This window comes from Variovorax sp. RCC_210, from assembly GCF_041355175.1.
GTDB lineage: Bacteria > Pseudomonadota > Gammaproteobacteria > Burkholderiales > Burkholderiaceae_C > Variovorax.
The window spans coordinates 55,941-171,283 of the sequence record NZ_JBFUPJ010000011.1; the positions used below are offsets into that span (position 1 = coordinate 55,941).

Here is a 115,343-nt window from a genome sequence, read left to right on the forward strand (position 1 = left end):
CATGGACCTGCCGATCGGCTCGCTCTCGGGAGGCAACCAGCAGAAGGTTCTTTTCGCGCGGGCGCTGGGCTCGAGCGCGCCCGTGATCCTCATGGACGACCCGATGCGCGGCGTGGACGTGGGCACCAAGCGCGACGTGTACGCGCTCGTTCGCGACGAGGCGCGACGGGGCCGCACCTTCGTCTGGTACACGACCGAGTTCGACGAGCTGCACCACTGCGACCGCGTCTACGTGTTCAGCAACGGGCGCGTGGTGGGCGAGCTGGCGGGCGAGGACATCAGCGAAGAGCGCGTGGTGGCGCTGTCGTTCGAGGAGGCTGCCGCATGACGAACGCGGTCCTGCCGAACCACCGGAGCCCCGCGCGGCGCGTGGCGATGCTGCATGCGCTGCTGCCGGCCGTGGCGCTGGCGCTGCTGCTGGCGGCGGTGTTCCTGAAGCAGCCGCGCGCCATGTCGTACTTCGGCATCAACCTGCTGTTGAACCTGGCCATTCCGGTGATGTTCGCGACGCTGGCGCAAATGATGATCCTGGCGGTGAGCGACCTCGACCTGTCCATCGGCCCGTTCGTCTCGCTGGTGGCCTGCATCGGCGCCACGCTGATGCCCACGCAGCCGTGGCTCGCGGTGCTGGCGCTGCTGGCCGCGGTGGGCGTGTACGCGCTGGCGGGCGCGGTGATCGAGGCGCGGCAGCTGCCGTCGATCGTGGTCACGCTGGGGCTGTCGTTCGTGTGGCTGGGCTGCGCGGTGCTGCTGCTGCCCACGCCGGGCGGCACGGCGCCCGAGTGGCTGCGCGGCGCCATGAGCTGGCGCACGCCGCTCATGCCGATGCCGATCTGGATGGCCATCGTCACGGCCGTGGTGGGCCACCTGCTCATCACCCGCAGCGCCTTCGGCACGCTGGTGCGCGGGCTGGGCGGCAACCCCGGCGCCATCGCGCGCGCGGGCTGGAACATGGTGCGCGTGCGCGCCGGCGTGTATGCCATTGCAGGCGTGTTCGGCGTGTGCGCCGGGCTGATGCTGGTGGGCCAGGCCACTTCGGCCGACGCCAACATCGCCTCGCGCTACACGCTGGTGGCCATTGCCGCGGCCATCCTGGGCGGCGCGGAATTCGCGGGCGGCAAGGTGGCGCCGGTGGGCGCGGTGATCGGCGCGCTCACGGTGACGCTGGCGGCCTCGTTCCTCACCTTCCTGAACATCGCGCCCGACTGGCAGGTGGGCATGCAGGGGCTGATTTTGGTGGCCGTGCTGGGGTTGCGCGCGGCCATCGACCTGGTGGGAGGCAAGCGATGAGCGCGGTGAACGACAGCCTGGCGCCACCGGCGGCCGCCCCGCGCCAGGGGCGCTGGCAACGCCTGAAGAAGCTCGCGGGCAACCGGCCCTGGCTGGGCTCCTGCGTGGCCGCGGTGCTGGCCTGGGCCGCCACGGTGTGGAGCGCCAACGGCCAGGGCTCGGGCGACCTGCTGGCCGCGGCGCTGGCGTTCTCGGCCTTCACGGTGCTGGTGTCGCTGGGGCAGATGCTGGTCATCAGCGTGGGGCCGGGCAATGCCGACCTGTCGATTCCGTCGACCATCGCACTGGCCGGCGCGGCCGCGATGATCGTCATGGACGGCAACAACGCGATGCTGGTGCCGGGGCTGCTGGCGGCCACGGCGGTGGGCGCGGGCGTGGGGCTGTTCAACTTCGGGCTGATCCGGCTGCTGCGCATTCCGCCGATCATCGCCACGCTGGCGGCCTCGCTGATCGTGATGTCGGTGGCCATCAACTTCGGGCGCGGGCTGAAGGTGAAGCCGCCGGCGCTGTTCTCGGACCTGATGGCGCAGCGCGTTCTCGGCGTGCCGCTGGTGGCGCTGGTGGCCGTGGTGGTCACGGTGCTGGTCGCGCTGATGCTGGAGCGCACGGCGCTGGGCCGCTCGATGGCGGCGGTGGGCCAGAACCGGCGCGCGGCGCAGCTGGCGGGCCTGCGCGTGGAGCGCACGCGCTTGCTGGCGTATGTGATCTGCGCCGCGCTGGCGGGCTTCACGGGCGCGCTCATCGCGGGGTTTTCGGGCGGCAACTCGCTCGACCAGGGCGCGGAGTACCTGTTGATGACCATCGCGGTGGTCGTCATCGGCGGCACCGCGGTGGCGGGCGGTCGGCCGAGCGTGCCGGGCATCTGGGGCGCGGCCATGTTCATGTTCCTGCTGGTGGCGTTGCTCAACGCCGTCGGCGCCGGGCCGGGGCTGCGCACGCTGCTGACCGGCGTCATCATCATCGCGGTCATCGTGCTGGCGAGCGGCCGGCCGAAGCGCTGAGCCACCGTCCGCCGTCCACATCACCCGCGCGGCGCACCTGCACCTTTCACCCAAGAAGGAAGACAACACCCATGGCCCCTCCCCAAGACCTCCCGTTCGGCTTCCTGGACGGCACCGGCTTCGAGCAGCTGGACCCGCGCTTCAAGGGCTGCATTCCCGGCCCCGAGCGCCTCGTGCGCCTGTGGACCGGCGCGCGCTGGTGCGAAGGCCCCGCGTGGTTCGCCGCGCACCGCACGCTGCTGTGGTCGGACATTCCGAACAACCGCATGCTGCGCTACGACGAGGTGAACGGCACGGTCGGCGTGTTTCGCGAACCGTCGAACAACACCAACGGCCACACGGTGGACCGCCAGGGCCGCCTGGTGAGCTGCGAGCACCTCACGCGCCGCGTGACGCGCACCGAGCACGACGGAAGCATCACCGTGCTGGCCTCGCACTGGCAAGGCAAGCGCCTGAACTCGCCGAACGACGTGGTGGTGCACTCGGACGGCGGCGTGTGGTTCACCGACCCGAGCTACGGCATCCTGTCGGACTACGAAGGCCTGCGCGCGGACAGCGAGATCGGCGCCTGCCACGTGTACCGCGTCGACCCCGCCAGCGGCGAGGTCGCGCGCATGACCGACGACTTCGTGAAGCCCAACGGGCTGGCGTTCTCGCCCGACGAGTCGCTGCTGTACATCGCCGACACGGGCGCCAGCCACGCGGCGGACGGGCCGCGGCACATCCGCAGGTTCAGGGTGGGCGCCGACAGCCGCTCCCTGGGCGGCGGCGAGGTGTTCGCGGAATGCACCAACGGGCTGTTCGACGGCTTCCGGCTCGACACCGAAGGCCGCATCTGGACCAGCGCCGCGGACGGCGTGCACGCCTACCACCCCGACGGCACCTTGCTGGGCAAGATCCTGGTGCCGGAGCGGGTGGCCAATGTCTGCTTCGGCGGGCCGAAGCTCAACCGGCTTTTCATCTGCGCGACGTCGTCGCTGTATGCCATCACCTTGAACGCGAAGGGAGTCTGATCCATGTCCAGAACACTGCCGGCCGAAGGCCTGCAAACCGATGTCGCCCGCATCCTCGAAGCCGCGGGCAGCGCGCCCGCCGAAGCGCAGCAGGTGGCCGCCAACCTGGTGCTCGCCAACCTGAGCGGCCACGACTCGCACGGCGTGGGCATGCTGCCGCGCTATGTCGACGCGGTGGCCGAGGGCGGCCTGAAGCCCAATGCCGAAGTGCGCGTGAACCTGGACATCGGCACCCTGATGGGGCTGGACGGCCAGCACGGCTACGGCCAGGTCGTCGGCGTGCAGGCCATGGAGCTGGGCATCGCGCGCGCCAGGCAGCACGGCAGCTGCATCTTCACGCTCTCGCACGCGCACCACCTGGGGCGCATCGGGCACTTCGCGGAAATGGCGACCGCGCAGGGGCTGGTGGCGATGCACTTCGTCAACGTGCTGTCGCGCCCGGTGGTGGCGCCCTGGGGCGGCGGCGACGGGCGCTTCGGCACCAACCCGTGCTGCATCGGCATTCCGCTGGCGGGCGCCGACCCCTTCGTGCTCGACTACGCAACCAGCCGCGTCGCGCAGGGAAAGATGCGCGTGGCCCACAACAAGGGCGAGCGCGTGCCCGACGGCTACCTGATCGACGAGAACGGCGCCCCCACCAACGACCCCGGCGTGGTGGTGGTGCCGCAGGGCAACGGCCTGTTCGGCGCGCTGATGACCTTCGGCGAGCACAAGGGCTACGGCATGGCGGTGGCGTGCGAGCTGCTGGGTGGCGCGCTCACGGGCGGCGGCACCTGGCACCGGCCGGCGGACACCTCGCGCACGGTTCTGAACGGCATGCTGACGGTGCTGATCGACCCCGAGCGGCTGGGCACGCAAACCTCGTTCGAGCAGGAGGCGCGGGAGTTCGTGCAGTGGCTGCGCCAGAGCCCGCCCGGCCAGGGCTTCTACGAGGTGCAGATCGCGGGCGAACCGGAGCGCAAGGCGCGCGCGGCACGGCGCAAGGACGGGATCTGGGTGGACGACGCGACGTGGGGGGAAATCGTGGCGGCGGGAGCCAAGGTGGGCGTGACGGTCACGCCCTGAGCGTTGTCTTGCACCCTCCCCCGACGGGGAGGGGAGAAACCCCTCAGACGATCAGCGCGATCGTCGCCTCGAGGTGTTCCGAAGGCGCCCGGCGAAAGCCTGAGCGCGCAAAGCGCTGCAGCTGCCCCACCACGAACGCCGTGAGCGCCGCGGCCCGCACCTGCGCGTCGACGCTGGGCGTGGCCGAGCCGTCGGCGGCGGCCGCGCCGCGCAGCACCTGGCGCAGGGTGGCCTCGATCTTGTCGAAGAACTGGTTCATGCGCTGCTGCAGGCGCTCGTTTTCATACACCAGCGCATCGCCCACCATCACGCGCGTCATGCCGGGGTTGCGCTCGGCGAACTGCACCAGCAACGTGAGGATCTTGGCGGCCTGCTGGGCGCCGGTGGCACCCTCGCGCTCGAGGATCTGGTTGACCAGGGTGAACACGCTCTGCTCGATGAAATCGATCAGCCCCTCGAACATCTGCGCCTTGCTGGCGAAGTGACGGTAGAGGGCCGCCTCGCTCACCTCGAGCCGCGCGGCCAGCGCCGCCGTGGTGACGCGCTCGGCCCCGGGCTGCTCCAGCATGGCGGCCAGCGCCTGCAGGATCTGCACGCGCCGCTCACCCGGCTTCGGGCGCTTGCGCGCCGGCGGGGTGGGCGAATCGGCGGGGGTCTCTACGCCGGAAGCACTGGTCGTCTCTTCGTTCTGCATGGGAGCGCGTGCAAAGATGTAAACAATTGATTCTCGCACAGCGCAGTGAGCACGCGCCTTCCGGCGTGCTTGCAGACCACTTTAAGGGGCGTGTTCCGCTTCAGCGGGCGCGGATCATCGTCCCGTAGGCCTGGTCGGTCAGGATCTCCAGCAGCATCGCGTGCGGCACCCGGCCGTCGATGATGTGCACCGCGTTCACGCCGCTCTTGGCCGCGTCCAGCGCGCCTTCGATCTTCGGCAGCATGCCGCCCGAGATGGTGCCGTCGGCGAACAGCTCGTCGATCTCGCGCGCGCTCAGGTTGGTGAGCAGCTTGCCGTTCTTGTCGAGCACGCCGGGCGTGTTGGTCAGCAGCATGAGCTTCTCGGCCTTGAGCACCGTGGCCAGCTTGCCGGCCACCACGTCGGCGTTGATGTTGTAGCTCTCGTTCTCCTCGCCGAAGCCGATGGGGCTCACCACGGGGATGAAGGCGTCGTCCTGCAGCGCCTTGACCACGCTGGGGTCGATGGAAACGATGTCGCCCACCTGGCCCACGTCGTGCTGCACGTTGGGGTCGGTGCGGTCGGCCAGCTTGAGCTTCTGCGCGCGGATGAGGCCGCCGTCGCGCCCGGTGAGGCCCACGGCCTTGCCGCCGGCCTGGTTGATCAGGCCCACGATGTCCTGCTGCACCTCGCCGGCCAGCACCCATTCGACGACTTCCATGGTCTCGGCGTCGGTCACGCGCATGCCCTGGATGAAGCTGCCCTTCTTGCCCAGCTTGTTCAGCGCCGCCTCGATCTGCGGGCCGCCACCGTGCACCACCACCGGGTTCATGCCCACCAGCTTGAGCAGCACCACGTCTTCGGCGAAGTCGGCCTGCAGGGCCGGGTCGGTCATGGCGTTGCCGCCGTACTTGATGACGATGGTCTTGCCGTGGAACTTGCGGATGTAAGGCAGCGCCTGGGCCAGGATCTCGGCCTTGTCGCGCGGGGGAATGTTGAGGACGGGATCGGTCATGGGCGGTCAGGCTCCGAAACTGTGGACGATGAGGTGGACGACGAAGAGAAATTCTCGCAAGGGCGGTGCCGTCACGGGCGCAGCCAGCGCGGCACCTTGAAGCGCACGATCATGAGGTAGGCCCCCACGTAGGTCGTGACGAACAGAAGACAGAAGAACATCAGCACCAGCGTGTTGTTCCAGAACAGCACCGCCGGCACCACCGACATGGCGGCGAACATCCAGAGGTACGGCGACGTGCGGTTGTTGCGCGCCAGCAGCTGGCGGGCCTCGTCGTCGGCCAGCGCCACGCGCACGATGCGCCGGAAGATCAGCTGGTGGAAGTGCAGCGCGTCGGCCGTGCCCGGCGACTGGCCGCGCGCCAGCTTGCGGTAGATGGAAAACAGCGTCTCCCACACCGGGTAGATTAGCAGCAGCATCGGGAACCAGGGCGAGACCACCCGGTGGCGCTGCACCAGCGTGACCACGGCCACCGCAATCACCATGCCCCAGACGTAGGCGCCGCCGTCGCCGGCGAAGATCTTGCCGCGCGGGTAGTTCCACACCAGGAAGCCCATGGTGGCACCCACCAGGCACACCACCATGGCCGCCAGCTGGCGGTCGCCCACCTGCAGCGCCACATGCGAGATGGCCAGGCACACCAGCACCGCGACCGTGCCGGCCAGGCCGTTGTAGCCGTCGATGATGTTGAAGGCGTGCGGCAGGCCGCCGATGGCCAGCGCCGCGAAGAGCACGGTGGCGAAGGGAATCGCCACCAGCCAGCCGTCGAGCACCTCGAAGCCGGTGCGCGCCACGCCCAGCCCCAGCACCCAGCACAGCAGCAGCGCCGAGCCCATGGTGAGCCCGAGCCGGTAGCGCACCTGCACCTTCTGCGTGACGTCTTCCACGATGCCGCCCAGCACCGCCGGCAGGATGCACAGCAGCGTGAGCATGGAGATCTTCGCGGGCCAGGCGACGTTGAACGGGTCGTTGCCGGTGATGCCGGCGGCCAGCCAGGCCGCGCCCATGCCCAGCAGGATGCCCGCACCGCCCAGGCGCGGCACGTGGCCCTTGTGGAAGCGTTGAGGCATGTCGGCGCCGTAGATGCGGGCATGCCTGCGCGCACGGCGCATGAACACCTGCACCGAGAAGGCAGCAACGAAGAAACTGATGATGATCAGAGCAATCATGTGTGGGGGTTGGGGAACCCTAGAATTCCCGAGCGAAATTAGACCATGCCCACGCCCCCCTCCTCCTTTCCCCCCATTACCATTTCCATCGTGAGCCACGGCCAGCTCGCGCTGGTGCTGCCGCTGCTCGACCAGCTCGACCGGCACTGCCGCACCGTCACGGCCAAGGTGCTGCTCACGCTGAACATTCCGGAGCCCGATCTGCTGGCGGGCCGGCACTGGGGCTTCGAGGTGGAGCGCATCGAGAACGCGAGCGCCAAGGGCTTCGGCGCCAACCACAACCAGGCCTTCGAGCGCTGCCGCACCGACTGGTTCCTGGTGCTCAACCCCGACATCCGGCTGGACAGCGACGTGCTGACCCCCCTGCTCGCGCAGGCCGCGCCCGACGCCGGCCTGCTCACGCCGCGCATCCTGGAGCCCGGCAAGGCCACGCCCGAGCCGCACCGGGCGCTGCTCACGCCCTTCGAGATCGTCGGGCGCAAGAAGCCCGGCTACGTGCCGCCGCGCGTGCCGGCGTGGATTCCGGGGCTGTTCATGCTGTTTCGCAGCGAGGCCTACCGCCAGGTCGGCGGCTTCGACGAGCGCTTCTTCATGTACGGCGAAGACTTCGACATCTGCGCGCGCACCGGGCTGGCGGGCTGGAAGCTGCAGGTGGGCGAAGACCTGGTCGCCCGGCACGACGCGCAGCGGGCGAGCCACAGGAGCAAGAAGTACCTGTACTGGCACGTGACCAGCCTGCTGAAGGTGTGGCGGTCCGGGGCGTTCTGGCGGTATCTGAAGTTCCAGCGGTAACGTCGATCAGTGCGGCAAGGGCCGCCCTGTCGCCTTCGGGGCTGGTTCAGCCGCGTTCGAGCAGGTCCTGCGCGATGGCATGCCCGCCGCGGCCGAAGCGCGCGTAGCGCCCGCGTGCCGCTTCGAACAGTATCGGCAGCACCCGCAGCGGTCGGGCGGCCGGCAACTGCGCCCTGAACCGCTGGTGCGCGACCTTGTCCCGCTGCGCGGCCAGGAACCTGGGCGCCACCTGGGGCCCAAGCTGCTGCAGGCGCGCCAGCAGCGCTTCTGCCCGGCGCAGGCGCTGCACGTGCTTGTCGCCGCGCTCGACAAAGGCCTTGGCCACCTTCTCGGACAACGTGAGCCGGCGCGCGCCGATCTGGTTGCTCGCGTGCTGGCGGTAGTCGATGGTCGGCTCGGGCAGCACGTCCATGCGGCCGATGGCGGAGGCGACCGCCGCCAGCCATTCGTCGTGCACCCATTCAGGTGCGAACGGCAGAGCGGTCTCGAGCAGCGTCTTGCGGAACATCGTCGTCGCGCCTGTCACCAGGTTGCGACGCAGCAGCACACCGAAGGCCTCGCCACTGGCGATGGCAGCCAGCTCGGCGGGCTGGACTTCGAGCGCGTGGAACAGCGTGGAGCCCAGGGGCTGCAGGTCGCCGTCGACCAGGCGTGCGTCGGTGTGCAGCAGCAGCAACTCGGGGCGCGCCTCGAACTGCGCCGCCATGCGCGCGAGCCGGCCGGGGTGCCAGACGTCGTCCTGGTCGCACAGCGCGATGAGCTCATGGCGGCAGGCGCTCACGGCCTGCTCGAAATTGCGCGTGACGCCCAGGGGTGGCGAGTTGCTGAACACGCGCAATTCGACCTGGTCCGCCACGCCGCACTGCGCCAGGGTGTCGCGCACCACGGCAAGGGTGTCGTCGGTGGAGCCGTCGTCGGACAGCACGATTTCGCGCGGCAAAGGCGTCTGCGCGCAGATGCTGCGGACCTGCTCGGGGAGGTAGCGCGCGCCGTTGCGGGTGCACAGCGCGACGGAGATCGCCAAGACCATCAGACCGGGGCGAGGCGCGGGGGCCAGGCGTAGCTGAAGTCTTCGCGCTCGAGCATGAGGTTGGGGCTGTAGGCGGGGTCGTTTTGCAGCAACGCGCCCCAGCGCCTCTTCATGTAGGCGACATCCGAAAGGTACTGTTCGCTGGCCGCGTCGGTGCTTTTTCTTGGACGCGCCGCGGGCTTGTGGTCGAACAGCTCGGCATAGGGCGTCCAGAGCGTGCGCAGGTCGATTTCGCCCAGGCGCAGGCACAGGTCGACATCGGCGAATGCCTCTTGCAGGCGGCTGGCGTCAAAGCCTCCCACCTCGAGGTAACGGTCCTTGCGGACCACCATGCAGGCCGAGCTCACGGCGGAAAACGATTGGATCAGCGCCGCACGGCCTCCGTAGCCTTCGCGCCCCGCGGGCATTCCGCGATGCGAGTGGCCGGCCACGCCGTCCACGCCAAGCCCCAGGAGCACGCCCGCGTGCGTCAGGATGCGGCGCGGGTCCATCAGGCGTGCGCCCACCGCGCCGACGCCGGGTTGCAGCGCCAGGCTGACCATTTCGGTCAGCCAGTCGGGCGCGATGACCTCGATGCTGTCGTCGACCAAGGCAATCACCTCGCCCGTCGCTGCTTCGACCGCCTCGTTGCGCAGCCCGGCGACACGCTGGCGTTGCGCATGGCGCAGCACGCGCACGTTCGGCAGGCCTTCGACAGCCGCAAGGCAGGCCTGTGCAGCCGCATCGTCGGAGGCGTTGTCGGCCACGATGATTTCGTAGCGCGGATACGCGGTCTTCTGCACGATCGAGTCCACGCACCGGCGCAGCGACGCGGCGGCATTTCGGGTCGTGACGACCAGCGACACCAGTGGCGGGGTTTCGGGCAGCGCATAGCGCACCCGGTAGCCGAAGCCGATGTGCTCGGCCTTTGCGCGGGTCTGCGTGCGCTCGAAATGCTCGTTGAGCGCGCGCTCCCCGGCCACCACGGCATACGGCTTCGCGTCCATCGATTTCGCGGTGCTCTCCGCGTGCACGCGCCAGTGGTAGAGCACGCGCGGAATGTGGCGCACTTGCCCAGGTGCGATGCGCTCCATGCAGCGAATGACAAGGTCCCAGTCCTGCGAGCCCTCCAGGCCCAGCCGGAAGCCGCCGACCGCGCGAACGAGGTCCGTCGACAGCACGCCCAGGTGGCTGAACATGTTCTGCGACCGGAACAGGTCCACGTTCCAGTCGCACTTGAAGTAGGGGCCGGAACGGTTGAGCGCCTCGTCGATCTTGTCCTCGTCGGAATAGATCAGCTGCACGCCGGGGTGGCTGGCGATGCAGTCGGCCACCCAGAACAGCGCGTGCGCCGGCAACAGGTCGTCGTGGTCCATCAGCGCGATCCACGAGCCCGTGACCAGATCGAGCGCGCTGTTCGACGCAGCGGAGATGTGGCCGTTCTTCGGGCGGAACACCACCTTGATGCGCGGATCGCTGTCCGCGTACGACTTCAGGATCGCCCGGACCTCTTCCGATGGCGAGGCGTCGTCCGCGATGCACAGCTCCCAGTTCGGGTAGATCTGCTCGCGCACCGATTCGATCGCCTCGCGCAGCCACACCGGGTTCGGGTTGTACGAGGGCATGACCACCGAAATCAGCGGCAGCTCGGTCATCGAGGCCACGCGCTGGGCCAACCTGGCCCTGGTTGCGGGGCTGGGCGTGTCGTAGTCCCGAACCCAGCGGGCGTAGTCGTTGAACCCCGTCACGCGCCGCCCGAGTTCCCACTGGACGCCCCGCCAGCCCGCCTTGCGGAACATCCGCCAGGCGCGCTGCAGCCGCCCCCCGACGCCGGGGGTTTTCCAGAGCACGGTCAGAAAGAAGTCGAAGAGCCGAGATACAGATTTCATAGACGTCCTGCCGGCAGACGGCAAGAAGGGAACTTTTTCGTGGAATACGCGCCGTACAGGCGGCTCGAAGGAGGAGCGAGGGCTCGGTGTCCGTCAGCGGACGATTATCTTCGCTTCGCCTTTTGGGCCCGCGCGGAACAGGCCGCAGGCCGCCGAAGCGGCCGGGCCACCCCGCCCCGGTAAAATCGCACGGTTCACACAAAGGATAAAAAACGAGGCCGCGCCTCCCGCGCCGCTGGCAAGCCGTTCGCGCTTGCCCTCATGCGGCCAGGAGTGGTTCGGGCGAAGCCGCCGCCGTCCGCCCGCAGTCTCGCAGCTACGCACATGAGCCAAGTTCACTCCAACCTTCACCGCAGCGCCTGGGCTGACTGGTGGGAAGGTACTCGTCGCACGGACATCTGGTGGACCCTCGCCTGGTCCGACATCGTCCTGCGCTATCGACGCTCCATGCTGGGCCCGCTGTGGCTCACCCTGAGCATGGGCGCCATGATCGGCGGCATGGGCCCGCTCTACAGCTCGCTGTTCGGCACCGAGCTGTCCAAGTTCTTTCCGCACCTGGCGCTCGGCATCATCTTCTGGGGCTTCTTCTCGAGCATGGTCACCGACTCGTGCAATTCGTTCATCAGCTCGGCCAACTACCTCAAGCAAGGCTATTTCCCGATCAGCCTGTTCGTGTGGCGGAGCATGGCGCGCAACATCATCCAGTTCGCGCACCAGATCGTGCTGTACATCCCCGTGGCCCTGTGGGCGGGCATCTCGCTGTCGTGGTCGGTATTGCTCGTCATTCCGGCGTTTCTGCTCGTGCTGATCAATGCGCAGGCGCTGGGCCTCGCACTGGGGCTGATATGCACGCGGTTTCGCGACGTGACCCAGATCGTTACCAGCGTGATGCAGATGCTGATGTTCCTCACGCCCGTCTTCTGGCTGCCCTCGAGCCTGCCGGGCCGCGCTAAATACATTCTCTGGAACCCGTTCGCGCAGATGCTCGACCTGCTGCGCACGCCGCTCATGGGCGGGGTTCCGGATGCCCACAACTGGTGGGGCATCCTGGGATGGACCGCGGTGAGCCTCGTCGCCTCCTGCGCGCTGTTCGCCAAATACCGCCGCCGCGTCGTCTACTGGCTCTGAAGAACCATGGCTTTCATTTCCCTCAAGAACGTTTCCGTCAACTTCCCCATCTACGGGGCAGGCGCCAACTCGCTGAAGAAGACCATTGCATCGTCGGTCACCGGCGGGCGCTTCGGCCAGGAAACCGGCGTACACGTGGTGCAGGCGCTCAGCAACATCAACCTAGAGCTCAAGAGCGGCGACCGCCTGGGGCTGATCGGCCACAACGGCGCAGGCAAGTCGACGCTGCTGCGCACGCTGGCCGGCGTGTATGACCCGTCGGCGGGAGAATTCACCCGCCAGGGTTCGGTCTCGAGCCTGATCGACCCCTCGCTGGGCATCGAACACGATGCCACCGGCATCGAGAACATCATGCTGCGCGGGCTCATCATGGGCATGAACAAGAAGCAGATCGAGGCGCTGACCCCCGAGATCTGCGAGTTCAGCGGCCTGGGCGAGTACGTGCACATGCCCGTGCGCACCTACTCCACCGGCATGCTGATGCGCTTGGCGTTCTCGATCTCGACCAGCATCGAGGCCGACATCCTGCTGATGGACGAATGGCTGTCCGTGGGAGACGCGGCCTTCACCGAGAAGGCCGAGCAGCGCATGAAGGACGTGGTGGCGAAGTCCGGCATTTTGGTGCTGGCGTCGCACTCGCCCGAGCTGATCGCCAAGGAATGCAACCGCGTGATCCACATGGAGCACGGGCGGATCGTCGAGCGCTGAGGTCCAGGCTCAGGCCAGTTGCAGGGCGTTGAGGATGGTTTCGGTCTGGTGCTGCCAGCCGAACTTCAGCAGCGCGTCTTCGCGGGCCTGCGAGGCCATCGAACCATAGGCTTCGATGTTGTCGATGGCCTGGAGAATCGCCTCCGTCCACTCATGGGCCTTCGACAGGTATCCCGTTTCGCCATTGCGGATCGCACGGCTGTACGTGTAGCTCGGTGAAGCGATGCTCAAGGTTCCGACGCTGGCCGCCTCGAAGTACTTCAACTCCGACTTGCAGTCCGTGAATGCGTTCGACTGCAAGGGCATGAGGTTGAATTCCACCGTGCCCAGCAGGCGCTGCAGATTCACGTAGTCGTGAAACGGCTGGCGACTGATGCGATGACCGAACTCGCGCATCGCGGGTCCGTGGTCGATGTAGCCGACCACCATCACTTCGACGTCGGGCCGCTCGGCAAGCACGTCGGCAAGCGCGGGTTCCACGATCGCGTAGTCGAGACGGTGCGACGGTGAGCCGCTGAAATAGCCCAGCGTGATCTTGCCGTTGCCGACGAAGCGAGCGCGCTCCTTGGCGGCAAAGACCTTCTCGGCCACGGCCAGTTGCTCCTTGTTCATGAAGTTCGGCACGACCGCCACCGGCAGGCCGGAGCAATCCGCGATCTTCTGAGCGAGAAACGCGTTGGTCGTGATGGCGCCGTCGCACAAGCGCAGCGTCTGGTGCATGCGGGCGATCATCGCGAACCAGTCGTCCCAGACGCCCTTCTGCGTGACATCGAGACCCAGGGTGGCCACGACGAGGTGCGCGTAGTCGGTGTCGACCACCAGGTCGTCGACATCGAACAACACCCGCTTGCCGCGTGCCCTGAACTTGGTGATCAGGCCGTTCACCTGATGGCAATAGCGGGACCGGCAGATCACCAGCAGTTCCGCGGCATCGGCGATTTCGTCGAAGCGATCGCTGTCCGACAGGAAGAAATAGCTCGCCGACACGTCGCCTGCGTCAGGCTCGTTGAGCACCTGGGCCATGTTGTAGGCGCGGTAGCGGAAGGTGCTGTTGTTGGGTTCTTCGTAGAAGTAGGCCACGCGGACCTTGCGCCTGTACAACATGGACAGCCGCGTCGACAGCGGCTGCAGCCACGGGTCCGCGTAGGGGACGGGAGGGATGTCCAGAGCAAACATCAGCGTTGCGCAACAAGGGTTTGGAGCGTTTGCTCGAACGACTGAACCCAATCCGCGCCCAACCCATTGGCTGCGAGATTTCGGGTTCGCGTCTCGTTGTCCTGCGCAAGCGCCACACCGGCACGAAGTGCATCGACCAGCGCATCGGTGTTCAATTCGGCGCACAGGATGTTGGCCGAATAGTTCGACAAGTCCTGCTTGTTGGCAAACCTGTTGGTAACAACCACGGCGCCGCTGGCGGCGAGATCGAACGGTGGATAGCTGGGATGCGGCGTGTACATCAGGCACAGCCCAAGATCGATCGTTCCCGCCAGGTCGGCATAGGCCTCCCAATCGAGCCCTTCGCATCTCTCTGGCAGGTAGCCATCGCCGAAGCTCACGTTTGGAATGTCCTTGCCGACCAGAAAAATATCCCATTGCGCAAGATCGAGAACACCTTCGTTGACTGCACGGTCGATGAGGTCGAGGCCAATGTGGAACAGATTGCGTGGATTATTCGGCCTCGCATAGAAGAAGAAGCGTTTCTTGCCATCTGCCTCGCGCGGCCGCTGGTGGAAGAGCGTCTTGGGAAATGAGGGCTCGAACCACAGGCCATTGCGTTCGAGGTTCGTCAACCCGGTGGCGACGAGGTGTTCGAACAACAACCGCGTGTTGACCACGAAGCGGATTTGCTGATTGCGCAGCACGCGCTCGCATTGAACGCGGTCTTCGCCGAACGGATAGAACATCCGCTCGTCCTCCTGAAGCAAATAGACGATAGAGGCGGGCGGCACGCTGGCAAGCGTTGCGGCGGTGGTCCACCACGACGTCGTGATGAAAAGTTCGTCAGCGTGGATGTCCAGGCTGGCCTGCGCCTCTGCGGCAGGAAGCAGCCCCGTATCCGCCCCGGAGTGCGCAGCGAAGGCAAACTGGACTTCGTGCGTCAACTCGATGCCGTAAGCGCTCAGGATCTGGGCCGCGTTCGCAGGCGAAGGTGCTTCGGTCCGGGTCACGATCCGCAGCGTTGCATTCATCCGGTTTGCCAGCAGCGCCGCAAACAACAACGCCGTGCCCACACCACCAAAAAGACTGCCAGAGCCGATGCTGTCGGTTACCAAGCTAACCCGCGGCAGTTCCGGCCGCGGGATAGCGTACGTACGCAGCGGTTCCTGCGCGACGAAACGTTTGCCTAGCAGTTCTGGAACCGTGGTCCGTGCGCGATTCGCAGCGCCGCGAAGCGCCGCCGCGTCTTGAATGGCCTGCACAGGGTGCCCGGCTACGGCCGCACCCAGCTTCGCGCGGACCAACCTTGCGGTCGCAACAGTTCCTTTTGCTCGCCAGAAGGCAATGAATCTTCGAATTCGTGCGCTCATCTATTAATTCCAGTTTTATTATTTAATTTCAGCACACAATTCCCGAGAAAACGCGCAGCTCAAACCATGTTTGAACCAACTTATTCGGGGAAAGCAAATGCAAAAATGTCCATCGTATTATTAATCTTGGAAAGCAGCGTCATCTAAAGCCTGTCGCGATGATCAGTGCGAAGCTAACCAACACCGTCCACTTTGCGAAACACTATATACCGACTGGCCAAGTAAGCTGTAACCGTGTAAACCGGCATCCCCATCGCTTGGGCAAGATAAGTATTCAGATTCAAGACACTTATCGCAGCAACCACGGCCAGAAGGTTCGCCGCATACGCGATGCCCGTGGCAACGAGAAACTTCGCGACTGCAGGAACCCAATTACCTTGATATGCAAAGGTCCAGCGACTGTTCAACGTATAGCTCACACAGATGCCAACCGCGTATCCAATCGCATTGGCAAGTACGTCACGAACTTCAAGAAAATATTTGGCGGCGAAAATTACAGATAAGCCAACCAGCGTATTAGCAACACCAACCACTAGAAATCGAACAAATTGGAATGAAAGGATTTTCCCGGCAATCATACGAATGCAGTCAAATCAAGTCGCCAACGCCGTGGGGCAGAATACTTGCATGCAACTCAATTTTTGTGCCGATTCAGATTGGCGTGCAATGCGCGCTCGGAACTGAGAAGCTGAGCAATTCCGACCGTCAAACTGCGTGTATCTGGCTTGCCATTCTCTTTCAACACAATTGAACGGAACTGCACGCGCCGAAGGTACAGGCCGGAAGCCTTGCTTGCGCCAGTGGTGATTCGGGGCGATTTTCTTGCGATCCGCCTGAATATGGATATTATTTCTGCAATCGTCGCAGGACGTTCGGACGCAATTATTTTCATCCAAACGCCGGTTTGCCCAGTCAGGCCCCGCAATACCTTAACGATGCTCATCGCCGCGTCGTCGACAGATATGTAGTCCCGTATCGTATCGATGGGTACATAGATACTGACTGGCCGGTTACGAACAATGCTGCGAGCAATGTGGGTCAACAGGCCCTGCGGCTTTCGGGGCGCTTGGCCTGCACCATAGAGCGTGGAAATCCGGGCAAGAAGCATAGTCATATTCGAGTTGCCAGCACCAAAAGCTCGAAGCAACTCTTCCTGTTTCAGTTTTTCCCGAGCATATGCGTTGCTCGGGGCGACGGGTGATGCTTCCGTCACTACATCGACACCACAAGCGCCGTAGATTGCGCCCGCAGAGCTTGAAAAAACGATGCCGCCAGGCATTGCCATCAGAGGCTTGCTTGCTTGAAGCAGCGACAGCAGTCTTTCAATCGCGCGCGTTTCCGGCATCAGGGCTTCCGCAGTGCTGCCCATCGTTCCTACGCCAGCGGCCCAATAGATTTCCCATCGTTCGTGACCAGCAGCATTCAAAGCAAACGTCTCGACCGCCGCTTCAAGTTGCACGGCCAATCGCGACTCGTCGGACCAGTGAAAGCGCTCAGCCGGAGCAAATGATGTTGTCTCATCAAGTGAAAGCGCTCGACCGAAAGCCGAACCCAGCAAACCACGAGCGCCAATCACCCAAGCCAAAATCATGGTCGATTCGATCGCGTCGGCTTCGAACTGACCACGTACAACGGCTTGCCCATGACGATACCCATGGTCACGGCCAAATACTCCGCAATCACACCGAGCGCCGTGAGGATCACGCCGGAGAAAAAGGCCACAACCACCGCGAGTGAAGTCCAGCCTTCAACCGGCACCTGGCCGGTATATTTTTCGTAGATCGCGTAAAGAGCAAACCCAAGCGCGAGAAGAATCGAGAAGAAACCAACGACCGTGATGAGGCGAAGAGGTCTTGTTCCTGTCGTGAGAACGAGGCTCCAGAAATGCCTGATCAAAGAAAGGAAAGAGTATCCCGACGGCCTTCCCATTTCTTCCCTGAGGCGCAAAGGGCAATGCCCCACCCGGCCAGTGATCCAAAACAGTCCGACATCAAGATAGACGCCATTTCCGCAGTAGGCGGAGAGCGTTCGAGCAATTTCTCCGTCGATCAGTCTGAAGCTATTGAAACGTCCAATTGATTTATTGCCCAGCAACCGCTTGCTGATCGCCTTGGCCGTAAAGCTCGCCAAATTCCTGAACCACCCATGCGGCGGAGGATTGGTCGGCTGTGCATAAACGAGTTGCAGCGCATCTTTTTGCGCCATGTCGAGCATTGCAGCAATGCTTTGCGGATCCTGCTGCCCGTCTTCGTCCATTGTGACGACCCAATCGCCGGTCGCGCTCGCCATTCCAGCCATCGTTGCAGCATGCTGCCCATAGTTACGCGACAGCCAGATCGGCTGAACGAACTCATGGATGCCTGCCAGCTGTTCGATGGCAAGGTCTGAACGGTCAGGCCCACAGTCGTGAACAAGCAAGACCTCGCAGACGACGAATTCATTCCCACCTTGCGTCAATTGAGGCTGTGTAAGTTTTACAAGCTCGCCAATGAGCGTGGGCAGCGTTCGCTGCCCGGCGTAGACCGGAATGACGATGGAAACTCGCTGAGGTGTTTTCATTGCTGTGTTCCGGTGGTCGAATGTTTAACGGGTTGCATAGGGACGCCAAGCGTGGCTGCGTATGGTCCCGCTACTTGAATTGGTTGCGAAATCATTGGGCCAAGCAAATAATTGCTAGGCCGTCGACGACAGTCACGGCCTCGACGTCGGGCCACGGCGCCGCCTTCGCGCAATACGCCTCTCCAACGGCATTTTGATCTCCGGACGCTTTCTTGAAGTTGTAGCCCGATACCTCCACCAAAAGCGGAACCTTGGAGTACTCAGGCGAAAACGCAGATATGTTCATATCCCCCTGGATCATGCTCATTCTGGCAGAGTGCCGCCAGCTCCCGCCGCCCACATAGACAAACTGTACTTTTAAAAAATCCGGTCGCTGTTCGAGGCGGGAAACAATTCTGTTCGCTTCCATTCGATCCCAACCGTTGACTCGCTGTTGATCCGCAAATATCTGATTATTGATAAGAATAAATGCAAAAACGGTGAACGCGATCATCGCCGTCGATATTCGAAAAATCCAACCATTCAGAATAGATTTTAAAAACGGCGCGGACAAAAGGATAATCAGGCCAAGAATCACCGGTATCTGCGGAAGCACACGGGCAACTGGATACCAGTCCTTGAATGGAACGATCACACCTACGGTCGCGGGAATGAGCAACGCAACAGCGAGAGCGATTCCAAGAAGATGCAACGTGCTGCCACTTCGAAATATTTTTGTAAAACGCTGAAACAAAACTGCGATCCCAATCACGACGGGCAATCCGATCACAAGCTTCAGCCAATGCGGCGTAATCGGCTCGTTTTTCCAAAACACATTCTGGAAAAGAGCCCAGACCTGAGCCACTCGCTCAGGAATTTCATGCAATGAGATAAATTTCGACCGCCCTGTGGGCTCGATAAATCCAACGCGCTTGAAAGTTGCCAAGATTGCAAGAAACATCAACGCTGACAGTGCACAAATTATTGCAAGCACCACATAATTCCTTGAGCGCGCGGACTCCCGAGGCGCTTTGGCATACTTAGTAACGGAAAATGCCTCGAACAAAAAAGCAAAAATTATTGCCACCGCAAAGTAATTCAGAAACCCCTGATACACGAATAGCATACCAAGCGTGGCGAGCATGCAAATTATGTGTTTACGGAGGCCTGAACTCTTGCTTGACGCAGCTTCCAACGCGACGATTGAAAGCGCCGCAGCAACGCAATAGCCCGGAAGTACCATACGGAATGTCAGTATTTCCGAAAGGTATGGATGTATAACCATTGCCGAGCCAATAAGCGCGGCACCTGGCGCATTCGCAGCACCAACAAATCGCAATATTGCTACTACGAGCGCAGCTTGCAATAACAGGGCGCAAAGTCCAAGCGAAATGTAAAGGTCATTGATATTGACCCCAAGGGAATCGATTCCCCAGTCGAGCGCTCCGAGCAGAAAGCGCCCCTGTGTCAAAAAAACACCCAACTCCCCTTTGTTGAAGCCTTGCCCGAATGCGTAGTCATCAACGGCGAAACCACGAAGCACCGCGCCACCTTTGGCAACAAGTGCAACCGCAAAGAATATCAACAACAATCGGATCTGTCGCTGTATTGGCTGCTCGCCGAACTTGCCGCCAAGAAGCTTCATAGAACTGATAACAGAAGAATCGGACATTCTCATGCGATCTACGCCGCTATGCGAAGCTTTGATTTCACACCTCTTTGTTTTTTCTTCAATGCATTAGAAAAAATATCACTCGGTTCGGCGATGCATCCTGCCGAACTCGTCTGACGAACAAGCGAGACCCGTTTCATGCGTATGGCATGCCCCGTGCCTTTAACGCATTTATGCACTGCGCCTGCAGAAATCGCCTTGAGGTTCCATCCCCAATCCTCATATCCCATCTGCGCAAGAAGGTCCGTTTCCGGGTATGGATTTTCAACCAAGAAATCCTTTCGAACGAAGCACAGCGATGTCCAATAGTTGACCAACGCCAAACCCGCTAAATCAAAGGCTTCGCTCTCGCTGTCGATATGGACAAACACATGAGGGTCGTGCCCGAAATAAACATTCAACTCAGGATGAAGCACAAGTTCACGTGGGTCTGATCGCGCCATGTCGAACGCTTTGACGATCCAGCTCCTTTCCCATAAGTCATCGCCATCAAGAAAGGCGACATATTCTCCTTGGGCGAGCAAAGCAGCCTGATTTCGGCAATGTCCCACATCGCCATAGTCCATGGGAATTATTCTTGCATTGTCGATACCGGCAATGCAGCGTTGAACGACTTCCTTGGTCAGTTCGTCCGAGCGATCCATGGCCACCAGCAGCTCGACAGTCAGATTTTTTTCACGTGCTGATTCAAAACACCTGCGAACACTGTCCAGCGTGGGCTTTAGCAACAAGCCTTCCCTGTGTGCGTTCACAATCGCGGTTACGTCAACCTTCGACATTTGCAACTCCGCTACTTGTCTTTGAAGGCACGAAAAGCTTCGACTTGAACGCGCTCCACGAGCGCTCTGTCCCCAACTTTTTCTTCATTGCTTCCTGACGCCTTGCGACCTCTGCGGGGTCGCCGATGATCTGCTGAATTGCCGCGCAATATGCGTTTTCGTCGTCCAATGCATCGATCAACCAACCTGTTTCCTGCGTGACCAATTCCGATACTCCACCGACATTGCTCGCGATGATCGGAACGCCTGCTGCTGCCGCGTTGATAAGAACCGTTGGCATTCCCTCGAAGCGCGACGTAAAAAGAAATGCGCTGTATTTTTCCAGAGGAAGCTTGTTGAACGATGAGAAAAACCCCAGGACGCTGACGTTTTGAAATCCGCTCGCGAGCGACTTCAATTCGGTCTCGCGCGCGAACTCGCCTCCTCCATAAATATCCAGTGAAACAGGCGGCTTCTTTTTGATAATTCGAACCAGTAATTCCGTATTTTTTTGATAGCAGAATCGTCCGGCCCAGAATACCGCGGGCTGGGAATTGGCCAACGCTTCATTTCCATGCGAGGGATGAACGCCGTCCAATGCGGGCTGCGGCAAAAACTTCAACTTCTGCTTGAGAGATTTTGTTAGTCCGAATCTTTCGGCTACTTCGTCCAAAAACACCTGAGTATCGAAATAAACCGTATCGACATTCATGATGCCAGTCCGGAAGTGGGTATCTGCATAACCTGCACCACGGCCATCTTCAGTGAAATCACGGCAAAACAATGCAACATGAATTCGGCAGATTTTCTTGAAGGCGCGGCCCTTTTCCAGAATGGCGTCCCAGCACGCCAAGCTGTTCACATTCATGATGGACGCGGGTTGAATCGCGAATATCAGTGCTTCGACAATTCGTTGCCGGTTTTTTTGATTTAGCTTTGCGTCGTAGTCGGAAAGAACCAGCACTTGCGTTCCCGTGGGCAGCCAATCGAAGGCATCCACGTTTGCATGGTCCGTCAACACCAGCAGCACGGCCCGGACACCCAGTTTTTCCTGAGCCGCCCGCACCATGTTGACGCCAGCCAAGTCTGCGCCGCCCTTGACCAGCCAAGGCATGAAAAGAATGTGCTCGATACCGTCTGGAAGATCGTTGAAGATCTCACGCCAGGCGACACCGAGCTCGTCGACCGGCATACTGAAATTCGGTCGAAGCCGAAGATGCTTGCCATGTAAGGGATGGCAAGCTTCGATTTCGGGGTCGAGTGCCATTAAATCTGCGACCGTTTGCTTCACGACGGCCGAGATCCTTGGATTCATGCCCTTGAAGCGGCCTTCCTTGATTCCGTGCTCCAGATAGTGGAGCAGAGGGTGCACGTTGTGCAAAACGACATCGGGGTAGATGTCCCCGTACCACGCACAATCGAATTCTTCGCTTCCCTTGAGTCCTTCGAACCCGCCATATCGCAGGAAATGCAAATAAGGATCCTGACCATGGAGGTGAGGATAGGTCTCCAGATACCACTCGGGATCGAACAGATCGGTGGCACGAAGAATTTCGAGGTCGCGAGCCTCTTGCTCGCTCAGCAGCACGCCGTTGATTGAATAGGCGTTGGGAGAACCGGCAACACCTGAATAGGTGCCAGCTATTTCGCGGCCTTCGCTGGTTCCCCACTGGAGATAGTGGACAAGTGGATTTGCTCCGCTGAGCGCAACATCCTTGTACGTCTGGAGATACCACGCCGAGTCGAATTTCTCGCTGGGAGCTCTTCCTTCTTTCCCCCCGAAACGAAGGAAGTGCGACAACGCGTCCTTGGCTGAAACGTCTGGGTTCCTCGTTAGATACCAGTCCCTGTCGAAGAGGCCAGACCTTTTAACCAGGCTGGCGGCTCGATATTCCCTCACATACCGGACAGCGCGTACCAGCACATCCTTGACATTCATTATCTACTTCCACCACTCATTAACCTGCATCATTGCAAATCCGCTCAGTCCGTTCGAAGGCTTCAAAAAAGGTGCCGATGCCGATAACATCGTCAAGCTCGCAGTGAATTGAAACAGCCTAATTTCGCTCAGGAAATTTTGTGCGGAAAACGGAAACTTTTCAGTCGAAAATATTTGCCTGCTTCAGCGGCAAACCTCCGCTGTCCTTTTCCGACAATTGCGGCAGGACGCCGATATCGGGCCATTCGATACGCAGATCAGCGTCGTTCCAGGCGATGCACCTTTCGTGCTCGGGCGAGTAGTAGTCGGTGGTCTTGTACAAGAAATCCGCGCTTTCGCTCAGAACGAAGAACCCGTGCGCGAACCCCGGCGGAATCCATAGCTGCTTGTGGTTCTGGTCGTTGAGTTCGGTGCCGACCCAATGGCCGAAGGTCGAAGACGAGCGCCTGATGTCTACTGCCACGTCGAACACCGCGCCGCGGGCAACGCGCACCAGCTTGCCCTGCGCATTCTGAATCTGGTAGTGCAAGCCTCGGAGCACGCCACGCGACGATTTGGAATGGTTGTCTTGGACAAATTCAAATTTCTTGCCAACGGCTTCGTCGAATGCGCGTTGGTTGAAGCTCTCGAAAAAGAAGCCACGTGCATCGCCGAACACTTTCGGCTCGATGATCAGCACCTCGGGAATGGCTGTCTTGATCACGTTCATGAACGAACCTCCTCGGCGAGCAGGTGGTTCAGGTATTTGCCGTAACCATTCTTTTGCAGCGGCGCAGCCAACTTGGCCAACTGCTCACGATCGATAAACCCGTTGCGCCAAGCGATTTCTTCCGGGCAGGCAATCTTCAGCCCTTGACGATGTTCAAGGGTCGCGATGAATTGGCCCGCTTCGAGCAGGCTCTCATGCGTGCCGGTATCCAGCCACGCATAGCCGCGCTGCATGATCTGCACGCTGAGTTGGCCTAGGTCGAGGTAAGCCTGATTGACCGCCGTGATTTCCAACTCGCCGCGCGCGCTCGGCTTCACCGCCTTGGCGATGTCCACCACCTGGTTGTCATAGAAGTACAGGCCCGTCACCGCATAGCTGCTCTTCGGCTTCAGCGGCTTTTCCTCGATGCTGCTGGCCTTTCCTGCCGCATCGAACGCAACCACACCGTAGCGCTCCGGGTCATGCACGTGGTACGCGAACACCGTCGCACCAGCGTCCTTCGCATCGGCGCCGCCCAGCAGGTGCGCCAGATCGTGCCCATAAAAGATGTTGTCCCCCAACACCAGCGCACTCGGCGAATTCCCCACGAACTGCTCACCGATGATGAACGCCTGCGCCAGCCCGTCCGGGCTCGGCTGCACCGCGTACTGCAGGTTGATGCCCCACTGGCTGCCGTCGCCCAGCAGCTGCTGGAAGCGAGGCGTGTCCTGCGGCGTGCTGATGATCAAAATGTCGCGCATGCCGCCGAGCATCAGCGTGCTGAGGGGGTAATAGATCATCGGCTTGTCGTACACCGGCAGCAGTTGCTTGCTCATGGCCAGCGTGGCCGGGTGCAGGCGGGTGCCCGATCCACCGGCCAGGATGATGCCCTTGCGTTGCGTTGTCGTGGTCATGCGTTTCTTCTCGTGTGAATTCGCTTCTTGTCGTCTGTTCTCAGAGCGTTTCGCGCAGCATGCGCGCAACGCCTTCCTGCCAAGGCGGCAGGCGCAGGCCGAAGGTGGCCTGCAGTTTGGAAGTGTCCAGGCGCGAGTTGTGCGGCCGCTTCGCCGGCGTCGGAAACGCGCTGGTCGGCACGGCCTCGACGGCATCGGGGCCCGCCTTCAGCTCGACACCCGCCTGCTGCGCCAGCTCGAGCACGAAGCGCGCGTAGCCGTGCCAGGTGGTCTCGCCGCCGGCAATCGCGTGGTACAGCCCGGCTTTCGACGGGTCTTGCAGCGTCGCGCGAATGGCGTGCGCGGTCACGTCGGCCAGCAGTTCCGCTCCGGTGGGGGCGCCGAACTGGTCGTCGATGACGGTCAGCTTGTCGCGCTCCTTGGCCAGCCGCAGCATGGTCTTGGCGAAGTTGCCGCCCCGCGCCGCATACACCCAGCTGGTGCGAAAGATCAGGTGCTTCGGGCAGTTCTGCGCCACCAGCTGCTCGCCCTCGAGCTTGGTCTGGCCGTATACGCTGAGCGGGCCGGTCGCGTCGTCTTCCTTCCAGGGCTTGCTGCCGCTGCCGTCGAAGACGTAGTCGGTCGAGTAATGCACCATCAGCGCGCCGATCTGCCGGGCCGCCTCGGCCACCACGCCGGGCGAGGTGGCGTTGAGCTTGCGCGCGAACTCGGGCTCGCTCTCGGCCTTGTCGACGGCGGTGTGCGCCGCGGCATTGACGATGACGTCGGGGCGCACCTTGAGCACGGTCTCCGCCAGCTGCTCGGGCCGGCTGAAGTCGGCGTGGAAATCGGTGCTGTCGAAGTCGAGCGCCACCAGCTCACCGAGCGGCGCCAGGCTGCGCTGCAGTTCCCAGCCGACCTGCCCGCCCTTGCCCAGCAGCAGCAGCTTCATGCCGCGGCCTTCGTCGGTGCGGTCGATGCTGCAGGTGCGGCGTCGTATTGCTTTTCGACCCACTCGCGGTAGGCACCGCTTTGCACGTTGTGCACCCACTCGCTGTTCGCGAGGTACCACTCCACCGTCTTGCGGATGCCGGTGTCGAAGGTCTCGGCGGGCTTCCAGCCGAGTTCGCGCTCCAGCTTGCGCGCGTCGATGGCGTAGCGGCGGTCGTGGCCGGGGCGGTCGGTGACGTACGTGATCTGCGCGTTGTACGGCTTGCCGTCGGCCTTGGGGCGCAACTCGTCGAGCAGCGCACACACGGTGTTGACGATCTCGATGTTGGGCTTCTCGTTCCAGCCGCCGACGTTGTAGGTTTCACCGAGCCGGCCGGCCTCGAGCACGCGGCGGATGGCGCTGCAGTGGTCCTTCACGTAGAGCCAGTCGCGCACCTGCATGCCGTCGCCGTACACGGGCAGCGGCTTGCCGGCCAGCGCGTTGACGATCATCAACGGGATCAGCTTCTCGGGGAAGTGGAAGGGACCGTAGTTGTTCGAGCAGTTGGTGGTGAGCACCGGCAGGCCGTAGGTGTGGTGCCAGGCGCGCACGAGGTGGTCGCTGGCGGCCTTGCTCGCCGAGTACGGGCTGTTGGGCTCGTACTTGTGCTCTTCGGTGAAGGCGGCGTCGGTCTTGGAAAGCGAGCCGTACACCTCGTCGGTCGACACGTGCAGGAAGCGGAAGGCGGTCTTCTCGTCGGCCGGCAGCGCGCTCCAGAAACCGCGCACCGACTCGAGCAGGCGGAAGGTGCCGAGCACGTTGGTCTGCACGAAGTCTTCGGGGCCGTGGATGGAGCGGTCGACGTGCGACTCGGCGGCAAAGTTGACCACGGCGCGCGGCTTGTGCTCGGCCAGCAGGCGGTCGATAAGGGCGCTGTCGCCGATGTCGCCCTGCACGAAGATGTGTCGGGGGTTGCCCTTGAGCGACGCGAGGGTCTCGAGGTTGCCCGCGTAGGTCAACTTGTCGAGATTCACGACCGGCTCGTCGCTGTTCGCGATCCAGTCGAGTACGAAATTGGCGCCAATGAAGCCAGCGCCGCCGGTAACCAAGATCATGGAGTCCCCTGAATGTTGGAAGTCATCGCCTTGTCGCAATGAACGTAACGCGCGATTATCCCATTGGGTCAACAGGCCGAAACACAAGACGTTACCGTTCTCTTCACCCCGTGTTTACAATCGCGGCACTGCAGGAGAGCGGGCCACCCGGTGGCCCTACCGAAGGCGCAAACTCCCATAAACGCTCAGGTCGGCCCGACGAAGTCTTGAAAAGGCTTCGGCAAGGGGTCAGTACTGCACCACATCAAACGCCGTCTGGAGAGCCATCGCACCGTTCATTGGTCGCGATGCACCGAAGGAGCAAACCCGTTGCAATGGCGCAACAGGTGAATCTCTCAGGTACCGAGGACAGGGGGAGCGGCAACTTGGACTTCGGTCGTCCGGTTGCCTGCTATTGATTCAATAGCACACCACGCCCGTCGTTCAAGCGCTGCAACCTCAAAGGTACTTGAAATGCGCGTGATCGTTCTTGGCGCCGGCCTGCTCGGCGTGACCTCGGCTTACTACCTCCAGCAACTCGGCCACGAAGTGACCGTGATCGACCGGCAGGCCACCCCGGCCGCCGAAACCAGCTTCGCCAACGGCGGGCAGATCTCGGTGAGCCATGCCGAACCCTGGGCCAACCCCAGCGCGCCGCTCAAGGTGCTGCAATGGCTGGGCAAGGAAGACGCCCCGCTGCTCTTTCGCATCCGCGCGGACATGCGCCAGTGGCTCTGGGGCCTGCAGTTCCTGCGCGAATGCACGCCGGCGCGCACCCGCCACAACATCGAACAAATCGTTCGCCTGGGCACCTACAGCCGCGAGATGTTGCAACAGTTGCGCCGCGACACGCGAATCGACTACGACCAGCGCACCCAAGGCATCCTGCACTTCTATACGACGCAGAAGGAGTTCGACGGCGCCCTCGCCCCCGCCGAGCAGATGCGCGCCCTGGGCTGCGAACGCCAGGTCATCTCGGCCGACGAGGCGGTGAAGATCGAGCCAGCCCTCGCCCACATCCGCCCGAAGCTGGCCGGCGCCACCTTCACGGCCGAGGACGAGTCGGGCGATGCCAACCGCTTCGCGCGCGAACTGTCGAAGCTCGCCGCCGCGGCCGGCGTGAAGTTCCTCATGAGCCACACCATCACCGCACTGCGCGAAGCCGGCGGCGCCATCGACCACGTCGAGGTGACCGACAACGAAGGCCGTTTCCAGCGCATTCGCGGCGACGCCTTCGTGATGGCGATGGGCTCGCTGAGCCCGCTGCTCGCCGCGCCGCTGGGCATCCGCCTGCCGATCTACCCGGCCAAGGGCTATTCGGTGACGCTGCCCGTGAAGGACGCCGCCAAGGCGCACCAGGTCTCGCTGACCGACGACGAGTTCAAGCTGGTGTTCTCGCGCTACACCTCGGAGACGGGCGACCGCCTGCGCATCGCCGGCACGGCCGAGCTCAACGGCTACGACCGCGACCTGAACCAGGTGCGCTGCGAGGCCATCGTGCGCCGCGTCGAAGAACTGTTCCCCGGCGCCGGCGACACCACGCAGGCGCAGTTCTGGACCGGCCTGCGCCCGGCCACGCCGAGCAACGTGCCGCTGATCGGCAAGACCAAGCTCGCCAACCTGTTCCTGAACACGGGCCACGGCACGCTGGGCTGGACGCACGCGTGCGGCTCGGGCAAGTCGATCGCCCGCATCGTGAGCGGGCTGGCGCCGGAGGTCGATTTCGCGTTCACCGGCATGCCCGCGCCGCAGCCGCGCGTGCTGCAGCCGGCCTGATCGACTCGACCGGCCTGCGGGCCGGTCAGTCGTTGCTGGTGAACACCGTCAGCACCCCGGTATAGCCATACAGGTGATGCCGGGCGATTTCGCCCGCCGCGAAGAACCCCACCAGCGGCACGTCGCCCAGCGCGTGCCGCACGATCTGCAGCTCCGCGCCCGGCGCACCGAAGTGCGGTCCGCCGCGCCCGGAGCAGCTCACGTACACCGCGCCCGCGATGCGCCGCGCCGGGTGCGGGGCCGCCTCGGCCTCGCCCGCGGCCACGGCGCGCGCGGTGGCCAGGGTCTGTTCCTCGGGCTCCAGCTCTTCGCGGATTTCCGCGCAGATGCGCATCAGGTCGGCCCGCGCGGCCTGCGCGTTGCGGCGGCAGAAGGTCAGGCGCATGCCGGCCTCGGCGGTGTCGGCAATGGCGATGCCGCGCCGCGTGGGGTCCAGGCCGATGATGTGGCGCACCAGCACGTCGGCGCCCAGGTCGCCGGTGCGGCGGATGCCGTCGCTGCCCGCGTCGGCCAGCCCGACCAGCGTGTTGCGCACGGCGTCGATGGCCTCCTGCGGCCGCTCGAGCGACACCTGCAGGTCGGCCAGCAGCACGTCGAGCGCAGGCTGGCCGTCGAGCTTGAGCAGCAGGTTGCCGTCGGCCTCGGTGATTTCGCGCTCGCGCACGGCGCCCGAGCGCAACGGCTGGCAGCCCTGCGTGACGCGCGAGACCACGCGCACGCCCTCGCCGAACACCACGCCCGACATGCCGCCGGAAAACACCCCGCCCGCCGCCCCGTGGCCGCGGATGTTGCCGTTGCCGCCGATGGCGAACTGCAGCGAGCCGCCGCGCCCGGAAGACAGCCCGCCGAACAGGTAGCCGGTGTCGGTGCGCCCGGCCATCTCGCCGACCAACTCGGCCAAGTCGGGCGTGGCAGGGTCGGCATGCACCAGCGCCGTGTGCGCCTCGAAGCCGCTCATCTCCGAATTGCCCAGCGGCGCCACGCCCGAAAACACGCGGTACTGATCGCTGGGCAGCGCGCACAGCATCAGGCTGATGCCGGGTTCGTCGAAATATTCGGCATTGTTGGCCGACACGCCGATGCCGACGGTGCCCGACCAGTCCGTCACCTCGGGCAGCTCGGCGCTCAGGTGGTCGAGGATGTCCTGCGCCTCGCTCGCGTAGTGGTCGGTGATGTAGAGCAGCCCGAGCGTGGGGGCTGACGCGTAGTCGGGCAAGGCCATCTGCGCGCGCAACTGAGCCAGCACGAGGCCGGCTGCCATGCGCCACTGGGGATGGGTGGCATGACCGGAGGGAAACAACTTCATGATGCGTGCCGACCCGTTCTCTTCAAAAAATATGCGTGTATGACGTCAGCGCCGCGCGGAGGTTCGCTTGCGGGCGGCGGTGGCGGTCTTCTTTTTGGCGGCCGGCGCGGCAGGGGCCTTGCCGGCGGCGGACTTCGCGGCTGACCTGGCCGCCGTTTTAGCGGCGGTCTTGGCCGCTGGCCTGGCGGCGGCCTTTTTCGCGGCCGCCGGCTTGCCCATCACCTTGCCCACGGCATCGGCCAGTGGCTGGGCCATCGCGGGCACCTTGAGCTGCGCGGCGTCCTGCAGCGCGGTGCTGGCGATCTGCTGGAACTGTTCGGTGAGCGCGCCCCACCACTGCATCGGGTCGACCACGCCGGCAGCGCCGGCTTTCGCGGACCCGGATTTGCCTGCAGCCGCCTTGGCGCGCGACTTCGCGGCCGGTGCTTCTGCTTCTTCGTGCTCGGGGGCTTCCTCATCAGCCTCCTCGATTTCCTGGTCCTCCTCGTCCTCTTCAGCCTCCTCGACCTCTTCGGGCTCGGCCCGTCCAGTCGCCCAAGGCGCCGCGGCCGGAGCAGGTGAAGCCGCCGCGGGCGCCGGCGCCATCGCGGCCGCCTGCTTGGTGAACGCGCTGGCGATGTCTTCCATGCGCACGTTCATGCCGCGCAGGGTCGACAAGGTCATCTTCTGCACCTCGAGCGCCTGGATGGTCGCCTTCAGCGCATGGCCGTTCTGCTCCAGCCAGTACTGCACCGTCTTGAGTTCCTGGATGCGCTTGTCGACCTCTTCCACGCTCAGCGTGGGCGCCACCCAGCTCGCCAGGCTCGGAATGCCGGGCACCGAGCCCGCCCCGGCACCGGCGGCGGCACCCCCGGCAAGGTTCTTCAGGAAGTCGAATCCGGGGACGAACTGGCTGAAGTCGAAGGGCTTGTTGGCATTGCTCATGGGCGGGGGTCTCCAGGCTGGGTTTTCTTGTGTTGCCAGCTTACTCCAAGGCCCGGTGCGCGCGCCGCCCTCAGACCCCGTCGCGCACCTTGCTGAACACCTTCCAGAAGGTGGCGTCCTGCGAGGTGGCGAAGTTGATGCGCATCATCGTGCTCGGCGGCCGGCGCGCATGAAAGAGCGAGCCCGGCGCCAGCAGGTAGCCCTGGTCGAGCATGCGCTGGGTGAGCGCGTCGGTGTCCACCCCGGTGTCGACCCAGCCGAACAGGCCCGCCGGCTCCGACGCGAAGGTGCAGCCGTGCGACATCGCCAGCTTCACCGCCCGCCCGCGCGCGCCGTCGAGCCGGATGCGCACGCGCTCCGAATGCCGGCGCAGCTGCCCCTGGTCGATGCACCACGACAAGGCCCGCTCGAACAGCGTGGGCGAGGTCAGCGTGGCCAGCAGCTTGGTCTCCAGCAGCCGCTCCTTCAGCGCGGGCGCCGCGGCCAGGAAGCCGATGCGCCAGTTGGGCGCCAGAATCTTCGCGAAGCCGCTCACGTAGATGGTGCGCCGCAGCCCGTCGAGCGCGCTCAGCCGCGTGGCGTGCTCGGGCGCGAGGTGGCTGTAGGTGTCGTCCTCGACGATGTGAAAGTCGTGCTCGTTGGCCAGCTGCAGCACACGGTGCGCGCTGCCAGGCGTCAGGCTGTAGCCCGTGGGGTTGTGCAGCACGCTCACGCTCACGAACAGCTTGGGCTGGTGCAGCTTGCAGTACTGCGCCATCACCTCCAGGTCGGGCCCGTCGGCGCGCCGCGGCACCGGCAGGATGCGCATGCCCAGGGCCTCCAGCCGCGCGAACTCCAGCGCCCAGCCCGGCTCCTCGACCATCACCGGGTCGCCGGCGCGCAGCAGCGTGCGGCTCACGATGTCCAGCGCATGCGTGGCGCCGATGGTGGTCACGATCTGATCGGGCGACGCCGGAATGTTGATGCCCACCAGCTTCTGCGACAGGCTGCGCCGCAGGCTGGTGTCGCCCGACGGCTCGCCGTATTGCAGCGACAGCTCCTGCAGCGCGGCCGTGCTGGTCATGCGCCGCACGGCGGTGGGCATGAAGGTCGATGCCATCCAGTCCGGCGGGAACACACCCATGCCCGGCTGCGGCTTGTCGCTGGGGCGGTGGAACATGCTGCGGATCAGCGAACTGGCGTCGGCCGGCACGCGCGAGGCCATCATCTGCACGGCCATGGCGGCCGGCATGCCGGCCACGCCGCTCGGCTCCACGCCCGTGCCTGAATTGCCTGAGCTGCCCGAACTGCCCGAACGGCCGTCGTTCGCCGGCGCGGCGTCGCGCACATAGAAGCCCTTCTGGCGCCGCGCCTCCACCAGCCCCTGCGCCAGCAGCTGGTCGTAGGCGGCCACCACCGTGTACGGGCTCACGCCCTGCTGCCGCGCGCATTCGCGCACCGAGGGCAACCGGGCGCCGGGTGGCAGCAGCCGGGTGCGGATGCGCTCGGCCAGGCGGTCGGCCAGCTGGGCGGTGAGCGACTGGGTGGAGGTGCGTGTCAGCATGCGTTCGGCGCTCTCGCGGCAGGAGCGCCGGCCCTCTTGAGGCGGCGCTGTGTCGACGGATTGACCAATACAGATTCCCCGATTGTTCGATCATCTGTACTGGCACTGTAATGGTCTGAAGTTTAGAGTGTGTGTCATGAACTGGCAAGAATTCACCGCGCTGCTGGTGCTGGCCACGGCGATGAGTTTTTCGCCCGGTCCCAACACCACGCTCTCCACGGCCCTGGCGGCCAACGGCGGGCTGCCGCGCGCCATGCGCTTCGTGGTGGCCGTGCCCATCGGCTGGACCTTGCTGCTGGTGCTGTGCGCCGCCGGCCTGGGCGCGCTGGTGGTGGCGGTGCCGCCGCTGCGCGTGGCCATCAAGGCGCTGGGCATCGGCTACCTGCTGTGGCTGGCCTACAAGCTCAGCGGCAGCGCCACCCTGGGCAAGGCCGACGGCGCCCGGCTGTCGGTCGGGTTCGGGCAGGGCGTGATGCTGCAGTTCGTCAACATCAAGGCCTGGCTGCTGGCGCTCACGCTGGTGGCGGGCTGGATCGCCGGGCAGCCCGACGCGCTGGCCCGCTTCGCCATCGTGGCGCCGGTGATGCTGTTCTTCGCCTTCACCAGCAACTTCACCTACGCGCTGGTCGGCGCGCTGTTGCGCGACTGGCTCGCCAAGGGCGCGCGGCTGCTGTGGTTCAACCGCGCCATGGCGCTGGTGCTGGTGCTCACCGCGTGGTGGATGGTGCGCGTATGAAGCTCGACCTGAAGGACGAGACGCTGGGCATGTGGCTCGGCGTGCTGGGGGTGGCGATGTTCGCCGTCACCCTGCCCATGACGCGCCTGGCCACCGGCACGCAGGAGGCGCCGCAGCTTTCGCCGTGGTTCGTCACGCTCGGCCGGGCGGCGCTGGCCGGCCTGCTGTCGGCGGTGTTCCTGCTGGTCACGCGCTCGCCGCGGCCCGCCGCGCACCAGTGGAAGTCGCTGGGCGTCGCGGTGCTGGGCAACTGCATCGGCTTTCCGCTGCTGCTGGCCTACGCGCTGCGCGTGGTCACGGCCAGCCATGCGGCGGTGGTGACGGCGCTGCTGCCGCTGGTCACGGCCGCGGTGGCGGCCTGGGTGCTGCACCAGCGCGCGCGGCTCGGCTTCTGGGTGTGCGCGGTCGCGGGCAGCCTGCTGGTGGTGGTGTTCTCGGTGCTGCGCGCGAGCCAGGCCGGTCACGCGGGCACCGGTTTCGGCTTCGAGTGGGCCGACCTGCTGCTGGTGGGCGCGGTCATTGCCGCCTCGTTCGGCTACATCTACGGCGCGCAGGTCACGCCGTCGCTGGGCGCGGAGCGCGTGATCTGCTGGGTCTGCGTGATGGCCCTGCCCTTCACGCTACCGGCCACGCTGGCGCTGTGGCCCACGCAGCCCATCGCCACCACGTCGTGGCTGGGCTTCGTGTACGTCGGCATGTTCTCGATGTGGATCGGCTTCTTCGCCTGGTACCGCGGCCTGGCCCTGGGCGGCGCGCTGCGCGTGAGCCAGACGCAGCTGCTGCAGCCCTTCCTGTCGATCCTCGCGTCCATCCCCATCCTGGGCGAGCCGCTGGACCTGGTGACGCTGGGCTTCGCCGTCGCGGTGGTCGCCACCGTGGTCATCGGCAAGCGGCTGTCGCAGCCGGCCGGCGCGGCCCACCCGGCCCACCCGGCGAAGGCGGCCGCGCGGAAAATAGCGCCTGCCGCCGCCGGCAAGGCGAGCCCGCGCGGACGCTGATCCGCCTGTACCCTCTCGTTCGAATTTCACCTCTCCGCCTGAAAGAAGCACCCCATGAACTGGAAACTCGCCGCACGTGCCGCCAAGATGAACCCCTCGGTGCTGCGTGAAATCCTCAAGGTCACCGAACGCCCCGGCATCATCAGCCTGGCCGGCGGCCTGCCCTCGCCCAAGACCTTCCCGATCCAGGCCTTCGCCGACGCCTGCGCCGAAGTGCTGCACACCGACGGCCAGGCCGCCCTGCAGTACGCCGCCAGCGAAGGCTACGCGCCGCTGCGCCAGGCCGTGGCCGACATGCTGCCCTGGGACGTCGACGCCTCGCAGGTGCTCATCACCACCGGCTCGCAGCAAGGCCTCGACCTGGTGGCCAAGGTGCTGATCGATCCGGGCAGCAAGGTGCTGGTCGAGACGCCCACATACCTGGGGGCGCTGCAGGCCTTCGGCCCGATGGAGCCGCACCCCGTGGGCGTGGCCAGCGACGACGACGGCGTGATCGTCGAAGACCTGGTGGCCAAGGCCGGGGACGCGCGCTTCGTCTACCTGCTGCCCAACTTCCAGAACCCCACCGGCCGCACGATGACCGAGGAGCGCCGCGCCGCCGTGTCGGCCGCCGCCGCCGAGGCCAACCTGCCGATCGTCGAGGACAACCCCTACGGCGAGCTCTGGTTCGACGAAGCCCCGCCCCTGCCGCTGGCCGCGCGCAACCCCGAAGGCGTGATCTACCTGGGCTCGTTCTCCAAGGTGCTGGCCCCCGGCCTGCGCCTGGGCTTTCTGGTGGCGCCCAAGTCGATCTACCCGAAGCTGCTGCAGGCCAAGCAGGCCGTCGACCTGCACACGCCGATCTTCACGCAGCGCATGGTGTCCTCGGTGATGAAGGACGGCTTTCTCGACCGCCACGTGCCCACCATCCGCGCGCTGTACAAGAGCCAGCGCGACGCCATGATCGCCGCGCTGCAGCGCGAGATGAAGGGCCTGGACGTGAAGTTCAACGCCCCCAAGGGCGGCATGTTCCTGTGGGCGCGGCTGCCCGAGGGCATCGACACCGTCACGCTGCTGCCCAAGGCGGTGGAGCGCAACGTGGCCTTCGTGCCCGGCGCGCCCTTCTACGCCGGCGAGGGCGATCCGCGCACGCTGCGCCTGTCGTTCGTGACGGCCAGCGTCGAGCAGATCGACGTCGCCATCGCGGCGCTGGCGCAAACCCTGCGCGAAGAGCTGGTGCTGCTCGGCGACAAGACGCTGGCCGCAGCGCAGATCTGAGCCTGAGCCTGAACCCGCGCCCGAACCGCACACCCACCCTTTCCAGGAGCCCGCCGTGATCGGCCTCGCCACTCTCTCGCTGTTCCTGCTCGCGGTGCTGGCGCTGTTCCTGTCGCCGGGCCCGAACATGGCCTTCGTGCTGTCGCACGGCGTGGCCCATGGCCCGCGCGGCGGCTTCGCGGCGGCGCTGGGCATCTCGGCGGCCGACCTGGTGCACACGCTGTTCGCGGCCACCGGCGTCACCGCGCTGGTGGCGGCCTGGCCGCCGTCGTTCGACCTGCTGCGCTACGCGGGCGCGCTGTACCTGGTGTGGCTGGCGGTGCAGGCGTTGCGTGGCGGCGGTGCACTGCGCATGGGCGCGCAGGCACAGCCCGCCGGCTTCGGCCGCATCGTGCACATGGCGCTGCTGAACAACCTGGTCAACCCGAAGGCGCTGCTGTTCTTCATGGTGTTCCTGCCGCAGTTCGTCGACCCCGCGCGCGGCAGCGTGCCGCTGCAGCTGGTGCAGCTCGGCGTGGTGCTGTCGCTGGCCGCGCTGGCGTTCAACACCCTGCTGGGCGCGTGCAGCGGCCAGGTCGGGCGCTGGCTGCAACGCCGCCCCGGCGCGGCCCGCCTGCAGGGCAACCTGCTCGCCGCCGTGATGCTGGGGCTGGCGCTTCGGCTGCTGTTCCTCGAGCGGCCCGTGCCGCGCTGAGAAGGAAACCCATGAATGTCCTGAAGATCGCAGCCTTCTCCGATGGCGAGACGGGCGGCAACCCCGCCGGCGTCGTGATCGACGATGCACGCCATGCAGCCGATGCATTGCCCGACACGGCACGCATGCAGGCGCTGGCCGCCGAGGTCGGTTTCTCGGAAACCGCCTTCGCCGCGCGCACCGACGACGGCTGGCGCGTGCGCTACTTCTCGCCGCAGACGGAGGTGCCGTTCTGCGGCCACGCGACCATCGCGCTGGGCGCTGCGCTCGCGCTGCGGCACGGCGACGGCGTGTTCGCGCTGACGCTCAACCACGCGCGCATCACCGTCGAAGGCCGGCGCGACGGCGCCTTGGTGGCCGCCGCATTGCAGTCGCCGCCCACGCGCAGCGCGGCCGCATCGCCCGAACTGGTCTCGCAGGCGCTCGCCGTGTTCGGCTACGGGCCCGACGACCTCGACCCGCGCATTGCGCCGGCCGTCGCGCATGCGGGCGCCGATCACCTGGTGCTGGCGCTGAAGAGCCGCGCGCTGCTGTCGGCCATGCGCTACGAACTCGAAGCCGGTCGCGCGCTGATGAACGGCGCCGGCCTCACGACCGTCGTGCTGGTCCATGCCGAGAGCGCGCAGCGCTTTCACACCCGCAACCCCTTCGCCTCCGGCGGCGTCTACGAAGACCCCGCGACCGGCGCCGCCACCGCCGCGCTGGCCGGCTACCTGCGCGACATCGGTTGGCCGCACGGCGGTGCCATCGACGTGGTGCAGGGCGAAGACATGGGCATGCTGTCGAGGCTGCGCGCAGACATCGCGCCCGAAGCGGGCAGCTCGGTGCGCGTGTCGGGCACCGCGCGCGTCATGGCGAACTGAACCGATCCATCAACGAAAAACGAGAGAGAAGACAACCATGCTCAACATCTGGGGCCGCATCAGCTCGATCAACGTCCGCAAGGTGGTGTGGTGCGCGCAGGAACTCGGGCTCGACTTCCAGCGCACCGAGGCCGGCGGCAAGTTCGGCGTGGTGCAGACGCCCGAATACCTGGCGCTGAACCCGAACGCCATGGTGCCCGCCATCGACGACGGCGAGGGCGACGAGCGCGTCACGCTGTGGGAGTCGAACGTGATCGTGCGCTACCTGTGCGCCAAGCATTCGCACGGCACCTTCTACCCGAGCGCGCTGCCCGCGCGCTTCGACGCCGAGCGCTGGATGGACTGGCAGCAGACCACGCTCAACCGCGCGAGCCGCGACGCCTTCGTGCAATGGGTGCGAACGCCGCCGGCCGAGCGCAGGCAGCCGCTCATCGACGCCTCGGTGCGCGAGAGCGAGGCGCTGTTCGCCATGCTCGACGCGCACCTCGGCCAGCGCGCCTTCATGGGCGGCGACAGCTTCACCATGGCCGACATTCCGGTCGGCTGCGAGGCGCACCGCTGGTTCGGCCTGCCCGCGGCCGAGTACCGCCGCCCGACCTGGCCGAACGTGGAGCGCTGGTATGCCGAACTTCTTTCCCGCCCGGGCGCGCGCGGCGTGCTCGACCTGACCCTCGAATGAACCCCATGAAATCCCGCCCCTTCAAGCAAGTCGACGTCTTCACCGCCACCCCCTACTACGGCAACCCGCTCGCGGTGGTCATCGACGGCCAGGACCTCGACGACGAGGCCATGCAGCGCTTCGCGCGGTGGACCAACCTGTCGGAAACCACCTTCCTGCTGCCGCCGACCGACCCCGCGGCCGACTACCGCGTGCGCATCTTCACGCCCGGCGGCGAGCTGCCCTTTGCCGGCCACCCGACCATCGGCAGCTGCCATGCCTGGCTGCAGGCCGGCGGCAAGCCCAAGGCGGCCGGCCAGGTGGTGCAGCAGTGCGGCGCCGGGCTGGTGCCGCTGCGCCGCGAAGGCACGCGGCTGGCCTTCGGCGCGCCGCCGCTCAGGCGCAGCGCACCGAGCCCCGCGCTGCTGGCCAAGGTGGCCGGCGCGCTGGGCCTGAAGGCGCAGCAGATCGTCGCGGCGCAGGTGCTGGACAACGGCCCCGTGTGGTTCGGGCTGCTGGTCAACGACGCCGACGCCGTGCTCGCGCTGCAGCCCGACCACCGCGCGCTGAAGGAGCTGGGCGTGAAGGCCGGCGTGGCCGGGCTGCCGCTCGCCCACGACACCTCGCTGCTCATCGGCCGCTCCAACCGCGAGGCGCGCGCCTTCGGCAACCGGCCCGCCACGCCCAACGAAGACGGCGCGAAGATCGACCTCGAGGTGCGCGCCTTCGCCGAGCCCATCGGCGTGCAGGAAGACCCGGTCACCGGCAGCCTGAACGCGAGCCTGGCTGAATGGCTGATCGCCGACGGCCACATGCCCGAGCGCTACCTGGCCGCGCAGGGCCAGTGCCTGGGCCGCGCGGGGCGCGTGTACATCGAGCGCGACGCCGCCGGCAAGATCTGGGTCGGCGGCGACGCCGTGACCTGCGTCGACGGCCACGTCACGCTGTAGAAATCACGCGAGACAAACGCAAGCGCCCCACAAGGAGACCCCCGCACCATGCACGCGCAGCTCGACCACCTCGTGATTGCCGCCGCCTCGCTGGACGAGGGCGTGGCCTGGTGCGAAGCCACGCTGGGCGTCGCGCCGCAGCCCGGCGGCACGCACCCGCTGATGGGCACGCACAACCGGTTGCTGAACATCGCGAGCGACGCCTTTCCGGCGGCCTACCTCGAAATCATCGCGATCGAACCGGGCAAGCGGCCGGCGCGCCCGCGCACGCACCGCTGGTTCGACCTGGACGACAGCGCGCTGCAGGCCGGGCTCGCGCAGCGCGGGCCGCGGCTGATTCATTTCGTGGCCCGCGTGCCCGACGCGCAGGCGGCCACGCACGCGCTGGCGCACGAAGAGCATGCACACATCGACCGCGGCCCGCTCATCCAGGCCTCGCGCGACACGCCGGCCGGCCGGCTCGAATGGCAGATCACCGTGCGCGACGACGGCCAGCGCCTGTTCTACGGCGCGCTGCCCACGCTCATCCAGTGGGGCCCTGTGCACCCGACCGACGCCCTGCCCAGCTCGGGCCTGGCGATGCGCACGCTGCGCGCCGTGCACCCGCGCGCACCGGCGCTGGCCGCCGCGCTGCAGGCCGTGGGCATGCACACCATGCCGGTCGATGCCGGCCCGCCCAACCTCATTGCCGTGCTCGACACGCCGCGCGGCCCCGTCACGCTCGAATCCAAGGGACTCTGACCATGCTCAGCCTCGCCGAAATCGCCTGGTTCGCGCTGGCCTCGCTGCTGCTGGCGCTCACGCCGGGGCCGAACATGATCTATTGCGTGTCGCGCACGCTCATCCAGGGCCGGCGCGCGGGGCTGATCTCGCTGGGCGGCGTGCTCACGGCTTTCCTCGTGCACCTGTTCGCCGCCGCGCTCGGGCTCACCGCACTGCTGCTGGCCGTGCCGCTGGCGTTCGACGCCATTCGACTGGCCGGCGCGGGCTACCTGCTGTGGCTGGCGTGGCAGGCCGTGAAGCCGGGCGGCAACGCGCCCTTCGAGGCGCGCGTGCTGCCGGCCGACCCGCCGGCCAGGCTGTTTCGCATGGGCTTCCTGACGAACCTGCTGAACCCGAAGGTGGCCATGTTCTACCTGTCGTTCTTTCCGCAGTTCATCCACCCCGAGCGCGGCTCGGTGCTGCTGCAGAGCATGCAGCTGGGCATCGCGCAGATGGCGACCAGCGCGGCCGTCAACACGGTGATGATCGTCGGCGCCGCGAGCATCACGGCCGTGCTGTCGCAAAGCGCGGGCTGGCTGCGCGCGCAGCGCTATGTCATGGGCAGCGTGCTGGCGGCCTTGGCCGTGCGCGTGGCGCTGACCGAACGCAAGTGATTCCCCGGAACGCAAAGACAACCACCGAAAGAAGCCCGTGAGATTCACCCGCGAAGAGATCGAAGCCGCGCAGCGCACCGTGCACGCAGCCATGCCCGCCACGCCGCAGTACGCCTGGCCGCTGCTGTCGCAGCGCCTGGGCGCCACGGTGTGGGCCAAGCACGAGAACCACACGCCGGCGGGTGCCTTCAAGATCCGCGGCGGCCTGACGTACTTCGAAACATTGGCGCGCGAGCAGCCCGAGGTGCGCCACGCCATCAGCGCCACGCGCGGCAACCACGGCCAGTCGGTGGGCTTCGCCACCCGGCGCCACGGCCTGGCCGCGACCATCGTGGTGCCGCACGGCAACTCGACCGAGAAGAACGCGGCGATGCGCGCGCTGGGCGTCACGCTGGTGGAGCATGGCGACGACTTCCAGGCGGCCTCCGAGCACGCGGGCCTGCTGGCCGAGCGCGACGGGTTGCACCGCGTGCCGTCGTTCCACCGCGAGCTGGTGCGCGGGGTGTCGACGGCGTATGTCGAATTCTTCGATGCGTTGTCGGCCACGCCGCCCGATGTGCTGTTCGTGCCCATCGGCCTGGGTTCGGGCTTTGCCGCCGCGGCGGCGGCGCGCGCGCATTGCGGGGTGTCGACGAAGCTCATCGGCGTGGTGTCGGCGCACGCCACGGCGTACCGCGATTCCTTCCGCGCGGGCAAGCCGGTCGAGTCGCCCGTGACCACCCGGCTGGCCGACGGCATGGCCTGCCGCACGCCGGTGCCGGAGTCGGTCGAGGTGATCCTGCGCGAGGCCGACGACGTGGTCACGGTCACCGACGACGAAATCGCCAATGCCATGCGCATTCTTTTCAGCGACACCCACAACGTGGCCGAGGGCGCCGGTGCCGCGGCGTTGGCGGCGGCGCTTCAGCAGCAGGAGCGCTGGCGTGGCAAGACGGTGGGCATCAGCGTGAGCGGGGGGAATGTCGACTCGGACATGTTTGCCGGAGTGCTGTCACGCGCTGCTTCTTGAGCGAGGGCTGGCAGGTTCGGGACGTGTCAACAACGATCACGTCGCCGGCGTGATCGCGGCCTGAACATCGCCACCACTCAGGGCAGCGGCGCCGTATTCGCCGTACCCAGCGGCAACCTGGAAACCTCCGCCAGCAACAACGCCAGCTGCCGGGCAGCCGCATCGATCACCGCCTGCCCGCTGGCCGCGGTCGCAGCCGCCGCGTTGCCCGCGGCGCCGTGGGCGTTGTAGTCCTCCATCGCCCAGCCGAGCTTGGCGCTCTTGCCGTTGCCGAGGATCGCGTAGTCGGCCGCGCGCTGCTCCGAGGTCGAACGGAAATCCTTCGCCTCGCTCATTCGTACCAGCTGCGGCGTCAGCGCCAGCATCATCGACGTCTCGATCTCGCCCGCATGCACGCCGAAGCGGTGCTCCTGCGCGCTGAACTGCGCGCCCGCGTCGCCCAGCGGCAGGTTGAACCAGCTCACGCTGTACACGATGAGCCCGTGCGTCGCGCGCAGTTCGCGCGCCACGATGTCCATGGCGCCCACGTGACCGCCGTGGGCGTTGAACAGCACCAGCTTCTTCACGCCGGCACGCGCCACGCCCGCGCCGATTTCGTTCCACACGCGAATGAGCGTTTCGGCAGACAACGTGAGCGTGCCCGCGAAACGCGCGTGCTCGGGGCTCAGGCCGATCTGCTGGGTCGGCAGGAACAGCACCGGCAGCTCGGGCGGCAGCAGCGGCAACGCGGCCGCGACGATGCCATCGGCCAGCACCGTGTCCACGCCCAGCGGCAGGTGCGGGCCGTGCTGTTCGGTCGCGCCCAGCGGCAGCACGGCGACGGTGGCCGAGGCGTCGAGCGCCCCGAAATCACGGGTGGTGAGCTGGGACCAGAAACGGGGCAACGAAGGGGCCTTGGGAGCATTCATGGCGCGATCTTAGGCCGGACGCACGGTCATTTCGGGGAGCTTCTGTCTGACAAAAGCAGGCGGCAGGCACTCAGAAAACGCCAATCTGTTCACGGATACAACCAAATCCTGGCACTTTGGTTTGCCATTGTTAACAGTTCTCTCTAGAGTGAATTCCAAGTCAATTTTCAGAACCGTGGTGTTGCACCCCGTGTTTCGCTATTTAGCGGTTCGACTTTCGCGGCGGCGTGGGCCGGGCGAAAGGTGTGGTCAAAGGGAGCAGAGTGTTCATCCAGAAAAAAGCTGGAGGCACGGTCATGGCCGGGCGCAAGCGTGCGCTCGCCGGTTCGTTGTCTCGTCACCTCGCACAAGCAGCGCGAGGATTTCCCCCCATCGTTTGCGTGCTGGCCTTCGGTACCTCGGCTGCCGTCGCGCAACCGCTTGTTACCGGCACTGCCGCAGCCGGCGCACCCGCGGTCGCACAGGACACAGCTGCTTACAGCGCACAGCAGCACGACGCGCTGATCGCCGCGCGCCGTGAAGGCCGCGTCACGCCCGCGCAGGCGCTGCAGCAGCTGAAAGCCTGGCTTGCTCCTTCGCAAGGGAATCAAGGGACGCAGGGGACGCAAGGCGCGTCCGGAGAACCCGGCGAGGCCGAGCGCCGCCGCATCGCGTCCGACGCGATCACCCTCGCGGCCTCCGACGGCCAGTACGCCGAGGCCGTGGCGCTGGCCCGCCAGTTCCCGCTGTCGAGCCTGCGCGACTACGCGCTGGGCCCGCTGGCCGTGGCCGCGCGGCGCACCCGCGACCTGCCGCTGCAAGGCGAGGCCGTGAAGCTCTGGCGCAGCCGCCAACCCGATGCCCGCGAGCCGCGCGTGCACGAGGCGTACTGGCGGCTCGACAGCGGCGACGTGGCAGGCGCCCACGCGCTGTACGACGCGCTCTCGCAGCTCGCGCCGAAGCAACTCGACGACCGCGTCTCCCTGCTGGAGCTGCGCGCCGCGCTGGCACGCGCCGACAAGGACACGTTGCAGGCCCTGGGGGCCTACACCGAGGCCGGCGCCCTGCGGCCCGATCGCGCCGACCTGCGCCGTGAAGCCGACTTTCTGCTCGCGCAGAGCGGTGCCGCGTCCAGCGCCTTCAGCGACGCCGAAGCCGCCGAGCGCGCGCGGCCCGGCAGCTTTTCGCCGCTGGCGCTTTCCACGCTGCAGCAAGATGCCCTGGGCCAGCAACTGCGCTGGGCCATCCGCGAACGCGACCAGCGCCTGGGCGCCGAGCGCGTGGTGGCGCTCGACCGCGTGCTGGCCGGGCAAGACGCCGCGCTGGCCCGCGCCGATGCCGCCGCGCTGAAGGCCGAGCCCACGGAGGCCGAGGCCTGGCGCGCATTGCGCGTGCGGTTGCTGTCCGACCGGCTGCTGGCGCTGGTCGAGCGCGGGCGCCCCGCGGACGCCATCGCGCTGTACGAGTCCATGCGCGCCGCGGGCACCGAGCTGCCGTTCTACGGCCTCGGCGCAGCAGCGCGCGCCTATGCGCAGGAGCGCCGCTCCATCGAGGCGGTGCCGCTGTACGAAGCCGCGGTTGCGAAGGGCGGCGACGACGTGCCCATGCCCGACCCGCTGTACTTCGGCCTCGTCTACGCCTACCAGGACACCGGCCGCTTCGACGACGCCGAGGCGCTGCTGCAGCGGCTCGAAGGCGCCACCCCGGCCTACCTGCGGCTGGCGCCTGAAGCGCGCCGCCCCAACGAGCAGTACGCCGACGTGGCCGGCCTGCGCGGCCTGATCACCCTGTACGGCGACCGCCACGCGCTGGCGCAGCATGAGTTCGATGTGCTCATGCGCGAGGCGCCGATGAATGCGGGCTACGGCTACGGCGCGGCGTTGACCGAGCAACTGCGCGAGCACCCCGAGGCGGCCGTGGCGCGCTTCGAGGCGCTGGCGGCCGACCAGCCCTACGACATCAGCGCGCGCACCGGCCACGTGTCGGCGCTGCTCGATGCCGACGAATACGGCGAGGCGCGCCGCCGCGCCGAATCGCTGGTGGCCGACGCACCCGACACCGCCGAGGTGCGCGACATGGAGCGCAAGCGCCGCGCCATCACCGGCCCGCGGCTGGATGTAGAAGCCGAAGCCTCGCGCGGCGGTGCCGCCATTGCCAGCCGCGAGTGGCGCGTCGACAGCCGGCTCAGCTCGGGCCTCATCAACGACGAGTGGCGGCTGCTCTACGACCAGTCGCTGGGCCGCGGCAACACCGACATCGGCAACGCCAACTGGGCGCGCGGCGGCCTCGGGCTGAGCTGGCAGCGCGGCCCCTGGCTGGCCGAGGGCGCGCTGCAGCATTCGAACGGCGGCCCGTACCAGAACAGCGTGGCCGGCCGCCTGGACTACCGCGCCAGCGACGCCTGGCGCCTGTCGGCCACCTACGACGGCGACAGCAAGAACCTGCCGTGGAAGGCGCGCGTGGCCGGCATCGGCGCGCGCGAGACCGGCGCGAGCGTGGGCTACGTGGTGAACGAATCGCGCCGCTTCGACCTGCAATACCAGCGCCTGGACTTCAGCGACAACAACGTGCGCGACGGCCTGGAGCTGGGCTGGCGCGAACGCTGGATCAGCACGCCGGGCTTCCAGCTCGAGACCAGGCTGACCACCGCCGCCGGCCAGGGCCGCGCCGTCGACGCGCCCTACTTCAACCCTTCGAGCGACAGCAGCACCGAGCTGGGCGTGCGCGCGCAGTGGCTCAACTGGAAGCGCGACGACCGCCAGTTCTTCCAGGCGGTGGAGCTCAGCGGCGGCAGCTACCGGCAGGCCGGCTTCGGCAGCGGCCCGCTGTGGAGCCTGCGCTATGAACACCGCTGGGAGCTGGGCCCCAAGCTCACGCTGCGCTACGGCCTGAGCATTTCCAGCCATCCCTACGACGGCGTGCGCGAACGACAGCGCGGCGTTTTCCTGAACCTCTCGATGCCCCTGCCGTGATGCGAACGACGACCTCTTCTTCCAGCCTCTTGAACCCTCTCGCGCTGTTGCGCACCGCGCTGTTCGGGCTGCTGTGCGCGCTGTCGCTGGCCGCCCCCGCGCAGCCGCTGCCGAGCGCCGACGCCGACGACGGCGTGAGCTTTCGCGTGCTCGCCTTCCACGACGTGCGCACCAACGTGCGCGCCAGCTTCGAGGATTCGCCCGACGAGACCGCCATGGACGAGCGCACCCTGGCCGAAGTCTTCGCCTGGCTGCAGCACAGCGGCTACCACCCGGTGAGCCTGCAGCAGATCGTCGACGCGCGCGCCGGCGGCAAGCCGTTGCCTGCGCAGCCCGTGCTGCTGAGCTTCGACGACGGCTACCGCAGCGCCTACACCAAGGTGTTTCCGCTGCTCAAGCGCTACAACTACCCGGCGCTGATGGCGCTGGTGACCAGCTGGCTCGAAGTGCCGCAGGGGCAGCTCGTGCACTGGGGCGACAAGCCCGCGCCGCGCGAGAACTTCCTGCTGTGGCCCGAGGCCGCCGAAATGGCGCGCTCGGGCCTGGTCGAGTTCGCGAGCCACACCGACGCGCTGCACACCGGCATCCTGGCCAACCCGCAAGGCAACATGCTGCCCGCCGCGGCCACGCACCGCTACGACGCGGCCACCGGCCGCTACGAAAGCGACGAGGCCTACGCGCAGCGCGTGGAAGCCGACCTGCGCCGCAGCCGCGAGCTCATCGAGCGCCACACCGGCGCCAAGGTGCGCGCCACCGTGTGGCCCTACGGCGCCTACAACACGGCCGCGCTGAAGGCGTCGGAGCGCGCGGGCATGCCCGTGACTTTCACGCTGGACGACGGCCCCAACACCGCGGCGGTGCCGCTGTCGCGCATTCGCCGCGCGCTGGCCGCCTACGACAACGCCGCGCCCGACTACGCCCAGCTGCTGCGCAGCCCCGTGGGCGGCGAGGTTCGCCCGGTCAACCGCGTGATGCACGTGGACCTGGACTACGTGTACGACCCCGACCCGGCGCAGCAGGAGCGCAACCTGTCGCTGCTGATCGACCGCGTGGCCGCGGTGCGCCCGCGCTCGGTGTTCCTTCAGGCCTATGCCGACCCCGACGGCGACGGCGTGGCCGACGCCCTGTACTTTCCCAACCGCCACCTGCCGATGCGCGCCGACCTGTTCAGCCGCGCCGCCTGGCAGCTGCGCACCCGCACCGGCGTGAAGGTGTACGCCTGGATGCCGGTCACGGCGTTCAAGCTGCCCGAGTCGAACCCGCTCGCCACGCACACGGTGGCGGCGCAGGGCGGCACCCCGCCGGCGGACCATGACCAGCGCTATCACCGCCTCTCGCCCTTCGACCCCGCGGTGCGGGCGCTGGTCGGCGACATCTACGAGGACCTGGGGCGCTACGCGTTCTTCGAGGGCGTGCTGTTCCACGACGACGCCATGCTCGCCGACGACGAGGACGCCAGCCCCGCCGCGCTCGCCACCTACGCGCGCTGGGGCCTGCCGGGCGACGTGGCCGCCATTCGCGCCAACCCCGAGCTGATGGCGCGCTGGACCACGGCCAAGACCCGCTACCTCATCGACTTCACCCACGAGCTCGCCGCGCGCGTGGGTGCCTGGCGGCCCGCGCTGGAAACCGCGCGCAACCTGTATGCGCGCCCGGTGCTCGAGCCCCAGGCCGAGCAGTGGTTCGCGCAGAACTACGAGGCTTCGCTGGCCGCCTACGACTACGTGGCGCTCATGGCCATGCCGCGCATGGAAGGCGAAGCCGACGCCGATGCCTGGCTGGGCCGCCTCGCGCGCCGCGTGGCCGGCACGCCGCGCGGCCTGGACGGCACCGTGTTCGAGCTGCAGGCGCGCGACTGGCGCACCGGCGAGCCGGTGCCCGACGCCGAGCTCACGCGCCAGTGGACGCTGCTGCACCGCGCCGGCGTGCGCCACCTGGGCTACTACCCCGACGACTTCCTGAACGACCAGCCCTCGCTGGAGACCGTGCGCCGCGCCATCTCCGTGCGCACGCTGCTGCCGCGCGTGCTGCGCTCGCCCTCGGCCGCGGAGATTCCGCCGCAGCCGGAAGCATCGAAGACATCGACAGCGCCGATGACAACAACGACAACACCCCCGCTACCCGCGCGCCCCGCGCAAGGAGAACGCTCGCCATGAGCTCCAGCCACTTCCTCGCGCAGACGCTGCCTTCGCTGCTGTTCGGCTTCGTCTTCTACTACCCCTTCTTCATGGCCTATGTGTGGATGGCCGGGGGCCTCTCGCATGCGTGGGTGTTCGAGCGCAAGCGCGACGTCGACGCCAACCCGCTCGCGCTGCTGCCCTCGCAGCCGCTGGTGACGGTGGTGGTGCCCTGCTTCAACGAGGTGTCGCACCTGCGCGAGGTGATCGAGCAGCTGATGCGCACGCGCTACCCGCACTTCGAGGTGATTGCGGTGAACGACGGCAGCACCGACGGCACCGGCGAGCTGCTCGACGAGATGACCACCGAGTACAGCCGCCTGCGCGTGGTGCACAACGCCAGCAACCAGGGCAAGGCCGTGGGCCTGAACACCGCCTGCCAGCTGGCGCGCGGCGAGTACATATTGGGCATCGACGGCGACGCGCTGATCGACGAGGACGCCATTGCCTGGATGCTGCTGCCGATGCTGGCGTCGGAGCGCATCGGCGCGGTCACCGGCAACCCGCGCATCCGCACGCGCACCACGCTGCTGGGGCGCATGCAGGTGGGCGAGTTCTCTTCGATCATCGGGCTCATCAAGCGCTCTCAGCAGCTGGTGGGCACCCTCTTCACGGTGTCGGGCGTGATTGCCATGTTCCGCCGCCGCGCGGTGATCGACGTGGGCTTCTGGAGCCCCGACGTGCTCACCGAGGACATCGACATGAGCTGGAAGCTGCAGCTCGCCGGCTGGAAGCTGCGCTTCGAGCCGCGCGCGCTGTGCTGGATCCTGATGCCCGAGACCTTGCGCGGTCTGTGGAAGCAGCGCCTGCGCTGGGCCATGGGCGGCATCCAGACCATGCTGCGCTACACCTCGCAGCTGCTGCGCCCGCGCAACTGGCGCATGTGGCTCATCTACCTGGAGTACATGACCAGCGTGGTGTGGGCCTATGCCATGGCGCTGGTGCTGCTGGTGAGCCTGGTGCGCCCGCTGCTGCCGGACGACTCGCTGTGGCATTCGGCGCTGCTGCCGCACTGGCAGGGCACGCTGCTGGCCATGACCTGCATCATGCAGATGCTGCTGAGCCTGTGGATCGATCGCCGCTACGACCGCGACCTGATGCGCTATTTCGCCGGAACGATCTGGTACCCGATCGCCTTCTGGACCATCACGATGGCGACCACCGTCATCGCCCTTCCCAAAGTCCTGATTCGCCGACGCGGCAAGCGCGCGGTGTGGACGAGCCCCGACAGAGGAGTTTCCGATGCGCCATGACACCCACGAGACACAAGCCACATCCGTCGACAGCGTCTTTCCCGACGCCGTGCACGACACCCCGCCGCCGAGCCGCCGCCGCTCGTGGGGCCAGCCCGCGGGGGAGGAACCCATCATCGACGCCGCGCGCATCTCGCTGCGCGCCTACGGCAACGGCCGCTCGCCGCAGCGCACGCTGGCCATGTACCTGTGGCTGCGCGTGCTGCGCCCGGCCGTGACCATCGCGATCTGGTTCTGCGCGGTCTGGTACGCCTGGCCCTACGTGCTGGGCGCGCGCTCGCAGCCCGAGGTGCTGCACCTGCTGGGCCTGTACGCCGTGCTCATCGGCGTGATCCTGGTCGCGATGCTGGTGATGGCCCCGTGGCGCCGCCGCCAGAACCGGCGCGAGGTGCCGCCCGAGGCGGAACAGTCGTCGCTGTTCGCGCTGGCCACCTTCATCGACGTGCCGCCCGCGCGGCTGTCGGCATGGCAGCGCACCCGCCAGCTGCTGGCGCACCACGACAACAACGGCCACCTGCGCGACGCCACCGACACCGCGCCCGGCGCGCTGGAGCCCGAGCCGCGGCATCGCACCGCGGGCCGGCACTGAAGCACTGAAGCACTGGGGCACAGCCCCGATGCTGGCCTGAAAGCCGCGGCGCACAGCCGCGTGCGTGCAGGGGTTTAGCGCCGGTGCTTCAATCGCCGGCTCACCCCTTTCATCACGCTCCCAAGGATTCTTCATGGACCTCCAGCTTCAGGACCAGCACGTACTCATCACCGGCGGCAGCAAGGGCATCGGCCTGGCCTGCGCGTTGGGCTTCCTGCGCGAGGGCGCGCGCGTGAGCCTGGTGTCGCGCGACATCGCCAACCTGCGGCAGGGGCAGAAGACCTTGCTGGAGGCGTACGCGCAGGCCGAGGGCCGCGTGTCGGTCCATGCCGCCGACCTGAAGGACCCGGCCAGCGCCGTCGCCGCGCTGGACGCCGCCGAGCAGGCCTTCGGCCCGGTCGACGTGCTCGTCAACTCGGCCGGCGCCGCGCGCCGCACCCCGCCCGCCGACCTGACTGCCGCGTCGTGGCACGACGCCATGGACGCGAAGTACTTCACCTACATCCACATGATCGACCCCGTCGTGAAGCGCATGGGCGCGCGCGGGCGCGGAGCCATCGTCAACGTCATCGGCCAGGGCGGCAAGGTGGCCAGCCCCGTGCACATGGCCGGCGGCGCTGCGAACGCCGCCCTGATGCTCGTGAGCGCCGGCATGGCCGCGGCCTACGCCGGCAAGGGCGTGCGCGTGAACGCGGTAAACCCCGGCCTCACGCTGACCGAGCGCTTGCAGGAAGGCATGAAGGCCGATGCCAAGCTGGCGGGCATCGGCACCGACGAGGCGCTGGAGCGCGCCAAGGCGCGGCTGCCGCTGGGGCGGATCGCGACGCCGGAAGAAGTTGCCAACACCGTGCTGTTCCTGGCGTCGGGCAAGGCGAGTTATGTGACCGGGGCGATCGTGGCGATGGATGGGGCTGTGACGCCGATGATTTGAGGCGGGCAGGCAGGGGCGATAGAAAAGCTGTGCAGTTTCGAGCGCCGCTGCCCTCACCCCCGCCCTCTCCCGGAGGGAGAGGGAGTAATACCCGGGCCCCAACCCGAGGCCGAGCGAAGCGATGGCCTGTTGGCGCCCTCCCCTCTGGCTGCGCCGAGGAGCGCAGCGTTTCGCGGATCAGGGCTCGCCCTTGTTTGAGCGAAGCGAGTTTGGGCGAGACCCCGCGAAACGCGAGCACCGCAGGTTGCCCGCAGCGAAGCGGAGGGACGCAGCCAGTGGGGTCGCCTTTTCTTTGCTTACTTTCTTTTGGCGAAGCAAAAGAAAGCAAGTCGCCCGCCGGGGCGAGTCCCGGCCAGCAGCCCCCCAAAAAACCCACACACCCCAAAACCTACCCCCTCAACAAAACCTCAAACTTCAAAGCCAAAAAATCCACAAACGCCCGAACCCGAGCCGGCACAAACCTCCCACTGGGCAACAACGCATGCAGCGGATAAGCCTCGGTCTCCCATTCAGGCAGCAACCGAACCAGCCGCCCCGCGCGAATGTCATCCCGCACATCCAGCGCCGACTTCAGCGAAACGCCGTACCCCGCCACCGTCCACTCGCGCGCCAGCGAGGCGTCGTCCACGCTGCGGTCCCCGTTCACCCGCACCTCCGTCCACTGCCCGTCGAGCGCAAACCGCCACACCCGGTGCCGCCGCCCCGAGCGGTTGAACGTCAGGCAGTTGTGGTGCACCAGGTCTTGCGGCACCCGGGGCGCCCCGTGCCGGCGCAGGTAGTCCGGCGACGCGGTCAACAGCGGGTTGGTCAGCGCAAAGGGCCGCGCCACCAGCCGCGAATCGGCCAGCGCCCCGTAGCGCAGCGCCACGTCGACCTCGTCGCGCATCACGTCCAGCGGCCGGTCTCCCACCGACAAAGACAGCTGCACCCCGCTGTGCAAGGCCAGGAATTCGTCGAACCAGGGCAGCAGCGTGCTGCGCGTGAGGTCCGACGGCGAGGCCACGCGCAACGTGCCCACCAGCTCGCCGCGGTCGGCCGTGACCAGCGACTCGCCCTCGGCCAGCAGCTCGAAGGCGCGCACCGCGTAGTCGAGCAGCGTCTGCCCCTGCGGCGTGAGGCGCATGGCGCGCGTGGAGCGCTCGAACAGGCGCGCGCCCAGCTGCGTTTCCAGCCGCTTCAGCGTGGCGCTGGCCGCCGCGGGCGTGATGCCCAGCGCATGCGCCGCGGCCGTGAGCGTGCCGCCGCGCGCGGTGTGCACCAACACCTGCAGGTCGGAGATATTTTCAATCTTCATTTGAAAGTGTTGCTCATTCGGCCAGTCTTATCAAACTGGCGTTGCGATCCTACATTCGAGGCATCGTCACTGAAAGGTTTCCCGTCATGAAAGCCATCGGCTACTACCAGCCCCTTCCCATCGACAACCCCGAATCGCTGCAGGACATCGAGCTGCCCGCTCCCGTGGCCGGCGCGCGCGACCTGCTGGTGCGCGTGAAAGCGGTGTCGGTCAACCCGGTGGACACCAAGGTCCGCAAGAACGCCGCGCCCGAGCCCGGCCAGCCCAAGGTGCTGGGCTGGGACGCCGTGGGCACGGTCGAGGCCGTCGGCGCCGGCGTGAAGAACTTCAAGGTGGGCGACCGCGTGTACTACGCCGGCTCCATCGTTCGCCCCGGCGCCAACGCCGAGCTGCACGCGGTCGATGAGCGCATTGCCGCCATCGCGCCGAAGAGCCTCGACGACGCGCAGGCCGCGGCGCTGCCGCTGACCACCATCACTGCGTACGAGCTGCTGTTCGACCGCCTGCAGGTGCCCAAGGACGGCGGCGAAGGGCAGACGCTGCTCATCACCGGCGGCGCGGGCGGCGTGGGCTCCATCCTGATCCAGCTGGCGCGCCAGCTCACCAGGCTGCGCGTGGTGGCCACGGCCTCGCGCGCCGAAACGCGCGAATGGTGCCTGGCGCTGGGCGCGCACACCGTCATCGACCATTCGAAGCCGCTCGCCGCCGAGCTCAAGGCCGCCGGCATCGGCGAGGTCGACATGGTCGCCAGCCTCACGCAGACCGAGCAGCACTACGCGCAGATCATCGAAAGCCTGAAGCCCCAGGGCCAGCTCGCGGTGATCGACGACATGAAGGTGCTCGACGCGATGCCGCTGAAGACCAAGAGCCTCTCGCTGCACTGGGAAATGATGTTCGCGCGCTCTCGCTTCGAGACGCCCGACATGGCCGAGCAGGGCAAGCTGCTGGCCGAGGTGGCGGCGCTGGTGGACGCGGGCCGCATCCGCACCACGGCGAACGCGAGCTTCGGCACCATCAACGCCGCGAACCTGAAGAAGGCGCACGCGCTCATCGAGAGCGGCAAGGCGCAGGGCAAGGTGGTGCTGGCGGGGTTCTGAGCCGGAAGGCGCGCCGCAGGCCCCCGCAAAATGGGCGCATGACCGACAAGGCTTCCCCGCCCCTGATCGAATTCGACACCGAGCGGCTGCGGCTGCGCCAATGGCGCGAGAGCGATCTCGCGCCATTTTTCGCGCTGGCCTGCGACCCGCAGGTGATGTCGTTTTTGCTGCCCCTGCCCAACCGCGCCGACAGCGACGCGCTGGCCGAGCGCGCCAAGGCGCGCATCGCCGAGAACGGCTGGGGCCTGTGGGCGGTGGAAGAAAAAGCCTCGGGCGAGTTCATCGGCTTCACCGGGCTCAACGTGCCCGCGGCCGCGCTGCCGTTCTCGCCCTGCGTGGAAATCGGCTGGCGCTTCGCGCGCCATGCGTGGGGCCGGGGCCTTGCGAGCGAGGCCGCGCGCGGTGCGCTGCAGGTGGGCTTCGACCGGCTGGCGCTCGACGAGATCGTGGCCTTCACCGGCGTCGGCAACCTGCGCTCGGCCGCGGTGATGGCGCGCATCGGCATGACCGAGGACATGGCCGGCGCCTTCGACCACCCGCTGGTGCCCGAGGGGCACCCGCTGCGCGCGCACCGGCTCTACCGCATCGGCCGGCCGGGGCGCTGAAAGCTGAAGGCCGAAGACCTTCGACAGCGGTTGGCGACTATTTGTCCTTCGACACCCGCCACACCGCGTTGCCCACGTCGTCGGCCACGATCAGCGCGCCGCTCTTGTCGAGCGTGACGCCCACCGGCCGGCCCTGGGCCTTTTCGTCGGCGGTGAGGAAGCCGGTGAGCACGTCGACCGGCGGCCCGCTGGGCTTGCCGCCGATGAAGGGCACGAACACCACCTTGTAGCCCGACTTGGGCTTGCGGTTCCACGAGCCGTGCTCGCCGATGAACACGCCGCTGGCGAACTGCTCGGGCATGACGCCCGCGCGCGAAAACGCCATGCCCAGCGGCGCGACGTGCGAGCCCAGCGCGTAGTCGGGCGCGATGGCCTTGGCCGCCATCTCGGGGTTCTGCGGGGTCACGCGCGCATCGACGATGCCGCCGTAGTAGGTCCACGGCCAGCCGTAGAAGGCGCCGTCTTTCACCGAGGTGAGGTAGTCGGGCACCAGGTCGCTGCCGATTTCGTCGCGCTCGTTCACCACGGTCCACAGCGCCTTCGTGTCCGGGTCCCAGCCCATGCCGTTGGGGTTGCGCAGGCCGCTGGCGAACAGGCGCTTCTCGCCCGACTTGGTGTCGACCTCCCAGATGGCGGCGCGGCCCTCTTCGGCGGCCAGGCCGTTCTCGCCGATGTTGCTGTTGGAGCCGACCGTCACGTAGAGCTTGCTGCCGTCGGCATTGGCGATGACGTTCTTGGTCCAGTGGTGGTTGATGCCCGCGGGCAGCTGCGTCACCAGCGTGGGGTTGGCGCTGATGGCGGTCTGGCCCTCGGTGTAGGGCACCTTCACCAGCGCGTCGGCGTTGGCGATGAACAGCTCGTTGCCCACCAGCGCCATGCCGTAGGGCGACATCAGGTTGGTCATGAAGACCTGCTTGACCTCGGCCACGCCGTCGCCGTTGGCGTCGCGCAGCAACGTGATGCGGTTGGCGCTGGGCACGCCGGCGCCGGCGCGGCCCATGACCTTGCCCATGACCCAGTTGCGCACCTTGGCCACGATGCCGTCGCCGCCGTCGGTGGCGCTGCCGCCGGGCTTGGGCGGCTTGTTGCTCTCGGCCACGAGGATGTCGCCGTTGGGCAGCGTGTAGACCCAGCGCGGGTGGTCAAGCCCGCGCGCCAAAGCCGTCACCTTCATGCCTTCGGCGGGCGTGGGCGTGGCGGTGTCGGTCCAGCCGACGGCGGGCGCCACGTTGACGGTGGGAATCAGCGTCTTGTTGGGCTCGGCCAGCTGCGGGCGCGGGCCGGTGGTGGCCTCGGGCGTGAGCTTGGCGGCCTCGCCGCAGCCGGCGACGAGCAGCGCCGCGGCCACCGCCACGGCGAACGCGGGCGCGGATGCCTCCCAGGGCAATGCCATGCGGGTGGGTGCTTGCTGCGGTGCTTTCATGCGGGGTCCTTGCTTGCTTGCTATGCGGCCTGTACTCGGCCTGATGCCGCGTACCCGGCGGATCTTCCACCGCCCGCGCGGCGCCGGGTTGTCGGTCGTGGGCGCTTTCTGGCGTGGGCGCACCTCATTCGCGCATCGCCGCTACCATCGCCGGATGACCGAAGACCTGTTCCGCGCCGACGCCTACCTGCGCGCCTGCGAAGCCCGCATCGTGCGCATCGACGAGGCCGGCGTCGTGCTCGACCGCACCGTGTTCTATCCCCTGGGCGGCGGGCAGGCCGGAGACAGCGGCGTGCTGGCCCTGGCCGACGGCCGCGAACTGGTCATCGCGGATACGCGCAAGGCGAAGAACGAGGAAGGCCAGCCGACGGACGAATTCGTGCACGTGCCCGCGCCGAACCAGGTGGAGCTGCTGGCTGCGCTGAAGCCCGGCGACACCGTCACCGCCCGCATCGACTGGGAGCGCCGCCACCGCCTGATGCGCTTTCACACCGCCACCCACCTGCTGTGCCACCTGGTGCCGCAGCCCGTGAACGGCTGCTCGATCACGCCCGAGTACGCGCGGCTCGACTTCCACATGACCGACCCGCTGGACAAGGACGCGCTGACGGCCGGCCTGCTGCAACTGGTGCAGGCGGCGCACCCGCTCACCGTGGGCAGCATCACCGACGAGGAACTCGACGCCAACCCGGGCCTGGTCAAGAGCATGAGCGTGCAGCCGCCGCGCGGCCTGGGCACGGTGCGAACCATCCGCATCGGCGGCGGCGGCGGAGGCAGCGGCGGCGCCGAAGGTGATGTGCAGATCGACCTGCAGCCCTGCGGCGGCACGCACGTGGCGAACACCTCGGAAATCGGCGCGGTGGTAGTCACCAAGATCGAGAAGAAAAGCGCGAACAGCCGGCGCGTGGTGCTGGGCTGGGCCCCATCCACCGGCTTGCCCGCCACCTCGCTTCCCACCTCGCCCGCCGCCGTGGCCGCCTGAAGCGGCCGGAACTTCGCCCCCACTGAACGCTCCGACAGCAGGCATGATCTTCTCGCGCATCCATTTCGCTACGCTTCTGATAGCAACCGCCGCAGCCAGCATGCCGGCCGCCGCGCAATTGGAGTCCAAGCCGGGCGCGGTGGTCACCACCCCGCATGTGCGCGCCGAACTCATCGCGCACGCGCCCGACGGCGTGACGCCCGGCGCCCCGGTGTGGGTCGGCCTGCAGATCACGCACCAGCCCGAGTGGCACACGTACTGGAAGAACGCCGGCGATTCGGGCCTGCCCACCGAAATGACGTGGACGCTGCCGCCCGGCGTGTCCACCGGCGAAATCGCCTGGCCGGTGCCCGAGAAGATCGCGGTCGGCAGCCTGGCCAACTACGGCTACGAGAACACCGTGCTGCTGTCGGTGCCGCTGGAGGTGTCCACGCTGTACAAGCCGCCGGTGGCGCTGGGCAACACGCCGGCCATGGACATCCAGCTGAAGGCCTCGTGGCTGGTGTGCCGCAAGGAATGCATTCCCGAAGAAGGCACCTTCTCGCTCTCGCTGCCGCTGCAGGGCTCGACCGCGCTGCACAAGGCCGATTTCGACACCGCCGCCGCCGCGCAGCCCCAGCCGCTGGCCAAGCCCGGCAGCGTGGAGGTCGACGGTCACACGCTGAAGGTGCGCCTCGAAGGCCTGCCCGCCGCCGTGCAGGGCAAGACGCTGGGCTTCTTCCCCGAAACGCCCGAGGTGATCCGCACCGCGGCGGTTTCCGGCAAGGACTGGACCCAGGCCTGGCAGGACGGCACCTGGACCGCCACCATGCCGCTGGCCGACCAGCGCAGCGCGAGCCCCACGGCGATGCCGCTGGTGGTGGCGCTGGCCGAGGCCGACCGGCAGGCCGGCCAGCCGATCGCCTGGCGCGCGGAGCCGTCGGTGTCGGGCACCTGGCCCGCGGCCGCCGCGCCACGCGCCGAGGTGTCGCCCGCGCTGCAGGCCGCGCTGACCGCCAACGCGGCCACTGCAGCCAATGCAGCTAATACAGCTGGGTCGGCCACCGACCTGCCCGCCCCCTCCTCCACCACCTTCATGGCCGCCCTGTTCGGCGCCCTGCTCGGCGGCCTGCTGCTCAACCTGATGCCCTGCGTGTTCCCGATCCTCGCGATCAAGGTGCTGGGCTTCGCGCGGCAGGCGGGCAACGACCGCGCGCACCGCAGGGCCGGGCTGGCCTACACCGGCGGCGTGATCCTGTCGTTTCTGGCGCTGGGCGGCGCCATGCTGGCGCTGCGCGCGGCCGGCGCCGGCCTGGGCTGGGGCTTTCAGCTGCAGTCGCCGGGCGTGGTGGCGGCGCTGGCGGCCCTGTTCACCCTGCTCGGGCTGAACCTGGCGGGCGTGTTCGAGTTCGGCCGTGCCGCGCCGTCCTCGGTGTGCAGCGCGCAGGCCAAGCATCCACTGGCCAACGACTTTCTCTCGGGCGTGCTGGCCGTGGTCATCGCCTCGCCCTGTACCGCGCCTTTCATGGGCGTGTCGCTGGGCTTTGCCATCGGCCTGCCGGCCGCGCAGGCGCTGCTGCTGTTCGCAGCCATGGGCCTGGGGCTGGCGCTGCCTTACCTGGCGGCCAGCTTCGTGCCCGCCGTTTCGCGGCTGCTGCCCCGGCCGGGCCCGTGGATGCACACGCTGCGCCGCCTGCTCGCCTTTCCGATGTTCGCCACCGTGGCGTGGCTGGTGTGGGTGCTGGGCCAGCAAAGCGGCATCGACGGCGCAGGCACGCTGCTGGCGCTCTTGGTGTGCATGGCCGCCGTGGTCTGGGCGCTTACGCTCACCGGCCGCACGCGGGTGGTGATTGCCGGGCTGCTGATCGCCTTCACCGCCGTGCTGGCGGCCGCCATCGGGCGCAATGTGTTGCAAACGGTTGAGCCGGCGCAGCTGGCCTCTGCCGACACGAAAGGCACACAGGGAGCACAAGGCCAGCGCTGGCAGCCCTGGTCCGCCGAGCGCGTGGCCGAGCTGTCGGGCGATGGCCGGCCGGTGTTCATCGACTTCACCGCCGCCTGGTGCGTGACCTGCCAGTACAACAAGAAGAGCACCCTGGCCGACGCGCAGGTGCTGGCCGACTTCGACGCCAAGAAGGTCGCCATGCTGCGCGCCGACTGGACCCGCCGCGACCCGGCCATCACCGCCGCGCTCACCGCGCTGGGCCGCAGCGGCGTGCCGGTGTACGTGCTGCAGGCGCCGGGCAAGCCGCCGGTGGTGCTGACCGAGATACTGGGCAAGGACGAAGTCCGCGCCGCGCTCGCCGCGCTTTGACCACCGCTGTGACATGGGTTGTCACATGCACTTGAAGAAACCGTTCTAAGCTGCAGTTGTTGTTTGGAATTTTTCTTTTGGAGTTCAAGCTGGCCATGTCTCTTTCGCCAACCGCCGACTCGCGTTCCCTGCGCGCCGCGCGCCATGCCCGCGCCGCCCTGAGCCGGGCCTCCCGCCGTGCCGTCGTCGCCGCAGCCGTGGCGCTGGGCGCCACCTTCCTGATGGGCACCAACGCCCTTGCCGCGCCGGCCGTGGGCCAGCAGGCCCCTGATTTCGTCGCCGTCGACACCACCGGCGCCAAGCACAAGCTGTCCGATTTCGCGGGCAAGTTCGTCGTGCTCGAATGGACCAACCCCGGCTGCCCCTTCGTGCGCAAGCACTACGGCAGCGGCAACATGCCCGCCACGCAGAAGGCCGCCACCGACAAGGGCGTGGTGTGGCTGGCCATCAATTCGACCGAGCGCGCCGCCACCGACTACCTGAAGGCCGACGCCATGGACGCCTGGATGAAGTCGCAAAGGGCCGCGCCCACCGCCGTGCTGATGGACGAGGACGGCGTGATCGGCCAGGTCTACGGCGCGCGCACCACGCCGCACATCTTCATCATCGACCCCAAGGGCACGCTGGTGTACGCGGGCGGCATCGACAGCATCGCCTCGGCGCGGGCCGACGACATCAAGACCGCCACCAACTACGTGAACCAGGCGCTGGGCGAGGCCTTCGGCGGCAAGCCGATATCGGCGGCCAGCACGCGGCCGTACGGGTGTTCGATCAAATACAAGACCTGACGCAAGACCTGACGCGATCGGACTTTCGCCGCCGCTCCCGCCCGGCGTGACAGCTACCTGACCGCCGCAGTCAGGCAGCGGTCGGGAAGCCCGGCCTACCCTTGGCATCCACATACGCCACAGGGGACAACAACATGGGCACCGCGCCTTCCAGAGCGCCGCAAGGCGCGAGCGGCCATGCCGCTTCCGGCACCACCGCCATCGCTTCCTCCTCGAAAGTCGCCACCGTCCTGCGCGTGACCGGCGGCAACTTCATGGAGATGTTCGACTTCTTCCTGTTCGGCTTCTACGCCACGCAGATCTCGAAGGCGTTCTTTCCGGCGGGCAACGAGTTCGCCTCGCTGATGCTCACCTTCATGACCTTCGGCGCGGGCTTCCTGATGCGCCCGCTGGGCGCCATCTTTCTCGGCGCGTACGTCGACCGCGTGGGCCGCCGCAAGGGGCTGATCGTCACGCTCGCGCTGATGGCCACGGGCACGCTGCTGATCGCCTGCGTGCCGGCCTACGCCACCATCGGCCTGGTGGCGCCGCTGCTGGTGCTCATCGGGCGGTTGCTGCAGGGCTTCTCGGCCGGCGTGGAGCTGGGCGGCGTGTCGGTCTACCTGTCGGAGATGGCCACGCCGGGCCACAAGGGCTTCTACGTGAGCTGGCAGTCGGCCAGCCAGCAGGTGGCCATCGTGGTGGCCGCCGCGCTGGGCTACTGGCTGAACGTGACCTTCACCCCGCAGGAAATCGGCGACTTCTACTGGCGCGTGCCCTTCTTCGTGGGCTGCCTGATCGTGCCGGTGCTGTTCATCATTCGCCGCTCGCTGCAGGAGACCGAGGAGTTCATGGCGCGCAAGCACCGGCCCGACGCGCGCGAGATCTTCCGCTCGATGGTCAGCAACTGGGGCCTGGTGGTGGCCGGGATGATGCTGGTGTCGATGACCACCGTGTCGTTCTACCTGATCACCGTGTACACGCCCACCTTCGGCAAGGCCGTGCTGCACCTGAGCACCACCGACGCGCTGGTGGTCACGCTGTGCGTGGCCATCTCGAACTTCATCTGGCTGCCGATCATGGGCGCGCTGTCGGACCGCGTGGGGCGCAAGCCGCTGCTGATCCTGTTCACGGTGCTGACCATCCTCACGGCCTACCCGTCGCTCAAGTGGCTGGTGGGCGCGCCCAGCTTCGCGCGCATGCTCGAGGTGGAGCTGTGGCTGTCGTTCCTGTACGCGAGCTACAACGGCGCGATGGTGGTGGCGCTGACCGAGGTGATGCCGGTCAACGTGCGCACCGCCGGCTTCTCGCTGGCGTACAGCCTGGCGACGGCGCTGTTCGGCGGCTTCACCCCGGCCATTGCGACGGGGCTGATCGAGATGACCGGCGACAAGGGCGCGCCGGGGCTGTGGATGACGGCGGCGGCCATCTGCGGGCTGATCGCGACGCTGGTGCTGTACCGGCGCAACGTGAGCGCGGCGGATTCGCGGCGCGTGCCGGTGGTTTGAACGCCGGCCTGCCGGACTGGCAGGGTGACGATTGTTAGCAGTGTCAGCAAGGCAGTCCTCGCAAACTGCCGCGACCTCTTGTCCTGCCAAGGAAGTCGTCGATGCCGCGCACGCTGTCTGTCTGTTCCCCTGCGATCCCTCTCGCCCTCGGTCGTCCCGCGCTGGAGCCCGTGCGGCTCTCGGGACGCGAAGGGCTCGACAGCCTCTTCGCGTATGAGCTGCTGCTCAAGACGCCGGACGCGCTGAACCTGGGCGCCTCGGGCGCCGCGGACTTCGATCTCGACGCGTTCATCGGCCGCGAGCTGCGCTGCGAGATCGCGCTCGACGGTGCGGCGCCCCGTCAGATCAACGCGCTGATCACCGATGCCGGCATGTGGGGCGAGGAAGGCCGGCACATCCAGTACCGCCTCACCCTGCGCCCCTGGCTCCACCTGGCCACCCTGCGCACGGACTGCAGGATCTTCCAGGACAAGACCGTCGTGGAGATCCTCGACGAGCTGCTGGCAGGCTACCTGTTTCCCGTCGACAAGCGGCTGCTCGCGACCTACCCCGTGCGCGACTACCAGACGCAGTTCAACGAGAGCGACTTCGACTTCTTCCGCCGGCTGTGCCAGGAGTGGGGCATCAGCTACCACTTCGAACATTCGGGCGGCAAGCACAGGCTGGTGCTTTCGGACGCGATGGCGGCGTACGAGCAAGCCGACGGCGAGGCGTACCGACAGGTCGAGTACCACGCGCGCGGCTGGAAGCTCGATGCCGAGTACATCCACCGCTTCGTGCCCTCGCACCGCCTGGCCAGCGGCCGCTACACCACCAGGGACCATGACTACACCCGCCCCGGCGCGGACCTGGGCGCGAGCCGCAGCGATCCGCGCCCCACCGGCCAGGCCGGCGGCGAGGTCTACCAGTGGCACGCGCCGACCGGCGGCGTCCACGTCGCCCAACCCCGGGCGGGCCGCGCCGCCGCCAACGACCCCCACGACGAGGCCAGCCACCTGGCGCTGCTGCGCATGCAGGCCTTGCGCACCGGCAGCGCGCGCGTGCAGGCCAGCGGCAACCTGCGCGCCATGGTGGCCGGGCGCACCTTCAGGCTGACCGGGCATCAGAGTGAACGAGCCAACGCCGAGTACCTCGTGCTCGACACCCGCCTCCTCATCGAGGACATCGGCGAGAACAGCCAGGCCACCGAAGCGACCGACCGCAAGCAGCAATGGAAGGTCCAGGTCGACTTCACCGCCCACCCCGCCACGCAGGTGCTGCGCCCGGCGCTGACGCAACCCAAGCCGCTGTGCGAAGGCCCGCAGGTCGCGCTGGTCGTCGGCCCCGAAGGCGAGAACCTGTGGACCGATGCCTTCGGCCGCATCAAGGTGCAGTTTCCCTGGGACCGCGCCGGGCGCAAGAACCAGCACAGCAGCTGCTGGCTGAGGGTCGGCTCGCCGTGGGCGGGCAACCAGTTGGGCGGCATGCACCTGCCGCGCATCGGCCAGGAGGTCGTCGTCAGCTTCATCGGCGGCGACCCCGACCTGCCGCTGTGCTCGGGACGGGTGCACAACCAGAACAACAAGCCGCTCTGGGCGCTGCCGGACCAGTCGGCGCTTTCCGGTTTTCGCTCCCGCGAGCTCACAGCCGAAGGCGGCAACAGCGCGATGGGCCGCGGCAACCACCTGGTGCTGGACGACACGCAGGACCAGATCCAGGCGCAACTCAGGAGCGACCACCGCTCCAGCTCGCTGAGCCTCGGCGCCATCACGCGCGTCGAGCGCCACGAAGGGCGCAAGGAACCGAGGGGCGAAGGCTTCGAACTGAGAACGGACGGGCACGGGGTGCTGAGGGCAGGGAGCGGCCTGCTCCTCAGCGCCGAGGCCAGGCCCCACGCCGCAAGCCATGCGAAGGACATGGGAGAAACCGTCGAACGGTTGAAGGCGGCCCAAGACCAGCACGATGCGCTCGCGCAAGCGGCACAGGTGCACAAGGCGCAAGACCGCGGCACCGACCAGCACGAAGTGCAGCAGGCGCTCCAGGCGCAGAACGACGCCATCGAAGGCCGCCAGGGCGAACACCCCGAACTGGACGAACCCCACCTGCTGCTCGCGAGCCCCGCGGGCATCGAAGCCAGCACGCCGGGCAGCATCCACCTGCACACCGCGCGGCACAGCGCCTTCACCAGCCAGGGCCATGCGTCGATCAGCACCGCCAAACGCTGGCTCGCCAGTGCGGCGGACGGCCTGCGGGCCTTCACCCACCGCCAGGGCATCAGGCTCGTCGCGAGCGAAGGCCCGGTCGAGGTCCAGGCGCACGACGGCGAACTCACGCTGCTGGCGCACGAGGACGTGGTGCTGAAGAGCATCGAGGGCGAACTGCACATCACGGCGCGCAAGAAGGTCGTGATCATCGGCGGCGGCAGCTACACCGAGTGGAGCGCGCAGGGCATCACGCACGGCACCGCGGGCACATGGCAAGAGCATGCGGCGCTGCACGCGCAGGTCGGGCCCCAGAGCCGACCGGTGCCGGTCGTCTCGTTCGACGCGCCGAACGTGCCTGCGCCTTCGGCCAGGTTTCGTTTCTCCGTCTGAAGGGCCAGGCGACATGATCATCAGCCCTCCCTTTCTCTCGCTGCGCGACATTCCCGTCTACGACGACCAGTGCGTGAAGAGCGTCATGCCCGGCGGCATCGTCGGCAGCGGCGCCTACCCGGTCAGCCAGGCCATGGCCTGGCACGGCGGCTTGCACATCCATGCGCCGACCAGCGACGAACCGGTGCGCGCCATCGCCGACGGCACCGTGATCTTTCGGCGCGACGGTTTCGTCGCCGGTCGCCCCGGCAGCGGCAACGCGCGCTATGACAACGAAGACCATTCCACCGGCTGCGTCGTGATTCGCCACACGACGGAAATCGGGGCCCAGGGAACGACACCGGTCACGGTCGTGTACTACTCGATCACGCAGCATCTGCGGCAGTTGGATGGCAACCTGCCGGCGGTGGGCCGCGCGATCCATCGCAAGGATCTGCTGGGACTGGCGGGCACCATCCACGGACAGGGCGACCGCATTCACCTGGAAATCGTTGCCGGCGATGCCGACATGCTTCAGCTCACAGGCCGTACGACCGGTGCCCTGAACATGGCCAACGATGGCCGCGTCAGCACTGTCTTCGGAGAAATCCACGTGCTGTTGCCTGCGAAGAGTGCGTTCTACAGCGCCATGCCCACCGGCACGCCACCCGCCCGCGCAGGCGACAGCGGTGCCGACGAACTGGTTGTCGGCATCCGCTACGCAGACGCGGCGATCGTCAGCACCCGCAAGCTCGACGGCAGCGAGATCGGCCGCCTCTCCGAACCGGACGCCGAGTACAACCTCTACGCCGAAGCCGCGGCCCGGCACCGGCAGGCGCCCGCAAGCGCGAGCCCGAGCGGCTGGTACGAGCTGCTTCGCTTCGCGAGAAACCTCGGCATCGATCCGCTGCCAGCTGACGCGCCGCATTGGCGCAAGGTCGTGCTGCCGGGCAAGCCCGATGGCGCCTGGGTGAACCTGAACGCCGCCGGCACGCGGAAGTTCAGCGACGCGGACTTTCCTCACTGGTGCGGCTGGCGCCTGATCGACGACGACGTCACGGACGAAGACAGCCGTTGCGACTCGGCGGCCATTGCGGCGATGCTGGGTTCGCCGGTGGCGGACGCCGCGACGCCGCTTACCCCCGCGCAGAAGGCCGCCGACCGCGCTCAGAACCTGTGCAGGCCCGCGGTGCAGGAAAAGCTCGCCAAGACCATCTGCAAGTTCCCGACCGAATGGGCCAGGGGCGAAGTGCGCTCCCGCTGGGCGTGGACCCGGAAAACCGGAAATCCCCATATGCCCTATCCCCTGGAAGACGAGACCGACTTCACCGAGATGGCCGACTTCGCGCAGAAGCTGTGCTTCTGGGAGGAACTGCCCGAGGAAGACAAGGCGCGGCTGACGGTCAAGCACTGGCACTTTCACCCTCGGGAATTCATCCATCAGTTCAGGAAGTGCGGCTGGCTCTCTCGCAATGAACTGCTGCAGTTGCTGCCCGCAAACTCGCTGCGGCAAGACAAGAAAGTCTGGGTCTGGGAAAGCGTTCCGTCGAGCGGCGCGGCAGGCATTCTGGACATCGCGGATCCCGCCGCTCAGTCGAGGCGCGTGGAACTCAACAAGTCGCTGCGCAAGTTCTGCGTTGCCAGTTCACCGATCCGTCTTGCTTGTTTCTTGGGAAACACGACGCAGGAAACCCAGTGGTACCAGAAATTCCATGAGAACAGCCCCTATTGGTACAAGCCTTGGGACGGCCGAGGTTTCCTGCAACTGACGCATCCAGCAAATTACCTGCGATTTTTTGAATTTCGCGGCATCGCAATTCCAACCGCCGAAAAAACAGCGTTGACCACGCAATGGAGCATCGCCAATACAAATCGCAAAGGAGGAATGACAGATCCCACCAATTCCTTGGACGACAGCATCACCAGAGTCAGTCAAACCACAATAGGCCTGAGAAACGCCCTCGAAAGTGGCGCGCACGAAAGAGCGCACAGTGCGGGCGCCTACTGGGCATGGTCGGATGCATCGAAAGCGGCGGATGGCTACTTGTCCAACACCACAAATACAATAAAAGCGCTTCCAACCAAAAACGGCGCCAAGCACTATTACGAAAACTCGGCCTTTGGAAACGTAGCTGCGACCGTAAACCTGGGCAGCCCAAGCAACAGGTTTTCAGCCATTTGGGGCATTCAAGCCAGGTTCATGGCGTTCGTCAACGCTCAGATGATTCTTCTGGACAATGCGCAGTTTCCGAACACCACGGGTGCCACGAGCGCGATGCCTGTCGATTTCTCCTATCGAAGGCCATGAGACAGCTACAACACTGCTGGCTTTGTGCGCTGGCAATCCTCGGTACGTGGAGCGCAGCTTCGGCCACAGCCGAGACCGTGCCCAACGACAGACTGATTGTTCGAGGCCCTCAAACCTACGAGGCTCGAATCGGAAATTGCGCCATCGAAATTCCGCTTTCACGCGGAGAGTACTTCTGGACTTCTTCCTCTTTCAATGACGCGGTTTTCTATACACCCGCCGGTCCTCTAAAAAAATCATCTTCCCCCTTCCTTCATAAACCCAATGTCGAGTCGTACTCTGATCTGGCATGGAAATACATCAAGCCGCGCTCAACGGGCGAGCGGTGGTTCGGGTTGATGTGCGCACCGGGCGCCTTGTCTAATAAATCTTCCCTGGTCGAAGTCAATTGCCCAAGCCGGCGAACGGATGGAAAATGGATGCTTGAGAATGGCTATGGCGGGCTTTATGCCCCACCCATAGCGTTGAATGGAAAAAATTGGACTGGCTTCGCCGTAATTTCAAAATCTGATCGCAAACCTCGCTCCGAGCGACTGTTCGACATCAAGTTTTGCCTCTTCGGTGAACAGCAAACTATCATGGGTCAATCTCAATTTACTTCCCACACAAATTTCCTTGAATTGTTGAAAAAAATTCAAGCCATGACGCTCTTACTCCGCAAGAACCCTTGACGAAAGCTGCGCCGATCCTGTTCGTTGCCAAGCTGGCTGCGACATTTTTCATAGCGCTTGCGTCAACAACATCGACATCGGCGAGCTCCATCGGCTTGAGCTCCGACTGCAACGTTCGCTTTGCCGATGTGCACGGCAACATCGACAAAAAGGAAACGTCGAAAAACGAAGGCCGTTTCGGCCTCTCCCGCGCCACCCAAAGCCCACTGCCTGAGTTGATAAGAACGTGGCACTGTGTCTCGAGCGACGACGCACGTGTCGGGTCTCACGGCATAGCCACGCTGCAACCCTACACAGGCAACTGGGTTCTGGATTGGAGCCGCGTCATAGACAGCGCAGGAACCCGACGCGAACAGCGATGGCTGTACCGCTGGTACAGCGCCAAATACCAGCTCGTTCAACTGCGGTCACGCAATGCAAGCGGCTACGCCATCGTCGACGGCACCCAAGCCGATTCAGGCGGCCCTCCTTCCGAGTTCGACAGCCACGCGAAAAGCAACGGCCCAGTGGTTCTTTCGTTCTGTCTGCTTCGCCCACCCAGGGCGCTTTGTGGCGAAGGGCTCCTGGGCCAGAAGCAAGACAGCTCGGTGAATGTCTTTAAATCCGAGGCGCTCGACCTGCTTCGAAGCATCGAGTTTCTCGACTGAGTCTCCTGGTCGCGACACCGGCTGCAGTCCTTTCTGACCGCGCCGGCGCATCCCGGCAATTCACAGGCCCCGCCCCGGCACACACCCCTGCGACAATGCCCGGATGCCTTTCGCCCCCCTGCAAAACGACACCTTCCTGCGAGCCTGCTGGCGCCAGGCCACCGACCACACGCCCGTCTGGCTGATGCGCCAGGCCGGTCGCTACCTGCCCGAGTACGTGGCCACGCGGGCCAAGGCCGGCAGCTTCATGGGCCTGGCCACCAACACCGACTACGCGACCGAGGTCACGCTGCAGCCGCTGGCGCGCTACCCGCTCGACGCCGCCATCCTGTTTTCCGACATCCTCACGGTGCCCGACGCCATGGGCCTGGGCCTGTCGTTCGAGGCCGGCGAAGGCCCCCGCTTCGCGCGCCCGGTGCGCGACGAGGCGGCGGTGGCCGCGCTCGAGGTGCCCGACATGCAGAAGCTGCGCTACGTGTTCGACGCGGTGGGCTCGATCCGCAAGGCGCTCGACGGCCGCGTGCCGCTCATCGGCTTCTCGGGCAGCCCGTGGACGCTGGCCTGCTACATGGTGGAAGGCGCAGGCTCCAGCGACTATCGGCTGGTCAAGAGCATGCTGTACAGCCGCCCCGACCTGATGCACCGCATCCTCGCGGTGAACGCCGACGCGGTGGCCACGTACCTCAACGCCCAGATCGACGCCGGCGCGCAGGCCGTGATGGTGTTCGACAGCTGGGGCGGCGTGCTGGCCGACGGCGCGTTCCAGGAATTCAGCCTGGCCTACACGGCCCGCGTGCTGGCCGGCCTGAAGCGCACCGGCGCCGACGGCCAGCCGGTGCCGCGCATCGTGTTCACCAAGGGCGGCGGCCTGTGGCTGGACGCCATGCGCGAGCTCGACTGCCAGGTGCTGGGCGTCGACTGGACGGTCAACCTCGGCGCCGCGCGCAAGCAGGTCGCCGAAGGCAGCGACGCCAAGGCCAAGGCGCTGCAGGGCAACATCGACCCGAACGTGCTGTTCGCGCCGCCCGCGCAGATCGAGGCCGAGGTGGCCAAGGTGCTGGCCGCTTTCGGCACACCGCACACCGACCGCAACGCCCCGGGCCCGACGCACATCTTCAACCTGGGCCACGGCATCAGCCAGTTCACGCCGCCCGAGCACGTGGCGGCGCTGGTGCAGGCGGTGCACAGCCAGTCGCGCGCCCTGCGCGGTTGAGCACTGTGTCTTGAGGGGCGGCGCGCGCAGCACGCAAGCCACCCCCGAACTGGGCTCCCGAACCGTTTGTCAAGCTCAAAAACGGTATATGGGTACTGACTTATGCACAAAAGACGTGTTGCAGTGCGCAAGATCTTCGAGGCGCCCGCTTGCTTTGCTCCCAAAGCAATAGCACCGCTAAGTTGTTGATTTATATAGGATTTGATTTTTGCTTTTTTTCCGGGCATTCCAGCGGAAGCCTTGATTTGCAAGGCTTGGCGACGCGTCGAGCCTCGTTGTCAACAAAGTTATCCACAGAAACTCTGGATGGATTCCAAAGCCCAGGAAAATCAACGACTTAAGCGAAGTTGTTCAAAGCCGCATTAACAAACCTTGCCAAGAAGGACTTCCATCTCCACCCCCGCCATGCCCCTCGATGGGGCCATCGAACCGACGAACGGTAGCCCCGCGGCCCTTGTGTGGCGGCTGGACATCGCGGTGCAGACACCCGCGCATGCCGCCCTGGGCGACCTGCTGAGCTACGCCGGTGCCGAGCCGCTGCCGCCCGGCACGCTGGTGCGCGTGCCGCTGGGCAAGCGCGAGGTGCTGGGCGTGGTGTGGAACCCGCCGACCTCGCTGGAGGGGGCCGAGCCCGACATGGCGCTCAAGCCCGTGGGCGCCGCGCTCAACGCGCTTGCCCCGCTGGGCGAAGCCTGGCGCGACCTGGTGGCCTTCGCCGCGCGTTACTACCAGCGCTCGATCGGCGAGATCGCCCTGGCCGCGCTGCCGCCGCAGTTGCGCGACCTGAGCACCACGCAGCTGGCGCGCCGGCTCAAGCGCAAGACCACGGCCGGGCCGGTGGCCGAGACGGCCGAGTCGGCGAACCTGATCGCGCTCAGCGCGGAGCAGACGGCGGCGCTGGCGCGCATCGAGGCCGAAACCGGCACTTTCCTGCTGGTCGGCAGCACCGGCAGCGGCAAGACCGAGGTCTACCTGCGCTGCGTGGCCGACCTGCTGGCGCGCGACCCCGAGGCGCAGGCGCTGGTGATGGTGCCCGAGATCAACCTCACGCCGCAGCTCGAAGCGCGCTTCAAGGCCCGCTTCGGCGACGAGGCGGTGGTGTCGCTGCACAGCGGCATGACCAACCCGCAGCGCCTGGCGAGCTGGCTGGCGGCGCACGGCGGCGCGGCGCGCATCGTGCTGGGCACGCGCATGGCGGTGTTCGCGTCGATTCCGGGGTTGAAGCTCATCGTGGTCGACGAGGAGCACGACCCCAGCTACAAGCAGCAGGAAGGCGCTCGCTATTCGGCGCGCGACCTCGCCGTGTGGCGCGGCCAGCGCGAAAAGGCCAAGGTGATCCTGGGCTCGGCCACGCCGTCGCTCGAAAGCTGGCACCAGAGCCGGCCGCCCGAAGGCGACGACCCGGGCGGGCGCTATGTGCGCCTGGCCATGCCCTCGCGCATCGGCGCCGGCGAACTGCCCGCGGTGCGGCTGGTCGACATGAACCAGCAGCCGGCGAAAACGGTGATCTCGGCCCCGCTGCTCGACGCCATCGGCCAGCGCATCGCGCGCGGAGAGCAGAGCATGATTTTCTTGAACCGGCGCGGCTACGCGCCGGTGCTGGCCTGCGGCGACTGCGGCTGGAAGAGCGAATGCCCGCACTGCAGCGCCTTCCGCGTGTTCCACAAGATCGACCGCACGCTGCGCTGCCACCACTGCGGCTTCACCGAACGCGTGCCGCGCGCCTGCCCGGCCTGCGGCAACCCCGACATCGCGCCCGTGGGCCGCGGCACCGAGCGGCTCGAAGAGCATTTGGCCGAGCTCTTCGCCACGGTGAAGCACCCCGACGGCAGCGCCGTGCGCATCGCGCGCATTGACGCCGACAGCACCAGGAAGCAGGGCGCGCTCGAATCGCAACTGGCCGCCGTGCACGCAGGCGAGGTCGACGTGCTGGTCGGCACGCAGATGATCGCCAAGGGCCACGACTTTCGCCGCATCACGCTGGTGGCCGCGGTGAACCCCGACGGCGCGCTGTTCTCCAGCGACTTCCGCGCGCCCGAGCGGCTGTTCAGCCTGTTGATGCAGTCGGCCGGCCGCGCGGGCCGCGACGCCGCCTACCTGGCAGCGCAAGGCACCAGGGCCGAGATGTGGATCCAGACGCACCACGCGCAGCACCCGCTGTTCACCGCGCTGCGCCGGCACGACTACGCCACCTTCGCGCAGCAGCAGCTCGACGAGCGCCGCGCCGCCGCCATGCCGCCCTTCGCCTTCCAGGCGTTGCTGCGGGCCGACGCGCGCGAGCAGTCGGTGGCGCAGGGCTTCCTGAACATCGCCGCCGACCAGGCCGAGGCGCTGCCGGGCGCCGACCTGGTCACGCGCTACCCGGCGGTGCCGCTGACCATCCAGCGGGTGGCCGACGTGGAGCGCGCGCAGATGCTCATCGAAAGCGGCTCGCGCGCCGCGCTGCAGCGCCTGCTGGCGCTGTGGCAGCCGCTGCTGCACGAACTGCGGCGCACGCCAGAGGGCAAGGGCGTGATCCGCTGGCTCGTCGACGTCGATCCGCACAGCATCTGAGCCGGTTGTCCTGCACCGCGTGCACGCGTGCATGGCCAAGGTGACCTGCATGAAAAACCATCCGACGACCCTCCCCGCACGCCGACCCTGGGCCGGCTTGCTGCTGGCGGCCTTCGTGGTGCTCGCCCCGCTGGCGGCGACGGCGCAGCAGCCCGATGGCGGCGCCGCGTTGCGCGCGAAGGTCGACGCGCTGAAGCCGCAGCTGGCGCGCAACGTCTTCAAGCGCCCGCTCACCATCGAGTCGAACGAAACGCCCGACCGCCTGAGCGGCGACGTGTATGCGCTGGTCGACCACCCCTTCGGCCAGGTGAGCGGCGCGTTGCGCGAGCCGGCCGCGTGGTGCCAGGTGCTGATGCTGCACCTGAACACCAAGCATTGCGCGGTGAAGAACGGCGGCGCGGCGCTGGCGGTGGCCGTGGGCCGCAAGTTCGACCAGCCGCTGTCGGACGCGCAGAAGATCGACTTCGCCTACAGCGTGGCCAAGGCCGACGCCAACTACCTGAACGTGCGCCTGAGCGCGGCCACGGGGCCGCTCTCGACGCGCGACTACAGCATCGTGCTGGAGGCCACGCCCGCCGACGACGGCAAGACCGCCCTGCACATGAGCTACGCGTACGCCTACGGCACGGCCGCGCGGCTGGCGATGAAGGGCTACCTCGCGACGCTGGGCAGCGACAAGGTCGGCTTCACGAAGAAAGACGGCGACTATATCGGCGGGGTGCGCGGCGTGGTGGAGCGCAACACCATGCGCTACTACCTGGCCATCGACAGCTACGTGAACGCGCCGGCCGCGAGCCAGCTGGAGCAGCGCCTGGGCACGTGGTTCGACGCCACCGAGCAGTACGCGCAGCAGCTGCACGAGGTGGACCGCAACGACTACATGGAAATGAAGCGCCACGAGTTCCAGCGGCTGCAGCAGCCGGGGTCTTGAGGCTGTACAGAACGGCGGGGCCGCCGGCGGGACAGAACGCAGAACGGCGCGGCCTTCCGAACCACGCGCTTGTCAGTGGTAGCCCGTCGGCCCCTTGCCCATGTCGACGTAGCGCAACTCGTTGTGCCGGCGCCGCACGATGTTCGAGGGCCAGGCGAACACCACCAGGCTCAGCGCGCCCAGCGCGATGGCGGTGGCCGTGCCGTACTTGCCGGCATGCCAGAACCAGCCCACCGCGGCGAGCCAGGAAAACCACAGGAGGATGCGAACCAGAATTGCCATTGCGCGCCCCATTCACATCTTTGACGTGGGAACACTGTAGCAGCGCCAATGCAAACTGAAGCATTCACCTGAAGAGGTAGCGGTGGCTATGCCTTAAGGCCTGCCATGGCTTACCCGAAAATTTGTGAAAAAACAGTTGACGGCATGGGGTGGCGCTGCTCAAGCTGTAAACGTGCGAACTCGCAGCGGATTTCGCGTTCCAAACCAGCCCGCCTCTCGCAGAGGTTCCGCAAAGGTCGTCATGAAGCCGCCGTCCATACCAGGTTGGGTTCTGTCTTTCGCGTCGTGCATGACGTTCGCGGCTGGCGTGGCCGGCCTGATCGGTCTGGTCGGCGCGCCCTCCGCCGGTGCGGCCGAGCTTGCGCTGCAAGGCAGCCGGCTGGTGGTCTCGGGCATGCTCGACGGCAGCGCCATCAAGGAATTCAACGAACAGCTCGGCGGCGGCACGGTACACACCGTGGTCTTCGAGGACTCGTTCGGCGGCACCGCCGAGGCGGCCGGCGCCTATGCAGAGGCCATTCGCACCAGCGGCGTGCAGACCGAGGTGCGGGGCCAGTGCATGGCGGCCTGCGCCTATGCCTTCCTGGCAGGCAAGACGCACCGCTTCGGCTACGGCGGGCAGGTCAACGGCATCCTGCTGCCGGTGGCGGTACGGCCGACGGCGGCCGAGCTGGCGGTGCGCTGGCGCGGCGACGAGGCGCACAAGACGCTGGCCGACTTCACGCCGCCCTCCGCCACATCCGTCACCTCCGCGAACAATGCCTCGGCCAGCACGACCGTCGCATCGGCCGCGCCAACGGCCACCCCGGTGAACGCCAAGCCCGTGGAAGCCAGCATGGCCGCGGTCAAGGACGCACCGAAGGACACCACCAAAGACAACTGGCAGCCCGAGCACGGCGTGCTCTTCACCGCGAGCCCGACCCTGTTCGGCCGCGTCTACAACACCTACTACTGCGACGGCACGCAGGGCCGCGACTTCTCCAAGTGCGAGCGCCTGCCCGATGCCGACCCCTACAAGCTGGGCGTGCTGACGCCCTGAACACGGCGCGGCACGGCGGCACCGCGGCGCTCCAGCCGCTCAGTGCAGCCAGCCGACCGCCAGCGGAAAGCTGAAGAAGGCCACCACCGTGGTCCACAGGATGATGCGGGCGATGCGCCCGTTGTCCGCCCCGAAGCGCTCGGCCAGCATCGACACGTTGCTGGCGCTCGGCAGCGCCGCGACCAGCACGATCACCACCAGCGCCGCATGCGACAGCGGCAGCCCCAGCGCCATCGCGCCCAGCCCCAGGCCCCACACCAGCAGCGGGTGCACCAGCAGCTTGACCACGACCACGGGCAGCACGTCTCGCCAGGGCGCCTTGCCTGCCGCCTGGCCCGGTGCCCTGGCCGCCGCCTGCCGCCCGGTGCCCATCGCCTGCGCCACGGCCGCGCTGGCGTCGTGCTCGCGCGCCAGCAGCGCCGAGCGCGCCAGCACCGCGCCGATGGTGAACAGCGCCACCGGCGAGGCCGCGTCCGCCAGCATCGCGATGGTGCGTTCGATGGGCCCCGGCGGCTGCCAGCGCGCGGCCGACAGCAGCACGCCCAGCAAGATCGACCACGGCATCGGGTTGACCAGGATGCCGCGCAGCGCCTTGCGCGCCGCCAGCGACGCACCCTGGCGCCCCGCGCCGGCCGCCCCGTCGAGCCGCGACAGCGCGATGCACAGCGACGAGGTCACGACCATGTCGAAGGCGATCGCGATGATCATCGGCCCCGCCGCCGGCGGCCCCAGCAGGGCCACCAGCAGCGGCACGCCCATGAAGCCGGTGTTCGGAAACGCCGCCACCAGCGCGCCGAAGGCCGCGTCGTTCCAGCCGATGCGCGCGTTGCGCGTGAACAGCACCACGCCGGCCACCACGGCCAGCGCGCAAATGCCCCAGACCAGTGCGACGCTGCCGTCCAGCAACTGGCCGATGGGCGTGCCCGCGCCGAAGCGCAGCAGCATGCACGGCAGCGCGAAATACAGCACGAAGGTGTTGAGCCCCGGAATTGCGTCCAGCGGCAAGAGGCGCGCCCGGGCGGCGGCGTAGCCGGCCGCTATTAACGCGAAGAAAGGGAAGGTAACAAGGAATACAGGCAGCACCGGGCCATTGTCGTTGAGCACTCCGGCCCGCGGCCCGCCTGAGGGTGTCTTTCGCAGGGGCGCCGCCTACAACCCGGCGCGGGGCCGTCCCCGTATCATTGCCCGCTTTCCACGGCTTTCGCGCTTTTTCGCCTGCGCTTACCCGCGCACGGCGATTTCCGGCTCTTCCACACCCCCATGTCCCACGGTCTCAATCTCGCGCAGCAGGAAGCTGTCAACTACATGCACGGTCCCTGCCTGGTGCTTGCAGGGGCAGGCTCCGGCAAGACGCGCGTGATCACGCACAAGATCGGCCGACTCATCCAGGCCGGCCTGGAGCCGCAGCGCATCGCGGCCATCACCTTCACCAACAAGGCCGCCGCCGAGATGCGCGAGCGCGCCAAGGACCTGATAGGCAAGGACGCGCGCAAGGTCGTGGTCTGCACCTTCCACGCGCTGGGCGTGCGCATGATGCGCGAAGACGGCGCGGTGCTCGGCCTGAAGAAGGCCTTCAGCATCCTCGACTCCGACGACGTCACCAAGATCCTGAAGGACGCCGGCGGCAGCTCCGACACGGCCACCGCGCGCATCTGGCAGTGGACCATCAGCAAGTGGAAGAACATGGGCCTGAACGCCGCACAGGCCGAGGCCGCCGCGGTGGACGACAACGAGCGCATCACCGCCAAGATCATGGGGCGCTACGAAGAGCGCCTGCTGGCCTACCAGAGCGTGGACTTCGACGACCTCATCGGCATGCCGCTGAAGCTGCTGTACGAGTTTCCCGAAGTGCGCGCCAAGTGGCAGGCCGCGCTGGGCCACATCCTGGTGGACGAATACCAGGACACCAACGCCACCCAGTACGAGGTGCTCAAGGCCCTGGCCGGCGACAAGGGCCAGTTCACCGCCGTGGGCGACGACGACCAGTCCATCTACGGCTGGCGCGGCGCCACGCTGGACAACCTGCGCAAGCTGCCGGTGGACTACCCCACGCTCAAGGTCATCAAGCTGGAACAGAACTACCGCTCCACCAGCGCCATCCTGCGCGCGGCCAACAACGTGATCGGGCCCAACCCCAAGCTGTTTCCCAAGACGCTGTTCTCCGAGCTCGGCGAAGGCGAGCCGGTGCGCATCGTGGACGCCGACAGCGAGGTGCACGAGGCCGAGCGCGCGGTGGCGCGCATCGTGAGCATCCGCGCGGGCGACTCGCTCACGCAGGGCAAGCAGCACAAGGAGTTCCGCGACTTCGCCATCCTGTACCGCGCCAACCACCAGGCGCGCGTGTTCGAGCAGGCGCTGCGCAAGGCGCAGATCCCGTACAAGGTGTCGGGCGGCCAGAGCTTCTTCGACCGCGCCGAAATCAAGGACCTGTGCGGCTGGTTCCGCCTGTGGGTCAACAACGACGACGACCCCGCGTTCCTGCGCGCCATCACCACGCCCAAGCGCGGCATCGGCCACACCACGCTGGCCAGCCTGGGCAGCTTCGCGAGCCAGTACAAGCTGAGCTTGTTCGAGGCGCTGTTCAGCCCCTCGCTGCCCAGCGTGATGCCCAAGCGCACGCTCGAGGGCATCCACGAGTTCGGCCGCTACATCAACGACCTGGAGTACCGCGCGCGCCGCACCATGGGCGCCGAAGACTCGCGCGCCTTCATGCTCGACTGGCTGAAGGAGATCGACTACGAGAAGCACCTGTACGACGGCGAAGACAGCGAGGCCGCCGCGGCCTCGCGCTGGACCAACGTGCTGGAGTTCGTCGACTGGATGTCGCAGCGCGCCGGCGGCACGCTGGACGACACCTCGGGCGCCGACAGCAACATCGAGACCGAGCGCAAGAGCCTGCTCGAGGTGGCGCAGACCATCTCGCTGCTGTCCACCATCAGCGAGCGCCAGCAGGACCAGGACGTGGTCACGCTGTCGACCCTGCACGCCTCCAAGGGCCTCGAATGGCCGCACGTGATGCTCATCGGCGTGAGCGAGGGCCTGCTGCCCTTCAAGCTCGACGACGACAACGGCCGCCAGCAGGTGGTGAGCGACGAGACGCAGCAGCGCCTGCAGGAAGAACGTCGCCTGATGTACGTGGGCATCACGCGCGCCCAGCGCAGCCTGGCCGTGAGCTGGACCAAGAAGCGCAAGCAGGGCCGCGAGATGGTGCCCTGCATTCCGAGCCGCTTCATCGCCGAGATGGGCCTGAACAAGGAAACCATCAAGGAAGACCCGCGCGAGAAGCTCAAGGCCCTGCGCGCCGAGTTCGCGCGCAAGGCGCAGGACAGTGCGGCGAAGGCCGCGGCCATCCAATGAAGACGGCCCGCACTCACCTGGCCACGTCGCGCGGTGCGCTGCTGGCCGCCGCACTGCTGTCGGCCACTGTCCTCGCAGGCTGCGCCACCGCCAAGGACCCCAACTGCCCCGCCGACGCGCGCGACCTGCCGCTGGCCTCGCTGTACGGCCGCTGGGAGGCCCGCTTCGACGGCCTGCCCGCCGCGGCCGCGGTGCAGCTAGGCAAGCACCCCGACTACGACGGCGTGCGCGGCACCATCACGCGCAACCCGAACAACCCCGCCAAGGCCGCCGTCGCCCAGCTCGCGGGCGACGTGGACGACGAAGGCGCGCTCTCCATCGACGAATCGCAGGACGGCCGCGCCATCAGCGGCGTGTGGTCCGGCAAGCTGCAGGCCCGCTCGTGCGGGCGCGAGTTCAGGGGCACGTGGCGCAACGCCGCCGACCAGAGCACCCACCCGTTCGTGCTCGGCAAGATCACGCCCGTGAACAACACGTCCACAGCCGCGACCCAGGCAGCCCCCACCGGTGCATCCAGCGCATCCCCTGGCGCCGATGCACCCGCGCCCAAGGAAGGAAAGCAATGAAGACCCAGCCTCCCCAGTTCACCTTCTCCCGCCTCGCGGCGCTGGCCGCCTGCATCGGCGGCGCGGCCGCGGCCCATGCCCAGGCCGTCGACAAGCCTGCCAGCCCGCTGGCCGATGCGCAGCTCACCTGGCAGCAGTGCACCGCGCTCGGCGCCAGCAACGAGGCGCGCCTGGCCTGCTTCGACCGCTGGGCGCAGCAGCAGACGCTGCCCTCGGTGTCGGTGCCCGTGGCGCCGCCCGTGCTGGCCAGCACGCAGGCCCCGCCGGTGGACAGCGCCATGCCCGCCACGCGCGTGGTCTCGGTGGCCACCACCGAAGGTTGCCGCGACCGCCAGTACTCCACGCTGTCGCGCTTCTGGGAACTGGAAAACGCCACCGACTGCGGCACCTTCGGCTTTCGTGGCTACCGCCCGCTGAACGTGTCGGTCTCCGCCGCCACCCAGAAGCCGCAGACGCCCACCTCGCCCTCCGAAGGCCACACCGGCGACCCCGTTGCCTACCAGGCCAACGAGATGCGCATCGGCCTGTCGGTGCGCACCAAGCTCGCGCAGGGCATGCTCACGCAGAACGACCCGACCAAGAAAGACTCGCTGTGGTTCGCCTACAGCCAGCAGTCGACCTGGCAGCTGTTCAACGGCGCCATCTCGCGCCCGTTCCGCACCACCGACCACGAACCCGAGCTGATGTATGTCTACCCGACCGACTTCAAGCTGCCCGGCGGCTGGCGCTGGCGCTACGCGGGCCTGGGCATCGTGCACCAGTCGAACGGCCAGACCCTGCCGCTCTCGCGCAGCTGGAACCGCGTGTACCTGATGGGCGGCGCCGAGCTGGACGACCGCTTCACCATCACCGGGCGCATCTGGAAGCGCATTTCCGAGAATGCCGCCAAGGACGACAACCCCGACATCGCCGACTACATCGGCCGCGCCGAGCTCACCGGCCGCTGGAACTTCAACCGCGACAACCAGTTCGGCATCACGGTGCGGAACAACCTGCGCGACAGCGGCCGCGGCTCCATCCGCCTCGAATGGCTGAAGGCCATCGGCGACCCGACCAAGAGCAACCTGCGCTTCCACACGCAGCTGTTCTCGGGCTACGGCGACACGCTGGTGGACTACAACCGCAAGCGCACGGTGCTCAGCATCGGCCTGAGCCTCGTCGATTTCTGACCCTTCCCTCACCTTTGACAAAGCCCATGAGCGCAGACCTTTCCCCCGTCGACGCCACGCAGCGCGAGATCATCGCGGCGCTGCATGTCGCGCCCGTCTTCGATGCCGCGAGCGAGCTGGAACGCCGCGTCGACTTCCTCGCCAGCTACCTGAAGCAGACCGGCCTGAAGACGCTGGTGCTGGGCATCAGCGGCGGCGTCGACTCGCTGACCGCCGGCTGCCTCGCGCAGCGCGCCGTGCAGAAGCTGCGCGCCGAAGGCCGCGACGCCACCTTCATCGCCATGCGCCTGCCCTACGGCGTGCAGAAGGACGAGGCCGAGGCGCAGGCGTCGCTCGCCGTCATCCAGCCCGACCGCACCATCACGGTGGACATCCGCCCCGCGGCCGACGGCATGCTGGCCGCGCTGAAGGCCGGCGACCTGAAGTTCCGCGACGCGGCGCATGAAGACTTCGTGCTCGGCAACATCAAGGCGCGCGAGCGCATGGTGGCGCAGTTCGCGGTGGCCGGCGCGCATGACGGCATCGTCATCGGCACCGACCACGCGGCCGAGGCGCTGATGGGCTTCTTCACCAAGTTCGGCGACGGCGCGGCCGACATCACGCCGCTCACCGGGCTGAACAAGCGCCGCGTGCGCGCGGTGGCACAGCTGCTGGGCGCGCCCGACGCGCTGGTCTACAAGGTGCCCACGGCCGACCTCGAGTCGCTGGTGCCGGGCAAGCCCGACGAAGACGCCTTCGGCGTCACCTACGAGCAGATCGACGACTTTCTCGAAGGCAAGCCGGTGTCGGCGCAGGCGCGAGACATCATTCTTTCGACGCACCGCAAGAGCGCCCATAAGCGCGCGCTGCCCGTCGAACCGGCCCCACCCGCCACGCACCCACAAACTTCCGCCGGTTGACGCCATGGCGCCCGAAGCCCTGACGCAGCCCGCCATGCGACACCGCTTCGACGCCCTGCGCGCCGCGAGCCTGCGCGCACAAACCCCGCCCTGGCGCGAGCGCGCCGACCGCCTGAAGCGCCTGCGCGCGCTGGTCGTCGACCACCGCGCGGCCATTGCAGCGGCCATCAGCGCCGACTTTCATCACCGCGCCGCGCAGGAGACCGAGCTGGCCGAGGTGTTCCCCAGCGTCGAGGGCATCGACCACGCGCTGCGCCACGGCCAGCGCTGGATGCGCGTGAAGCGCCGCGCCACCGGCCTGTGGTTCAAGCCCGCATCGTCGCGCGTGATGCCGCAGCCGCTGGGCGTGGTCGGCATCGTGGTGCCGTGGAACTACCCGCTGTACCTCGCGGTGGGCCCGATGACCGCGGCGCTGGCCGCGGGCAACCGCGTGATGGTGAAGCAGTCGGAGTTCACGCCGCGCTTCGCCGAGCTGTTCGCCTCGCTGGTGCGCAAGGCCTTCGCCGAAGACGAGATCGACATCGTCAACGGCGACGCCGACACCGCGCGCACCTTCTGCGCCCTGCCCTTCGACCACCTGCTGTTCACCGGCTCCACCGCCGTGGGCCACCAGGTGATGCGCGCCGCCAGCGAGAACCTCACGCCGGTCACGCTCGAACTCGGCGGCAAGTCGCCGGCCATCGTCGGGCCCGGCGCCAACTTCGACAAGGCGGTGGAACGCATCCTCGTGGGCAAGACGCTGAACGCGGGCCAGACCTGCATCGCGCCCGACTACGTGCTGCTGCCCGAAGGCCAGCAGCAGCGCTTCGCCGAGGCGGCGCGGCGCGTGTTCGCCTCGATGTACCCGCGGCTGGAAAGCAGCACTGACTACACCAGCATCGTGAGCCCGCGCCACTTCGAGCGGCTGCAGGCGCTTGCGGCCGCGGCGCAGCAACAGGGCGCCACCGCGCTGCCGCTGAGCGACATGGCGCCCGACGCCGCCACGCGCCGCTTTCCGCCCGTGCTGCTCACGGGCGTGAACGACGGCATGCGCGTGATGCAGGAAGAAATCTTCGGCCCGCTGCTGCCGGTACTCACGTACCGCACCCTCGACGAAGCCATCGGCTACGTCAACGCGCACCCGCGCCCGCTGGCGCTCTACCTGTTCGAGAAAGACCGCGCCACCATCGAGCGCGTGATGCAGCAGACCGTGGCCGGCGGCGTGTCGATCAACGAAACGCTGATGCACGTCGCGCAAGACGACCTGCCCTTCGGCGGCGTCGGTGCCAGCGGCATGGGCGCGTACCACGGCGAGCACGGCTTCCAGACCTTCTCGAAGCTCAAGCCGATCTTTCAGCAGTCCGCGTTCAACGGCGTGGGCCTGTTCAGGCCGCCGTATGGCAAGACCTTCGCGCGGATGATGAAGCTGCTGCTGCGCTAGCCTGGAGCCGGGTCCGGGGCCGGGGCATGGCCCTCGGCCTTGGACAAGGGCCGCGTCAGCACCTTCCAGCGCCCCGCACTCAACTCCGCCGCGTACGGCGCGGGAATGCCGACAGTGAAGCCGTTGCCCGCAATCACCGCGTCGTAGGCGCACACGGCCTGCCCTTGCGCGTCGTACAGCGTCCACGTCACCGCGGTGCCGTCGGGCGCCGCATGCGCCACGTGCATCGACGGCGCGCCGATGTTCGCCCCCACATGCGCATAGCGCGCGTCCACGGCCATCGGCGCATGCGCGGGAAAGGGCAGGCTGCCCGGCATATCGAACCATGCGTCGTGCGTGAGCAGGCTGCGTTGCGCGACCTGCCACATGCGGTGCCGAAGAAAGTGCTGGTCGGCAAAGTGCGCGGAATACGGCCGGCTCGCCAGGTACGCGCGCATGCCGATTTCCACATCGGCCAGCAGGCCCCGGCAGGCGCCCCACAGGCCCGCGAGCAGCAGCTCGGAGTGCGTGGGGTAGTCGCGCATCGCGTGGAACCATCGGTCCGAAGCGCACCACGCGTGCACGGCCGCCTGGTCGCGCGTGGACAGCAGCGAATCGGCATCGCGGAACTGCACGCGGTCCACGCCCGGGTCGTCGAGCGCAAGAAAGCGCCACATCGTGCCCGGCAGGCCCGTGCCGCCCGCCGCGTGCGCATCGACCACGCGGGCGCCCGCCTGCAGCAGGCGCTCGCGCACGGCCGGCGGCACCGTGTCGTCGACGTAGAAGCGGCAGGTCCACCCCGCGAACAGCTCGCGCGCCGCGCGCACGTTCAGCACCGCCATCTCGCAGTAGCGCGGGTCGCGGCCGAACAGGCTGAAGGCGATCAGGTTGCGCTCGCGCGCGTCGGCGTCGAAAGGCGGCGGGCCTGCGGCGTCGCGCGTGGCAGCCGCGGGCTCGCGCGCCGCCTCCTGCATCTTCATCCGCAGCGAGGCCGTGCCGTATTCGCGCACTTCGTCCCGCTTGCCGAGCTGCCCCGCCGCCTCGGCCAATCCGTCGTAGGTGTTCGCGGTCTTCAGCTGCAAGATGGCGCGGCGGTAGGTGTCGTAGGCCTGCTGCGGCTGGCCCAGGCGCATCTGGCACAGCGCCACGTCGGCCAGCGGCTGCGGGCTGTGCGTGGCATGCCAGGCCTGGGTGGCGAACTTGAGCGCCTGCGCGAAGTCGCCCTGCGCGAAGGCGGTGCGAAAGCGCTCGCCCATGGCGTTCAGCGCCTGCTGCGTCACCTTGGCGGCCACGGGCGCACGCGACGGAATCGCCTGGCGCTTCACGGCCAGCGCTTGCTAAGGAATTTTTGAGCGCTCACGGCTACCGTTCGCGCAGTGCCTCGCGCGCCTTGTTCAGCGGCTTCAGCAGGTAGTCGAGCACGGTCTTGCTGCCGGTGTGGATGTCCACCGTGGCGATCATGCCGGGCACGATCGGAAAGCTCTCGCCGCCCTTGTTCTTCAGGTGGTCCGCGTCGGTGCGGATGTACACGCGGTAGTAGTACACGTCGCGCTTCACGTCGTCCTGGATGGTGTCGGGCGAAATGGTGGTCACCTTGCCCGGCAGGCCGCCGAAGATCGAATAGTCGTACGCCGTCACCTTCACCGTGGCGTCCTGCCCGGGGTGGATGAAGGCCACGTCGCGCGGCGAGATGCGCGCCTCCACCAGCAGCTTCTCGTCCAGCGGCACGATCTCCATGAGCTTGCCGCCCGGCGGCAGCACGCCGCCCACGGTGGTCACGGCAATGTCCTTCACGATGCCGCGCACCGGCGACGCGAAGGTCAGCCGCGTGAGCGAGTCGGAGCGCCCGCGCGTCACCGAGCGCTGCGCCTCGATCTCGGCGTTGGCCTTGGCGAGGTCTTCGCGCGCCTTCACGTAGTACTGGCTCTTCAGGTCCGAGGCCTTGGTCTCGGCCTCGTTGATCTGGCGCTTCAGCCGCAGCACCTCCACGTCGCTGGCGGCGCCGCGCGACACCAGCGGCTCGGTGAGCGCCAGCTCGCGGCGCATCAGCACCAGCGCCTGCGACACGCCCGCCAGGCTGCTGGCGAGCTGCTCGCGCCGCGACTGGTAGAGCGCGGTCTCTGTGCGCACCAGGTCGGGCTCGTTGCGCACCTCGGCCGGAAACACCAGCGCCGTGCCGCCCACCTCGGCCGTGAGCCGCGCCGACATGGCCAGCGCCGCGCGCACGCGCGAGGCGCTTTCCTGCACGGTCGATTCGGTCTTGGTGCGGTCCAGCTGCGCAAGCACCTGGCCCGCGTTCACGATGTCGCCCTCGCGCACCTTCAGGTCAACCAGGATGCCGCCTTCCAGCGACTGGATCATCTGCTCGCGCGACGAGGGCACCACCTTGCCGGTGCCGGTGGACACCTCGTCGAGCTTGAAGAACCAGGCCCACGCGAGCATCGCGGCCAGCAGCGCGGCCACGGTCCACACCACCAGCGAGGCGCCGGGCAGCGGGGGCTCCACGGGCGCGTAGCGGCGCTGATCGGCCGTCGCTGCGTTTGCGGCCTTCGCGGCCTTTGCGTTCTTCTTGCCTCCCCGCGGGCTGCCGAGCGGAGGGTCTTGCGCGAGCTCAGGCGTTGCCATGGGAGAGCTTTCCGAGAATCTGGTCCTTCGAGCCGTCCATCACCACGCGGCCGCCCTCGATCACCACGATGCGGTCCACCCACTGCAGCACCGGCATGCGGTGCGTGGCCACCACCAGCGTGCGCGGCGCCAGCCAGGCGCCCACCGCGTCGATCACCTGGCGCTCGGTCACTTCGTCGAAGTGCGCCGTGGGTTCGTCCAGCAGCACGATGGCGGGCTGGCGGATCAGCGTGCGCGCCAGCAGCAGCGCCTGCCGCTGCCCGCCCGAAAGGCCCAGGCCTCCCTCGTGGACCAGGTCGTCCAGCCCCTCGGCGCGCGAATGCACGAAGGGCAACGCACCGGCCATCGCAATGGCCTCGAGCACCTGCGTGTCGGTGGCCAGCGGCATGCCCAGCGTGACGTTCTCGCGGATCGAGCCGTGGAACAGCCGCGCGTTCTGCGTGAGCAGGCCCATGTCGCGGCGCAGGTCGGCCGGGTCGATCAGCCCCAGGTCGAGCGCGTCCAGCGACACATGGCCGCGCTGCGGCGCATGCAGCCCGGCCAGCAGCTGAAGCAGGGTCGACTTGCCCGCGCCCATGCGCCCGAGCAGCGCGACCTTCTCGCCGGCCTTGACCTGCAGCTGCCCCACCGCGAACGCGGGCGCCTTGTCGTCCTTGCCGTAGCGGAACTCCACGCCGGCCAGCGTGTAGTGGCCGCGCAGCGCGGGCACGTGCACGCGGCGCGCATGCTCGGGCTGGTCCACCGGGCGCTGCATGAGCTGGTCGAGCCCCGCGCGCGCCACCTTGGCCTGCTGCCAGCGCGCGAACACGCCCGAGAGCTGCGCCAGCGGCGAGATCATGCGCGAGGCCAAGATCGACGAGCCCACCAGCGCGCCGGTGGTCATGTCGCCCTTCATCACCAGGAAGCAGCCCGCCAGCAGCACCACCGCGTAGACGATGCCCTGCACCTCCTGCGTCCACGTCATCAGCAGCCCGGTGAGAAAGCGCTGGCGCATGCTCACGCTGGCGGCCACGTCGTTGGCGTGGTTCCACTGGTTCTGGAAGCGCGGCTCGGCGCGCATGAGCTTGATGTCCTCGATGCCTTCCACCGCCTCCACCAGCAGCGCGTTGCGCAGCGCCGATTCGCGCATGCCCTCGTTGGCCAGCCGCGCCAGCGGCTTCTGCACCAGCAGCCCCGGTATCACCAGCAGCGGCACCGCCGCCAGCGCCACCCAGGCCAGCGGCCCGGCCACCAGCCACAGCACCACCAGGAACAGCACGAAGAACGGCAGGTCGGCCACCGCGCCGATGGTGGTGGAGGTGAGCAGCTCGCGCACCTGCTCCACCTCGCGCACCTGCGCGATGAACGAGCCGGTGGACTTGGAGCGCGCGTCGTTGCGCACGCGCAGCGCGTGGCCGAACACCAGGTCGGACACCTTCAGGTCGGCGCGCTTGCCGATCACGTCCGAGATGTGGGTGCGCGCCATGCGCAGCACGAACTCGAAGGCCACCGCCAGCATCACCCCGCCGAACAGCACCCACAGCGTGGACTCCGACTGCGCCGGCACCACGCGGTCGTAGATCTGCATGGAAAACACCATGCTCGACAGCGCCAGCACGTTGGCGAACACCGAGGCCAGCACGATGTCGCCGTAGCGACGCCAGTCGCGCAGCGCGATCGACCAGAACCAGTTGGCCTCGTAGGGCTTGACGTAGTCGTCCACCCGCGCGTCGGGCACCGCCGTCTGCGGCCGCAGGATGGCCACGCGGCGCGCGCGGCGGCGCAGTTCCTCGACCGGCACCGCCGTTTCCAGCCCGTGGTCGCCGCCCAGCAGCACGCCCAGCCGGCCCTTGCCGTCGGCGGTGCGCACCACGCCGACCTCGCCGTCGTCGAACTCCACCACCAGCGGCAGGCGCCAGGGGTCGAGCTGCGCGTCGGTGAACGCGTCCAGCCGCAGCGCCAGGCCCAGCTGCCGCGCCATGTGGTCGAGCAGGGTGTCCAGCGGCGCGCCGCGCTCCCAGGCCAGCGAGACGCGCGTGCTTTCCTCGGAGGCGCCGATGCCGTAGTGGCGCGCCACGTGGACCATGGCGTCGAGCCAGCTGGTGTAGTGCCGCGGAAGGTCCCTTGCATTCATGGCAGCAGCTCCATGCCCTGGACGGTGGTGTTGTCCAGCCCGTAGAACGCGCGGGCCTGGCCCGTGGCGCCGATGTAGCCGACGCGGCTGGCCCAGAGGTCGTGCAGCACGGCCTCCTGCTCGGCGGCGGCCTGGTAGATCTCCTGCTCGGCGTTCAGCAGGTCGAGGATGGAGCGCGTGCCCAGCGTGTACTGCTCGCGGTACAGGTCGCGCGCCTCCACGATGCTGCGCCTGCGGTCGGCCAGCACGCCCAAGCGCGCCTGCGCGCCGATGACCTGCTCGCGAAAGTTGCGCGCCTGGTCGCCGGCGTTGAGCCGCGCGGTCTCGATGCGCATGCGCGCAGCCTCCTCGGCGGCGCTGGCGGCGCGCACCTGCGCGTCGAGCGCGCCGCCCTGGTAGATCACGCTCGTCAGGTTGAGCATCACCGTGTGGTACGTGCCGTTGCGCTCCAGCGTGGCGGGGTTGATGCCGCCCATGGCCTTGTTGACGGAAGCGTCCACGCTCAGCGTGGGGTAGCGGTTGGCCCGCGCGATTTCCAGCTGCGCCGAGGCCGCGCGGCGCTCCGCCTCGGCCGCGAGCACGTCGGGCAGCAGGCTGGTGTCGGGCGGCCCGTCGGCGCGGAAGGTGCCGGCCAGGCCGTCGGAAAGGCTGCTGGGCAACGGCGCGATCTGCGGCGGCACGCCCGGCCCCAGCAGCGTGCCCAGGCGCTCGCGCCACTGCGCCAGCTGCGACTTCACCTGCAGCAGGTTGGCGCGCGCGCTGTCCACGCGCGACTCGGCCTGGATCGGGTCGGCCCGGGTGCTGATGCCCGCGTTGGCGCGCAGCCGCGCCGTTTCGAGCACCTTTTCCACCGCCTGCACCTGCTCCTGCGCGATGGCCAGCAGCGCCTGGTAGCGGTGCGCGGTGACCACGGCGTCGGCCGCCTGCTGTGCCACCGTGTCGATCTGCTTCAGGATGCCGGCCTGCTGGCGCCGCACCAGCGCCTCGGACTGCGCCACGGCGCCGTCCACCTTGCCGAAGTCGTAGAGCATCTGCGAGACCGAGGCCGTGGCCACCGTGCCGGTGCTGCCGCCCTGCGAGGCGGGTGCGTTGCTGCTGCCGCCGCCCACGCCCACGCGCACCTGCGGGTAGTAGCCGGCGCGCGCCACGTCCACGCCGCCGGCCTGCTGCGCCAGCGTGGAGATCGCATCCGAAATGGACGGGTGGCGCGCCACCGCCTGGCGCACCGCCTCGTTCAGCTCCAGCGGCTGCGTGCTGGCCGGCGCCACGGGCAGCGGCCGGCCCGGCTGCAGGTTGAGCTCCTGCGCCAGCGAGCTGGGCGCGAGCCGGCGCGAGACCTTCAGGCCGCCGTCGTCGGCCGATGCGGACGCGGTGGAACCGGCCAGGGCCAGCCATGCGAGCGCGCGGAGCGCACGGAGCGCATGGAGCGCACGGGGCGCACGGAGCGCGGCGCGGTGCGTCACCCTTCTCAGACCACCACCAGCTGATGGTTGGCCAGCAGCGTCGCCAGGTCGGTGCTCACGCCGTTGAGCGAGAGCAGCGGCGTCATCGCCTGCGCGCCGCCCGCGCCGTCGCGGTCGATGCTCAGCACGGTGTTGCCGTTGCTCTGGGTCAGCTGCAGGTAGTTGCCGATGGGGTCGCCGCTGTGGGCGGCGTAGCCGGTCAGCAGCGCCGACACGTCGATGCGGTCGGCGTCGGCGCTGGTCTCGAAGGCGCCCAGCCTGAAGCCGTTCACCTCGTCGAAGCCGTTGCCGCCTGTCGCGCTGTTCGCGCCGGCGGTGGACAGCAGCTTGTACATCAGCGTCTCGTGGCCCTGCTGCCCGTTGGCGGCCAGGTCGAGCGTGTGGCCGTTGGCGGCCAGATCGAGCGTATGGCCGGTGTCGGCCAGCGCGCTCTTCTCCGCCGCCACGGGCTCGGCCTGGTCCTGCGCGACCGAGAACGACGCGAGCGACTGGACGCCGGTGCTGCCGGCCCCCCCGATCAGCAACTGCCCGTTGCCCAGCAAGGTTTCCAGCGAGGTCGTCACGCCCGTCAGCGTGAGCAGCGGCGTGCTGAAGTTGCCGGTGCCGCCCAGGTCCACCGCGATCACCGTGTTGCCGCCCACGTTGGTCACGTGGATGTAGTTCAGCAGCCCGGCCGACGAGGGGTCGAGCACGTAGTTGCCGGTGCCGGCGTCGCGGTACACGTGCGCGGTGCCGGTGTAGCCCGCCAGCAGCCCGCCCAGGTCGATCAGGTCGGCGTCGGTGCTGGCGGCGTTGGCCATGCTGCCCAGCGTGAAGCCGTTGGCCACGTCGCTGCCGTTGCCGCCGGTGGCCTTGTCGGTGGCGTTCAGCAGGTTGTAGACCAGCCGGTCGTTGCCCGCGTTCAGCCCCAGGAAGTAGGTGTCGTTGCCGCCGCGGCCCTCGAACATGTTGTCGCCCAGGCTGCCCACGAAGGTGTCGGCCAGCGCGCTGCCGCGCACGCCCTCCACGTTGTTCACCGTGCCCAGAATGCCCCAGCCCGTGACCAGGTTGGTCGTCAGGTCCACGCCCACGCCGGCCAGGGCGTTGCGGAAATCGACGATGTCCATGCCGCCGGTGGCCGACCAGGTCTTGGTCTCGCCCGGCAGCAGCGGCGCGTTCCAGCCGCCGCCGCCGTTGTAGACCGTGCTGCCGCCCAGCACGTTGCCCACCACGTAGGTGTCGTCGTAGCCGGTGCCGGTCATCACGTTGGGCAGCAGCACGGGCACGTCGGTGGTGGTGAGCAGGTGGGCGCTGGTGGCGTCGCCCGGCGTCACGTTCCAGGTGTAGGTGGCCGAGGCGCCGTTGTTGTTGGCCAGCAGCTTCACCGTGTAGGTCTGCGTGGGGTCCAGGCCGAACACGTTGACGATGCCCGAGCTGTCGTTGCCCCAGCTGCCCGACTGCGGGTTGATGATCTGCGTGGCCACCAGCGCGCCCTGCGCGTCGAACACCTGCACCGTGTTGCCGAAGTACACGTTGAAGCCCTGCGCGTTCAGGATGCGCAGGTGCAGCGCGGTGCCGTCCTTCACCTGGTTGGTGTTGGCCACCAGCTGCGTGGCGGTGCTGCCGTTCATGCCGATGAGCAGGTCGACGTCGCCGTCCCAGTCGTAGTCGGCCGCGGCAATGCTGTTCACGCTGTTGGGCGCCAGCCCGGCGAGCTGGCGCGAGGCCCAGGCGCCGGCGGCCACGTTGCCGCTGTTGGTGTACAGGTTGGCCACGCCGGTGGCGTAGTCCAGCTCCACCGCGTCCATGCGGCCGTCGCCGTTCCAGTCGACCGCCACCGAGGCGTCGCCGGCCAGCGTGTCGTTGGCCACCGACACGCCGGTGGTCGACAGCGTGCCCGCGTTGTTCAGGTACACCTTGCTGGCCGTGCCCGCCTTGCTGCTGTTGACGTACAGGTCGAGCCAGCCGTCGTTGTTGAAGTCGGCCCAGGTGAGCGACACCGCGTCGGTCGCGTTGCCGCTGACGGCGTTGGTCGCGAACACGTCGTTGATGGCCTGCGACTCGGTCCAGTTCGACCCGTTCAGGCTGGCCTTGCCGTTGTTGGTGAGCAGCGTGAGCGTGAAGTCGTTGTTGTTGCCCAGCGTGGTGGTGGTGGTGCTGTGCAGCGCGATGTCCACGCGGCCGTCGTTGTTCAGGTCCACGCCCGAGACCTCGCGCCCGGTCTGCAGGTTGGCGATGCCCGCGGCCGGCGGGAGCAGCGCGGTGCCGTTGCCGTAGGTGCTGAGCACGCCCAGCGTGTTCTTCACGAACGAGGCCGAGTCGCCCGCGCCGTCGCCGACGATGGCGTCCAGGTAGCCGTCGCCGTCCATGTCGATCACCGCCACGCCGCCGTTGGACACGCCGCTCAGGCCGGTGCCCACCGCGGTGGGCACGTAGCCCAGGCCCAGCCCCCCGGTCCACAGCGGCGTGCTGTTGGCCCCGCCCGCGTTGGCGTCGGTGCCGATGACGTCCAGGATGCCGTCCAGGTTGTAGTCGAAGAACGAGTACGCGGTCGACGTGCCGCCCGACAGCAGCTGCTGCCCGAGGTCGGTGGTGACGTAGTTGGTGCGCGAGGTGCCGTTGTAGACCGCCTGGTCGCCCGCGAAGCTCCAGTTGCCCTGCAGGTTGATGGCCATCGCGCCGCCGAAGCCGGTCGTGTTGCTGGTGCCGTGCGAGCCGGGCGCCGCGGCCAGGTGGTCGAGCACGGGCACCACGTCGACCTGCGTGGTGGTGCTCAGGCGGCTCTGGTTGCCCGCCGCGTCCCACACCACGTAGCCCAGGTGGTAGGCGCCCACGCCGGTGCCCAGCGCCGCCGAGATCGACCACGCGCCGCCCGCGCCGACCAGCGCGGTGCCCAGCACCACGTCCACGCCTTCGGTGTAGATGCCGTCGTGGTTCACGTCGTTGATGAGCGCCACGGTGGTGCCCACCTCGGCCGTGCCGCTCACGGCGCTGCTGAACACGGCGGTGCCCGCGGCGATGGTGCGGTCGCCGTCGGCGTCGATGGCGGCCGCGTTGGCCAGCGCCGGCGCGGTGAGCGTCAGCGTGGGCGCGACCAGGTCGACCGTGTAGCTCACCGTGTTGACCGAGCCGTGCGTGCCGTCGGCCGTGTTCTCGATGCGCACCTGCGCGGCCACGGTGGCCGAGGCGGCGTAGGCCGCGGGCGCGTAGCTCCAGGTGGTGGCGCCGTCCACGTCCTGCACGGTGGTCCAGGTGAGGCCGCCGTCCAGGCTGATGCGCACCACCTCGTCGGCCTGCAGCGGCCGGGCGATGGTGCCGGTGAGCAGCGGCGTGCTGTCGCGCGTGACCAGGTCGGTGTTCAGCGCCGAGCTGTTCGAGAAGCCGCCCGCCACGCTCACGCCGGTGTCGGTGGCCAGCGCGGTGAGCGTGGCCGTGGCGTCGACCGTGAACGTGAAGGGCACGCCGGGCGTGCTCTCGTTGCCCGCCGCGTCGACCAGCGTCGTGGTGTAGCTGTGCAGCCCGAAGCCCAGCACCGGCGGCGCGTAGGTCCAGCTGGTCTGCCCGGCCGTGAGCACGATGGAGCGCACCAGCACGCCGTCCTGGTAGATGCGCAGCGTGTCGCCCGCGGCCACGCCGGCGGTGATGGTGCCGTTGAGCACGGGCGTGGTGTCGTCGGTGATGGCGCCGCTCAGCAGCGTGCCGGTCAGCGGGCCCAGGTTGTCGACGAAGCTCACGACAGCCGCCACCTGCGTGGGCGCGGTGACGTCCACCACCACGGCCTGCGTGTCGGTCGCGCCGAGGTTGCCCGCCGCGTCGACCACGCGCACGCGGTAGGTGTAGCTGCCGCCGGTGAGCACGCGCGCGTCCACGAACGACCAAGCGCCGCCCACCACCGCGAGGTCGACCCAGGTGGTGCCGTCGATGCTGATCTGCGCGCGCTCGCCCGCGCCCAGCGTGCCCACGGTGCCGTTCACCGTGAGCGAGGTGTCGCGCGTGAGGAAGTCGGTCGCGCTGTTGCCGGTGTCGTCGGCAATCGACACGATGTCGATGGCGGCCGTGGGCGCGGTGGTGTCCACCGTGAGCGTGAAGCCCGCCGAGGCCGCCGTCTGGTTGCCCGCCGCGTCGGCCACCACCGCGGTGTACACGTGCGTGCTGCCGTTCAGCAGCACCGGCGTGGCAAAGGTCCAGCTGGTGCCGGTGACGGTGGCGTTGCCGATGTAGGTGGCGCCGTCGTAGATGCGCACGGTGTCGGTCGCGCCGATGGCCGCGCTGAGCGTGCCGTTGAGCACCGGCGTGGTGTCGTCGGTGGGCACGCCGCTGCCGAAGTTGCCCAGGTTGAGGCCCACGTTGTCGGCGAAGCTGACGATGAGCGCGGTCTGCGCCGGCGGCGTGGTGTCCACCGTGAGCGTGAAGGCGGTCGACGCCGTGCCCTGGTTGCCCGCCGCGTCGGCCACCACCGCCGTGTACACGTGCGTGGAGCCGTCGGCCAGCACCGGCGCGGCAAAGGTCCAGGCGGTGCCGCTGACGGTGGCCGTGCCGACCAGCGTGGCGCCGTCGTAGATGCGCACCACGTCGCCCGCGCCCAGCGCCGCGCTCAGCGTGCCGTTGAGCACCGGCGTGGTGTCGTCGGTGACGGTGCCGCTGGCGAGGTTGCCCTGGGTGATGCCGACGTTGTCGGCGAAGCTGGCGATGAGCGCCGTCTGCGCCGGCGGCGTGGTGTCGATGGTGAGGGTGAAGCCGGCCGAGGCCGTGCCCAGGTTGCCCGCCGCGTCGGCCACCACCGCGGTGTAGGTGTGGCTTCTGCCGTTCAGCAGCACCGGCGTCGCGAAGCTCCAGGTGGTGCCGGTGACGGTGGCGTTGCCGATGTAGGTGGCGCCCTCGTAGATGCGCACCGTGTCCGTCGCGCCGATGGCCGCGCTGAGCGTGCCGGTGAGCACCGGCGTGGTGTCGTCGGTGGTGCTGCCGCTGCCGTAGCTGCCCTGGTTGGTGCCGGCGTTGTCCAGGTAGGCCGTGACGGCGGCGGTCTGCGCCGGCGGCGTGGTGTCCACCGTGAGCGCCAGCGGCGCCGAGGCCGTGCCTTCGTTGCCCGCAGCGTCGGCCACCACCGCCGTGTAGGTGTGGCTGCTGCCGTTGGCCAGCACCGGTGTCGCGAAGCTCCAGGTGGTGCCGCTGACCGTGGCCGTGCCGACCAGCGTGCCGCCGTCGTAGATGCGCACCGTGTCGCCCGCGGCCAGCGCCGCGCTGAGCGTGCCGTTGAGCACCGGCGTGGTGTCGTCGGTGGTGGTGCCGCTGCCGAACGGCCCGGTGAGGATGCCCACGTCGTCGGCGTAGCTGCCGATGGCGGCCGTCTGCACGGGCGGCGTGGTGTCCACCGTGAGCGTGAAGGCCGCGGACGGCGTGCCCAGGTTGCCCGCCGCGTCGGTCACCACCGCGGTATAGGTGTGGCCGCTGCCGTTCAGCAGCACCGGCGTGGCAAAGGTCCAGCTGGTGCCGGTGACGGTGGCGTTGCCGATGTAGGTGGCGCCGTCGTAGATGCGCACCGTGTCGGTCGCGCCGATGGCCGCGCTGAGCGTGCCGTTGAGCACGGGCGTGGTGTCGTCGGTGGTGATGCCGCTGCCGAAGTTGCCCTGGTTGGTGCCCGCGTTGTCGGCGAAGCTGGCGATGGCCGTGGTCTGCGCGGGCGGCGTGGTGTCGATGGTGAGCGTGAAGGCCGGCGAGGCCGTGCCCAGGTTGCCGGCCGCGTCGGTCACCACCGCCGTGTAGCTGTGCGTGCTGCCGTCGACCAGCGTGGGCGTGGCGAAGGTCCACGTGGTGCCGCTGACCGTGGCGGTGCCCAGGAAGGTGGCGCCGTCGTACACGCGCACCGTGTCGCCCGCGGCCAGCGCCGCGCTCAGCGTGCCGTTGAGCACCGGCGTGGTGTCGTCGGTGGTGGTGCCGCTGCCGAAGTTGCCCAGCACGATGCCCGCGTCGTCGGTGAAGCTGGCCACCGCCGTGGTCTGCGCGGGCGGCGTGGTGTCCACCGTGAGCGTGAGCGCGGTGCCGGCCGGGCCCTGGTTGCCGGCCGCGTCGGCCACCACCGCGGTGAAGGTGTGCGTGCTGCCGTTGGCAAGCGCCGCGCTCGCGAAGCTCCAGGTGGTGCCCGTGACCGTGGCCGTGCCGACGAAGGTGGCGCCGTCGTAGATGCGCACCGTGTCGCCCGTGGCCAGCGCGGCGCTGAGCGTGCCGGTGAGCGTGGGCGTGGTGTCGTCGGTGCTGCCGCCGTTGCTGCCGCTGCCGTAGCTGCCCTGCAGCAGGCCCGCGTCGTCGGTGTAGGCGGTCACGCTGGCGGTCTGCGCCGGCGCGGTGGTGTCCACGGTGAGCGTGAAGGCGGCGGACGGCGCGGCCTCGTTGCCCGCGGCGTCCGACACCCGCGCCGTGTAGCTGTGGGTGCTGCCGTCGGACAGCGCGGGCGGCGTGAAGCTCCAGGCGGTGCCGGTGACCGTGGCGGTGCCCACCAGCGTGGCCCCGTCGTAGATGCGCACCACGTCGCCCGCGCCCAGTGCCGCGCTGAGCGTGCCGGTGAGCGTGGGCGTGGTGTCGTCGGTGGTGGTGCCGCTGCCGACGAGGCTGCCCTGCACGATGCCGACGTTGTCGGTGTAGCCGGTGATGGCCGTCACCTGCGCCGGCGCGGTGGTGTCGACCGTGAGCGTGAAGGCCGCGGAGGCCGTGCTCTCGTTGCCCGCCGCGTCGGCCACCCGCGCCGTGTAGCTGTGCGTGCTGCCGTCGGCCAGTGCCGGTGGCGTGAAGGCCCACGCGGTGCCCGTGACCGTCGCGGTGCCGACCAGCATGGCGCCGTCGTAGATGCGCACGGTGTCGCCCGCGCCCAGCGCGGCGCTCAGCGTGCCGGTGAGCGTGGGCGTGGTGTCGTCGGTGCTGGTGCCGCTGCCGACGAGGCTGCCCTGCACCGTGCCGACGTCGTCGGTGTAGCCGGCGATGGCCGCGGTCTGCACCGGCGGCGTGGTGTCCACCGTGAGGGTGAAGGCCGCGGAGGCGGCGCTTTCGTTGCCCGCGGCGTCGGCCACCACCGCCGTGTAGCTGTGGGTGCTGCCGTTGGCCAGCGCGGCGGGCGTGAAGGTCCAGCTGGTGCCCGTGACCGTCGCGGTGCCGACCAGCGTGCCGCCGTCGTAGATGCGCACCACATCCGTCGCGCCGATGGCCGCGCTGAGCGTGCCGTTCAGCGTGGGCGTGGTGTCGTCGGTGGTGGTGCCGCTGCCGAACGCGGCCTGCAGCGTGCCGACGTTGTCGGTGTAGCTGGCGAGGCTGGCGGTCTGCGCGGGCGGTGTGGTGTCGACCGTGAGCGTGAAGGTGGTGGACGCGGTGCTCTCGTTGCCCGCCGCGTCGGCCACGACCGCGGTGTAGCTGTGGGTGCTGCCGTCCGTCAGCGCTGGCGGCGTGAAGGTCCAGCCCGTGCCCGTGACCGTCGCGGTGCCGACCAGCGTGCCGCCGTCGTAGATGCGCACCACGTCGCCCGTGCCCAGTGCCGCGCTGAGCGTGCCGGTGAGCGTCGGCGTGGTGTCGTCCGTGCTGGTGCCGCTGCCGTAGCTGCCCTGCAGCGTGCCGACGTTGTCGGTGTAGCCGCCGATGGCCGCGGTCTGCGCGGGCGGCGTGGTGTCCACCGTGAGCGTGAAGACCGGCGACGGCGTGCTCTCGTTGCCCGCCGCGTCGGCCACCACGGCCGTGTAGCTGTGGGTGCTGCCGTTGGCGAGTGCCGGGGGCGTGAAGCTCCAGGCGGTGCCGGTGACGGTCGCGGTGCCGACGAGCGTGGCGCCGTCGTAGATGCGCACCACGTCGCCCGTGGCCGGCGCGGCGCTGAGCGTGCCTGTCAGCGTGGGCGTGGTGTCGTCGGTGCGGGTGCCGCTGCCGTAGGTGGCTTGCAGCGTGCCGACATCGTCGATGTAGCCATCGATGGCCGCGGTCTGCATCGGCGGCGTGGTGTCCACCGTGAGCGTGAACGCGGGCGACGCGGTGCTTTCGTTGCCCGCGGCGTCGGCCACCACGGCCGTGTAGCTGTGGGTGCTGCCGTTGGCCAGCGCGGCGGGCGTGAAGGTCCAGCTGGTGCCCGTGACCGTCGCGGTGCCCACCAGCGTGCCGCCGTCGTAGATGCGCACGGTGTCGCCCGTGGCCAGCGCCGCGCTGAGCGTGCCGTTCAGCGTGGGCGTGGTGTCGTCGGTGCTGGTGCCGCTGCCGAAGGTGGCTTGCAGCGTGCCGACGTCGTCGGTGTAGCCCGTGACGGTGGCGGTCTGCGCCGGTGCCGTCGTGTCGACTGTGAGCGTGAAGGCCGCAGACGCGGTGCTCTCGTTGCCTGCCGCATCGGCCACCACCGCGGTGTAGCTGTGGGTGCTGCCGTCCGTCAGTGCCGGGGGCGTGAAGGTCCAGCCGGTGCCCGTGACCGTCGCCGTGCCGACCAGCGTGCCACCGTCGTAGATGCGCACCACGTCGCCCGTGCCCAGCGCCGCGCTCAGCGTGCCCGTCAGCGTCGGCGTGGTGTCGTCGGTGCTGGTGCCGCTGCCGTAGCTGCCCTGCAGCGTGCCGACGTTGTCGGTGTAGCCGCCGATGGTTGCGGTCTGCACGGGCGCGGTCGTGTCCACCGTGAGCGTGAACGCAGCCGACGGCGTGCTCTCGTTGCCCGCCGCGTCGGCCACCACCGCCGTGTAGCTGTGGGTGCTGCCGTTGGCGAGTGCCGGCGGCGTGAAGCTCCAGCTCGTGCCCGTGACCGTCGCGGTGCCGACGAGCGTGGCGCCGTCATAGATGCGCACCACGTCGCCCGTGCCCAGCGCGGCGCCCAGCGTGCCGGTGAGCGTCGGCGTGGTGTCGTCCGTGGCGGTGCCGCTGCCGTAGGTGGCCTGCAGCGTGCCGACGTCGTCGATGTAGCCGCCGATGGCCGCGGTCTGCGTGGGCGCCGTGGTGTCGACGGTGAGCACCAGGCCGGTCGATGGCGTGCCGAGGTTGCCCGCGGCGTCGCTCACCACCGCGGTGTAGGTGTGCGTGGTGCCGTCCGCCAACGCGGGCGGCGTGAAGGTCCAGGCGGTGCCGTTGACGGTGGCGGTGCCCACGAAGGTGCCGCCGTCGTAGATGCGCACGGTGTCGCCGGCGGCCAGCGCGGCGCTGAGCGTGCCGTTGAGCGTGGGCGTGGTGTCGTCGGTGGTGGTGCCGCTGCCGAAGGTGGCCTGCAGCGTGCCGACGTCGTCGGTGTAGCCGCCGATGGTGGCGGTCTGCGCCGGCGCGGTGGTGTCCACCGTGAGCGTGAGGCCCGGCGATGCCGCGCCCTCGTTGCCCGCCGCGTCCGCGACCACCGCCGTGTAGGTGTGCGTGCTGCCGCTGGCAAGAGCGGGCGTGGCGAAGCTCCAGCTGGTGCCGCTGACGGTGGCGGTGCCCACCAGCGTCGCGCCCTCGTAGATGCGCACCACGTCGCCCGTGCCCAGCGCCGCGCTGAGCGTGCCGTTGAGCACCGGCGTGGTGTCGTCGGTGGTGGTGCCGCTGGCGAAGCCGCCCTGCAGCGTGCCCGTGTCGTCGGTGTAGCCGCCGATGGCCGCGGTCTGCGCGGGCGCGGTGGTGTCCACCGCGAGCACGAAGGCCGGCGACGGCGTGCTCTCGTTGCCCGCCGCGTCGGTCACCACGGCCGTGTAGCTGTGGGTGCTGCCGTCGGCCAGCACGGGCGTGGCGAAGGTCCAGGTGGTGCCCGTGACCGTGGCGGTGCCCACCAGCGTGGCGCCGTCGTAGATGCGCACGAACTCGCCCGCGCCCAGGCCCGCGCTGAGCGTGCCGTTGAGCACCGGCGCGGTGTCGTCGGTCGGCACGCCGCTGCCGAAGCTGCCCACGTTGGTGCCGGTGTCGTCGGTGTACGAGGCCACGGTGGCCAGCTGCGACGGCCCGGTGGTGACCACGCTCAGCGTGAAGGCCGGCGACACCGCGCCTTCGTTGCCCGCGGCGTCGGCCACCACGGCCGTGTAGCTGTGGGTGCTGCCGTCGAGCAGGCCGGGGGTGGCGAAGCTCCAGGCGGTGCCGTTGACCGTGGCGGTGCCCACGAAGGTGGCGCCGTCGTAGATGCGCAGCGTGTCGCCCGCGCCCAGCGCGGCCGTCAGCGTGCCGTTGAGCACCGGCGTGGTGTCGTCGGTTTCGGTGCCGCTGCCGAAGTCGCCGGCCTGCGTGCCGGCGTTGTCGGTGTAGTTGACGATGGCGGCGGACTGCGCCGGCGGCGTGAGGTCCAGCGTGAGCGCGAGCACCGGCGACGCCGTGCCCTCGTTGCCCGCCGCGTCGGCCACCACCGCGGTGTAGCTGTGCGGAACGCCTTCGGTCAGCGCGGGCGGCACGAAGCTCCAGCCGGTGCCCGTGACCGTGGCGGTGCCCACCAGCGTGGCGCCGTCGTAGATGCGCACCACGTCCGTCGCGCCGATGGCGGCGCTGAGCGTGCCGGTGAGCGTGGGCGTGGGGTCGTCGGTGGTGCCGCTGCCGAAGCTGCCTTGCAGCGTACCCACGTCGTCGATGTAGCCGAGGAAGGTCGCGGCCTGCGTGGGCGCGGCGGTGTCGACGCCGAAGGCCAGGCTGCCCGAGGGCGTGCCCTCGTTGCCCGCGGCGTCGGCCACCACGGCCGTGTAGCTGTGGGTGGTGCCGTCGGCCAGCACGGGCGTGGCGAAGGTCCAGGTGGTGCCCGTGACCGTGGCGGTGCCGACCAGCGTGGTGCCGTCGTAGATGCGCACCACGTCCGTCGCGCCGATGGCGGCGCTGAGCGTGCCGGTGAGCACCGGCGTGGTGTCGTCGGTGGTGCCGCCGTTGCTGCCGCTGCCGTAGGTGCCCTGCAGCGTGCCCACGTTGTCGATGTAGCCGCCGATGCTCGCGGTCTGCGCGGGCGCCGAGGTGTCGACGGTGAGCACCAGGCCGGTCGAGGGCGTGCCGAGGTTGCCCGCGGCATCGGTGACCACCGCGGTGTAGGTGTGCGTGGTGCCGTCCGTCAGCGCGGTGGGCGTGAAGGTCCACGCCGTGCCGTTGACCGTGGCGGTGCCCACGAAGGTGGCGCCGTCGTAGATGCGCACCGTGTCGCCGGTGCCCAGCGCCGCGCTGAGCGTGCCGGTGAGCGTGGGCGTGGTGTCGTCGGTGGTGGTGCCGCTGCCGTAGGTGGCCTGCAGCGTGCCGACGTTGTCGATGTAGCCGCCGACGCTCGCCGTCTGCGCGGGTGGCGTGGTGTCCACCGTGAGCGTGAGGCCAGTCGAGGGCGTGCCCTGGTTGCCTGCGGCATCGGCCACCACCGCGGTGTAGGTGTGCGTGCTGCCGTCCGTCAGCGCCGTGGGCGTGAAGCTCCAGGCGGTGCCGTTGACGGTCGCGGTGCCGACCAGCGTGGTGCCGTCGTAGATGCGCACCACGTCGCCTGCGCCCAATGCCGCGCTCAGCGTGCCGTTCAGCGTGGGCGTGGTGTCGTCGGTGGTGGTGCCGCTGCCGAAGGTGGCCTGCAGCACGCCCGCGTTGTCGACGTAGCCGTCGAGGCTCGCGGTCTGCGCGGGCGGCGTGGTGTCCACCACCAGCACGAAGCCGGTGGAAGGCGTGCCCTCGTTGCCCGCCGCGTCGGCCACGACGGCCGTGTAGCTGTGGGTGCTGCCGTTGGCCAGCACGGGCGTGGCGAAGGTCCACGTCGTGCCCGTGACCGTCGCGGTGCCTACCAGCGTGGTGCCGTCGTAGATGCGCACCGTGTCGCCCGTGCCCAGCGCCGCGCTCAGCGTGCCGTTGAGCACCGGCGTGGTGTCGTCGGTCGGCACGCCGCTGACGGCATCGCCGATGTTGGTGCCGACGTTGTCGGTGTACGTGGCGATGGCCGCCGTCTGCGTGGGCGCCGAGGTGTCGACGGTGAGCACCAGGCCGGTCGAGGGCGTGCCGAGGTTGCCCGCGGCGTCGGTGACCACCGCGGTGTAGGTGTGCGTGGTGCCGTCGGTCAACGCGCTCGGCGTGAAGGTCCATGCGGTGCCGTTGACCGTGGCGGTGCCCACGAAGGTGGCGCCGTCGTAGATGCGCACCGTGTCGCCGGTGCCCAGCGCCGCGCTGATCGTGCCGGTGAGCGTGGGCGTGGTGTCGTCGGTGGTGGTGCCGCTGCCGTAGGTGGCCTGCAGCGTACCGACGTTGTCGATGTAGCCCGCCACGCTCGCCGTCTGCGCGGGTGGCGTGGTGTCCACCGTGAGCGTGAGGCCGGTCGATGGCGTGCCCTGGTTGCCTGCGGCATCGGTGACCACGGCCGTGTAGGTGTGCGTGCTGCCGTCGGCCAGCGCCGTGGGCGTGAAGCTCCAGGCGGTGCCGGTGACGGTCGCGGTGCCGACCAGCGTGGCGCCGTCGTAGATGCGCACCACGTCGCCCGCGCCCAATGCCGCGCTGAGCGTGCCGTTCAGCGTGGGCGTGGTGTCGTCGGTGGTGGTGCCGCTGCCGAAGGTGGCCTGCAGCACGCCCGCGTTGTCGACATAGCCGTCGAGGCTTGCCGTCTGCGCGGGCGGCGTGGTGTCCACCACCAGCACGAAGCCGGTGGAGGGCGTGCCCTCGTTGCCCGCCGCGTCGGCCACGACGGCGGTGTAGCTGTGAGTGCTGCCGTTGGCCAGCACGGGCGTGGCGAAGGTCCACGTCGTGCCCGTGACCGTCGCGGTGCCGACCAGCGTGGTGCCGTCGTAGATGCGCACCGTGTCGCCCGTGCCCAGCGCCGCGCTCAGCGTGCCGTTGAGCACCGGCGTGGTGTCGTCCGTCGCCACGCCGCTGCCGAAGCTGCCCAGGTTCGTGCCGGCGTTGTCGGTGTACGTGGCGATGGCCGCGGTCTGCGCCGGCGGGGTCGTGTCCACGGCCAGCACCAGGCCGGCCGATGCCGCGCCCAGGTTGCCGGCCGCGTCGGCCACCACCGCCGTGTAGGTGTGGATGCTGCCGTCCACCAGCACCGGCGTGGCGAAGCTCCACGTGGTGCCGGTGACGGTGGCGGTGCCGATGAAGGTGCTGCCGTCGTAGATGCGCACCGTGTCGCCCGCCGCCAGCGTCGCGCTGAGCGTGCCGTTGAGCACGGGCGCGGTATCGTCGGTCGGCACGCCGCTGCCGAAGCTGCCGCGCACAGTGCCCACGTCGTCGGTGTAGCCGGTGAAGCTGGCGGTCTGCGCGGGCGGCGTGGTGTCCACCGTGAGCGTGAGGCCGGTGGAGGCCGCGCCTTCGTTGCCGGCCGCGTCGGCCACCACGGCCGTGTAGGTGTGGGTGCTGCCCGTACCGTTGTCTGCCAGCGTGGGCGTGGCGAAGGTCCAGGTCGTGCCCGTCACCGTCGCGGTGCCGACCAGCGTGCTGCCTTCGTAGATGCGCACCACGTCGCCCGCGTTCAGCGCGGCGCTCAGCGTGCCGGTGAGCGTGGGCGTGGTGTCGTCGGTGCTGGTGCCGCTGCCGAAGGTGGCCTGCAGCGCGCCCACGTTGTCGATGTAGCCGCCCAGGCTGGCGGTCTGCGCGGGCGGCGTGGTGTCGACCGCGAGCGCGAAGGCGGCCGAGGGCGTGCCTTCGTTGCCCGCCGCGTCGGTCACGACGGCCGTGTAGCTGTGGCTGCTGCCGTCCACCAGCACCGGCGTGGCGAAGGCCCAGCTCGTGCCCGTGACGGTCGCGGTGCCCACGAGCACGCCGTTGTCGTAGATGCGCACCGTGTCGCCCGTGGCCAGCGCCGCGCTCAGCGTGCCGTTGAGCACCGGCGTGGTGTCGTCGGTGCTGCCGCCGTTGCTGCCGCTGCCGTAGCTGCCCTGCAGCGTGCCGGCGTTGTCGGTGTAGTTGGCGATGGCGGTGGCCTGCGCGGGCGGCGTGGTGTCCACCGCCAGCACCAGCGGCGAAGAGGCCGCGCCCAGGTTGCCGGCCGCGTCGGCCACCACCGCCGTGTAGCTGTGGCTGCTGCCGTCCGCCAGCACCGGCGTGGCGAAGCTCCACATGGTGCCGTTCACCGTCGCCGTGCCGACGAAGGTGGCGCCGTCGTAGATGCGCACCGTGTCGCCCGCGGCCAGCGGCGCGCTGAGCATGCCCTGGAGCACGGGCGCGGTGTCGTCGGTCGGCACACCGCTGCCGAAGCTGCCTTGCACCGTGCCCACGTCGTCGGTGTAGCCGGAGAAGCTGGCGGTCTGCGCCGGCGGCGTCGTGTCCACGGTGAGGGTGAAGGCGGGCGATGCGGGGCTTTCGTTGCCCGCCGCGTCGGCCACCACGGCCGTGTAGGTGTGGGTGCTGCCGTTGATGAGCGTGGGCGTCGCGAAAGTCCAGGTCGTGCCCGTCACCGTCGCGGTGCCGACCAGCGTGCCGCCTTCGTAGATGCGCACCACGTCGCCCGTGCCCAGCGCGGCGCTCAGCGTGCCGTTGAGCACTGGCGTGGTGTCGTCGGTGACGCTGCCGCTGCCCGGCGTTCCCTGCGCGATGCCGACGTTGTCGCTGTACGAGACGATGGCCGCGGCCTGCGCCGGCGGCGTGAGGTCCACGGTGAGCGTGAAGGCGGGCGAGGCCGTGCCCTGGTTGCCCGCCGCGTCGGTCACCACCGCGGTGTAGCTGTGGCTGCTGCCGTCGGCCAGCACGGGCGTGGCGAAGCTCCAGCTCGCGCCGCTCACCGTCGCCGTGCCGACGAGCACGCCGCCGTCGTAGATGCGCACCGTGTCGCCCGCGCCGATGGGCCCGCCGAGCGTGCCGTTGAGCACCGGCGTGATGTCGTCGGTGGTGGTGCCGCTGCCGAAGCTGCCCTGGTTGGTGCCCACGTTGTCGGTGTAGCCGGTGACCACCGCGGTCTGCGCGGGCGGCGTGGCGTCCACCACCACGGTGAAGCCGCCCGAGACCGTGCCCTGGTTGCCGGCCGCGTCGGCCACCACCGCCGTGTAGGTGTGGATGCTGCCGTCGGCCAGCGCGGGCGTCGCGAAGGTCCAGGTGTTGCCGTTCACGCTGGCCGTGCCCAGCAGCGTAGCGCCTTCGTAGATGCGCACCGTGTCGCCCGCGCCCAGCGGCGCGCTCAGCGTGCCGTTGAGCACCGGCGTGGTGTCGTCGGTGGTGGTGCCGGTGCCGAAGTCGCCGGTCTGCGCGCCGACGTTGTCGGTGTACGTGATGAGCAGCGTCGTCTGCGTGGGCGGCGTGGTGTCCACCGTGAGCGCGAAGCCGGCCGAGGGCGTGCCCTCGTTGCCCGCCGCGTCGGCCACCACGGCCGTGTAGGTGTGGGTGCTGCCGTTGGCAAGCGCCGGCGTCGCGAAGCTCCACGTGGTGCCGTTGACCGTGGCCGTGCCCACGAGGGTGCTGCCCTCGTAGATGCGCACGGTGTCGCCCGCCGACAGCGCCGCGCTCAGCGTGCCGTTGAGCACCGGCGCGGTGTCGTCGGTCGGCACGCCGCTGCCGTAGCTGCCCTGGTTGCTGCCGGCGTTGTCGGTGTACGAGACGATGCCCGCGGTGAGCGTGGGCGCCGTGGTGTCGATGGCGAGCACCAGCGGCGCGGAGGCCGCGCCCTGGTTGCCGGCCGCGTCGGCCACCACCACCGTGTAGCTGTGCGTGCTGCCGTCCGTGAGCGCGGCAGGCGTGAAGCTCCATGCGGTGCCGCTCACCGTCGCGGTGCCCACCAGCGTGGCGCCGTCGTAGATGCGCACCGTGTCGCCCGCGCCCAGCGGCGCGCTCAGCGTGCCGTTCAGCGTGGGCGTGGTGTCGTCGGTGCTGCCTGCGTTGCTGCCACTGCCGAAGCTCCCCTGCACGGTGCCGACGTTGTCGATGTAGCCCGCCAGCGTGGCGGTCTGCGCGGGCGGCGTGGTGTCCACCGTGAGGGTGAACGCGGGCGAGGCCGTGCCCTGGTTGCCGGCCGCGTCGGCCACCACCGCCGTGTAGCTGTGCGTGCTGCCGTTGGCCAGCGCGGCGGGCGTGAAGCTCCAGCTCGCGCCGTTGACCGTGGCCGTGCCCACCAGCGTGGCGCCGTCGTAGATGCGCACCGTGTCGCCCGCGCCCAGCGGCGCGCTCAGCGTGCCGTTCAGCGTGGGCGTGGTGTCGTCGGTGGTGCCGCCGTTGCTGGCGCTGCCGAAGCTGCCCTGCACGCTGCCGACGTCGTCGGTGTAGCCGCCGATGCTCGCGGTCTGCGCCGGCACGCTGGTGTCCACCGTGAGCGTGAACGGCGTGCTCGCCGTGCCCAGGTTGCCCGCGGCATCGGCCACCACCGCGGTGAAGCTGTGGCTGCCGCCCGCACCGTTGTCCGCCAGCGCCGGGGTCGTGAAGCTCCAGCTGCTGCCCGTGACGGTGGCGGTGCCGATAAAGGTCGCGCCGTCGTAGATGCGCACCGTGTCGCCCGCCGCCAGCGGCGCGCTCAGCGTGCCGTTCAGCGTGGGCGTGGTGTCGTCGGTGACGGCGCCGTTGGCCAGCGGGCCCTGCTGCGTGCCGACGTCGTCGGTGGCGCCGCCGATGGCCGCGGTCTGCGCGGGCGGCGTGGTGTCGACGCTGAGCGTGAAGCCCGCGGAGGGCGCGCCCTCGTTGCCCGCGGCGTCGGCCACCACGGCGGTGTAGGTGTGGGTGCTGCCGTTGGTCAACGCGGGCGTGGCGAAGCTCCACGTCGTGCCGCTGACGACGGCGGTGCCGACCAGCGTGCCGCCTTCGTAGATGCGTACCACGTCGCCCGCGCCCAGGGCGCCGCTCAGCGTGCCGGTGAGCACCGGCGTGGTGTCGTCCGTGGGCACGCCGCTGCCGAAGCTGCCCTGGTTGGCGCCCGCGTCGTCGGTGTAGCCCGCGATGCCCGCGGTGAGCGCGGGCGGCGTGGTGTCCACGGTGAGCACGAAGCCGGCCGAGGGCGTGCTCTCGAGGCCGGCCGCGTCGGCCACCACCGCGGTGTAGGTGTGCGTGCTGCCGGTGGCGAGCGCGCCGGGCGCGAAGGTCCATGTGCTGCCCGTGACGGTGGCGGTGCCCACCAGCGTGGCGCCGTCGTAGATGCGCACGACCTGGCCCGCGCCCAGCGCGGCGCTCAGCGTGCCGTTGAGCACCGGCGTGGCGTCGTCGGTCGGCACGCCGCTGCCGAAGCTGCCCTGGTTGGTGCCGGCGTCGTCGGTGTACGAAACCACGGTGGCCAGCTGCGACGGCCCGTTGGTCTCCACGCTCAGCGTGAAGCCGGCCGACGGCGTGCCCTCGTTGCCCGCGGCGTCGGTCACCACCGCCGTGTAGGTGTGGGTGCTGCCGTCGAGCAGGCCCGGCGTGGCGAAGGTCCAGGTGTTGCCGTTCACGGTGGCCGTGCCCAGCAGCGTGGTGCCTTCGTAGATGCGCACCGTGTCGCCCGCGCCCAGCGCGGCGCTCAGCGTGCCGTTGAGCACCGGCGTGGTGTCGTCGGTGGTGGTGCCGCTGCCGAAGTCGCCGGTCTGCGCGCCGGCGTTGTCGGTATACGTGATGACCAGCGTCGTCTGCGCGGGCGGCGTGGTGTCCAGCGTGAGCGCCAGCGGCGGCGAGGCCGTGCCCTCGTTGCCCGCGGCGTCGGCCACCACGGCGGTGTAGCTGTGGGGCACGCCTTCGGTGAGCGGCGGCGGCGTGAAGCTCCAGGTGGTGCCGGTGACCGTGGCGGTGCCGACCAGCGTGCCGCCGTCGTAGATGCGCAGCACATCGCCCGTGGCCAGCGCGGCGCTCAGCGTGCCGTTCAGCACCGGCATGGCGTCGTCGGTGGTGCCGCTGCCGAAGCTGCCCTGCAGCGTGCCCGCGTCGTCGGTGTAGCCGCCGATGCTCGCGGTCTGCGTGGGCGCGGTGGTGTCGACCGTGAGCACCAGGCCGGCCGAAGCCGTGCCCAGGTTGCCCGCCGCGTCGCTCACCACGGCCGTGTAGGTGTGCGTGGAGCCATTGGCCAGGGCGGTCGGCGTGAAGGTCCACGCGGTGCCGTTGACCGTGGCGGTGCCCACGAAGGTGCCGCCGTCGTAGATGCGCACGGTGTCGCCCGCGCCGAGCACGTCGTTCAGCGTGCCGGTGAGCGTGGGCGTGGGGTCGTCGGTGGCGGTGCCGCTGCCGTAGGTGGCCTGCAGCGTGCCGACGTTGTCGATGTAGCCGCCGATGGCCGCGGTCTGCGTGGGCGCGGTGGTGTCGACGGTGAGCGTGAGCGCGGTCGAGGGCGCGCTCTGGTTGCCCGCCGCGTCGGCCACCACCGCGGTGTAGGTGTGCGTGCTGCCGTCGGCCAGTGCCGCGGGCGTGAAGCTCCACGCGGTGCCGCTGACCGTGGCCGTGCCGACCAGCGTGGCGCCGTCGTAGATGCGCACCACGTCGCCCGCGCCCAGCGCCGCGCTGAGCGTGCCGGTGAGCGTGGGCGTGGTGTCGTCGGTCGTGGTGCCGCTGCCGAAGCTGCCGGTGGCGATGCCCACGTTGTCGGTGTAGCCGCCGATGCCCGCGGTCTGCGCGGGTGGCGTGGCGTCCACCGTGAAGGTGAGCGGGGCCGAGGCCGTGCCCAGGTTGCCGGCGGTGTCCGCGACCACGGCCGTGTAGCTGTGCGTGCTGCCGTCGGCCAGCGCGGGCGGCGTGAAGCTCCAGTTGTTGCCCGTGACGGTGGCGGTGCCCACCAGCGTGGCGCCGTCGTAGATGCGCACGGTGTCGCCCACGCCCAGCGGCGCGCTCAGCGTGCCGTTCAGCGTGGGCGTGGTGTCGTCGGTGACGGTGCCGCTGCCGAAGGTGTCCTGGTCGGTGCCCACGTCGTCGGTGTAGCCGCCGATGGCCGCCGTCTGCGTGGGCGGCGTGGTGTCGATGGCGAGGGTGAAGCCGGCCGAGGCCGTGCCCTGGTTGCCCGCGGCGTCGGTCACCACCGCGGTGTAGCTGTGGGTGCTGCCGTTGGCCAGCGCGGGCGTCGCGAAGGTCCACGTGGTGCCGGTGACCGTCGCCGTGCCCACGAGCGTGGTGCCGTCGTAGATGCGCACCGTGTCGCCCGCGCCCAGCGCCGCGCTCAGCGTGCCGTTGAGCACCGGCGTGGTGTCGTCGGTGACGCCGCCGCCGGCCACGGTGCCCTGGTCGGCGCCCACGTTGTCGGTGTACGTGGCAATGGCCGCGGCCTGCACCGGCGCCACGTTGTCCAGCGTCACGGTGTGGGTGTCGGTGGCGGGGTTGAGCGCCAGGTCCTGCACGTCGACGCGGATGGTCACCGGGCCGTTGGTGAGGCCGCTGATGTCGGCGGCGTTGGCAGTCCAGGCGTTGCCCGCGACGATGGCCGTGGCCGTCACGGTGTGGGTGCCGTCGCTGAAGGTGACGGTGACGGTCTGGCCGTTTTCCACGTTCGACGTGGTGCCGCGGACCACCAGCGCATGGTCTTCCGCCGCGTTGACGAGGTCGTCTCCGGCCACCGGCTCGCCGATGGCGATGGCCGGCGACGCCGTGCTCACGCCGTAGGCCTGGGTGGCGGTGCCGGTGGCGGTGTTGCCGGCCGCGTCGGTGGTGACCACGCTGGCTTCCACCGTGCGGTCGGCGTCGGCCACCAGGTCGCTGCCGGCCACCGCGATGCTCCAGTGGCCGCCGGCGTCCACGGTGCCGCTGTAGCTTACGCCGTTGACCACCAGCGTGACCACGTTGCCGGCCTGCGTGCCGGTGGCGGTGCCGCTCACGGCCACGGTGGCGCCGGCCTCGGCCGCGTTGACCACGTTGTCGGACGTGACGGGGTCCAGCGCCAGGCCGGGCACGGCCAGCGTGGTGTCCAGCGTGGCGCTGTCGGTGGCCGGTGCCGAGACGTTGCCGGCCAGGTCGCGGCTGGTGGCGCTCACGGCGAGCGTCGCGCCCTCGGCCGGGTTGGCGAAGGCGACGTTGACGAAGCCGTTGGCCACGTCCGCCGCGCCCAGCGTGACGCTCACCACATGGCTGCCGTCGGTGACATCGATCACGTCGCCCACCGCCGCGCCCGACACCAGCGACACCTTGACGGTGACGTTGGCGCCCTTCTCCCCGGCGTTGATGAAGCCGTCGTCGTTGGCGTCGTTCACGATGGCCACGGCGATGACCGGGGCCACGCTGTCGACCGTGCCGGTGCCCGCCGTGCTGGTGTTGCCGGCCGCGTCGGTGGCGGTGACGTTCAGGACCGTGCCGTTGGCCGGCGGCGTGGCCGGCGTGAAGCTCCAGGTGCCGTTGGGCGCCGCGGTGACGCTGCCGATGACCGTGCCGCCGCCATCGGTGATGGTGACCAGCGTGCCGGCCTCGGCCGTGCCGCTGAGGGGGCTGCCGTCGGTCGGGTCCACCGTGGGCGTGGGCGGCGCCACGCTGTCGACGGTGGCGGTGGCCTCGGAGCTGGCGTTGCCCGCCGCGTCGGTCGCTGTGACGTGCAGCACCGTGCCGTTGGGCGGGGTGGTCGCCGGCACGATGCTGTACGTGCCGTTGGGTGCCGCGGTGGCGCTGCCGATGACGTTGCCGCCGCCGTCCTTCACCGTCACCAGCGAGCCCGGCTCGGCGGTGCCGGTGATGGGGCTGCCGTCGGTCGCGTTCACGGTGGGCGCGCCGGGGGCCACGCTGTCGACCGTGGTGGTGGCCTCGGGGCTGGCGTTGCCGGTGGCGTCGGTGGCCACCACGTGCAGCACCGTGCCGTTCGGCGGCGCGGTGGCGGGCACGATGGTGTACACGCCGTTGGGCGCCGCGGTGGCGCTGCCGAGCACGGTGCCGTTGCCGTCGGTGACCGTCACCAGCGCGCCGGCCTCGGCCGTGCCGGTGATGGGGCTGCCGTCGGTCGCGTTCACCGTGGGCGCGGGCGGCGCCACGCTGTCGACCGTGACGGTGGCCTCGGCGCTGGTGTTGCCGGCCGCGTCGGTGGCGGTCACGTGCAGCACGGTGCCGTTCGCTGGCGTGGTGGCCGGCACGATGCTGTACGTGCCGTTGGGCGCCGCGGTGGCGCTGCCGATGACGTTGCCGGCGCCGTCCTTCACCGTCACCAGCGAACCCGGCTCTGCGGTGCCGGTGATGGGGCTGCCGTCGGTCAGGGCCACGGTAGGGGTGGCGGGCGCCACGCTGTCGACCGTGGTGGTGGCTTCGGCGCTGGTGTTGCCGGCCGCGTCGGTGGCGCTCACGTGCAGCACCGTGCCGTTCGCCGGCGTGGTGGCGGGCACGATGCTGTAGCTGCCGTTGGGCGCCACGGTGGCGCTGCCGATGACGTTGCCGTTGTCGTCTTTCACCGTCACCACCGAGCCCGGCTCTGCCGTGCCGGTGATGGGGCTGCCGTCGGTCGGGTTCACGGTAGGCGTGGGCGAGGTGGCGTCCACCGTGGCCGTGGCCTGCGCGCTGGTGTTGCCGGCGGCGTCGGTGGCCACGGCGACGATCACCGTGCCCTGCGCGGGCGGCGTGGCGGGCGTGAAGCTGAAGCTGCCGTCGGGCGCGGCGGTGACGCTGCCGATGACGGTGCCGCCAATGCTCAGCGTGACCACCGCGCCGGGCTCGGCCGTGCCGGTGATGGGCTGGCCGTCGGTCGGGTTGAGCACGGGCGCCGCGGGTGGGGTGCTGTCGACCGTGGCGGTCGCGGCGGGGCTGGTGTTGCCCGCGGCATCGGTGGCGCTGACCTGCAGCACCGTGCCGTCCGGCGGCGTGGTGGCGGGCGTGAGCGTGTAGCGGCCGTCGGCGCCGGCGGTGGCGCTGCCGATCACGTTGCCGTTGCCGTCCCTCACCGTCACCAGCGAGCCCGGCTCGGCGGTGCCGGTGATGGGGCTGCCGTCGGTGGGGTTCACCGTGGGCAAGGCCGGCGGCACGGCATCGACGGTAACGGTGGCGGGCGGGCTCGCGTTGCCGGCCGGGTCGGTGGCCACCACGTGCAGCACGGTGCCGTCGGGCGGCGGCGTGCTCGGGGTGACGGTGTAGCTGCCGTCGGGGCCGGCGGTGGCGCTGCCGATGACGCGGCCGTTGCCGTCGGTGACGGTGACCAGCGCGCCCGGCTCGGCGGTGCCGGTGATGGTGCCGCCGGCGGTCGGGCGCACGGTGGGCTGGTTCGGCGGGGTGGTGTCGACCGGCCCCGTGGGCGGCGGCGCCGGAGGGGGTGGTGGCGGAAGAACAGGCGGGAAGGGCGCGATGCCCGGCCCGTCGTCGCCGCCACCGCCGCTGGCGATCGCGCCGGCCACCACGCCGCCGCCGATCACCCAGGGCAGCGCGCCCAGGTCGATGCCCTGGTGCAGCAGCAAGGGTTCGACGGAATCGATGCCGGTGTAGCCGACCGCCAGTTCACCCTGCGCGCCCTGCACGTCCCCCAGGTTGACCAGCCACTCGCCGCCCTCGCCGTTGAGCACCAGGTCGCTGCGTGCCCCGCCGTAGGTCGTGAAGAAGCCGTGCACCGTGAGCGTTTCTCCCGCGGTGGTGGTCACCACGAGGTCGTCGCCCACCCGGCGCATGCCGGCGACCTGCGCGCGCGACAGGTCGAGCCGGACAACCGACGCCTCTGAAAGGGAAATCTCGCTGGATGACGCAATCTTGTTGACCGCACCGCCACGCTTTTCGATTATTTCCAACGAGACCATTCCGCCCCCCAATGTCAGATCAATCTATTTCCATAGAGGCACCCGGAAGCGCCATTGAAAACACAATTTAACAATGATGACGAAATTAGCAATGCGGCTCTAAGTCTTAGATTTCCTTGGGTTTTTATTGAAATCCACTGAAAAGTAATACTTTATTACCGTAGATGTCAGCATTTGTCCGACACGAATTCCCATCCTCGAATTTGTAATAAGTGCAATCCCTGAAACGAAATTGCATACACGCGACCGAATAGCGGCGCCGAATTGAATTCGGCCCGCTCAATAGCGCTTCGAAAGCTGGGGTTTTTGGGCGCGCCGGGGGGCGAGCTACTTGAACTCGTCCACCGCCACGCCCAGCTTGCGCACCTTGTCGTGCAGCGTCTGGCGGGCGATGCCCAGCGCGGCGGCCGTGGCCGGCTGGTCGCCGCGCTGGCGGCGCAGCTCTTCGACGATGACCGCGCGCTCGAACGATTCCACCTGCTGCGGCAAGGCGCGCGGCAGCGCGGGCGTGCCTTCCATGCCACCGCCGGCGCCGCGCGTCTGCGTGAGGCGCTCGCCCAGCAGCCCCAGCACGAAGCGGTCGGCCACGTTGCGCAGCTCGCGCACGTTGCCGGGCCAGGCGTAGGCCATCAGGTCGGCCAGCTGGGCGTTGCTCAGCAGCGGCGCGGGGCGCTCGTAGCGGCTGGCGGCCTGCAGGGTGAAGTGCTCGAACAGCAGCGGAATGTCCTCGCGCCGTTCGCGCAGCGGCGGCAGCTCGATGAAGGCGACGCCCAGGCGGTAGTACAGGTCGGCCCTGAACTGCTTGCGGTCGCTCATGTCCTTCAGGTCGTCCTTGCTCGCGGCCACCACGCGGCAGTCGAAGGGAATGGTCTTGTTGGAGCCGATGCGCTCGATGCTGCGCTCCTGCAGCGCGCGCAGCAGCTTGATCTGCACCGCCATGGGCATGCTCTCGATCTCGTCGAGAAACAGCGTGCCGCCGCTGGCGTACTCGAACTTGCCCACGCGCACGCGGTTGGCGCCGGTGAAGGCGCCGGCCTCGTGGCCGAACAGCTCGCTCTCGGCCAGCGCCTCGGGCAGGCCGCCGCAGTTCAGCGGCACGAAGTGCTGGCGCCGGCGCGCGCTGTGGTCGTGCAGGCAGCGCGCCACCAGCTCCTTGCCGGTGCCGGTCTCGCCGTAGACCAGCACGTCGGCCGAGGTCTCGGCCAGCGTCTTCACGGTCTGGCGCACCTGCTGCATCTGCGCCGAGCGCCCGATGAGCACCGACTGGATGCCCTGCCAGTTCTCCAGCGCGTCGCGCAGCGCGCGCACCTGCAGCGTGAGCGCGCGCCGCTCGATGGCGTGGCGCACGATGGCCACCAGCCGCTCGGAGCCGAAGGGCTTCTCGATGAAGTCGTAGGCGCCCTCGCGCATGGCCTGCACCGCCATGGCGATGTGGCCGTGGCCGGTGACCAGGATCACGGGCAGCTCGGGGTCGGCCTGGTGCAGCTCGGGCAGCCACTCGGTGCCGCTCATGCCCGGTAGGCGCACGTCGCTCACCACGATGGCGGGCACGCCGAAGCCGATGTGCGCACGCGCGCGCTCGGCGCTGGGAAAGGACTCGACTTCGAACCCGGCCAGGGTCAGCACCTGGGTGGTGCTGACGCGGACGTCTTCGTCGTCCTCGACCAGCATCACCCGGATGGCGGGGGCTTCGCTCACTTGGGGGTCACTCCTGTTGCTCGATGGAAAAGGGGGCGCCGAACGGGGCGCCGATCAGGGCACCGCCCGGCACGGACGGGCCGTGCGCCGCGACCAGCGCCGCGGGCAGGTCGACCACGAAGCACGCTCCGCCGGTCTCCAGGTTGGCCGCGCGCAGCGTGCCGTCCATGGCCCGCACCAATTGTGCCGAGATGACGAGCCCCAGTCCCAGCCCCGTGCCCAGGCCCGACCCCGCGGGCTTGCGGGTGACGAAGGGCTCGAACAGCCGCGGCAGCACGTCGGGGTGGATGCCGGGGCCTGTGTCGGTCACGCTCAGCAGCACGCGCCCGCCCTGCGCGCGCGCCTCCAGCCGCAGCGTGCGCACGGGCGCGTCCTGCATGGCGTCGATGGCGTTGCGCATCAGGTTGGCCAGCACGCTGCCCAGCGCGGCCTCCTCGGCCATCACGCTCAGCGTGGGCGGCTGCACATCGGCCTGCAGGGTCACGCGCTGCTTTCTCAGCGCGTCGGCCACGATCACCTGCGCGTCGGCGATGGCCTGCGACAGCAGCAGCGGCACCAGCGGCAGCTCGCTCTTGTGCGCGAAGGTCTTCAGCTGCGTGGTCAGGCGCGCCAGCCGGTCGACCATGTTGCGGATGCGCTCGAGGTTGCCGCGCACGTCCTCCAGCCGGTTGCGCTCCAGCAGGATGCCCGCGCTTTCCGACAGGGTGCGCATGGCCGTGAGCGGCTGGTTGAGCTCGTGCACCACGCCGGCCGACATCTGGCCCAGCGCGGCCATCTTGCCCGCGTGCACCAGCTCGCCCTGGGCGGCGCGCAGCTGCGCGGTGCGCGCCACCACGGTCGACTCGAGCGTGTCGTGCGCCGTTTGCAGCGCGGCCTGGTTGGCCAGCTTCTGGCGCACCGCGCGGCGGCGCTGCCACAGGGCCACGGCCAGCAGCAGCAGCACCGTCATGGCCAGCGCGGCGGTGATGGCGGTGTTGCGCGCGGCCACGCGCACCGGCGCCAGGTCGTCCAGCACCACCAGCTGCCAGGGCGCGCCGCGCAGGGTGCGGGCCGAGGCGAGCTGGTCGCGCCCGTCGAGCGAAATGACCTGCACGTCGCGGTCGAGCGACTCCTTCTGCGTCCATTGCAGCGGCCGCAGCGCGGCCTCGCCGTAGGGGCGCGAGCGCAGCACCTCGGCGCGCTGCAGCGCGTCCAGCGGCAGCAGCGGCCTGAACTTCAGGTCTTCGCGCGTGGCCAGGATGACCACGCCGCGCTGGTCGATCAGCGCCACGTCGCCCGGCAGCTTGCGCCAGGCGCGCTCGGCCTCTTCCAGGTTGACCTTCACCGCCACCACGCCGCGCTGCGGCTGGCCGCGGCGCAGCGCGTACGACAGGTAGTAGCCCGGCCGCTTGCTTGTGATGCCCACGCCGTAGAAGCGCCCGCGGCCCTGGCCCAGCGCGTCGATCACGTAGGGGCGGAACGACAGGTCCTGGCCCAGCGTGGTGCCGGGCTTGTCCCAGTCGGAGGCGGCCAGCGAGGTGCCCGAGGCGTCGAGCACGTAGAGCATCTCGGCGCCGGCGGTGGCGTTCACGCCGTCGAGGTAGCGGTTGACGGCGTCGCGCAGCTGCGTGTCGGCCGGCGTGCCGAGCAGCGCCGGCACGATGGGCGTCATCTCGAGCAGCGCGGGCAGGTAGTCGAAGCGGGCCAGGTCGGCGTCCAGGCCGGTGGCCAGCATGTCCAGCCGGTGGTCGGCGGCCTCGCGCAGGCGGGCCAGGCCGTTCTGCAGGGCCAGCTGGTGGCCCGCGAAGGCGGCCACCGCCACCAGGGCCAGCGCGCCGAGCCAGCGCGGCAACCCGCGCCAGCCCCTGGGAGGGTCCACAGGCGCATCGAAACGGCGAACCGGCTCCCTTGAATTCATGGGAGCGTTATTGCACAAGGGCAAGCCGCCCGCATCGGTGGCAGCCCGATGACCCCAGCGATGCGGGACGAGGCGCCCGGAGGCCCGCTTGCGGGCTCGGGGCGCCGGTTCAGGCGCCGGCCCAGCCTTCCGGTTCAGGCGCGGCGGGGCGCCCCGGGCATGTGGGCCTCGGTGGCGTCGAGCACGCGCTCGGGCTCGTCGGCCTCGGCCGTGCTTTCCTGGTTCAGGTGCTGGTGCATGCGCACGGTGTCGAGGTCGCCGGTCCACTTGGCGACCACCAGCGTGGCCACGCCGTTGCCGATCAGGTTGGTGAGCGCGCGCGCCTCCGACATGAAGCGGTCGATGCCCAATATCAGCGCCAGCCCCGCCACCGGCACATGCCCCACCGCCGACAGCGTGGCCGCCAGCACGATGAAGCCGCTGCCCGTCACGCCGGCCGCGCCCTTCGAGGTCAGCAGCAGCACCGCCAGCAGCGTGAGCTGCTGGGTGATGGTCATGTCGGTGTTGGTGGCCTGGGCGATGAACACCGCGGCCATCGTCAGGTAGATCGAGGTGCCGTCCAGGTTGAACGAATAGCCCGTGGGAATCACCAGCCCGACCACCGATTTCTTGGCGCCCAGGTTCTCCAGCTTGGCCATCATGCGCGGCAGCACCGACTCGCTGGACGAGGTGCCCAGCACGATGAGCAGCTCTTCCTTGATGTACTTGATGAACTTCCAGATGCTGAAGCCGTGGAAGCGCGCGATGCCCCCGAGCACCACGAAGATGAACAGCAGGCAGGTGGCATAGAAGGTGGCCATCAGCTGGCCCAGCTGCAGCAGCGAGCTCACGCCGTACTTGCCGATGGTGAAGGCCATGGCGCCGAAGGCGCCGATGGGCGCGAGCTTCATGATGTAGCCCACGATCACGAACAGCACGTGCGAGCCCTTCTCGATCACGTCGAACACCAGCGTGCCGCGGCCGCCGAACTTGTGCAGCGCAAAGCCGAACATCACCGCGATCAGCAGCACCTGCAGGATCTCGCCCTTGGCGAAGGCGTCCACCAGCGTGTTGGGAATGATGTTGAGCACGAAGTCGGTGGTGCTCTGCATCTTGCCGGGGCCGGTGTAGGCCGCGATGCTCTTGGTGTCGAGCTGGCTCACGTCCACGTTCATGCCCGCGCCGGGCCGCACGATGTTGATGATGACCAGGCCCACCACCAGCGCGATGCTGCTCACGATCTCGAAGTACAAGAGCGCCAGGCCGCCGGTCTTGCCGACCTTCTTCATGTCTTCCATGCCGGCGATGCCCACCACCACCGTGCAGAAGATGATGGGCGCGATGATCATCTTGATCAGCTTGATGAAGCCGTCGCCCAGCGGCTTCATCGAGGCGCCGGTGTCGGGCCAGAAATGGCCCAGCAGCACGCCCAGCACGATGGCCGTGATGACCTGGAAGTACAGGGACCTGTAGAAGGGCTTGGGTGTCGGTGATTGGGGCGGGTGTTCCACGGGGGTGCTCATTGGTGTGTCTCCAGTCGCAAGGCGGCGCGCCGCATCGGGCGATGCGGTCGGCCCAGGGGCTCAGCAATCGATATGCCACCGCCAGCCAGGGCCGCGAAGCGCGCTAAGTCGTTGATTTCATGAGGCCCGGCAGGCCCGCGCCGCCGCCCGCGCGCCGACGAACCGGATGGCGCGCGCCGCGCCCGTCCGATCCGCCGGACCGATGCCCAAGGGAAAACCCCAGGTAAGACTGCGGTGTCAGACTTGCGCGCATGAAAGACAACGACGAAGCCGGCGCTGAATCCGGCGCTGGAGCCGGCGCTGGAGCCGGAGCGGCCGCCGGGGCGAAAGACACCGCGTCCCAGCGCATCGCCCTCACCGTGGCGGCCGCCTTCTTCATGGAAACGCTGGACGCCACCGTGATCGTCACCGCGCTGCCGGCCATTGGCGCGGGCTTCGGCATCGGCGCGCTGGACGCCAGCCTGGCCGTCACGGTCTACCTCATCGCCATGGCCGCGCTGGTGCCGGCCGCCGGCTGGTGCGCCGGGCGCTTCGGGGCGCGGCGGGTGTTCGCGCTGGCGGTGGGCACCTTCACCGTGGCCTCGCTGCTGTGCGGGCTGGCGCCCACCTTCGGCGCGCTGGTGGCGGCGCGCGTGCTGCAGGGCGCGGCGGCGGCCTTCATGTCGCCGGTGGGGCGACTGGTGGTGCTGCGCGAAACCCCGAAGCACCGGCTCATCGAGGCCATCGGCACCATCACCTGGCCGGGGCTCATCGCGCCGGTGCTCGGGCCGCCGCTGGGCGGGCTCATTGCCACGCATGCGTCGTGGCGCTGGATTTTCCTGCTGAACGTGCCGCTGGGGCTGGTGGGGCTGCTGCTGATCATGCGGCTCTTTCCGCGCCGCACCGACGTGGCCCGCACCCGCTTCGACCTGGCGGGCTTCGTGCTCACCGCGGTGGCGCTGGCCGCGCTGGTCGAGGGCCTCACGCGGTTGGGCGGAGCGCACCCCACCTCGGCCACCACGCTGGGCCTGCTGGCCACCGGCGCGGTGGCCGCCGCCCTGGCGGTGCGCCATGCGCGGCGGGCCGCGGCGCCCATGCTCGACCTGCGCGCGCTGGCCGTGCCCACCTACGCCATCGCCACCGCGACGGCGGGCTTCGTCTCGCGCGTGGCCATCAACGCCTCGCCCTTCCTGCTGCCGCTGATGTTCCAGATCGGCTTCGGCATGACGGCGTTCCAGGCCGGCTCGATGCTGCTGGTGTACATGGGCGGCAACCTGGTCATGAAGAGCGCCACCACCGCCGTGCTGCGCCGCTTCGGCTTCCGGCGCGTGCTGACGGTGAACGGCGCCCTCTGCGCCGCCACGCTGTTCGCCTGCGGGCTGCTGTCGCCCGGCGACCCGCTGCCGGGCATCTGCGTGCTGCTGTTCGTGGCGGGCATGGCGCGCTCCATGAACTACACGGCCATCAACACCCTGGCCTTCGCCGACGTGCCCGACAGCGCGCGCGCCGGTGCCAGCACGCTGGGCACCATGCTGCAGCAGGTGTCGCTCGCGCTCGGCGTGGCGCTGGGCGCGATGGTGCTGGGCGCGTCGAAGGCGCTGCGCGACGCGCCGGCCGTGCAGCTGGTGGACTTTCACCATGCCTGGTACGTGGTGGCCGCGCTGATGGCCATCGCCATGCTGATGTGCCTGCGGCTGGAGCGCGAGGCCGGGCTGGCGGTGTCGAGCCGCAGATAGAGCAACGAGAAGAACAACGAATAGAACAACGAGAAAATCGCGCCATGGACGCCTCTCTTTTCTCCACGCCCAAGATCGACTGCCACTGCCACCTGTTCGACCCCGCGTCGTTCCCGTACACGCCGGGCGTGTTCTACGAGCCCGCCGGCGGCGAGATCGCCACGGCCGCGTACTTCGCGCAGGTGATGGACGCCTACGGCGTGCGCCATGCGCTGCTGGTCGGCCCCAACTCGGGCTACGGCAACGACAACCGCTGCATGCTCGACGCCATCCGCCACGGCCAGGGCCGCTTCAAGGGCATCGCCGTGGTCGGCAACGACGCATCGACCGCGCAGCTGCAGGAGCTGCAGGCGCAGGGCGTGGTGGGCATCGCCTTCAACATGGCGCTGCTGGGCCTGCCCCACTACGCCGACGCGGACGCGCTGTGGGAGCGCATGGCGGCGCTGGGCCTGTGCGTGCAGGTGCAGGTCGAGGGCGACCAGATGGCCGCGCTCGCGCCGCGGCTCATGGGCTGCGGCGCGCAGCTGGTGGTCGACCACCACGGCCGGCCCGACGTGGCGCGCGGCCTGTCGAGCCCCGGCTTCCAGGCCCTGCTCGGCATGGGCGGCAGCGGGCGCTGCGCGGTGAAGCTGTCGGGCTACGACAAGTTCTCGCGCGAGGCCCTGCCCTGCGAAGACGCGCAGCCCTTCACCGCCGCGCTGCTCGCCGCCTTCGGCCCCGCCCACTGCGTCTGGGGCTCCGACTGGCCGCACGTGCGCGCGACCCGGCGGCTGGACTACGGCGTGCTGCTGGCCACGCTGGCGCGCAGCGTGCCGTCGGAGGCCGACCGCCGCGCCATCCTTCACGACACGCCGGCGCGGCTCTTCGGCTTCGGCACGGGCGCCTGACCGCTCCAGCGTTCGCAACGTTCAACCGTCCAGGAGAAACACCCATGGCATTGCACATCGGCGTGGTGGGCTGCTCGGCCGAAGGCGCCGCGCTGTGCTACCGCACGCTCTGCGTGGAAGGCGCCGCCTTCATGGGCGTGGCGCACGCGCACCCCGAGGTGTCGGTGCACACGCACTCGCTCGCCACCTATGTCGACTGCCTGGACCGCGACGACCTCGAGGGCGTGGCGCAGCTGATGCTGTCGTCCGCGGCGAAGCTGGCCGCGGCGGGCGCCGACTTTCTGGTATGCCCCGACAACACCATCCACCAGGCCCTGCATCTGGTGCTGCAGCGCTCGCCGCTGCCCTGGCTGCACATCGCCGAGGTGGTGGCGGCGGAAGCGGCCGCGCGCGGATTGCGCCGCGTGGGCGTGCTGGGCACGCGCTGGCTGGTCGACAGCGAGGTCTATCCGCGGGCGCTCGCCGCGGCCGGCCTGGAGGCCGTGAACCCCGACGCGCAGGAGCGCGCCGAGCTGGGCCGCATCATCATGGACGAGCTGGTGCGCGGCGTGTTCAACCCCGCGTCCACCGCGGTGCTGCAGCGCATGATCGACGGGCTGAAGGCGCGCGGCTGCGACGCGGTGGCGCTGGGCTGCACCGAGCTGCCGCTGGTGCTGAACGACGGCAACTCGGCGCTGCCCACGCTCGACTCGACGCGCCTGCTGGCGCGCGCGGCGCTGCGCCGCGCGACCGCTTCAGCCGCCTGACGCAGCCTCGGGCCCGGTCGCGTCCAGCGCCT

80 protein-coding genes and 2 riboswitches (2 of these 82 cut by a window edge) are annotated in these 115,343 nt (G+C 68.7%); of the genes, 46 read left to right on the forward strand and 34 right to left on the reverse strand.

Translation table 11 applies throughout. The features are described 5' to 3' along the window. The 5 genes from AB6807_RS26455 to AB6807_RS26475 form a co-directional block, all read left to right on the forward strand. A protein-coding gene (locus AB6807_RS26455; RefSeq protein ID WP_371086882.1) for a sugar ABC transporter ATP-binding protein crosses the window boundary here: on the forward strand, positions 1-328 show its 3' portion. Its footprint begins 1,175 nt before the window's first position; only the last 328 of its 1,503 coding nucleotides appear in the window; its start codon lies off the left edge, out of view; the stop codon is at positions 326-328. Next, on the forward strand, positions 325-1,290 hold the full coding sequence (locus AB6807_RS26460; protein ID WP_165840371.1) for an ABC transporter permease: 966 nt from the start codon (positions 325-327) through the stop codon (positions 1,288-1,290). The genes AB6807_RS26455 and AB6807_RS26460 overlap by 4 nt, the downstream gene beginning before the upstream one ends. Beyond that, positions 1,287-2,291: an ABC transporter permease gene (locus AB6807_RS26465; RefSeq protein ID WP_286516955.1), complete on the forward strand. Its 1,005-nt coding sequence runs from the start codon at positions 1,287-1,289 to the stop codon at positions 2,289-2,291. The genes AB6807_RS26460 and AB6807_RS26465 overlap by 4 nt, the downstream gene beginning before the upstream one ends. A gap of 71 nt (positions 2,292-2,362) precedes the next feature. Beyond that, entirely contained in the window at positions 2,363-3,304 is a 942-nt protein-coding gene (locus tag AB6807_RS26470; protein ID WP_371086883.1) for an SMP-30/gluconolactonase/LRE family protein, read from the forward strand. Between the two features lie 3 nt (positions 3,305-3,307). Continuing rightward, complete coding sequence (locus AB6807_RS26475; protein ID WP_371086884.1) at positions 3,308-4,369, forward strand: malate/lactate/ureidoglycolate dehydrogenase; 1,062 nt, start codon at positions 3,308-3,310, stop codon at positions 4,367-4,369. 43 nt (positions 4,370-4,412) lie between these two features. On the opposite strand, the gene slmA is transcribed toward AB6807_RS26475, so the two are convergent. From slmA to AB6807_RS26490, 3 genes are all read right to left on the reverse strand, one after another. After that, on the reverse strand, positions 4,413-5,063 hold the full coding sequence (gene slmA / locus AB6807_RS26480; RefSeq protein ID WP_116910698.1) for a nucleoid occlusion factor SlmA: 651 nt from the start codon (positions 5,061-5,063) through the stop codon (positions 4,413-4,415). A 100-nt stretch (positions 5,064-5,163) separates the two neighbouring features. Continuing rightward, a complete protein-coding gene (gene argB, locus AB6807_RS26485; RefSeq protein WP_116910699.1) occupies positions 5,164-6,057 on the reverse strand; it encodes an acetylglutamate kinase in 894 nt (297 codons plus the stop codon). Positions 6,058-6,128: 71 nt separating this feature from the next. Further along, positions 6,129-7,226 carry a glycosyltransferase family 4 protein gene (locus tag AB6807_RS26490; protein ID WP_116910700.1) on the reverse strand — a complete coding sequence of 366 codons (1,098 nt, stop codon included), beginning with the start codon at positions 7,224-7,226 and terminating at the stop codon, positions 6,129-6,131. A 45-nt stretch (positions 7,227-7,271) separates the two neighbouring features. On the opposite strand from AB6807_RS26490, the gene AB6807_RS26495 reads away from it, so the two are divergent. Further along, positions 7,272-8,018, forward strand: a complete 747-nt coding sequence (locus AB6807_RS26495) for a glycosyltransferase family 2 protein (protein WP_371086885.1) — start codon at positions 7,272-7,274, stop codon at positions 8,016-8,018. Between the two features lie 46 nt (positions 8,019-8,064). Here the strand turns inward: AB6807_RS26495 and AB6807_RS26500 are convergent, their stop codons facing one another. Together AB6807_RS26500 and AB6807_RS26505 are read right to left on the reverse strand one after the other, a co-directional pair. Continuing rightward, positions 8,065-9,048, reverse strand: a complete 984-nt coding sequence (locus AB6807_RS26500; RefSeq protein ID WP_371086886.1) for a glycosyltransferase family 2 protein — start codon at positions 9,046-9,048, stop codon at positions 8,065-8,067. Continuing rightward, positions 9,048-10,916 carry a glycosyltransferase gene (locus AB6807_RS26505; protein ID WP_371086887.1) on the reverse strand — a complete coding sequence of 623 codons (1,869 nt, stop codon included), beginning with the start codon at positions 10,914-10,916 and terminating at the stop codon, positions 9,048-9,050. Before AB6807_RS26505 ends, AB6807_RS26500 begins: the two co-directional genes overlap by 1 nt. A gap of 324 nt (positions 10,917-11,240) precedes the next feature. Between AB6807_RS26505 and AB6807_RS26510 the strand changes: the two genes are divergently transcribed. Further along, the gene (locus AB6807_RS26510; protein WP_116910704.1) at positions 11,241-12,044 is read left to right on the forward strand and encodes an ABC transporter permease; all 804 of its coding nucleotides are present in this window, start codon (positions 11,241-11,243) and stop codon (positions 12,042-12,044) included. Between the two features lie 6 nt (positions 12,045-12,050). Then, positions 12,051-12,752, forward strand: coding sequence for an ABC transporter ATP-binding protein (locus AB6807_RS26515; RefSeq protein ID WP_116910705.1), 702 nt, complete (start codon positions 12,051-12,053; stop codon positions 12,750-12,752). Positions 12,753-12,761: 9 nt separating this feature from the next. On the opposite strand, the gene AB6807_RS26520 is transcribed toward AB6807_RS26515, so the two are convergent. From AB6807_RS26520 to rfbB, 12 genes are all read right to left on the reverse strand, one after another. Further along, complete coding sequence (locus tag AB6807_RS26520; protein ID WP_371086888.1) at positions 12,762-13,775, reverse strand: glycosyltransferase; 1,014 nt, start codon at positions 13,773-13,775, stop codon at positions 12,762-12,764. A 152-nt stretch (positions 13,776-13,927) separates the two neighbouring features. Beyond that, positions 13,928-15,280 (reverse strand): hypothetical protein, encoded by a 1,353-nt coding sequence (locus AB6807_RS26525; protein ID WP_371086889.1) that lies wholly within the window; start codon positions 15,278-15,280, stop codon positions 13,928-13,930. A 173-nt stretch (positions 15,281-15,453) separates the two neighbouring features. Next, entirely contained in the window at positions 15,454-15,858 is a 405-nt protein-coding gene (locus tag AB6807_RS26530; RefSeq protein WP_371086890.1) for a GtrA family protein, read from the reverse strand. 56 nt (positions 15,859-15,914) lie between these two features. Further along, positions 15,915-16,871, reverse strand: a complete 957-nt coding sequence (locus AB6807_RS26535; RefSeq protein WP_371086891.1) for an NAD-dependent epimerase/dehydratase family protein — start codon at positions 16,869-16,871, stop codon at positions 15,915-15,917. Further along, on the reverse strand, positions 16,868-17,839 hold the full coding sequence (locus tag AB6807_RS26540) for a glycosyltransferase (protein WP_371086892.1): 972 nt from the start codon (positions 17,837-17,839) through the stop codon (positions 16,868-16,870). Before AB6807_RS26540 ends, AB6807_RS26535 begins: the two co-directional genes overlap by 4 nt. A 91-nt stretch (positions 17,840-17,930) precedes the next feature. After that, positions 17,931-19,490: a glucosyltransferase domain-containing protein gene (locus AB6807_RS26545; RefSeq protein WP_371086893.1), complete on the reverse strand. Its 1,560-nt coding sequence runs from the start codon at positions 19,488-19,490 to the stop codon at positions 17,931-17,933. Between the two features lie 11 nt (positions 19,491-19,501). Next, entirely contained in the window at positions 19,502-20,269 is a 768-nt protein-coding gene (locus tag AB6807_RS26550; protein ID WP_371086894.1) for a glycosyltransferase family 2 protein, read from the reverse strand. Beyond that, positions 20,256-22,187 carry a glycosyltransferase gene (locus AB6807_RS26555; RefSeq protein WP_371086895.1) on the reverse strand — a complete coding sequence of 644 codons (1,932 nt, stop codon included), beginning with the start codon at positions 22,185-22,187 and terminating at the stop codon, positions 20,256-20,258. The genes AB6807_RS26550 and AB6807_RS26555 overlap by 14 nt, the downstream gene beginning before the upstream one ends. A gap of 160 nt (positions 22,188-22,347) precedes the next feature. Continuing rightward, positions 22,348-22,896 (reverse strand): dTDP-4-dehydrorhamnose 3,5-epimerase, encoded by a 549-nt coding sequence (gene rfbC, locus AB6807_RS26560; RefSeq protein ID WP_371086896.1) that lies wholly within the window; start codon positions 22,894-22,896, stop codon positions 22,348-22,350. Then, on the reverse strand, positions 22,893-23,789 hold the full coding sequence (gene rfbA / locus AB6807_RS26565) for a glucose-1-phosphate thymidylyltransferase RfbA (protein WP_371086897.1): 897 nt from the start codon (positions 23,787-23,789) through the stop codon (positions 22,893-22,895). The genes rfbC and rfbA overlap by 4 nt, the downstream gene beginning before the upstream one ends. A 40-nt stretch (positions 23,790-23,829) precedes the next feature. Then, the gene (rfbD, locus tag AB6807_RS26570; RefSeq protein ID WP_116910733.1) at positions 23,830-24,720 is read right to left on the reverse strand and encodes a dTDP-4-dehydrorhamnose reductase; all 891 of its coding nucleotides are present in this window, start codon (positions 24,718-24,720) and stop codon (positions 23,830-23,832) included. Then, the gene (gene rfbB, locus AB6807_RS26575) at positions 24,717-25,814 is read right to left on the reverse strand and encodes a dTDP-glucose 4,6-dehydratase (RefSeq protein ID WP_286516986.1); all 1,098 of its coding nucleotides are present in this window, start codon (positions 25,812-25,814) and stop codon (positions 24,717-24,719) included. Before rfbB ends, rfbD begins: the two co-directional genes overlap by 4 nt. Positions 25,815-25,935: 121 nt before the next feature. Beyond that, positions 25,936-26,025: riboswitch (glycine riboswitch) on the forward strand. 34 nt (positions 26,026-26,059) lie between these two features. Then, positions 26,060-26,176, forward strand: a riboswitch (glycine riboswitch). A gap of 91 nt (positions 26,177-26,267) precedes the next feature. Between rfbB and AB6807_RS26580 the strand changes: the two genes are divergently transcribed. Continuing rightward, a complete protein-coding gene (locus AB6807_RS26580; protein ID WP_371086898.1) occupies positions 26,268-27,569 on the forward strand; it encodes a D-amino acid dehydrogenase in 1,302 nt (433 codons plus the stop codon). A gap of 25 nt (positions 27,570-27,594) precedes the next feature. On the opposite strand, the gene AB6807_RS26585 is transcribed toward AB6807_RS26580, so the two are convergent. The 3 genes from AB6807_RS26585 to AB6807_RS26595 all read right to left on the reverse strand — a co-directional run bounded on the left by AB6807_RS26585 (position 27,595) and on the right by AB6807_RS26595 (position 31,342). Next, positions 27,595-28,875, reverse strand: a complete 1,281-nt coding sequence (locus AB6807_RS26585; protein ID WP_116910736.1) for an FIST C-terminal domain-containing protein — start codon at positions 28,873-28,875, stop codon at positions 27,595-27,597. Positions 28,876-28,920: 45 nt separating this feature from the next. Then, complete coding sequence (locus tag AB6807_RS26590; protein ID WP_371086899.1) at positions 28,921-29,799, reverse strand: PhaM family polyhydroxyalkanoate granule multifunctional regulatory protein; 879 nt, start codon at positions 29,797-29,799, stop codon at positions 28,921-28,923. A 70-nt stretch (positions 29,800-29,869) separates the two neighbouring features. Continuing rightward, a complete protein-coding gene (locus AB6807_RS26595; protein WP_371086900.1) occupies positions 29,870-31,342 on the reverse strand; it encodes a PLP-dependent aminotransferase family protein in 1,473 nt (490 codons plus the stop codon). Between the two features lie 136 nt (positions 31,343-31,478). Here AB6807_RS26595 and AB6807_RS26600 point away from each other — a divergent pair, with 136 nt between their 5' ends. Genes AB6807_RS26600 through AB6807_RS26645 form a run of 10 tightly spaced genes read left to right on the forward strand, consistent with a single transcriptional unit; the run spans position 31,479 to position 39,883 of the window. Then, on the forward strand, positions 31,479-32,078 hold the full coding sequence (locus tag AB6807_RS26600; protein WP_116910739.1) for a LysE family translocator: 600 nt from the start codon (positions 31,479-31,481) through the stop codon (positions 32,076-32,078). Then, the gene (locus AB6807_RS26605) at positions 32,075-33,076 is read left to right on the forward strand and encodes a DMT family transporter (RefSeq protein WP_371086901.1); all 1,002 of its coding nucleotides are present in this window, start codon (positions 32,075-32,077) and stop codon (positions 33,074-33,076) included. The genes AB6807_RS26600 and AB6807_RS26605 overlap by 4 nt, the downstream gene beginning before the upstream one ends. 54 nt (positions 33,077-33,130) lie before the next feature. Next, complete coding sequence (locus AB6807_RS26610) at positions 33,131-34,333, forward strand: PLP-dependent aminotransferase family protein (RefSeq protein ID WP_371086902.1); 1,203 nt, start codon at positions 33,131-33,133, stop codon at positions 34,331-34,333. Positions 34,334-34,388: 55 nt separating this feature from the next. Continuing rightward, positions 34,389-35,027, forward strand: a complete 639-nt coding sequence (locus AB6807_RS26615) for a LysE family translocator (RefSeq protein WP_371086903.1) — start codon at positions 34,389-34,391, stop codon at positions 35,025-35,027. Positions 35,028-35,038: 11 nt separating this feature from the next. After that, positions 35,039-35,890, forward strand: coding sequence for a PhzF family phenazine biosynthesis protein (locus AB6807_RS26620; RefSeq protein WP_371086904.1), 852 nt, complete (start codon positions 35,039-35,041; stop codon positions 35,888-35,890). A 37-nt stretch (positions 35,891-35,927) separates the two neighbouring features. After that, on the forward strand, positions 35,928-36,569 hold the full coding sequence (locus tag AB6807_RS26625; RefSeq protein ID WP_371086905.1) for a glutathione S-transferase family protein: 642 nt from the start codon (positions 35,928-35,930) through the stop codon (positions 36,567-36,569). A 5-nt stretch (positions 36,570-36,574) separates the two neighbouring features. Beyond that, complete coding sequence (locus AB6807_RS26630; RefSeq protein ID WP_371086906.1) at positions 36,575-37,498, forward strand: PhzF family phenazine biosynthesis protein; 924 nt, start codon at positions 36,575-36,577, stop codon at positions 37,496-37,498. 48 nt (positions 37,499-37,546) lie between these two features. Next, the gene (locus tag AB6807_RS26635; protein WP_371086907.1) at positions 37,547-38,239 is read left to right on the forward strand and encodes a VOC family protein; all 693 of its coding nucleotides are present in this window, start codon (positions 37,547-37,549) and stop codon (positions 38,237-38,239) included. A 2-nt stretch (positions 38,240-38,241) separates the two neighbouring features. Next, on the forward strand, positions 38,242-38,874 hold the full coding sequence (locus tag AB6807_RS26640) for a LysE family translocator (protein WP_286516997.1): 633 nt from the start codon (positions 38,242-38,244) through the stop codon (positions 38,872-38,874). 37 nt (positions 38,875-38,911) lie between these two features. After that, positions 38,912-39,883, forward strand: coding sequence for a threonine dehydratase (locus AB6807_RS26645; RefSeq protein WP_116910748.1), 972 nt, complete (start codon positions 38,912-38,914; stop codon positions 39,881-39,883). Positions 39,884-39,960: 77 nt separating this feature from the next. Here the strand turns inward: AB6807_RS26645 and AB6807_RS26650 are convergent, their stop codons facing one another. Further along, positions 39,961-40,791, reverse strand: a complete 831-nt coding sequence (locus AB6807_RS26650) for a creatininase family protein (RefSeq protein ID WP_371086908.1) — start codon at positions 40,789-40,791, stop codon at positions 39,961-39,963. Positions 40,792-41,171: 380 nt separating this feature from the next. Here AB6807_RS26650 and pgaA point away from each other — a divergent pair, with 380 nt between their 5' ends. From pgaA to AB6807_RS26675, 5 genes are all read left to right on the forward strand, one after another. Further along, the gene (gene pgaA / locus AB6807_RS26655) at positions 41,172-43,742 is read left to right on the forward strand and encodes a poly-beta-1,6 N-acetyl-D-glucosamine export porin PgaA (protein ID WP_371086909.1); all 2,571 of its coding nucleotides are present in this window, start codon (positions 41,172-41,174) and stop codon (positions 43,740-43,742) included. Then, positions 43,742-45,898 carry a poly-beta-1,6-N-acetyl-D-glucosamine N-deacetylase PgaB gene (gene pgaB, locus AB6807_RS26660; protein WP_371086910.1) on the forward strand — a complete coding sequence of 719 codons (2,157 nt, stop codon included), beginning with the start codon at positions 43,742-43,744 and terminating at the stop codon, positions 45,896-45,898. Before pgaA ends, pgaB begins: the two co-directional genes overlap by 1 nt. Beyond that, positions 45,895-47,172 (forward strand): poly-beta-1,6-N-acetyl-D-glucosamine synthase, encoded by a 1,278-nt coding sequence (gene pgaC / locus AB6807_RS26665; protein WP_371086911.1) that lies wholly within the window; start codon positions 45,895-45,897, stop codon positions 47,170-47,172. Before pgaB ends, pgaC begins: the two co-directional genes overlap by 4 nt. After that, complete coding sequence (gene pgaD / locus AB6807_RS26670; RefSeq protein ID WP_116910753.1) at positions 47,162-47,761, forward strand: poly-beta-1,6-N-acetyl-D-glucosamine biosynthesis protein PgaD; 600 nt, start codon at positions 47,162-47,164, stop codon at positions 47,759-47,761. Before pgaC ends, pgaD begins: the two co-directional genes overlap by 11 nt. A 133-nt stretch (positions 47,762-47,894) precedes the next feature. Further along, entirely contained in the window at positions 47,895-48,692 is a 798-nt protein-coding gene (locus AB6807_RS26675; protein ID WP_286517003.1) for an SDR family oxidoreductase, read from the forward strand. 388 nt (positions 48,693-49,080) lie between these two features. Here the strand turns inward: AB6807_RS26675 and AB6807_RS26680 are convergent, their stop codons facing one another. After that, complete coding sequence (locus tag AB6807_RS26680; protein WP_371086912.1) at positions 49,081-49,986, reverse strand: LysR family transcriptional regulator; 906 nt, start codon at positions 49,984-49,986, stop codon at positions 49,081-49,083. Positions 49,987-50,072: 86 nt separating this feature from the next. Between AB6807_RS26680 and AB6807_RS26685 the strand changes: the two genes are divergently transcribed. Both AB6807_RS26685 and AB6807_RS26690 read left to right on the forward strand, forming a co-directional pair. Further along, complete coding sequence (locus AB6807_RS26685) at positions 50,073-51,083, forward strand: zinc-binding alcohol dehydrogenase family protein (RefSeq protein ID WP_371086913.1); 1,011 nt, start codon at positions 50,073-50,075, stop codon at positions 51,081-51,083. A 38-nt stretch (positions 51,084-51,121) separates the two neighbouring features. Further along, complete coding sequence (locus AB6807_RS26690) at positions 51,122-51,688, forward strand: GNAT family N-acetyltransferase (RefSeq protein ID WP_371086914.1); 567 nt, start codon at positions 51,122-51,124, stop codon at positions 51,686-51,688. 37 nt (positions 51,689-51,725) lie between these two features. Here the strand turns inward: AB6807_RS26690 and AB6807_RS26695 are convergent, their stop codons facing one another. Beyond that, complete coding sequence (locus AB6807_RS26695; RefSeq protein ID WP_371086915.1) at positions 51,726-53,111, reverse strand: sorbosone dehydrogenase family protein; 1,386 nt, start codon at positions 53,109-53,111, stop codon at positions 51,726-51,728. 154 nt (positions 53,112-53,265) lie between these two features. Between AB6807_RS26695 and AB6807_RS26700 the strand changes: the two genes are divergently transcribed. The 11 genes from AB6807_RS26700 to AB6807_RS26750 all read left to right on the forward strand — a co-directional run bounded on the left by AB6807_RS26700 (position 53,266) and on the right by AB6807_RS26750 (position 69,536). Beyond that, on the forward strand, positions 53,266-54,093 hold the full coding sequence (locus tag AB6807_RS26700; RefSeq protein WP_371086916.1) for an alanyl-tRNA editing protein: 828 nt from the start codon (positions 53,266-53,268) through the stop codon (positions 54,091-54,093). A 43-nt stretch (positions 54,094-54,136) separates the two neighbouring features. Further along, positions 54,137-56,386, forward strand: a complete 2,250-nt coding sequence (locus AB6807_RS26705; protein ID WP_371086917.1) for a protein-disulfide reductase DsbD family protein — start codon at positions 54,137-54,139, stop codon at positions 56,384-56,386. 95 nt (positions 56,387-56,481) lie between these two features. Further along, positions 56,482-57,174, forward strand: a complete 693-nt coding sequence (locus AB6807_RS26710) for a thioredoxin family protein (RefSeq protein ID WP_371086918.1) — start codon at positions 56,482-56,484, stop codon at positions 57,172-57,174. 134 nt (positions 57,175-57,308) lie between these two features. After that, on the forward strand, positions 57,309-58,661 hold the full coding sequence (locus AB6807_RS26715; protein WP_371086919.1) for an MFS transporter: 1,353 nt from the start codon (positions 57,309-57,311) through the stop codon (positions 58,659-58,661). A gap of 101 nt (positions 58,662-58,762) precedes the next feature. Then, a complete protein-coding gene (locus AB6807_RS26720) occupies positions 58,763-61,234 on the forward strand; it encodes a type VI secretion system Vgr family protein (protein WP_371086920.1) in 2,472 nt (823 codons plus the stop codon). A 13-nt stretch (positions 61,235-61,247) separates the two neighbouring features. Then, the gene (locus tag AB6807_RS26725; protein ID WP_371086921.1) at positions 61,248-63,521 is read left to right on the forward strand and encodes a M23 family metallopeptidase; all 2,274 of its coding nucleotides are present in this window, start codon (positions 61,248-61,250) and stop codon (positions 63,519-63,521) included. Further along, entirely contained in the window at positions 63,518-64,192 is a 675-nt protein-coding gene (locus AB6807_RS26730; RefSeq protein WP_371086922.1) for a hypothetical protein, read from the forward strand. Before AB6807_RS26725 ends, AB6807_RS26730 begins: the two co-directional genes overlap by 4 nt. Next, complete coding sequence (locus AB6807_RS26735) at positions 64,189-64,839, forward strand: hypothetical protein (RefSeq protein WP_371086923.1); 651 nt, start codon at positions 64,189-64,191, stop codon at positions 64,837-64,839. The genes AB6807_RS26730 and AB6807_RS26735 overlap by 4 nt, the downstream gene beginning before the upstream one ends. A 103-nt stretch (positions 64,840-64,942) precedes the next feature. Next, entirely contained in the window at positions 64,943-66,052 is a 1,110-nt protein-coding gene (gene hemE, locus AB6807_RS26740) for a uroporphyrinogen decarboxylase (protein WP_371086924.1), read from the forward strand. A 405-nt stretch (positions 66,053-66,457) separates the two neighbouring features. After that, positions 66,458-68,605, forward strand: a complete 2,148-nt coding sequence (locus tag AB6807_RS26745; RefSeq protein WP_371086925.1) for a primosomal protein N' — start codon at positions 66,458-66,460, stop codon at positions 68,603-68,605. Positions 68,606-68,654: 49 nt separating this feature from the next. Beyond that, entirely contained in the window at positions 68,655-69,536 is an 882-nt protein-coding gene (locus tag AB6807_RS26750; protein WP_371086926.1) for a hypothetical protein, read from the forward strand. A gap of 72 nt (positions 69,537-69,608) precedes the next feature. On the opposite strand, the gene AB6807_RS26755 is transcribed toward AB6807_RS26750, so the two are convergent. Next, positions 69,609-69,818 carry a hypothetical protein gene (locus AB6807_RS26755; protein ID WP_371086927.1) on the reverse strand — a complete coding sequence of 70 codons (210 nt, stop codon included), beginning with the start codon at positions 69,816-69,818 and terminating at the stop codon, positions 69,609-69,611. A gap of 289 nt (positions 69,819-70,107) precedes the next feature. Between AB6807_RS26755 and AB6807_RS26760 the strand changes: the two genes are divergently transcribed. Beyond that, positions 70,108-70,857, forward strand: a complete 750-nt coding sequence (locus AB6807_RS26760) for a hypothetical protein (protein ID WP_371086928.1) — start codon at positions 70,108-70,110, stop codon at positions 70,855-70,857. A gap of 39 nt (positions 70,858-70,896) precedes the next feature. On the opposite strand, the gene AB6807_RS26765 is transcribed toward AB6807_RS26760, so the two are convergent. Next, complete coding sequence (locus tag AB6807_RS26765; RefSeq protein WP_371086989.1) at positions 70,897-71,940, reverse strand: AEC family transporter; 1,044 nt, start codon at positions 71,938-71,940, stop codon at positions 70,897-70,899. Between the two features lie 177 nt (positions 71,941-72,117). On the opposite strand from AB6807_RS26765, the gene AB6807_RS26770 reads away from it, so the two are divergent. Genes AB6807_RS26770 through AB6807_RS26790 form a run of 5 tightly spaced genes read left to right on the forward strand, consistent with a single transcriptional unit; the run spans position 72,118 to position 78,268 of the window. Then, positions 72,118-74,214 (forward strand): ATP-dependent helicase, encoded by a 2,097-nt coding sequence (locus AB6807_RS26770; RefSeq protein ID WP_116910765.1) that lies wholly within the window; start codon positions 72,118-72,120, stop codon positions 74,212-74,214. Further along, complete coding sequence (locus AB6807_RS26775) at positions 74,211-74,780, forward strand: hypothetical protein (RefSeq protein WP_371086929.1); 570 nt, start codon at positions 74,211-74,213, stop codon at positions 74,778-74,780. The genes AB6807_RS26770 and AB6807_RS26775 overlap by 4 nt, the downstream gene beginning before the upstream one ends. Continuing rightward, a complete protein-coding gene (locus tag AB6807_RS26780) occupies positions 74,777-75,949 on the forward strand; it encodes a phospholipase A (protein ID WP_371086930.1) in 1,173 nt (390 codons plus the stop codon). Before AB6807_RS26775 ends, AB6807_RS26780 begins: the two co-directional genes overlap by 4 nt. Positions 75,950-75,975: 26 nt before the next feature. Beyond that, positions 75,976-76,848 carry an ammonia-dependent NAD(+) synthetase gene (nadE, locus tag AB6807_RS26785; RefSeq protein ID WP_371086931.1) on the forward strand — a complete coding sequence of 291 codons (873 nt, stop codon included), beginning with the start codon at positions 75,976-75,978 and terminating at the stop codon, positions 76,846-76,848. Positions 76,849-76,852: 4 nt separating this feature from the next. Further along, positions 76,853-78,268: a coniferyl aldehyde dehydrogenase gene (locus AB6807_RS26790; protein WP_371086932.1), complete on the forward strand. Its 1,416-nt coding sequence runs from the start codon at positions 76,853-76,855 to the stop codon at positions 78,266-78,268. Here AB6807_RS26790 and AB6807_RS26795 read toward each other — a convergent pair. The 8 genes from AB6807_RS26795 to AB6807_RS26830 all read right to left on the reverse strand — a co-directional run bounded on the left by AB6807_RS26795 (position 78,265) and on the right by AB6807_RS26830 (position 111,963). Next, positions 78,265-79,572: a tetratricopeptide repeat protein gene (locus AB6807_RS26795; protein WP_371086933.1), complete on the reverse strand. Its 1,308-nt coding sequence runs from the start codon at positions 79,570-79,572 to the stop codon at positions 78,265-78,267. The two genes, AB6807_RS26790 and AB6807_RS26795, sit on opposite strands and share 4 nt — an antisense overlap. A 37-nt stretch (positions 79,573-79,609) precedes the next feature. Further along, a complete protein-coding gene (locus AB6807_RS26800) occupies positions 79,610-80,872 on the reverse strand; it encodes an HlyD family type I secretion periplasmic adaptor subunit (RefSeq protein ID WP_371086934.1) in 1,263 nt (420 codons plus the stop codon). Continuing rightward, positions 80,859-82,985: a type I secretion system permease/ATPase gene (locus tag AB6807_RS26805; RefSeq protein ID WP_371086935.1), complete on the reverse strand. Its 2,127-nt coding sequence runs from the start codon at positions 82,983-82,985 to the stop codon at positions 80,859-80,861. The genes AB6807_RS26800 and AB6807_RS26805 overlap by 14 nt, the downstream gene beginning before the upstream one ends. Continuing rightward, complete coding sequence (locus AB6807_RS26810; protein WP_371086936.1) at positions 82,982-84,448, reverse strand: TolC family outer membrane protein; 1,467 nt, start codon at positions 84,446-84,448, stop codon at positions 82,982-82,984. Before AB6807_RS26810 ends, AB6807_RS26805 begins: the two co-directional genes overlap by 4 nt. A gap of 5 nt (positions 84,449-84,453) precedes the next feature. After that, positions 84,454-106,857 carry an Ig-like domain-containing protein gene (locus AB6807_RS26815; protein WP_371086937.1) on the reverse strand — a complete coding sequence of 7,468 codons (22,404 nt, stop codon included), beginning with the start codon at positions 106,855-106,857 and terminating at the stop codon, positions 84,454-84,456. A 336-nt stretch (positions 106,858-107,193) separates the two neighbouring features. Continuing rightward, positions 107,194-108,564 (reverse strand): sigma-54 dependent transcriptional regulator, encoded by a 1,371-nt coding sequence (locus tag AB6807_RS26820; RefSeq protein WP_116910773.1) that lies wholly within the window; start codon positions 108,562-108,564, stop codon positions 107,194-107,196. A gap of 7 nt (positions 108,565-108,571) precedes the next feature. After that, positions 108,572-110,461 (reverse strand): ATP-binding protein, encoded by a 1,890-nt coding sequence (locus AB6807_RS26825; protein WP_353506559.1) that lies wholly within the window; start codon positions 110,459-110,461, stop codon positions 108,572-108,574. Between the two features lie 134 nt (positions 110,462-110,595). Next, positions 110,596-111,963, reverse strand: a complete 1,368-nt coding sequence (locus tag AB6807_RS26830; RefSeq protein ID WP_371086938.1) for a dicarboxylate/amino acid:cation symporter — start codon at positions 111,961-111,963, stop codon at positions 110,596-110,598. Positions 111,964-112,214: 251 nt separating this feature from the next. On the opposite strand from AB6807_RS26830, the gene AB6807_RS26835 reads away from it, so the two are divergent. Genes AB6807_RS26835 through AB6807_RS26845 form a run of 3 tightly spaced genes read left to right on the forward strand, consistent with a single transcriptional unit; the run spans position 112,215 to position 115,311 of the window. Continuing rightward, positions 112,215-113,678 (forward strand): MFS transporter, encoded by a 1,464-nt coding sequence (locus AB6807_RS26835; protein WP_371086939.1) that lies wholly within the window; start codon positions 112,215-112,217, stop codon positions 113,676-113,678. Positions 113,679-113,722: 44 nt separating this feature from the next. Then, complete coding sequence (locus AB6807_RS26840; RefSeq protein ID WP_371086940.1) at positions 113,723-114,565, forward strand: amidohydrolase; 843 nt, start codon at positions 113,723-113,725, stop codon at positions 114,563-114,565. Positions 114,566-114,609: 44 nt separating this feature from the next. Beyond that, on the forward strand, positions 114,610-115,311 hold the full coding sequence (locus AB6807_RS26845; RefSeq protein WP_371086941.1) for an aspartate/glutamate racemase family protein: 702 nt from the start codon (positions 114,610-114,612) through the stop codon (positions 115,309-115,311). On the opposite strand, the gene AB6807_RS26850 is transcribed toward AB6807_RS26845, so the two are convergent. Further along, positions 115,300-115,343, reverse strand: partial view of a type II 3-dehydroquinate dehydratase gene (locus tag AB6807_RS26850; protein ID WP_286517056.1) — the 3' end only. It continues 421 nt past the right edge of the window; the window shows 44 of its 465 coding nt (coding positions 422-465); its start codon lies beyond the right edge, outside the window — the gene reads right to left on this strand; it ends in the stop codon at positions 115,300-115,302. The two genes, AB6807_RS26845 and AB6807_RS26850, sit on opposite strands and share 12 nt — an antisense overlap.

Coding starts and splice junctions, on each gene's coding strand:
- AB6807_RS26460 (WP_165840371.1), top strand. CDS start 325: ATGACGAACGCGGTCCTGCCGAACCACCGGAGCCCCGCGCGGCGCGTG.
- AB6807_RS26465 (WP_286516955.1), top strand. CDS start 1,287: ATGAGCGCGGTGAACGACAGCCTGGCGCCACCGGCGGCCGCCCCGCGC.
- AB6807_RS26470 (WP_371086883.1), top strand. CDS start 2,363: ATGGCCCCTCCCCAAGACCTCCCGTTCGGCTTCCTGGACGGCACCGGC.
- AB6807_RS26475 (WP_371086884.1), top strand. CDS start 3,308: ATGTCCAGAACACTGCCGGCCGAAGGCCTGCAAACCGATGTCGCCCGC.
- slmA (WP_116910698.1), bottom strand. CDS start 5,063: ATGCAGAACGAAGAGACGACCAGTGCTTCCGGCGTAGAGACCCCCGCC.
- argB (WP_116910699.1), bottom strand. CDS start 6,057: ATGACCGATCCCGTCCTCAACATTCCCCCGCGCGACAAGGCCGAGATC.
- AB6807_RS26490 (WP_116910700.1), bottom strand. CDS start 7,226: ATGATTGCTCTGATCATCATCAGTTTCTTCGTTGCTGCCTTCTCGGTG.
- AB6807_RS26495 (WP_371086885.1), top strand. CDS start 7,272: ATGCCCACGCCCCCCTCCTCCTTTCCCCCCATTACCATTTCCATCGTG.
- AB6807_RS26500 (WP_371086886.1), bottom strand. CDS start 9,048: ATGGTCTTGGCGATCTCCGTCGCGCTGTGCACCCGCAACGGCGCGCGC.
- AB6807_RS26505 (WP_371086887.1), bottom strand. CDS start 10,916: ATGAAATCTGTATCTCGGCTCTTCGACTTCTTTCTGACCGTGCTCTGG.
- AB6807_RS26510 (WP_116910704.1), top strand. CDS start 11,241: ATGAGCCAAGTTCACTCCAACCTTCACCGCAGCGCCTGGGCTGACTGG.
- AB6807_RS26515 (WP_116910705.1), top strand. CDS start 12,051: ATGGCTTTCATTTCCCTCAAGAACGTTTCCGTCAACTTCCCCATCTAC.
- AB6807_RS26520 (WP_371086888.1), bottom strand. CDS start 13,775: ATGGCCCAGGTGCTCAACGAGCCTGACGCAGGCGACGTGTCGGCGAGC.
- AB6807_RS26525 (WP_371086889.1), bottom strand. CDS start 15,280: ATGAGCGCACGAATTCGAAGATTCATTGCCTTCTGGCGAGCAAAAGGA.
- AB6807_RS26530 (WP_371086890.1), bottom strand. CDS start 15,858: ATGATTGCCGGGAAAATCCTTTCATTCCAATTTGTTCGATTTCTAGTG.
- AB6807_RS26535 (WP_371086891.1), bottom strand. CDS start 16,871: ATGATTTTGGCTTGGGTGATTGGCGCTCGTGGTTTGCTGGGTTCGGCT.
- AB6807_RS26540 (WP_371086892.1), bottom strand. CDS start 17,839: ATGAAAACACCTCAGCGAGTTTCCATCGTCATTCCGGTCTACGCCGGG.
- AB6807_RS26545 (WP_371086893.1), bottom strand. CDS start 19,490: ATGTCCGATTCTTCTGTTATCAGTTCTATGAAGCTTCTTGGCGGCAAG.
- AB6807_RS26550 (WP_371086894.1), bottom strand. CDS start 20,269: ATGTCGAAGGTTGACGTAACCGCGATTGTGAACGCACACAGGGAAGGC.
- AB6807_RS26555 (WP_371086895.1), bottom strand. CDS start 22,187: ATGAATGTCAAGGATGTGCTGGTACGCGCTGTCCGGTATGTGAGGGAA.
- rfbC (WP_371086896.1), bottom strand. CDS start 22,896: ATGAACGTGATCAAGACAGCCATTCCCGAGGTGCTGATCATCGAGCCG.
- rfbA (WP_371086897.1), bottom strand. CDS start 23,789: ATGACCACGACAACGCAACGCAAGGGCATCATCCTGGCCGGTGGATCG.
- rfbD (WP_116910733.1), bottom strand. CDS start 24,720: ATGAAGCTGCTGCTGCTGGGCAAGGGCGGGCAGGTCGGCTGGGAACTG.
- rfbB (WP_286516986.1), bottom strand. CDS start 25,814: ATGATCTTGGTTACCGGCGGCGCTGGCTTCATTGGCGCCAATTTCGTA.
- AB6807_RS26580 (WP_371086898.1), top strand. CDS start 26,268: ATGCGCGTGATCGTTCTTGGCGCCGGCCTGCTCGGCGTGACCTCGGCT.
- AB6807_RS26585 (WP_116910736.1), bottom strand. CDS start 28,875: ATGAAGTTGTTTCCCTCCGGTCATGCCACCCATCCCCAGTGGCGCATG.
- AB6807_RS26590 (WP_371086899.1), bottom strand. CDS start 29,799: ATGAGCAATGCCAACAAGCCCTTCGACTTCAGCCAGTTCGTCCCCGGA.
- AB6807_RS26595 (WP_371086900.1), bottom strand. CDS start 31,342: ATGCTGACACGCACCTCCACCCAGTCGCTCACCGCCCAGCTGGCCGAC.
- AB6807_RS26600 (WP_116910739.1), top strand. CDS start 31,479: ATGAACTGGCAAGAATTCACCGCGCTGCTGGTGCTGGCCACGGCGATG.
- AB6807_RS26605 (WP_371086901.1), top strand. CDS start 32,075: ATGAAGCTCGACCTGAAGGACGAGACGCTGGGCATGTGGCTCGGCGTG.
- AB6807_RS26610 (WP_371086902.1), top strand. CDS start 33,131: ATGAACTGGAAACTCGCCGCACGTGCCGCCAAGATGAACCCCTCGGTG.
- AB6807_RS26620 (WP_371086904.1), top strand. CDS start 35,039: ATGAATGTCCTGAAGATCGCAGCCTTCTCCGATGGCGAGACGGGCGGC.
- AB6807_RS26625 (WP_371086905.1), top strand. CDS start 35,928: ATGCTCAACATCTGGGGCCGCATCAGCTCGATCAACGTCCGCAAGGTG.
- AB6807_RS26630 (WP_371086906.1), top strand. CDS start 36,575: ATGAAATCCCGCCCCTTCAAGCAAGTCGACGTCTTCACCGCCACCCCC.
- AB6807_RS26635 (WP_371086907.1), top strand. CDS start 37,547: ATGCACGCGCAGCTCGACCACCTCGTGATTGCCGCCGCCTCGCTGGAC.
- AB6807_RS26640 (WP_286516997.1), top strand. CDS start 38,242: ATGCTCAGCCTCGCCGAAATCGCCTGGTTCGCGCTGGCCTCGCTGCTG.
- AB6807_RS26650 (WP_371086908.1), bottom strand. CDS start 40,791: ATGAATGCTCCCAAGGCCCCTTCGTTGCCCCGTTTCTGGTCCCAGCTC.
- pgaB (WP_371086910.1), top strand. CDS start 43,742: ATGCGAACGACGACCTCTTCTTCCAGCCTCTTGAACCCTCTCGCGCTG.
- pgaC (WP_371086911.1), top strand. CDS start 45,895: ATGAGCTCCAGCCACTTCCTCGCGCAGACGCTGCCTTCGCTGCTGTTC.
- pgaD (WP_116910753.1), top strand. CDS start 47,162: ATGCGCCATGACACCCACGAGACACAAGCCACATCCGTCGACAGCGTC.
- AB6807_RS26675 (WP_286517003.1), top strand. CDS start 47,895: ATGGACCTCCAGCTTCAGGACCAGCACGTACTCATCACCGGCGGCAGC.
- AB6807_RS26680 (WP_371086912.1), bottom strand. CDS start 49,986: ATGAAGATTGAAAATATCTCCGACCTGCAGGTGTTGGTGCACACCGCG.
- AB6807_RS26685 (WP_371086913.1), top strand. CDS start 50,073: ATGAAAGCCATCGGCTACTACCAGCCCCTTCCCATCGACAACCCCGAA.
- AB6807_RS26690 (WP_371086914.1), top strand. CDS start 51,122: ATGACCGACAAGGCTTCCCCGCCCCTGATCGAATTCGACACCGAGCGG.
- AB6807_RS26695 (WP_371086915.1), bottom strand. CDS start 53,111: ATGAAAGCACCGCAGCAAGCACCCACCCGCATGGCATTGCCCTGGGAG.
- AB6807_RS26700 (WP_371086916.1), top strand. CDS start 53,266: ATGACCGAAGACCTGTTCCGCGCCGACGCCTACCTGCGCGCCTGCGAA.
- AB6807_RS26705 (WP_371086917.1), top strand. CDS start 54,137: ATGATCTTCTCGCGCATCCATTTCGCTACGCTTCTGATAGCAACCGCC.
- AB6807_RS26710 (WP_371086918.1), top strand. CDS start 56,482: ATGTCTCTTTCGCCAACCGCCGACTCGCGTTCCCTGCGCGCCGCGCGC.
- AB6807_RS26715 (WP_371086919.1), top strand. CDS start 57,309: ATGGGCACCGCGCCTTCCAGAGCGCCGCAAGGCGCGAGCGGCCATGCC.
- AB6807_RS26720 (WP_371086920.1), top strand. CDS start 58,763: ATGCCGCGCACGCTGTCTGTCTGTTCCCCTGCGATCCCTCTCGCCCTC.
- AB6807_RS26725 (WP_371086921.1), top strand. CDS start 61,248: ATGATCATCAGCCCTCCCTTTCTCTCGCTGCGCGACATTCCCGTCTAC.
- AB6807_RS26730 (WP_371086922.1), top strand. CDS start 63,518: ATGAGACAGCTACAACACTGCTGGCTTTGTGCGCTGGCAATCCTCGGT.
- hemE (WP_371086924.1), top strand. CDS start 64,943: ATGCCTTTCGCCCCCCTGCAAAACGACACCTTCCTGCGAGCCTGCTGG.
- AB6807_RS26745 (WP_371086925.1), top strand. CDS start 66,458: ATGCCCCTCGATGGGGCCATCGAACCGACGAACGGTAGCCCCGCGGCC.
- AB6807_RS26750 (WP_371086926.1), top strand. CDS start 68,655: ATGAAAAACCATCCGACGACCCTCCCCGCACGCCGACCCTGGGCCGGC.
- AB6807_RS26755 (WP_371086927.1), bottom strand. CDS start 69,818: ATGGCAATTCTGGTTCGCATCCTCCTGTGGTTTTCCTGGCTCGCCGCG.
- AB6807_RS26760 (WP_371086928.1), top strand. CDS start 70,108: ATGACGTTCGCGGCTGGCGTGGCCGGCCTGATCGGTCTGGTCGGCGCG.
- AB6807_RS26770 (WP_116910765.1), top strand. CDS start 72,118: ATGTCCCACGGTCTCAATCTCGCGCAGCAGGAAGCTGTCAACTACATG.
- AB6807_RS26775 (WP_371086929.1), top strand. CDS start 74,211: ATGAAGACGGCCCGCACTCACCTGGCCACGTCGCGCGGTGCGCTGCTG.
- AB6807_RS26780 (WP_371086930.1), top strand. CDS start 74,777: ATGAAGACCCAGCCTCCCCAGTTCACCTTCTCCCGCCTCGCGGCGCTG.
- nadE (WP_371086931.1), top strand. CDS start 75,976: ATGAGCGCAGACCTTTCCCCCGTCGACGCCACGCAGCGCGAGATCATC.
- AB6807_RS26790 (WP_371086932.1), top strand. CDS start 76,853: ATGGCGCCCGAAGCCCTGACGCAGCCCGCCATGCGACACCGCTTCGAC.
- AB6807_RS26800 (WP_371086934.1), bottom strand. CDS start 80,872: ATGGCAACGCCTGAGCTCGCGCAAGACCCTCCGCTCGGCAGCCCGCGG.
- AB6807_RS26805 (WP_371086935.1), bottom strand. CDS start 82,985: ATGAATGCAAGGGACCTTCCGCGGCACTACACCAGCTGGCTCGACGCC.
- AB6807_RS26825 (WP_353506559.1), bottom strand. CDS start 110,461: ATGAATTCAAGGGAGCCGGTTCGCCGTTTCGATGCGCCTGTGGACCCT.
- AB6807_RS26830 (WP_371086938.1), bottom strand. CDS start 111,963: ATGAGCACCCCCGTGGAACACCCGCCCCAATCACCGACACCCAAGCCC.
- AB6807_RS26835 (WP_371086939.1), top strand. CDS start 112,215: ATGAAAGACAACGACGAAGCCGGCGCTGAATCCGGCGCTGGAGCCGGC.
- AB6807_RS26840 (WP_371086940.1), top strand. CDS start 113,723: ATGGACGCCTCTCTTTTCTCCACGCCCAAGATCGACTGCCACTGCCAC.
- AB6807_RS26845 (WP_371086941.1), top strand. CDS start 114,610: ATGGCATTGCACATCGGCGTGGTGGGCTGCTCGGCCGAAGGCGCCGCG.